The organism is Pseudomonas sp. GM17 (assembly GCF_000282175.2).
GTDB lineage: Bacteria > Pseudomonadota > Gammaproteobacteria > Pseudomonadales > Pseudomonadaceae > Aquipseudomonas > Aquipseudomonas chlororaphis.
This window is the reverse complement of record NZ_CP124732.1, coordinates 4,970,181-5,085,523: the sequence shown is the minus strand read 5'-3', so window position 1 is coordinate 5,085,523 and position 115,343 is coordinate 4,970,181. Positions and strand designations below refer to the sequence as shown.

The 115,343-nt window shown below is 62.3% G+C and carries 97 protein-coding genes and 3 pseudogenes (2 of these 100 cut by a window edge); 47 read left to right on the top strand and 53 right to left on the bottom strand.

The features are described 5' to 3' along the window. Nucleotides 1-1,477 carry the 5' portion of a carboxyl transferase domain-containing protein gene (locus PMI20_RS22585; RefSeq protein WP_007929658.1) on the bottom strand. The gene continues 131 nt to the left of window position 1, outside the view, so only the first 1,477 of its 1,608 coding nucleotides appear in the window; its start codon is at nt 1,475-1,477; the stop codon falls past the left edge of the window. 11 nt (nt 1,478-1,488) lie between these two features. Continuing rightward, nucleotides 1,489-2,652 carry an isovaleryl-CoA dehydrogenase gene (locus tag PMI20_RS22580; RefSeq protein ID WP_007929657.1) on the bottom strand — a complete coding sequence of 388 codons (1,164 nt, stop codon included), beginning with the start codon at nt 2,650-2,652 and terminating at the stop codon, nt 1,489-1,491. Between the two features lie 253 nt (nt 2,653-2,905). Between PMI20_RS22580 and PMI20_RS22575 the strand changes: the two genes are divergently transcribed. Beyond that, nucleotides 2,906-4,600 carry an AMP-binding protein gene (locus tag PMI20_RS22575; protein ID WP_007929656.1) on the top strand — a complete coding sequence of 565 codons (1,695 nt, stop codon included), beginning with the start codon at nt 2,906-2,908 and terminating at the stop codon, nt 4,598-4,600. Between the two features lie 663 nt (nt 4,601-5,263). Here the strand turns inward: PMI20_RS22575 and PMI20_RS22570 are convergent. From PMI20_RS22570 to PMI20_RS22560, 3 genes are all read right to left on the bottom strand, one after another. Then, nucleotides 5,264-6,163: a hydroxymethylglutaryl-CoA lyase gene (locus PMI20_RS22570; RefSeq protein WP_007929655.1), complete on the bottom strand. Its 900-nt coding sequence runs from the start codon at nt 6,161-6,163 to the stop codon at nt 5,264-5,266. 156 nt (nt 6,164-6,319) lie between these two features. After that, on the bottom strand, nt 6,320-6,724 hold the full coding sequence (locus tag PMI20_RS22565) for a MerR family transcriptional regulator (RefSeq protein WP_007929654.1): 405 nt from the start codon (nt 6,722-6,724) through the stop codon (nt 6,320-6,322). A gap of 168 nt (nt 6,725-6,892) precedes the next feature. Next, the gene (locus PMI20_RS22560) at nt 6,893-7,819 is read right to left on the bottom strand and encodes a LysR family transcriptional regulator (protein WP_007929650.1); all 927 of its coding nucleotides are present in this window, start codon (nt 7,817-7,819) and stop codon (nt 6,893-6,895) included. Nucleotides 7,820-8,012: 193 nt separating this feature from the next. Here PMI20_RS22560 and PMI20_RS22555 point away from each other — a divergent pair, with 193 nt between their 5' ends. Beyond that, nucleotides 8,013-9,242: an acyl-CoA dehydrogenase gene (locus PMI20_RS22555; protein ID WP_007929649.1), complete on the top strand. Its 1,230-nt coding sequence runs from the start codon at nt 8,013-8,015 to the stop codon at nt 9,240-9,242. Nucleotides 9,243-9,334: 92 nt separating this feature from the next. Here the strand turns inward: PMI20_RS22555 and PMI20_RS22550 are convergent, their stop codons facing one another. Further along, a complete protein-coding gene (locus tag PMI20_RS22550) occupies nt 9,335-10,717 on the bottom strand; it encodes a substrate-binding domain-containing protein (RefSeq protein WP_007929648.1) in 1,383 nt (460 codons plus the stop codon). Nucleotides 10,718-10,967: 250 nt separating this feature from the next. On the opposite strand from PMI20_RS22550, the gene PMI20_RS22545 reads away from it, so the two are divergent. Further along, nucleotides 10,968-11,294 carry a YegP family protein gene (locus PMI20_RS22545; RefSeq protein WP_007929647.1) on the top strand — a complete coding sequence of 109 codons (327 nt, stop codon included), beginning with the start codon at nt 10,968-10,970 and terminating at the stop codon, nt 11,292-11,294. Nucleotides 11,295-11,349: 55 nt separating this feature from the next. Here the strand turns inward: PMI20_RS22545 and xthA are convergent, their stop codons facing one another. Continuing rightward, on the bottom strand, nt 11,350-12,162 hold the full coding sequence (xthA, locus tag PMI20_RS22540) for an exodeoxyribonuclease III (RefSeq protein ID WP_007929646.1): 813 nt from the start codon (nt 12,160-12,162) through the stop codon (nt 11,350-11,352). A 203-nt stretch (nt 12,163-12,365) separates the two neighbouring features. On the opposite strand from xthA, the gene PMI20_RS22535 reads away from it, so the two are divergent. The 7 genes from PMI20_RS22535 to PMI20_RS22505 all read left to right on the top strand — a co-directional run bounded on the left by PMI20_RS22535 (nt 12,366) and on the right by PMI20_RS22505 (nt 23,444). Further along, a complete protein-coding gene (locus tag PMI20_RS22535) occupies nt 12,366-13,016 on the top strand; it encodes a GNAT family N-acetyltransferase (protein ID WP_007929645.1) in 651 nt (216 codons plus the stop codon). Nucleotides 13,017-13,079: 63 nt separating this feature from the next. Beyond that, the gene (locus PMI20_RS22530; protein WP_037035517.1) at nt 13,080-14,807 is read left to right on the top strand and encodes an autotransporter assembly complex protein TamA; all 1,728 of its coding nucleotides are present in this window, start codon (nt 13,080-13,082) and stop codon (nt 14,805-14,807) included. After that, on the top strand, nt 14,804-18,478 hold the full coding sequence (locus PMI20_RS22525; RefSeq protein WP_007929643.1) for a translocation/assembly module TamB domain-containing protein: 3,675 nt from the start codon (nt 14,804-14,806) through the stop codon (nt 18,476-18,478). The genes PMI20_RS22530 and PMI20_RS22525 overlap by 4 nt, the downstream gene beginning before the upstream one ends. A 209-nt stretch (nt 18,479-18,687) precedes the next feature. After that, complete coding sequence (locus tag PMI20_RS22520) at nt 18,688-19,161, top strand: MarR family winged helix-turn-helix transcriptional regulator (RefSeq protein WP_007929642.1); 474 nt, start codon at nt 18,688-18,690, stop codon at nt 19,159-19,161. Then, nucleotides 19,162-20,631, top strand: coding sequence for an efflux transporter outer membrane subunit (locus PMI20_RS22515; protein WP_007929639.1), 1,470 nt, complete (start codon nt 19,162-19,164; stop codon nt 20,629-20,631). It begins immediately after the preceding gene. A 15-nt stretch (nt 20,632-20,646) separates the two neighbouring features. Further along, nucleotides 20,647-21,849 (top strand): HlyD family secretion protein, encoded by a 1,203-nt coding sequence (locus PMI20_RS22510; protein ID WP_007929637.1) that lies wholly within the window; start codon nt 20,647-20,649, stop codon nt 21,847-21,849. A gap of 65 nt (nt 21,850-21,914) precedes the next feature. Then, nucleotides 21,915-23,444: a DHA2 family efflux MFS transporter permease subunit gene (locus PMI20_RS22505; protein WP_007929636.1), complete on the top strand. Its 1,530-nt coding sequence runs from the start codon at nt 21,915-21,917 to the stop codon at nt 23,442-23,444. Between the two features lie 155 nt (nt 23,445-23,599). On the opposite strand, the gene lpxH is transcribed toward PMI20_RS22505, so the two are convergent. Both lpxH and PMI20_RS22495 read right to left on the bottom strand, forming a co-directional pair. After that, nucleotides 23,600-24,349 carry a UDP-2,3-diacylglucosamine diphosphatase gene (lpxH, locus tag PMI20_RS22500; RefSeq protein ID WP_007929635.1) on the bottom strand — a complete coding sequence of 250 codons (750 nt, stop codon included), beginning with the start codon at nt 24,347-24,349 and terminating at the stop codon, nt 23,600-23,602. Then, on the bottom strand, nt 24,346-24,849 hold the full coding sequence (locus PMI20_RS22495) for a peptidylprolyl isomerase (protein ID WP_007929634.1): 504 nt from the start codon (nt 24,847-24,849) through the stop codon (nt 24,346-24,348). The genes lpxH and PMI20_RS22495 overlap by 4 nt, the downstream gene beginning before the upstream one ends. A 277-nt stretch (nt 24,850-25,126) precedes the next feature. Here PMI20_RS22495 and PMI20_RS22490 point away from each other — a divergent pair, with 277 nt between their 5' ends. Both PMI20_RS22490 and cysS read left to right on the top strand, forming a co-directional pair. After that, complete coding sequence (locus tag PMI20_RS22490) at nt 25,127-26,824, top strand: glutamine--tRNA ligase/YqeY domain fusion protein (protein WP_007929633.1); 1,698 nt, start codon at nt 25,127-25,129, stop codon at nt 26,822-26,824. Between the two features lie 18 nt (nt 26,825-26,842). Beyond that, the gene (cysS, locus tag PMI20_RS22485; protein WP_007929632.1) at nt 26,843-28,225 is read left to right on the top strand and encodes a cysteine--tRNA ligase; all 1,383 of its coding nucleotides are present in this window, start codon (nt 26,843-26,845) and stop codon (nt 28,223-28,225) included. A 72-nt stretch (nt 28,226-28,297) separates the two neighbouring features. Here the strand turns inward: cysS and PMI20_RS22480 are convergent, their stop codons facing one another. Genes PMI20_RS22480 through PMI20_RS22470 form a run of 3 tightly spaced genes read right to left on the bottom strand, consistent with a single transcriptional unit; the run spans nt 28,298 to nt 30,841 of the window. After that, on the bottom strand, nt 28,298-28,675 hold the full coding sequence (locus PMI20_RS22480; RefSeq protein ID WP_007929631.1) for a type II toxin-antitoxin system VapC family toxin: 378 nt from the start codon (nt 28,673-28,675) through the stop codon (nt 28,298-28,300). Beyond that, nucleotides 28,672-28,965 (bottom strand): type II toxin-antitoxin system Phd/YefM family antitoxin, encoded by a 294-nt coding sequence (locus PMI20_RS22475; protein ID WP_238543449.1) that lies wholly within the window; start codon nt 28,963-28,965, stop codon nt 28,672-28,674. Before PMI20_RS22475 ends, PMI20_RS22480 begins: the two co-directional genes overlap by 4 nt. A gap of 25 nt (nt 28,966-28,990) precedes the next feature. Beyond that, the gene (locus tag PMI20_RS22470; RefSeq protein ID WP_007929629.1) at nt 28,991-30,841 is read right to left on the bottom strand and encodes a sigma-54-dependent Fis family transcriptional regulator; all 1,851 of its coding nucleotides are present in this window, start codon (nt 30,839-30,841) and stop codon (nt 28,991-28,993) included. A 294-nt stretch (nt 30,842-31,135) separates the two neighbouring features. On the opposite strand from PMI20_RS22470, the gene PMI20_RS22465 reads away from it, so the two are divergent. From PMI20_RS22465 to PMI20_RS22440, 6 genes are read left to right on the top strand one after another with little or no spacing between them, the layout of a single operon-like run. Then, nucleotides 31,136-32,230, top strand: coding sequence for an ABC transporter ATP-binding protein (locus PMI20_RS22465; protein ID WP_007929624.1), 1,095 nt, complete (start codon nt 31,136-31,138; stop codon nt 32,228-32,230). Next, nucleotides 32,230-33,345, top strand: a complete 1,116-nt coding sequence (locus PMI20_RS22460; protein WP_007929623.1) for an ABC transporter ATP-binding protein — start codon at nt 32,230-32,232, stop codon at nt 33,343-33,345. The genes PMI20_RS22465 and PMI20_RS22460 overlap by 1 nt, the downstream gene beginning before the upstream one ends. After that, nucleotides 33,342-34,208: a carbohydrate ABC transporter permease gene (locus PMI20_RS22455; RefSeq protein WP_007929620.1), complete on the top strand. Its 867-nt coding sequence runs from the start codon at nt 33,342-33,344 to the stop codon at nt 34,206-34,208. The genes PMI20_RS22460 and PMI20_RS22455 overlap by 4 nt, the downstream gene beginning before the upstream one ends. An 11-nt stretch (nt 34,209-34,219) precedes the next feature. Next, complete coding sequence (locus PMI20_RS22450) at nt 34,220-35,020, top strand: carbohydrate ABC transporter permease (protein ID WP_007929618.1); 801 nt, start codon at nt 34,220-34,222, stop codon at nt 35,018-35,020. A 10-nt stretch (nt 35,021-35,030) separates the two neighbouring features. Further along, nucleotides 35,031-35,303: a DUF2160 domain-containing protein gene (locus tag PMI20_RS22445; protein WP_007929617.1), complete on the top strand. Its 273-nt coding sequence runs from the start codon at nt 35,031-35,033 to the stop codon at nt 35,301-35,303. A gap of 50 nt (nt 35,304-35,353) precedes the next feature. Further along, complete coding sequence (locus PMI20_RS22440; RefSeq protein WP_007929616.1) at nt 35,354-37,096, top strand: ABC transporter substrate-binding protein; 1,743 nt, start codon at nt 35,354-35,356, stop codon at nt 37,094-37,096. A 171-nt stretch (nt 37,097-37,267) separates the two neighbouring features. On the opposite strand, the gene PMI20_RS22435 is transcribed toward PMI20_RS22440, so the two are convergent. The 24 genes from PMI20_RS22435 to PMI20_RS22320 form a co-directional block, all read right to left on the bottom strand. After that, nucleotides 37,268-37,582, bottom strand: a complete 315-nt coding sequence (locus tag PMI20_RS22435) for a helix-turn-helix domain-containing protein (RefSeq protein WP_007929615.1) — start codon at nt 37,580-37,582, stop codon at nt 37,268-37,270. After that, a complete protein-coding gene (locus PMI20_RS22430) occupies nt 37,572-37,922 on the bottom strand; it encodes a type II toxin-antitoxin system RelE/ParE family toxin (protein ID WP_007929614.1) in 351 nt (116 codons plus the stop codon). The genes PMI20_RS22435 and PMI20_RS22430 overlap by 11 nt, the downstream gene beginning before the upstream one ends. 245 nt (nt 37,923-38,167) lie before the next feature. Continuing rightward, nucleotides 38,168-39,631 (bottom strand): NADH-quinone oxidoreductase subunit NuoN, encoded by a 1,464-nt coding sequence (gene nuoN / locus PMI20_RS22425; protein WP_007929613.1) that lies wholly within the window; start codon nt 39,629-39,631, stop codon nt 38,168-38,170. Nucleotides 39,632-39,638: 7 nt separating this feature from the next. After that, nucleotides 39,639-41,171, bottom strand: a complete 1,533-nt coding sequence (gene nuoM / locus PMI20_RS22420) for an NADH-quinone oxidoreductase subunit M (protein ID WP_007929612.1) — start codon at nt 41,169-41,171, stop codon at nt 39,639-39,641. 39 nt (nt 41,172-41,210) lie between these two features. After that, complete coding sequence (gene nuoL / locus PMI20_RS22415; protein ID WP_007929611.1) at nt 41,211-43,064, bottom strand: NADH-quinone oxidoreductase subunit L; 1,854 nt, start codon at nt 43,062-43,064, stop codon at nt 41,211-41,213. After that, nucleotides 43,061-43,369 carry an NADH-quinone oxidoreductase subunit NuoK gene (gene nuoK / locus PMI20_RS22410; protein WP_085985111.1) on the bottom strand — a complete coding sequence of 103 codons (309 nt, stop codon included), beginning with the start codon at nt 43,367-43,369 and terminating at the stop codon, nt 43,061-43,063. The genes nuoL and nuoK overlap by 4 nt, the downstream gene beginning before the upstream one ends. A 13-nt stretch (nt 43,370-43,382) precedes the next feature. Further along, on the bottom strand, nt 43,383-43,883 hold the full coding sequence (gene nuoJ, locus PMI20_RS22405; RefSeq protein ID WP_007929608.1) for an NADH-quinone oxidoreductase subunit J: 501 nt from the start codon (nt 43,881-43,883) through the stop codon (nt 43,383-43,385). A gap of 9 nt (nt 43,884-43,892) precedes the next feature. Beyond that, nucleotides 43,893-44,441, bottom strand: a complete 549-nt coding sequence (nuoI, locus tag PMI20_RS22400; protein ID WP_003223795.1) for an NADH-quinone oxidoreductase subunit NuoI — start codon at nt 44,439-44,441, stop codon at nt 43,893-43,895. A gap of 11 nt (nt 44,442-44,452) precedes the next feature. Beyond that, entirely contained in the window at nt 44,453-45,460 is a 1,008-nt protein-coding gene (gene nuoH / locus PMI20_RS22395) for an NADH-quinone oxidoreductase subunit NuoH (protein ID WP_007929607.1), read from the bottom strand. Next, nucleotides 45,457-48,171 (bottom strand): NADH-quinone oxidoreductase subunit NuoG, encoded by a 2,715-nt coding sequence (gene nuoG, locus PMI20_RS22390; protein ID WP_007929606.1) that lies wholly within the window; start codon nt 48,169-48,171, stop codon nt 45,457-45,459. The genes nuoH and nuoG overlap by 4 nt, the downstream gene beginning before the upstream one ends. Nucleotides 48,172-48,296: 125 nt before the next feature. Further along, entirely contained in the window at nt 48,297-49,655 is a 1,359-nt protein-coding gene (nuoF, locus tag PMI20_RS22385; RefSeq protein ID WP_009044590.1) for an NADH-quinone oxidoreductase subunit NuoF, read from the bottom strand. Beyond that, the gene (gene nuoE, locus PMI20_RS22380; RefSeq protein ID WP_007929184.1) at nt 49,652-50,149 is read right to left on the bottom strand and encodes an NADH-quinone oxidoreductase subunit NuoE; all 498 of its coding nucleotides are present in this window, start codon (nt 50,147-50,149) and stop codon (nt 49,652-49,654) included. The genes nuoF and nuoE overlap by 4 nt, the downstream gene beginning before the upstream one ends. A 2-nt stretch (nt 50,150-50,151) precedes the next feature. Beyond that, nucleotides 50,152-51,933, bottom strand: a complete 1,782-nt coding sequence (nuoC, locus tag PMI20_RS22375) for an NADH-quinone oxidoreductase subunit C/D (protein ID WP_007929185.1) — start codon at nt 51,931-51,933, stop codon at nt 50,152-50,154. Nucleotides 51,934-52,005: 72 nt separating this feature from the next. Then, nucleotides 52,006-52,680, bottom strand: a complete 675-nt coding sequence (locus PMI20_RS22370; RefSeq protein WP_007929186.1) for a NuoB/complex I 20 kDa subunit family protein — start codon at nt 52,678-52,680, stop codon at nt 52,006-52,008. Nucleotides 52,681-52,690: 10 nt separating this feature from the next. Beyond that, nucleotides 52,691-53,104, bottom strand: a complete 414-nt coding sequence (locus tag PMI20_RS22365; protein ID WP_007929187.1) for an NADH-quinone oxidoreductase subunit A — start codon at nt 53,102-53,104, stop codon at nt 52,691-52,693. Nucleotides 53,105-53,702: 598 nt separating this feature from the next. Next, nucleotides 53,703-55,028, bottom strand: a complete 1,326-nt coding sequence (gene aceA / locus PMI20_RS22360) for an isocitrate lyase (protein WP_007929188.1) — start codon at nt 55,026-55,028, stop codon at nt 53,703-53,705. Between the two features lie 511 nt (nt 55,029-55,539). Further along, nucleotides 55,540-56,295, bottom strand: coding sequence for a secretin N-terminal domain-containing protein (locus PMI20_RS22355; protein ID WP_007929189.1), 756 nt, complete (start codon nt 56,293-56,295; stop codon nt 55,540-55,542). A 196-nt stretch (nt 56,296-56,491) separates the two neighbouring features. Then, nucleotides 56,492-56,917 (bottom strand): GNAT family N-acetyltransferase, encoded by a 426-nt coding sequence (locus tag PMI20_RS22350; RefSeq protein WP_007929190.1) that lies wholly within the window; start codon nt 56,915-56,917, stop codon nt 56,492-56,494. Beyond that, nucleotides 56,910-58,076, bottom strand: coding sequence for a ribosomal protein uL16 3-hydroxylase (locus PMI20_RS22345; RefSeq protein ID WP_007929191.1), 1,167 nt, complete (start codon nt 58,074-58,076; stop codon nt 56,910-56,912). Before PMI20_RS22345 ends, PMI20_RS22350 begins: the two co-directional genes overlap by 8 nt. 82 nt (nt 58,077-58,158) lie before the next feature. Then, the gene (gene purB, locus PMI20_RS22340; protein ID WP_007929192.1) at nt 58,159-59,529 is read right to left on the bottom strand and encodes an adenylosuccinate lyase; all 1,371 of its coding nucleotides are present in this window, start codon (nt 59,527-59,529) and stop codon (nt 58,159-58,161) included. 126 nt (nt 59,530-59,655) lie between these two features. Next, nucleotides 59,656-60,279, bottom strand: coding sequence for a high frequency lysogenization protein HflD (gene hflD / locus PMI20_RS22335; protein ID WP_007929193.1), 624 nt, complete (start codon nt 60,277-60,279; stop codon nt 59,656-59,658). Beyond that, nucleotides 60,276-61,400 carry a tRNA 2-thiouridine(34) synthase MnmA gene (gene mnmA / locus PMI20_RS22330; RefSeq protein ID WP_007929194.1) on the bottom strand — a complete coding sequence of 375 codons (1,125 nt, stop codon included), beginning with the start codon at nt 61,398-61,400 and terminating at the stop codon, nt 60,276-60,278. Before mnmA ends, hflD begins: the two co-directional genes overlap by 4 nt. 71 nt (nt 61,401-61,471) lie before the next feature. Beyond that, nucleotides 61,472-61,918, bottom strand: a complete 447-nt coding sequence (locus PMI20_RS22325; RefSeq protein WP_007929196.1) for an NUDIX hydrolase — start codon at nt 61,916-61,918, stop codon at nt 61,472-61,474. A gap of 117 nt (nt 61,919-62,035) precedes the next feature. Then, nucleotides 62,036-64,261, bottom strand: a complete 2,226-nt coding sequence (locus PMI20_RS22320) for an NADP-dependent isocitrate dehydrogenase (protein WP_007929198.1) — start codon at nt 64,259-64,261, stop codon at nt 62,036-62,038. Nucleotides 64,262-64,766: 505 nt separating this feature from the next. Here PMI20_RS22320 and icd point away from each other — a divergent pair. Then, entirely contained in the window at nt 64,767-66,023 is a 1,257-nt protein-coding gene (icd, locus tag PMI20_RS22315) for an NADP-dependent isocitrate dehydrogenase (RefSeq protein WP_007929208.1), read from the top strand. Between the two features lie 89 nt (nt 66,024-66,112). Here icd and cspD read toward each other — a convergent pair whose 3' ends face one another. Continuing rightward, complete coding sequence (cspD, locus tag PMI20_RS22310) at nt 66,113-66,370, bottom strand: cold shock domain-containing protein CspD (protein WP_007929210.1); 258 nt, start codon at nt 66,368-66,370, stop codon at nt 66,113-66,115. Nucleotides 66,371-66,596: 226 nt separating this feature from the next. Between cspD and clpS the strand changes: the two genes are divergently transcribed. Beyond that, nucleotides 66,597-66,959: an ATP-dependent Clp protease adapter ClpS gene (gene clpS, locus PMI20_RS22305; RefSeq protein ID WP_009044582.1), complete on the top strand. Its 363-nt coding sequence runs from the start codon at nt 66,597-66,599 to the stop codon at nt 66,957-66,959. Between the two features lie 29 nt (nt 66,960-66,988). Continuing rightward, on the top strand, nt 66,989-69,259 hold the full coding sequence (gene clpA, locus PMI20_RS22300; protein ID WP_007929214.1) for an ATP-dependent Clp protease ATP-binding subunit ClpA: 2,271 nt from the start codon (nt 66,989-66,991) through the stop codon (nt 69,257-69,259). A gap of 105 nt (nt 69,260-69,364) precedes the next feature. Here clpA and infA read toward each other — a convergent pair whose 3' ends face one another. The 4 genes from infA to trxB all read right to left on the bottom strand — a co-directional run bounded on the left by infA (nt 69,365) and on the right by trxB (nt 72,151). Then, nucleotides 69,365-69,583 carry a translation initiation factor IF-1 gene (infA, locus tag PMI20_RS22295; protein WP_002553999.1) on the bottom strand — a complete coding sequence of 73 codons (219 nt, stop codon included), beginning with the start codon at nt 69,581-69,583 and terminating at the stop codon, nt 69,365-69,367. A 100-nt stretch (nt 69,584-69,683) separates the two neighbouring features. Continuing rightward, nucleotides 69,684-70,391 carry an arginyltransferase gene (locus PMI20_RS22290; protein WP_007929216.1) on the bottom strand — a complete coding sequence of 236 codons (708 nt, stop codon included), beginning with the start codon at nt 70,389-70,391 and terminating at the stop codon, nt 69,684-69,686. Nucleotides 70,392-70,448: 57 nt separating this feature from the next. After that, a complete protein-coding gene (gene aat, locus PMI20_RS22285) occupies nt 70,449-71,129 on the bottom strand; it encodes a leucyl/phenylalanyl-tRNA--protein transferase (RefSeq protein ID WP_007929217.1) in 681 nt (226 codons plus the stop codon). A 71-nt stretch (nt 71,130-71,200) separates the two neighbouring features. Next, the gene (gene trxB / locus PMI20_RS22280; RefSeq protein WP_007929218.1) at nt 71,201-72,151 is read right to left on the bottom strand and encodes a thioredoxin-disulfide reductase; all 951 of its coding nucleotides are present in this window, start codon (nt 72,149-72,151) and stop codon (nt 71,201-71,203) included. A gap of 317 nt (nt 72,152-72,468) precedes the next feature. Between trxB and ftsK the strand changes: the two genes are divergently transcribed. The 6 genes from ftsK (at nt 72,469) to cysG (ending at nt 79,985) form a co-directional block, all read left to right on the top strand. After that, nucleotides 72,469-74,877 carry a DNA translocase FtsK gene (ftsK, locus tag PMI20_RS22275; RefSeq protein ID WP_081502462.1) on the top strand — a complete coding sequence of 803 codons (2,409 nt, stop codon included), beginning with the start codon at nt 72,469-72,471 and terminating at the stop codon, nt 74,875-74,877. A 65-nt stretch (nt 74,878-74,942) separates the two neighbouring features. Beyond that, on the top strand, nt 74,943-75,566 hold the full coding sequence (lolA, locus tag PMI20_RS22270; RefSeq protein WP_007929220.1) for an outer membrane lipoprotein periplasmic chaperone LolA: 624 nt from the start codon (nt 74,943-74,945) through the stop codon (nt 75,564-75,566). Nucleotides 75,567-75,596: 30 nt separating this feature from the next. Further along, nucleotides 75,597-76,922, top strand: a complete 1,326-nt coding sequence (locus PMI20_RS22265; protein WP_007929221.1) for a replication-associated recombination protein A — start codon at nt 75,597-75,599, stop codon at nt 76,920-76,922. Continuing rightward, nucleotides 76,919-77,293: a fluoride efflux transporter CrcB gene (gene crcB / locus PMI20_RS22260; RefSeq protein WP_007929222.1), complete on the top strand. Its 375-nt coding sequence runs from the start codon at nt 76,919-76,921 to the stop codon at nt 77,291-77,293. Before PMI20_RS22265 ends, crcB begins: the two co-directional genes overlap by 4 nt. Nucleotides 77,294-77,309: 16 nt before the next feature. Next, nucleotides 77,310-78,590 carry a serine--tRNA ligase gene (serS, locus tag PMI20_RS22255; protein ID WP_007929229.1) on the top strand — a complete coding sequence of 427 codons (1,281 nt, stop codon included), beginning with the start codon at nt 77,310-77,312 and terminating at the stop codon, nt 78,588-78,590. Beyond that, nucleotides 78,591-79,985 (top strand): siroheme synthase CysG, encoded by a 1,395-nt coding sequence (cysG, locus tag PMI20_RS22250; protein ID WP_007929232.1) that lies wholly within the window; start codon nt 78,591-78,593, stop codon nt 79,983-79,985. A 97-nt stretch (nt 79,986-80,082) separates the two neighbouring features. On the opposite strand, the gene PMI20_RS22245 is transcribed toward cysG, so the two are convergent. From PMI20_RS22245 to PMI20_RS22210, 8 genes are all read right to left on the bottom strand, one after another. Beyond that, a complete protein-coding gene (locus PMI20_RS22245) occupies nt 80,083-81,090 on the bottom strand; it encodes a glutathione S-transferase family protein (RefSeq protein ID WP_007929234.1) in 1,008 nt (335 codons plus the stop codon). Nucleotides 81,091-81,178: 88 nt separating this feature from the next. Further along, nucleotides 81,179-82,180, bottom strand: a complete 1,002-nt coding sequence (locus tag PMI20_RS22240) for a glycosyl transferase family protein (protein ID WP_007929236.1) — start codon at nt 82,178-82,180, stop codon at nt 81,179-81,181. Beyond that, entirely contained in the window at nt 82,177-82,512 is a 336-nt protein-coding gene (locus PMI20_RS22235; RefSeq protein ID WP_007929238.1) for a TusE/DsrC/DsvC family sulfur relay protein, read from the bottom strand. Before PMI20_RS22235 ends, PMI20_RS22240 begins: the two co-directional genes overlap by 4 nt. Continuing rightward, nucleotides 82,509-82,808 carry a sulfurtransferase complex subunit TusB gene (gene tusB, locus PMI20_RS22230; RefSeq protein WP_007929239.1) on the bottom strand — a complete coding sequence of 100 codons (300 nt, stop codon included), beginning with the start codon at nt 82,806-82,808 and terminating at the stop codon, nt 82,509-82,511. The genes PMI20_RS22235 and tusB overlap by 4 nt, the downstream gene beginning before the upstream one ends. Continuing rightward, nucleotides 82,808-83,170 carry a sulfurtransferase complex subunit TusC gene (tusC, locus tag PMI20_RS22225; protein WP_007929240.1) on the bottom strand — a complete coding sequence of 121 codons (363 nt, stop codon included), beginning with the start codon at nt 83,168-83,170 and terminating at the stop codon, nt 82,808-82,810. The genes tusB and tusC overlap by 1 nt, the downstream gene beginning before the upstream one ends. 3 nt (nt 83,171-83,173) lie before the next feature. Continuing rightward, complete coding sequence (tusD, locus tag PMI20_RS22220) at nt 83,174-83,566, bottom strand: sulfurtransferase complex subunit TusD (RefSeq protein ID WP_007929241.1); 393 nt, start codon at nt 83,564-83,566, stop codon at nt 83,174-83,176. Nucleotides 83,567-83,630: 64 nt separating this feature from the next. Then, complete coding sequence (locus PMI20_RS22215) at nt 83,631-84,335, bottom strand: YoaK family protein (protein WP_007929242.1); 705 nt, start codon at nt 84,333-84,335, stop codon at nt 83,631-83,633. Nucleotides 84,336-84,386: 51 nt separating this feature from the next. Continuing rightward, nucleotides 84,387-84,719 (bottom strand): DUF6388 family protein, encoded by a 333-nt coding sequence (locus tag PMI20_RS22210; protein WP_007929243.1) that lies wholly within the window; start codon nt 84,717-84,719, stop codon nt 84,387-84,389. A gap of 281 nt (nt 84,720-85,000) precedes the next feature. On the opposite strand from PMI20_RS22210, the gene PMI20_RS22205 reads away from it, so the two are divergent. Further along, nucleotides 85,001-85,249, top strand: coding sequence for a DUF1652 domain-containing protein (locus PMI20_RS22205; RefSeq protein ID WP_007929245.1), 249 nt, complete (start codon nt 85,001-85,003; stop codon nt 85,247-85,249). 78 nt (nt 85,250-85,327) lie between these two features. On the opposite strand, the gene PMI20_RS22200 is transcribed toward PMI20_RS22205, so the two are convergent. Beyond that, complete coding sequence (locus tag PMI20_RS22200) at nt 85,328-85,561, bottom strand: DUF6555 family protein (protein ID WP_007929246.1); 234 nt, start codon at nt 85,559-85,561, stop codon at nt 85,328-85,330. Nucleotides 85,562-85,955: 394 nt separating this feature from the next. Here PMI20_RS22200 and PMI20_RS22195 point away from each other — a divergent pair, with 394 nt between their 5' ends. The 3 genes from PMI20_RS22195 (at nt 85,956) to PMI20_RS22185 (ending at nt 90,280) form a co-directional block, all read left to right on the top strand. Beyond that, entirely contained in the window at nt 85,956-86,291 is a 336-nt protein-coding gene (locus PMI20_RS22195; RefSeq protein WP_007929247.1) for a hypothetical protein, read from the top strand. Between the two features lie 711 nt (nt 86,292-87,002). Further along, the gene (gene mqo / locus PMI20_RS22190; RefSeq protein WP_007929249.1) at nt 87,003-88,649 is read left to right on the top strand and encodes a malate dehydrogenase (quinone); all 1,647 of its coding nucleotides are present in this window, start codon (nt 87,003-87,005) and stop codon (nt 88,647-88,649) included. Nucleotides 88,650-89,158: 509 nt separating this feature from the next. Beyond that, nucleotides 89,159-90,280: a CaiB/BaiF CoA transferase family protein gene (locus tag PMI20_RS22185; RefSeq protein WP_007929250.1), complete on the top strand. Its 1,122-nt coding sequence runs from the start codon at nt 89,159-89,161 to the stop codon at nt 90,278-90,280. Between the two features lie 81 nt (nt 90,281-90,361). Here PMI20_RS22185 and PMI20_RS22180 read toward each other — a convergent pair whose 3' ends face one another. Continuing rightward, entirely contained in the window at nt 90,362-91,375 is a 1,014-nt protein-coding gene (locus PMI20_RS22180; protein WP_007929251.1) for an AraC family transcriptional regulator, read from the bottom strand. A gap of 113 nt (nt 91,376-91,488) precedes the next feature. Here PMI20_RS22180 and PMI20_RS22175 point away from each other — a divergent pair, with 113 nt between their 5' ends. The 16 genes and pseudogenes from PMI20_RS22175 to PMI20_RS22095 all read left to right on the top strand — a co-directional run bounded on the left by PMI20_RS22175 (nt 91,489) and on the right by PMI20_RS22095 (nt 113,760). Then, the gene (locus PMI20_RS22175) at nt 91,489-92,673 is read left to right on the top strand and encodes a lipid-transfer protein (RefSeq protein WP_007929252.1); all 1,185 of its coding nucleotides are present in this window, start codon (nt 91,489-91,491) and stop codon (nt 92,671-92,673) included. A gap of 10 nt (nt 92,674-92,683) precedes the next feature. Next, a complete protein-coding gene (locus tag PMI20_RS22170; protein WP_007929253.1) occupies nt 92,684-93,124 on the top strand; it encodes a MaoC family dehydratase N-terminal domain-containing protein in 441 nt (146 codons plus the stop codon). Between the two features lie 12 nt (nt 93,125-93,136). Further along, a complete protein-coding gene (locus PMI20_RS22165; protein WP_007929254.1) occupies nt 93,137-93,559 on the top strand; it encodes a MaoC family dehydratase in 423 nt (140 codons plus the stop codon). A gap of 33 nt (nt 93,560-93,592) precedes the next feature. Next, a complete protein-coding gene (locus PMI20_RS22160) occupies nt 93,593-94,426 on the top strand; it encodes an SDR family NAD(P)-dependent oxidoreductase (protein WP_007929255.1) in 834 nt (277 codons plus the stop codon). 315 nt (nt 94,427-94,741) lie between these two features. Further along, a complete protein-coding gene (locus tag PMI20_RS22155; RefSeq protein ID WP_007929256.1) occupies nt 94,742-96,175 on the top strand; it encodes a coniferyl aldehyde dehydrogenase in 1,434 nt (477 codons plus the stop codon). Between the two features lie 11 nt (nt 96,176-96,186). Further along, on the top strand, nt 96,187-97,803 hold the full coding sequence (locus PMI20_RS22150; protein ID WP_284169253.1) for a GMC family oxidoreductase: 1,617 nt from the start codon (nt 96,187-96,189) through the stop codon (nt 97,801-97,803). Nucleotides 97,804-98,072: 269 nt separating this feature from the next. Next, nucleotides 98,073-99,749: a class II poly(R)-hydroxyalkanoic acid synthase gene (gene phaC / locus PMI20_RS22145; RefSeq protein WP_007929265.1), complete on the top strand. Its 1,677-nt coding sequence runs from the start codon at nt 98,073-98,075 to the stop codon at nt 99,747-99,749. 106 nt (nt 99,750-99,855) lie between these two features. Next, a pseudogene (locus PMI20_RS22140) lies at nt 99,856-100,047 on the top strand (poly(3-hydroxyalkanoate) depolymerase); the annotation flags it as partial. A gap of 29 nt (nt 100,048-100,076) precedes the next feature. After that, the gene (locus tag PMI20_RS22135) at nt 100,077-102,797 is read left to right on the top strand and encodes a winged helix-turn-helix domain-containing protein (protein WP_007929267.1); all 2,721 of its coding nucleotides are present in this window, start codon (nt 100,077-100,079) and stop codon (nt 102,795-102,797) included. Between the two features lie 162 nt (nt 102,798-102,959). Next, the gene (locus tag PMI20_RS22130) at nt 102,960-104,102 is read left to right on the top strand and encodes an acyl-CoA dehydrogenase family protein (protein WP_007929269.1); all 1,143 of its coding nucleotides are present in this window, start codon (nt 102,960-102,962) and stop codon (nt 104,100-104,102) included. A gap of 94 nt (nt 104,103-104,196) precedes the next feature. Then, nucleotides 104,197-105,756, top strand: a complete 1,560-nt coding sequence (locus PMI20_RS22125) for a long-chain-fatty-acid--CoA ligase (RefSeq protein WP_007929273.1) — start codon at nt 104,197-104,199, stop codon at nt 105,754-105,756. Nucleotides 105,757-105,758: 2 nt separating this feature from the next. Then, nucleotides 105,759-106,709: an MBL fold metallo-hydrolase gene (locus PMI20_RS22120; protein ID WP_007929275.1), complete on the top strand. Its 951-nt coding sequence runs from the start codon at nt 105,759-105,761 to the stop codon at nt 106,707-106,709. 367 nt (nt 106,710-107,076) lie between these two features. Further along, nucleotides 107,077-108,951: a DUF1302 domain-containing protein gene (locus tag PMI20_RS22115; RefSeq protein ID WP_007929276.1), complete on the top strand. Its 1,875-nt coding sequence runs from the start codon at nt 107,077-107,079 to the stop codon at nt 108,949-108,951. Between the two features lie 13 nt (nt 108,952-108,964). Continuing rightward, nucleotides 108,965-110,322, top strand: a pseudogene (locus tag PMI20_RS22110) (DUF1329 domain-containing protein). 69 nt (nt 110,323-110,391) lie between these two features. Beyond that, a complete protein-coding gene (locus PMI20_RS22105; RefSeq protein WP_007929280.1) occupies nt 110,392-111,348 on the top strand; it encodes a WD40/YVTN/BNR-like repeat-containing protein in 957 nt (318 codons plus the stop codon). A 7-nt stretch (nt 111,349-111,355) separates the two neighbouring features. Beyond that, nucleotides 111,356-113,760: pseudogene (locus PMI20_RS22095) on the top strand (efflux RND transporter permease subunit). Between the two features lie 127 nt (nt 113,761-113,887). Here PMI20_RS22095 and PMI20_RS22090 read toward each other — a convergent pair. Next, nucleotides 113,888-115,294 (bottom strand): ATP-binding protein, encoded by a 1,407-nt coding sequence (locus tag PMI20_RS22090; protein WP_007929283.1) that lies wholly within the window; start codon nt 115,292-115,294, stop codon nt 113,888-113,890. Further along, nucleotides 115,291-115,343, bottom strand: partial view of a DAHL domain-containing sensor histidine kinase gene (locus PMI20_RS22085; protein ID WP_007929284.1) — the 3' end only. Its footprint extends 1,759 nt past the window's final position; 53 of the gene's 1,812 nt are visible here — the last part of the coding sequence; its start codon lies off the right edge, out of view; its stop codon occupies nt 115,291-115,293. The genes PMI20_RS22090 and PMI20_RS22085 overlap by 4 nt, the downstream gene beginning before the upstream one ends.

Sequence of the window (115,343 nt, the reverse complement as noted above, 5' to 3'; positions counted from 1 at the left end):
AATACGGATGGCCCTGGTGTTCGTACTGGTCGAGGATCGGCTGCTTGATCTCGGCTTCCTGGGCGGCGCTGAACGTCTGTCCGCTGCGTTCGGCCTGTTCGCGCTTGACCTGCACCAGCACCCCGGCGGCTTGTTCGGCGCCCATCACGCCGATCCTCGCGTTGGGCCACATCCACAGGAAACGTGGGTCGTAGGCGCGGCCGCACATGCCGTAGTTACCGGCGCCGAAGCTGCCGCCGATGATCACCGTGAACTTCGGCACCTTGGCGCAGGCCACCGCGGTCACCAGCTTGGCGCCGTGCTTGGCGATGCCGCCGGCTTCGTATTTCTGCCCGACCATGAAGCCGGTGATGTTCTGCAGGAACAGCAGCGGGATGCCGCGCTGGCAGGCCAGTTCGATGAAGTGCGCGCCTTTCTGCGCGGCCTCGGCGAAGAGGATGCCGTTGTTGGCGAGGATGGCGATCGGGTAACCGTGCAGGTGGGCGAAGCCGCACACCAGGGTGGTGCCGAACAGCGCCTTGAACTCATCGAAGACCGAAGCGTCCACCAGCCGCGCGATGACTTCGCGCACATCGAAAGGTTGTTTGGCGTCCGCCGGGATCACTCCGTACAGCTCGTCGCTGGCATACAGCGGGGCGATCGGCGCGCGTTGCTGCAACTCGCCCTGTTTGCGCCAGTTGAGGTTGGCGATGCTGCGCCGGGCCAGGGCCAGGGCGTGTTCGTCGCTGTCGGCGTAGTGGTCGGCGACACCGGAGATCTTGCAGTGCACATCGGCGCCGCCGAGGTCTTCGGCGCTGACCACTTCACCGGTGGCGGCTTTCACCAGCGGCGGGCCGGCGAGGAAGATGGTGGCCTGCTCGCGGACCATGATCGCTTCGTCGGCCATGGCTGGCACGTAGGCGCCACCGGCGGTGCAGGAGCCCATGACCACGGCGATCTGCGGGATGCCCTGGGCGCTCATATTGGCCTGGTTGAAGAAGATCCGCCCGAAGTGCTCGCGGTCGGGGAACACCTCGTCCTGGCGCGGCAGGTTGGCGCCGCCCGAATCCACCAGATAGATGCAGGGCAGGCGGTTCTGCTGGGCGATGGTCTGGGCGCGCAGGTGTTTTTTCACGGTCAGCGGGTAATAGGAGCCGCCTTTCACCGTGGCGTCGTTGGCCACGATCATGCATTCGACGCCTTCGACCCGGCCGATGCCGGCAATCACCCCGGCGGCCGGCACGTCTTCGCCATACACCTGATACGCCGCCAGCTGGCTGACTTCGAGGAAGGGCGAGCCCGGGTCGAGCAGGCGGTTGATGCGCTCGCGCGGCAGCAGTTTGCCACGCGAGGTGTGCCGTTCCTGGGCCTTGGCGCCACCGCCTTGCTGGACCTGGGCGAGCAGGGTGTGCAGGGCGTCGACCTGTTTGAGCATCGCTTCGCTGTTGGCGACGAACTCCGCCGAACGGGGGTTGAGCTGGGTATGCAGGATAGCCATGGACAGCTCCGTTAGCGGGTTTCGTTGAACAGTTCGCGACCGATCAGCATGCGGCGGATTTCGCTGGTGCCGGCGCCGATTTCATACAGCTTGGCGTCGCGCAGCAGGCGGCCGGCGGGGAACTCGTTGATGTAGCCGTTGCCGCCGAGGATCTGGATCGCGTCCAGGGCCATCTGGGTGGCGCGTTCGGCGCTGTAGAGGATCACCCCGGCGGCGTCCTTGCGCGTGGTCTCGCCGCGCTCGCAGGCCTGGGCCACGGCATACAGGTAGGCGCGGCTGGCGTTGAGCTGGGTGTACATGTCGGCGACCTTGCCCTGGATCAGCTGGAACTCGCCGATGCTCTGGCCGAACTGCTTGCGGTCATGGATGTAGGGCACCACCAGGTCCATGCAGGCCTGCATGATCCCGGTCGGGCCGCCGGAGAGCACCACGCGCTCGTAGTCCAGGCCGCTCATCAGCACCTTAACGCCGCCATTGAGCACGCCGAGGATGTTCTCTTCCGGCACTTCCACATCGTCGAAGAACAGCTCGCAGGTGTTGGAGCCGCGCATGCCCAGCTTGTCGAACTTGTTGCTGCGGCTGAAGCCTTTCCAGTCGCGCTCGACGATGAACGCGGTGATGCCGTGCGGGCCCTTTTCCAGGTCGGTCTTGGCGTAGATCACATAGGTGTTGGCGTCGGGGCCGTTGGTGATCCAGGTCTTGCTGCCGTTGAGCACGTAGCGATCGCCACGCTTGTCGGCGCGCAGCTTCATCGAGACCACGTCGGAGCCGGCGTTGGGTTCGCTCATGGCCAGGGCGCCGATGTGTTCGCCGCTGATCAGCTTGGGCAGGTAGTGGCTTTTCTGTTGGTGGTTGCCGTTGCGGTTGATCTGGTTGACGCAGAGGTTGGAGTGGGCGCCGTAGGAGAGGGCGACCGAGGCCGAGCCGCGGCTGATTTCTTCCATGGCCACCACGTGGGCCAGGTAGCCCAGGCCGGCGCCGCCGTATTCTTCCGGCACGGTGATGCCCAGCAGGCCCATGTCGCCGAACTTGCGCCACATGTCGGCGGGGAACAGGTTGTCGATGTCGATCTGTGCCGCCCGTGGCGCCAGCTCGGCCTTGACGAAGGCCTGCACCTGGTCGCGGAGCATGTCGATGGTTTCGCCGAGGGCAAAGTTCAGGGTCGGATAGCTCATGGGGGCACCTTCAAACTTGTTTTTATGTAAGGGAGTCGGGCTGTGGAGAGCGGCTGATTCGGCTCTCACCTTTACGTTAACGTAAGCCTGCGACGGGTGGCTGTCAATCACCCTTTACGTAAACGTCAACTTGCGCGAATCTGTAGGAGCCGAGCTTGCTGGCGATGAAGGATAACGCGGTCGTATAGCGACACCGCGGCACTCCAATCGCGGGCAAGCCTCGCTCCTACAATAAAGACAATAGGGGGTCATCATGGATCAACCCGCATCCGCGCCGGGGCGCAGCTACACTCGCGGCACGCAGGACAAGGCCTTGCTGGCGCTGACCATCGGTCAGGCGTTCGATCGCACGGTGGCGTCATACCCTCGGGGCGAAGCCCTGGTGGTGCGTCATCAGCAGCTGCGCTACAGCTGGCAGCAACTGGCCGAAACCGTCGATCTGCATGCCCGGGCGCTGCTGGCCCTGGGGCTCAAGACCGGCGACCGGCTGGGCATCTGGGCCCCCAACTGTGCCCAGTGGTGCATTAGCCAGTTCGCCAGTGCCAAGATCGGCGCGATCCTGGTGAACATCAATCCGGCCTATCGCAGCTCCGAACTGGAATACGTGCTCAAGCAGTCCGGCTGCCAGTGGCTGGTGTGCGCCGGCGCGTTCAAGACCTCCGACTACCACGCCATGCTCCAGGGCCTGGCGCCCGAACTGGCGCAGCAGTCCATCGGCCAGCTGCAAAGCGAGCGCCTGCCGGATTTGCGCGGCGTGATCAGCCTCGATGCCCAGCCGCCGTCGGGCTTTCTGCCCTGGTCGCAGCTGGCCGACCTGGGGGCCGGCGTCAGCGTCGAAGCGCTGCGCGAACGCCAGGACAGCCTGGACCCCGACCAGGCGGTGAATATCCAGTACACCTCCGGCACCACCGGTTTCCCCAAGGGCGCGACCCTCAGCCACTACAACATCCTCAACAACGGTTACATGGTCGGCGAGAGCCTGGGCCTGGGCCACGAGGACCGCCTGGTGATCCCGGTGCCGCTGTACCACTGCTTCGGCATGGTCATGGGCAACCTGGGCTGCGTGACCCACGGCACGACCATGATCTACCCCAACGATGCCTTCGATCCGCTGCAGACCCTGGGCGCCGTGGCCGAGGAAAAGGCCACCGGGCTGTACGGTGTGCCGACCATGTTCATCGCCATGCTCGACCAGCCACGGCGGGCCGAGTTCGACCTGTCGAGCCTGCGCACCGGGATCATGGCCGGGGCCACCTGTCCGATCGAGGTGATGCGGCGGGTGATCAGCGAGATGCACATGAGCGAAGTGCAGATCGCCTACGGCATGACCGAAACCAGCCCGGTGTCGTTGCAGACCGGCCCGGCGGACGACCTTGAGCTGCGCGTGACCACGGTCGGCCGCACCCAGCCGCAGCTGGAAAGCAAGATCATCGACGAGGCGGGCAATATCGTGCCGCGCGGCACCATCGGCGAGCTGTGCACCCGCGGTTACAGCGTGATGCTGGGCTACTGGAACAACCCCCAGGGCACGGCCGAAGCCATCGACCAGGCCGGCTGGATGCACACCGGCGACCTGGCGACCATGAACGAGCAGGGTTACGTGTGCATCGCCGGGCGTAACAAGGACATGATCATCCGCGGCGGCGAGAACATTTATCCGCGCGAGCTGGAGGAGTTTTTCTTCACCCACCCGGCGGTGGCCGACGTGCAGGTGATCGGCATCCCGTGCTCGAAATATGGCGAAGAGATCGTCGCCTGGATCAAGTTCCACCCCGGCCATAGCGCCAGCGAGGAGGAACTGCAGGCCTGGTGCAAGGCGCGTATTGCTCACTTCAAGACGCCGCGGTACTTCAAGTTCGTCGAGGAATTCCCGATGACCGTGACCGGCAAGATCCAGAAGTTCAGGATGCGCGAGATCAGCATCGAGGAGTTGCGCGGGCGTTCCTGATCCTGTTCCAGCAGGCTCCCGCACGTGAATACCTGCGGGAGCGGCCCGCGAGCCGTTTTGGAGGCCGCAGCCGAGCCAGGAGAGGGGAGGGAAACAGGAAGGCCGGAAAGCACAAAGGGGAGCCGAAGCTCCCCTTTAATTTTTGTCGTTGCGTGCTCTTTTTTTATTATTGAGGGGCGGTCTGTTGTTGTTTTTGGCAACCGTTACCCTTTACCGCTGTTTTTGGCGATCCCCATCCGGGATCAAGAGCAAACGTATTTTTTTGAGCGCTGATCTATTTTCTCGCTTGAGCGACCAACCAGTTCGGGAGCTACCTTGGGGTAGTTTTATTGTTCTCTGCCCGGTTGCGGGTGGCTCTTATTGTTAAAGACACCCTGGAAAACACATCCTCTCCAAAAAAATCTGTTAGCTGCGTCTCTGCCGTGTTGTTTTTGTTATGTCAGAGTCGTTTCGTCTTATTTTTATTAGCTTTGCTGCTTTTTATTCTTGTTATGCCAGAGATATAGCAGAAGCCATGCCAACTTTTTAAAATCCTTTAAAATCAATGGTTTGATAAAATTGGTCTTTCATCTGTACCGCTAGAAAATCGACAAACTGTTTCCGTGTTACCCGTTTCGAGCGTGCGCCAGGGCGGCCGGTAACACCCTGAAACAGGCGTGCCCCTCAACCTGGGTAACGGGCCTTGGCGACGCGCGAGCCGGTGGGCCGCCCCAGCACCGAGCAGATCTGCTGGCCGGCGAGGATCAGGCGCTCCATGTCGATACCGGTTTCGATGCCCATCCCGTTGAGCAGGTACAGCACGTCCTCGCTGGCGACGTTGCCGCTGGCGCCCTTGGCATAGGGGCAGCCGCCGAGCCCGGCGATGGAGCTGTCGAACACCGCGATGCCTTCCAGCAGGCTGGCGTAGATATTGGCCAGGGCCTGGCCATAAGTGTCGTGGAAGTGCCCGGCGAGCTTGTCCCGCGGAACATGGGCGGCCACCACCTCGAACATGCGGCGGGTAGCGCCGGCGGTACCGGTGCCGATGGTGTCGCCCAGGGACACTTCGTAGCAGCCCATGCTGTACAGCTCGCGGGCGACCACGGCGACCTGTTCCGGCGCTACCTCGCCTTCGTAAGGGCAGCCCAGCACACAGGACACGTAACCGCGCACGGTAACGCCGTGCTGTTTCGCTGCTTCCATGATCGGCACGAAGCGTTCCAGGCTCTCGCTGATGGAGCAGTTGATGTTGCGCTGGGAGAAGGCCTCGGAGGCGGCGGCGAACACCGCGACTTCCTTGACCCCGGCGGCCAGGGCGTCTTCGAAACCGCGCAGGTTCGGGGCGAGGGCGCCGTAGGTCACCCCCGGCTTGCGCTGGATCTGCGCGAATACCTCGGCGGATCCGGCCATCTGCGGCACCCATTTGGGCGAGACGAAACTGCCGACTTCTATATAGCCGAGCCCGGCCGCGCTCAGGGCATCCACCAGTTGCACCTTGTGGGCGACGCTGATGGGCTGGGCTTCGTTCTGCAAACCGTCGCGAGGACCGACTTCGACCAGGCGGACATGGGTGGGGAGGGACATGAGAGCTTTACCTATATTAAGTGGGCACTAATGTAGCCGCTGCCGCAGGCTGCGCTCGGCGACGAAGTCGACGCAAAACCAGGCGCTACGGTCTGTCTGGCAGATTGTCTGTGTTGCTGGCGCGGCCGCTTTGCGAGCGATCGCCGCCTGGGGTGGTTACTGCACGGCGCTTTTCTGATTCTGGATGGTCTGCTCCAGCGCCTGGGTGCAGCGCTCTTCCGCGGTGTCCAGCTCCAGCTTCATCTGTTCGATGTCCAGCAACTGTTGCTCCAGCTGCTCACGGCGCTCGGCGATTTTCGCCAGCATGCTGTGCAGCTGTTTCAGGTTGCCGCTGCTGGGGTCGTAGAGTTCGATCAGCTCGCGGCATTCGGCCAGGGAGAAGCCGATGCGCTTGCCGCGCAGGATCAGTTTCAGGCTGACCTTGTCCCGTGGCGAGTAGATGCGTTCCTGGCCACGGCGTTCGGGGGCGAGCAGGCCTTGTTCTTCATAAAAACGGATGGCCCGGGTGGTGATGTCGAGCTCGCGGGCGAGGTCGGAAATGCTGTAGGTCTGGCTGCTCATGGGGGCACTCGAAAAAGGTCTTGGCGTTAAGCTAATTCGAGGTTGACGTATACGTCAAGCAGGATGCCGCCCTATCCGTAGGAGCGAGGCTTGCCCGCGATGGGTCCGCAGAGGTTTCCCTGAACCACCACGTTCTCCCTGATCGCGGGCAAGCCTCGTTCCTACCGGTCACTTCTCGAGTTTTTTCTCGTGGGCCGTCACCTGCTGGCACAGCTCGATCATCTGCTCGCGCATCCAGCGGTTGGCCGGGTCCTGGTCGGTGCTTTCGTGCCAGTAGAGGTGGGTTTCCAGCGGCGGCACGTCGTTGACCGGCAGGTTGAACGCCAGCAGGTCATGGCGGCGGGCGAAGCGCTCGGGCACGGTCATGACCATGTCGGTCTGCTGCAGCACTTGCGAGGCCATCAGGTAATGCTGGGAGCGCAGGGCGATCTTGCGTTGGATGCCCATCTTGCCCAGGGCCAGGTCGACGTAACCCAGGCCGCTGCGACGGCTGGAAATATGGATGTGGGTCAGCGACAGGTAGTCGTCGAGGCTGAGTTTTTCCTTGTTCGCCAGCGGGTGGCTCTTGCGCATGGCGCATACATAGCGGTCTTCCATCAGCTTGACGTGGCGGACCTGCGGGTCGGTGTTGAGCGGGGCATCGACGGCGAAATCCAGGCGGCCGGCGGCCAGTTCCTTGGTGGTTTCCCGGCGTTTGGACAGGAAACTCTCGATGATCACCGTGGGCGCCAGGCGCCGCAGGCGCTGGAACAGCGGCGGCAGGATCACTGCCTCGGTCAGGTCGGTCATGCTGATGCGGTAGGTCTTGACCGCCTGCAAGGGGTTGAAGATGCGGCTTTCCTGCACCGACACCCGCAGCAGCGAAAGGGCGTTGCGCACCGGGCCGATGATGTTCTGCGCCATGGGCGTGGGCACCATGCCCTGGGCGGTCCGCACGAACAGCGGGTCGTTGAAGGTCTCGCGCAGGCGGGCCAGGGCGTTGGAGACAGCGGGCTGAGTGATGCCGACGATTTGCCCGGCGCGGGTCAGGTTGGCTTCGGTGTAGATCGCGTCGAAGACGATGAAAAGGTTGAGGTCGACCTTGCTCAGATTCATTGCGCTGCACTCTTATTGTTAGGGGCCGGTATTGTTAGGGGCCGGAGGCTGGACTGATTGGCCTGCCCAATCAGTCAATCATATATCGGTGATGAATGTTAATACACGCCGAGAATAGGCTAGGTAAATTTTCGTAAGCTGTTCTAGCATCGGTTCCATGCCCTCAACCACCTCGCCAAGAAGGTAGCTGCCCATGGATTTCGCCTATTCACCCAAGGTTCAGGAACTGCGTGAGCGCGTGACCGCGTTCATGGACACCTATGTCTATCCGGCTGAAGCGGTGTTCGAGCGCCAGGTCGCCGAAGGCGATCGCTGGCAGCCGACGGCGATCATGGAAGAGCTCAAACTCAAGGCCAAGGCCGAGGGGTTGTGGAACCTGTTCCTGCCCGAGTCGGAACTCGGCGCCGGCCTGACCAACCTGGAATACGCGCCGCTGGCGGAAATCATGGGCCGCTCCCTGCTGGGGCCGGAACCCTTCAACTGCTCGGCACCGGACACCGGCAACATGGAAGTGCTGGTGCGTTACGCCAATGAAGAGCAGAAGCAACGCTGGCTGGAGCCGCTGCTGCGCGGCGAGATCCGCTCCGCCTTCGCCATGACCGAGCCGGACGTGGCGTCGTCCGACGCCACCAACATGGCGGCCCGCGCCGTGCGCGATGGCGACGAATGGGTGATCAACGGCAAGAAGTGGTGGACCTCGGGGGCCTGCGACCCGCGTTGCAAGATCCTGATCTTCATGGGCCTGAGCAACCCGGACGCGCCGCGCCACCAGCAGCACTCGATGATCCTGGTGCCGGTCGACACCCCCGGGGTGAAGATTGTCCGGCCGCTGCCGGTGTTCGGTTACGACGACGCACCCCACGGCCATGCCGAAGTGCTGTTCGACAATGTGCGGGTGCCGTACGAGAACGTGCTGCTGGGCGAAGGCCGTGGTTTCGAGATCGCCCAGGGCCGCCTTGGCCCGGGCCGGATTCACCACTGCATGCGTTCGATCGGCATGGCCGAGCGCGCGCTGGAACTGATGTGCAAGCGTTCGGTAAGTCGTACCGCATTCGGCAAGCCGCTGGCGCGCCTGGGCGGCAATATCGACAAGATCGCCGACTCGCGGATGGAGATCGACATGGCACGCCTGCTGACCCTGAAGGCGGCGTACATGATGGACACCGTCGGCAACAAGGTGGCGAAAAGCGAGATCGCGCAGATCAAGGTGGTGGCGCCGAACGTGGCCTTGAAGGTGATCGACCGGGCCATCCAGATTCATGGTGGGGCCGGGGTCTCCAACGATTTCCCGCTGGCCTACATGTATGCGATGCAACGTACTTTGCGCCTGGCCGACGGCCCGGACGAAGTGCACCGCGCGGCCATTGGCAAATTCGAAATCGGCAAGTACGTGCCCAAGGAAATGCTGCGCAGCGGGCATTAAAGCGATCGCGGGCAAGCCTCGCTCCTACGGAAGAATCTGTAGGAGCGAGGCTTGCCCGCGAAGCGGCCTCGATTACACCGCTGGTTTCTCTCTCAATACACCCAGACTTCCACCCGCCGATTCTTGATCCGCCCCTCGTCCGCGGTATTGGCCGCGACCGGCATCTGCGCGCCAAAACCGCGGATCTCGCGCAGTACCACACCGTTTCTCACCAGTTCCCGGCGCACGGTCATGGCTCTGAGCTTGGACAGCAGCGCCGCGCGTGCCGGATCGTTCTTGGCATCGCCGAAGCCGACCAGGGTCACGCGCTTGGCCAGCTTGTCGTGGCGCTTGAGAAAGTCCAGGACCCGTGGCAGGTCCTGGCGCGCCTTGTTGTCGAGGGTGGCGCTGCCTTCCTCGAAGCGGAAGTTCACGGTCAGGCGCTGCGCCTGCCGGGCGATGGCCTGGTAACCCTCGGGCATCTGCGGGGCGGGGGCGACACTCATGGCCAGCACCGTCTGGGCAATAAAACCGTTGGCCGCGACTATGGCCTGGCCCCTGGCGCTCTGGGCGAAACGCACCAGGGCCCTGGCCCAGGGGTTTTGCTCATCGGGCGGCAGGTAGAAGTACAGGCGCCGTGACAGTGGGTAGTCCTCGGTGGCGATCAGGCTGTCGAGGGGCAGCATCGGTTGCGAGCCGCCGTCGACAATCGCCACGGTCTTGGCCTGGCGCACATAAGGCAGGCCGATAAAACCGATGCCCTGGGGATCGCGGCTGACCGCGTCGGAGAGTCGTTCGCTGGACTCGAAGCGTTTCGCCGTGGCGCTCAGGTTCTTGTTGCGGCGTGCCAGCACCAGTTCCTTGAAGGTGTCGTAGGTGCCGGAGCGGTCATCGCGGGCGTACAGGTGAATGGCGCCGCCGACGCCGCCCAGTTCTTCCCAGGTTTTCACCTCGCCGCTGAACACCCGCGCCAATTGTTCGGTGTCCAGCCGCGCCAGCGGGTTGTGCGGGTGGAGGATGATGGCCAGGCTGTCGATGGCGATCACCTGTTCGGCGTCGGGGTCTTTCAGGTCGCCGAGGGCTTCCAGCTCCACCAGTTCGCTGTCCTTGATCGGCCGTGACGCGGCGGCGAGGTCGGCGCTGGCGTTCTTCAACGCGGCAAAGCCGGTACTGGAGCCATGCGCGGCGATCTCGACGACAACGCGCTGGCCTTGGGCACTCTGGCCGGTCACCCGACGTTCGTTGTCTTTACCCGTCGCCTCGATCCGTATGTCGAGCAAACCCTGTTCTTGCATCAGGCCCTTGACCAGGGCCGGGCCCAGCGCGGCACCGATGGTGTTGGAGCCCTGGATGCGCAGCACCGGCTGGTTGTCGCCGGCCAGGGGCAGGGCGGCGAACACCGACCAGGGCAGGGCGTAGCAGACGAAGCCGACCAGCAGCAGGAAGAGGGTTCGGCACCAGAGGTCCGGTTCACTGACGGTACAAACGCGTGACATGCGGCAATGGCCTTCTATGGCGGGAGCGAGTGCGGCGAGATTAAGTCAGGGAGGTGACGGGGATGTGACGGTTGATGGGGGTAATCGGAGCGTTCCCCTGGCTTTTCAGAATGCTCTTAAAGACCCGGCACGGCGGGCTCAGTACAGTTGAAAACTTTGTCTGGAGGGGAATTGGCGCACGCTGACTCTCGTCGTCACCAGGCGTCGATGCAGCCCTGGCTGCAATTTGCTTGTGTCAAAGGAGTATGAAATGAGTGGCTGGTTCGAGCTGAAGCAATATGGCAGCGGTGGTTTCAGGTTCTTGCTGAAGTCCAAGGACGCGCAGACCATGCTTCAAAGCGACCGTTACCCTTGTCGTGAGAGTGTCGAGGCAGCCATTGCGCTGCTCCGCAAGCACTGCACGTCCCCGGGTAGTTACGAAAAGAAGATCGCCCCCGGTGGCAAACCTTACTTCAATCTCAAGGCCGGCAAGGAGGTGATCCTGGTCAGCCACTTGTATGACTCGGAGCCGACCCGTGAGTCCGCCATCGAGGCCATCATGCAGGCTGGCACCAGCACCCGGATCGAGCTGTGTTGAGACGCTGAAGCCATAAAAAAGCCCATCTCAGGATGGGCTTTTTTGTGCCGGGCGATCAGCTCAGCTCGAGCCAGATCGGTGCGTGGTCGGAAGGTTTCTCCATGCCGCGCAGGTCGTAGTCGACCCCGGCATCCTTGATCCGTGGCAGCAGGCCGCGAGAGGCCATGATCAGGTCGATGCGCAGGCCGCGCTTGGGCTCGTCCTCGAAACCGCGGCTGCGGTAGTCGAACCAGCTGAAACGATCGGCCACCTCGGGGTTGAGGTGGCGGAAACTGTCCACCAGGCCCCAGTTCTTCAGGCGGGCCATCCACTCACGCTCTTCCGGCAGGAAGCTGCACTTGCCGGTTTTCAGCCAGCGTTTCATGTTGTCCGGGCCGATGCCGATGTCGCAGTCTTCCGGGGAAATGTTTACGTCGCCCATGACCACCAGCGGCTGCTCATTGCTGAAGCGGGTTTCCAGCAGGTGCTGCAGGTCGTTGTAGAAGCGCTGCTTGGCTGGGAACTTGGTGGGGTGGTCACGGCTTTCGCCCTGGGGGAAGTAGCCGTTCATGATGGTCACCGGGGTGCCATCGACATCGGCGAAGGTGCCCCAGATAAAACGCCGCTGGGCATCTTCATCGTCGCCATCGAAGCCTTTGTACAGGTCCAGCGGCGCCTGGCGCGAGAGCAGGGCGACGCCGTAGTGGCCTTTCTGCCCGTGGTAATGCACGTGATAACCCAGCGCCTGGACTTCGGCCAGGGGGAACTGGTCGTCCGACACTTTGGTTTCCTGCAGGCCGATGACGTCCGGTTGATGCTTTTCGATCAGCGCCGCCAACTGATGGGGGCGGGCGCGCAGCCCGTTGATGTTGAACGAGACGATCTTCATGGTCGGCAGTCCTGGCAAAACTGCGATGCTAGCCGACAAGTCGCGCGGCGGCCAGCGTGGCGGCAGGGCAGATGCGCTGCTAAGGTCCATGGGCGGTGGAACGATCATGAGCCTGAAAGGTTCGTAGCTATAACAACCGCGCAGAAGAACGCCGCCGCCCAGCGCGGCCACTTCAAGCCGGGCCCAGGGGGAGACCAATCGCCATGCCTGAAACCTCGACTGCCATCGCCGACATTCACATGCTCGACAGCGGCTACGCCCGCGAAGCCCGCTCCCTGCTGTACCAGGCTTATCGCCACGAGCCGACCTTCGCTTATCTGTTCGAGTCCGAACGCCCGGGTTACGAACAACGGGTGCGGGCCACGGTACGGGAGCTGGTCAAGCAGCACTTCATTCAGGACCTGCCGGCCATCGGCCTGTTGGTCAATGACCGGCTGATCGGCATCGCCCTGATCGCACCGCCCCAGCGTCGCCTGGGCATTACCGAGAGTTGGGCCTGGCGCCTGCGCATGGTGCTCAGTACCGGTTTCCGTTGCACCCGGCGTTACCTGGACTATCACGCCGCGGTGCTGGGTTGCCTGCCCAGCGATTCGGTGCACGTCCTGCCCTTGCTGGGGATTCATCCGCAATTCCAGGGCAGGCACTTCGGTGAGCAGTTGCTGCAGGCGGTGCACAACTGGTGCGCGGTGGACGAACACTCCCAGGGTGTGGTGCTGGACACCGGCAACCCGCGTTACCTGGCGTTCTATGAGCGCCAGGGTTATGAAGAGATTGGCGAGATCGCCGTCGGTCCGGTCCGCGAGCACGTTTTCTTTCACGCCAACCCGCAGGTTCTGCAAAGCGCGACCGGCTGAACAGAACTTTCCTCACATTTGTGCGCTCTATCGGGCTCCCAGCTCGTGATAGCATTCGCGCCTATGAAGTTTTCAGGAAGATTCACCAGCGGCTTGTTGCTGCTGTTCACAAGCTGTGCGGCACTGGCGCAAAGCGAATTGGACGTCAGGGTCAAACCCTCCAACGATGAACTCAAGGCCAATGTGGAAGGCTACATCGGCGGGGTGGGCGATCGCGACGAGGAAGCCCTGCTGCGTTTCAGCCGTGGCGCCGAGGAGCAGGCCCGCAAGGCCGCCCAGGCTCTGGGCTACTACCAGCCGCAGATTAGCAGCGAAGTCAAAGGCGGCGAAAAGCCGCGTTTGGTGCTGAATATCGATCCTGGCGAGCCGGTGCACCTGCGCAACGTCACCATCCGGGTCGACGGCCCGGCGGCCTCCCTCAAGGGCTTTCGGGTGCCCAGGAGCGACCAGCTGAAAAGCGGCGCGGTTCTCAATCACGGTCATTACGAAGACGCCAAGCGGCTGATCCAGAACCAGGCGTCGCGCTACGGCTTTTTCAGCGGGCGTTTCACCCGGCAGAAGCTGGCCGTGGACCCCCAGGCCGGGGTGGCGGATATCGAGCTGGTCTACGAAAGCGGTCCGCGTTATGCCCTGGGCAAGGTCAGTTTTGCCGGCGATACACCGTTCGACGAAGACCTGCTGCAACGCATGGTGCCGTTCAAGGCCGGTACTCCCTACGATTCCGAGTTGATCGCCGAGCTTAACCAGGCATTGCAATCGAGCGGTTACTTCGAGGGCGTGCGGGTCGACGCGGCGCCGACCGCGGCCGCCGCCGAGGTGATTCCGGTGGCGGTCCAGCTGGAAACCCGCAAGCCGCGCACCATGGGCCTGGGCCTGGGCTTTTCCACCGACGTCGGGCCGCGGGCCAAAGCCAACTGGACCCGGCACTGGGTCAACGCCCAAGGCCACAGCTACGGCTGGGAGGCGGAAGTCTCCGCGCCGCGACAGAACGTCGGCCTGTTCTACGACATACCGCTGGACCCGCCGCTGACCGACAAGCTGCGTTTTGCCGGCGGCTACCAGAACGAAGAAATCGCCAATACCGACACCCTGAGCAAGCTGCTCACCCTCGGTCCCGAGTGGCACAGCAAGTTGCCCAGCGGCTGGCAGCGAGTCATCTCGTTGAAGTGGCAACGCGAGGAATACCGCCTGGGCGACGACTCGGGCCTGAGTACCCTGTTGATGCCCGGCATCAGCTATTCCTACCTGCGCAGCGATAACCGCATCGACCCGCACAACGGCTATCGCCTGCAATTCGACAGCAAGGTGGCCAAGGAAGGGCTGGGTTCGGACACCAACCTGTTATATGGCACCGTGCTGCTCAAGGGCCTGACCACGGTGTGGGACAACCATCGCTTCCTCGGCCGGGTGCAGTTCGGTGGCAGTGCCACCAACGGTTACAAGAAGATCCCGCCGTCGCTGCGCTTTTTCGCCGGTGGCGATCAGAGCGTGCGCGGTTACGACTACCAGAGCCTGTCGCCGGAGAACTCCGACGGCGACCGGATCGGCGGGCGCTACATGGTGGCCGGCAGCGTCGAGTATCAGTACTCCATCGCGGAAAAATGGCGTCTGGCGACCTTTGTCGACCAGGGCAACTCCTTCGACAAACTTGAACTGCCGAACCTCAAGACCGGGGTCGGTGTCGGCGTGCGCTGGGTGTCCCCGGTGGGGCCGATCCGCCTTGACCTGGCCCATGCGCTGGACGATGACGGCGGCATTCGCTTGCACTTTTCCATGGGGCCTGAGCTGTGAAGCGTGGTTTGAAGATCGCGGCGCTGGCGCTGCTTGTGCTGGTGGCGGTGCTGGTACTGGCGCTGGCTTCGATACTCGGCACCCAGGCCGGCAGTCGCTGGGCCCTGGGCCTGGTGCCGGGCTTGACGGTGGAGAGCTTCGCCGGCCGCTTGGGCGGACAGTGGAGCGCCGATCATCTGCTGTGGCAGCAGGACAGCAGCCGGGTCGAACTCCAGGCGCCGAAATTCGCCTGGTCGCCGGCGTGCCTAATGCGCATGACCCTGTGCATCGAGCAACTGGACGTGGAGCAGGTCAGCCTGCAATTCCCGCCGGGCGCAGAAGAACAAAGCAGCGGCCCGATCAGCCTGCCGGATCTGCAGTTGCCTGTGGCTATCGAGCTGGGGCAGGTACGGGTCGGCAGCCTGCAGTTCAATGGCAGCGAGGAACTCAAGGGCTTGCAGCTGGCGGCGCAGTGGACGGCCAAGGGCCTGCAGATCGACTCGGTGAGCCTGCAACGCGACGACCTCAGCCTCAAACTTTCGGGCTTGTTGTCGCCCAGCGGCGACTGGCCACTGAGTGCCACCGGTACCCTGACCCTGCCGGCGCCGGGCAGTGAACCCTGGGCGCTGGCGCTGAAGGTCGATGGCGACCTGTTGAAGACCCTCAAGCTTGCGGCCGACAGCAGCGGTTACCTGCAAGGCCAATTGAGCGGTGAGCTGCAACCGTTGGCGGAGAACCTGCCGGCCGAGGTGCGGATCACCGCCGATGGCTTCAAGGCCAGCGCCGAGCTGCCCGATACCCTGATGCTCAACCAGCTGGAACTGACTGGCAAAGGCGACCTCAAGGCGGGTTACCAACTGCTGGGCAAGGCCAGCCTGCCGGCCGAGCAGGGGCCGGTGGCCCTGGCGCTGCAAGGCAAGGTCGACGCCAAGGGCGCGCAGATCGCCGCGCTGGACCTGAGCGCCAACGACAAGCAGAACCTCAAGCTGACGGGCCAGCTGGACTGGAGCCAGGGCCTGAACGCCGAAGCCAGGCTCGACTGGCTGGACTTCCCCTGGCATCGCCTGTACCCGCTGATCGAAGAGCCCGCGGTGGCGGTGCGCCGCTTCACTGCCGAGGTCGCCTACCGCGATGGCAACTACCTGGGCAACTTCAAGGGTGACCTCGATGGCCCGGCGGGGGCGTTCAGCCTCAGCAGCCCGTTCAGCGGCGACCTGACGAAAATCTTCCTGCCCCAGTTCAAGCTGGCCGCCGGCCAGGGCAAGGCCGAAGGCCACCTGAACCTGCAATTCGCCGACGGCATCGCCTGGGATACCGCCCTGGATCTGTCGGCGATCAACCCGGCGTACTGGGTCGCCGAGCTGCCGGGCACTTTGGCCGGGCCGCTGCGCAGCCAGGGCGAAATGAAGAACGAGCAACTCAAGCTCAACGCCGACCTCGACCTCAAGGGCAAGCTGCGCGGCCAGCCCGCGGTGCTGCAGGCCAAGGCCGATGGCGCTGGCGAGCAGTGGAACCTGAACACCCTGGACATCCGCCTGGGCGACAACCGCATCAACGGTTCCGGCCGCCTGCAACAGCGTTTGGCCGGGCAACTCGATATCAAGCTGCCGCGTCTCGGCCAGCTGTGGCCCGAGCTGCGTGGCCAGCTCAACGGCCGCCTCGATGTGGCGGGCACCCTGAAGGCGCCGCAGGGCAAGCTCGACCTGCAAGGCCAGCAACTGGTGTTCGCCGACAATCGCCTGCAGAGCCTCAAGCTCGATGCCAACCTGGACAGCGCGCAACGGGCGCAAATCGACCTCAAGGGGGCCGGCATCCAGGTCGGTGAAACCGCGCTGGGCACACTGACGGCCAGCGGCCAGGGCGATATCAAGAGCCAGAAGCTGCAACTGCACCTGCAAGGCCCGCAGCTCAAGCTGGCACTGGGCCTGGACGGCAAGCTGGACCAGGGCAACTGGCGCGGGCGCCTGGCCAGCGGCGATATCCAGACCGGTGGCCAGGACTGGAGGCTGCAAGCCCCGGCCAAGCTCGAATACCTGGCCGACGGCAAGCTCAACTTCGGCGCCCATTGCTGGGCCAGCGGCGATGCCAGCCTGTGTGGCGAGGATCAGCGGCTGATGCCCGAGCCCAAGTTGCGCTACCACCTCAAGCAGTTCCCGATCGACAGCCTCGCGCAGTGGTTGCCCAAGGACTTCGCCTGGAAGGGCCGGCTCAATGCCGATATCAAGCTGGACGTACCGGCCGGCGGCCCGCAGGGGCGGATCCTGCTGGACGCCAGCGGCGGCACCTTGCGGGTCAAGGAAAAGCAGCAGTGGCTGGACTTCCCGTACCAGACGCTGAAACTCGACACCACCCTCAACCCCAAGCGTATCGACACCCAGCTGGCGTTCAGTGGCGGCAAGCTCGGTGAGCTGATGCTGCAGGCGCAGATCAATCCGCTGCCGAAAAACAAGCCGCTGTCCGGCGAGTTCCGCCTCAGCGGCCTGGACCTGGCGGTGGCGCGGCCGTTCGTGCCGATGGTCGAAAAGCTCACCGGCACCCTCAATGGCAGCGGGCGCATCTCCGGCGGTCTGCTGGCGCCGCAGGTCAATGGCAACCTGGCCCTTAGTGGTGGCGAAGTTTCCGGCCCTGAATTGCCCATCAGCCTCCAGGACCTGCAATTGCAGGCGCTGATCGCCGGTGAAAGCGTGCAGTTGAACGGCGGCTGGAAGAGCGGCAAGGCCGGCCAGGGTAGCCTGAACGGCAATATCGCCTGGGGCCAGGCGCTGGTGGTGGACCTGAGCCTGAAAGGCTCGCAACTGCCGGTCACCGTCGAGCCCTATGCGGTGCTGGACGTGGCGCCGGACCTGAAGATCTCGATGAAGGACGACAAGCTGGCGATCGCCGGCAAGGTCCATGTGCCCAAGGGTGAAATCACCATCCGTGAATTGCCGCCATCGACGGTCAAGGTGTCGGACGACACGGTGATCATCGGCCACCAGACCGAGGAGGGCAAAGCACCGATGGCCATGGCGATGGACATCGATGTGGTGGTCGGCGAGGACAAGCTCAGCTTCACCGGCTTCGGCCTGACCGCCAACCTGCAAGGCCACGTGCACATCGGCGACAACATGGACACCCGTGGCGAACTGTGGCTCAACGACGGCCGCTACCGCGCCTACGGCCAGCGCCTGACCGTGCGCCGGGCGCGCCTGCTGTTCGCCGGGCCGATCGACCAGCCGTACCTGGACATCGAGGCGATCCGCCAGACCGATGACGTGATCGCCGGTATCCGCCTCAGTGGCAGCGCCGAGCAGCCGACCACGCAGATCTTCTCGGAGCCGGCCATGAGCCAGGAGCAGGCACTGTCCTACCTGGTGCTCGGGCGTCCCTTGAGCACCACCGGCGAGGACAACAACATGCTGGCGCAAGCTGCCCTGGGCCTGGGCCTGATGGGCAGCTCGAACATCACCGGCGGGCTGGCCAAGGACCTGGGAATCGACGACTTCCAGCTCGACACCCAGGGCAGCGGCAACACCACCAGCGTGGTGGCCAGCGGCAATATCTCCGAGCGGCTCAGCCTGCGTTACGGGGTGGGGGTCTTCGAGCCGGCCAACACCATCGCCCTGCGCTACAAGCTGAGCAAAAAGGTCTACCTGGAAGCGGCCAGCGGCGTCGCCAGTTCGCTGGACATCTTCTACAAGCGCGACTTCTAGCTCGTCGACAATCCAGTCCCCTTTGGCGAGGGGGCTGGTGTTCACCACGCCGCTCCTCCAGCCGGTAATTCTCCCGCCGATTCTTGACTTCAAGGCTTTCCCATTAATTAGCTTAATAGTAAGCATGCTAATTATTGTTTGGATATTGGCTGCCTAGGCAGTAACATCTCGACATACTTTCGCTGCCTAGGCAGCTAACAGGTGGTCAGATGAAGCACTTCACCCCAGACGATTTCCACAATTGCCACCTCGGGCTCTTGCTGGGCCGCGCGGCCCTGCTCAAGGACCGGATCATCGACACCCACATGGAACCCCACGGCATCACCGCCGCGCAGTTCAAGGTGCTGATCATCATGGCCCAGTTCGGCGTCGACACCCCGGCCGAGCTGTGCCGCCACCTGTCCCTGGACAGCGGTTCCATGACCCGAATGCTCGATCGCCTCGAGCAGAAGGACTTCCTCGCCCGCCAACGCTCGGAGCACGACCGCCGCCAGGTGCGCCTGGTGCTCACCGAGGAGGGCCAGAAGCTCGCCGACTGCCTGCCGCACATCGGCGCCAACGCGATGAACCAACTGGCCGGCGCCATCACCCCCGAAGAGTTGAAAACCCTGGAACAGATCCTCAAGAAAATTTTGCTGGCGGCCGGTGACCCGATCACCGTGTTGCGGGTAGGTGATAAGTAAATGAGCAGTAAAACCTTGCGTGCCCGTTTGAGCCTGGTGCTGTTGGCCATGAGCCTGGCGGGATGTGCCAACTACAGTGGCCTGACAACCGAAGGGGTGAGCCTCGATGCCAAATCCCTCAAGGCCGGACAATCCCTGAGTGGCGTGACCCTGTCGCCGGCGGCCTGGCCGAAGAGCGACTGGTGGAAGAGCCTGGGCGATCCACAGCTCGATGGGCTGATCCGCGAAGCCCTGCACGACAGTCCCGACATGCAGATCGCCAGCGCCCGGGCCCACCAGGCCAGCGCGGCGGCCTATGCCGCGGACGCGGCACGCATGCCGACCCTGGACGCCAGCGGCAGTGTCAGCCGCTCGCGCTTGTCCCGTTCGCAGGACCCGAGCGGGCAGGGCGACAACTACAGCACGATGCGCAGCCTGACAGGCAACTTCAATTACACCTTCGACCTCTGGGGCGGCCAGCGCGATACCTGGGAAGCCGCCCTGGGCCAGGCGCGCGCCGCCGAGATCGATCGCCAGGCCGCGCAACTGACCCTGGCCGCCGACGTGGCCCGGGCCTACAGCGACCTGGGCCAGGCGCATATCGTCCATGACCTGGCCACTGAAGACCTCAAGCGCACCCGGCAGATGCTCGACCTGAGCCAGAAGCGCCTGAGCTCGGGCATCGACAGCCAGTACCAGTACCAGCAGACCGAAAGCCTGGAGGCCAGCTCCGAAGCCAGCCTGATCGACGCCGAGAAAAACCTGCAGAGCGCCAAGATCGCCCTCGCGGTATTGCTCGGCAAAGGCCCGGACCGGGGCAACGAAATCGCCCGGCCGAAAGTCCTGCAGGCCAGCGCGGTGGCACTGCCGTCGGTGCTGCCGGCGGAACTGCTGGGCCGCCGTCCGGACCTGGTGGCCGCGCGCTGGCGGGTCGAGGCGGCGAGCAAGAGCATCGACGCCGGCAAGACTAACTTCTATCCCAACCTCAACCTGAGCGCCGCTGCCGGCACTCAAGCGTTGCTGGGGGACGCGATGTTCGGATCGGCCAGCCGCTTCTTCAATATCGCCCCGACCGTGTCGCTGCCGATCTTCGACGGTGGCCGCCTGCGCGCCGACCTGGATGCCCGGGACGCCGACTACGACCTGGCCGTGGCGCAGTACAACAAGAGCCTGGTGAATGCCCTGGGGGATGTCAGCGACACCCTCTCCCAACTGCGTGACATCGGTCGGCAGATCGCCGCCCAGCAACACGCTACCGACATCGCCCAGGACTCCTACGACACCGTGGTCCAGCGCTACGGCTCGGGGATCGGCAATTACCTGGACGTGCTCAGCATCGAGCAGCAATTGCTGCAGGCCCAGCGTCAGCTGGCGACCCTGAATGCCCAGCAGATCGACCTGTCGATCCAACTGATGCAGGCCCTGGGCGGTGGTTTCCAGACCGACAATCTGGCCGCGGCCGCCCCGACCCCAGCCTCGCGCACTCAATAATTCAAGGTACTCATCATGGCCACTGCCGAAACCAACAACGCTCCTGAAAACACCCCGGACACCGCCAACCCGCGCAAGCGCAAGGTCATGCTGCTGGGCCTGGTGGCGCTGATCGTCCTGGGCGGGCTGGGGGTCTTTGCCTGGTATGAACTCTACGGACGCTGGAACGAAGGCACCGACGACGCCTATGTGAACGGCAACGTGGTGGAAATCACCCCGCTGGTCACCGGTACGGTGGTCAGCATCGGCGCCGACGATGGCGACCTGGTCCACGAAGGCCAGGTGCTGATCAACTTCGACCCCAACGATGCCGAGGTCGGCCTGCAAAGCGCCGAGGCCAACCTGGCCCGCGCCGTGCGCCAGGTGCGCGGGCTGTACAGCAATGTCGACGGCATGCGCGCCCAGGTGGCGGCGCAGAAGGCCGAAGTGCAGAAGGCCCAGGACAACTTCAACCGTCGCCGGACCCTCGCCAGCAGCGGGGCGATTTCCCAGGAAGAACTGTCCCACGCCCGCGACGACTTGACCTCGGCGCAGAACGCCCTGGCCAATGCCCAGCAGCAGCTCAACACCACCAACGCGCTGGTGGACGACACCGTGGTCTCGAACCATCCGGACGTGCAGGCGGCCGCCGCGCAATTGCGCCAGGCCTATCTGACCAACGCCCGCAGCACCCTGATCGCCCCGGTGACCGGTTATGTCGCCAAGCGCACCGTGCAACTGGGCCAGCGGGTGCAGCCGGGCACCGCATTGATGGCGGTGATCCCGCTCGACCAACTGTGGATCGACGCCAACTTCAAGGAAACCCAGCTGCGTGACATGCGCATCGGCCAGCCGGTGGACATTGAGGCCGATATCTACGGCAGCGAGGTCAAGTACAGCGGCACCATCGACAGCCTCGGCGCCGGTACCGGCAGTGCCTTCGCCCTGTTGCCGGCGCAAAACGCCACCGGCAACTGGATCAAGATCGTGCAGCGGGTACCGGTGCGCATCCATGTGAATGCCGAAGAACTGGCCAGGCATCCGCTGCGGGTCGGTCTGTCGACGGTGGTCAACGTCGACCTGCATGACCAGAGCGGCCCCGTGCTGGCCCAGCAGCCGCCACAAAAGGCGTCGTTCAGTACCAGCGTCTACGACCGCCAGCTGGGCGAGGCCGATGCCCTGATCGCCCGTCTGATCCACGACAACAGCGCCGCTATCGGCAAGACCGCGCAGCGCTGATTCGCCGATCCCTCTGCTGCGGCCGTTAGCGGCCGCGGCACCTGCCTCGCTTCATAGGATTCGCGATGAGCAATAACGCCTCTTTCACGCCGCCCAGCCTGTTGCTCAGCACCATCGGCCTGTCGCTGGCGACCTTCATGCAGGTGCTCGACACCACCATCGCCAACGTGGCCTTGCCGACCATTTCCGGCAACCTTGGGGTGAGTTCGGAGCAGGGCACCTGGGTGATCACCTCGTTTGCCGTGAGCAACGCCATCGCTTTGCCGCTGACCGGCTGGCTGAGCCGGCGCTTCGGCGAAGTGAAGCTGTTTATCTGGGCCACCCTGCTGTTCGTGCTGGCCTCGTTCCTCTGCGGGATTTCCACCTCCATGCCCGAGCTGGTGGGCTTTCGTGTGCTGCAAGGGGTGGTGGCCGGGCCGTTGTACCCGATGACCCAGACCCTGCTGATCGCGGTCTACCCGCCGGCGAAAAGGGGCATGGCCCTGGCGCTGCTGGCGATGGTCACGGTGGTGGCGCCGATTGCCGGGCCGATTCTCGGCGGCTGGATCACCGACAGTTACAGCTGGCCGTGGATCTTTTTCATCAACGTGCCGATCGGCCTGTTCGCCGCCTGGGTGGTCAAGCAGCAACTGAAGGCGCGGCCGGTGGTGACCAGTCGCCAGCCGATGGACTACATCGGCCTGCTGAGCCTGATCGTCGGCGTCGGTGCCTTGCAGATCGTGCTCGACAAGGGCAACGACCTGGACTGGTTCGAATCCAACTTCATCGTTATCGGCACGCTGATTTCGGTGATTGCCCTGGCGGTGTTCGTGATCTGGGAAATGACCGACCGCCATCCGGTAGTCAACCTGCGGTTGTTCGCCCATCGCAACTTCCGCATCGGCACCATCGTGCTGGTGGGCGGTTATGCCGGTTTCTTCGGTATCAACCTGATCCTGCCGCAGTGGTTGCAGACCCAGATGGGCTATACCGCGACCTGGGCCGGCCTGGCGGTGGCGCCGATCGGTATCCTGCCGGTGCTGATGTCGCCTTTCGTCGGCAAGTACGCGCACAAGTTCGACCTGCGCTTGCTGGCCGGGCTGGCGTTCCTGGCGATCGGCCTGAGCTGCTTCATGCGCGCCGGCTTCACCAACGAGGTGGACTTCCAGCACATCGCCCTGGTGCAACTGTTCATGGGCATCGGCGTGGCGCTGTTCTTCATGCCGACCCTGAGCATCCTGATGTCGGACCTGCCGCCGCACCAGATCGCCGATGGCGCCGGCCTGGCCACCTTCCTGCGGACCCTGGGCGGCAGCTTCGCCGCGTCGTTGACCACCTGGATCTGGATCCGCCGGGCGAACGAGCACCATGCCTACATGAGTGAACACATCAGCAGCTTCGAGCCGGCCACCCGCGATGCCCTGAACTCCTTGGGCGGTGCCAGCAACCAGGCCTACGCGCAACTGGACCAGGTGCTGACCGGGCAGGCGTACATGATGTCCACCGTGGACTACTTCACGTTGCTGGGTTGGAGCTTCATGGCGCTGATCCTGTTGGTGTGGCTGGCCAAGCCACCGTTCACCGCCAAGGCCGGGTCGGCGTCGGCGGGGCATTGATGGTGCGGTAGGGCAGAGAAATTATCGCGAGCAAGCTCGCTCCTACAGGGGAGGTACCTTTTTGTAGGAGCGAGCTTGTTTGCGATAGAACGCGCAGCGTTCGCCTGGAAGGCCTCGCAAGGCCCTTCGGGCCTTATCGCAGCCTGCGGCAGCGGCTACAGGCGGGGCAATGCCTGCTGTGACGGCACGAAGTCGAAAGCCGCCAGCTGGAAACCCTGTTCATCCACCTGCAAGGCCCAGCCCTGACGGTCCCAGTCCCCCAGCACGATGCGCTTGGCGGCCTGGTCGCCGATCTGCAACTTGTGGATGGCCGGGCGGTGGGTGTGGCCGTGGACCAGGGTCCGCACCTTGAACGCCTGCATGATCCGCGGCACTTCGTCCGGGGTCACGTCGACGATGTCGTTGGCCTTCATGCGGGTTTGCGCGCGGCTTTCATTGCGCAGCTTGCGCGCCAGCTTGTGCCGGGTGCGCAGCGGCAGGTGCCTGAGGATCCACAACGAAACCGGGTTGCGCAGGTAGCGGCGCATGCGCATGTAGGCTTCGTCGCGGGTGCACAGGCTGTCGCCGTGCATCAGCAGCACCGGCTCGCCGTAGAAGTCGACCACGCTCGGGTCCTTGAGCAGGGTCGCGCCCGCGGCCTTGCAGAAGGCCTTGCCGAGCATGAAGTCGCGATTGCCATGCATCAGGAAAACCTGCGTGCCGCTGTCACTGAGCTCGCGCAGTGCCTGGCAAATGGAAAGTTGGTAGGGGGTCATGGCGTCGTCGCCGATCCAGACCTCGAAGAAATCTCCCAGGATATACAGCGCTTGCGCCGAGCGGGCACGCCCGCCCAGTAAATCCAGAAACGCCCGGGTAATGTCCGGGCGTTCCTCTTCCAGATGCAAATCTGAAATCAGCAGTATCACTCAACGATCTCGGCTTTCTCGATGATCACGTCTTCTGCCGGTACGTCCTGGTGGCCGGCCTTCATGGTGGTGGCCACGCCTTTGATCTTGTCGACCACTTCGGTGCCGGCGACCACTTTGCCGAATACCGCGTAGCCCCAGCCCTGCACGGTCTTGCCGCTGTGGTTGAGGAAGCTGTTGTCAGCGACGTTGATAAAGAACTGTGCGGAAGCCGAATGCGGCTCCATGGTGCGGGCCATGGCGACGGTGTACTTGTCGTTGGAAAGACCGTTGTCGGCTTCGTTCTGGATGCTTGGACGCTTGTCTTTCTTTTCTTTCATGCCTGGCTCGAAACCGCCGCCCTGGATCATGAAGTTACCGATGACGCGGTGGAATACGGTGTTTTCGTAATGACCGGCTTTAACGTATTCGACGAAGTTGGCCACGGTGACCGGGGCTTTCTCGGCGTTCAGTTCCAGCACGATGTCGCCGTGGTTGGTGGTCAGTTTGACTTGGGTCATGATCGGTACTCTTTATAAGGAGGAGCGTTTTCAAGGAATTCCCGGGTTCCGGGAGGCAGGCCTGGGGCCCGCGGGCCGGAACCGCGCTGGCAAAAATCCGCCAAGGTGCGCAGTTTAGCGTGACGGGCGTGAAATTCGAGGCTGTTTTTTCATTTGCGACGGATTAATCGCGGCAGATTTAAAGCCCGCTCTGTCAGGGGCTTGACCGCATCGGCTATGATATCCGTTTTGATTTATCAGGCCGCACCGGCCGCGCACTTGTACGTTCAAGGATCCTATGAGCAAGCCCACTGTCGACCCTACCTCGAATTCCAAGACCGGACCGGCCGTTCCGGTCAACTTCCTGCGCCCGATCATCCAGGCGGACCTGGACTCGGGTAAGCACACACAGATCGTGACCCGCTTCCCGCCGGAACCCAACGGCTACCTGCACATCGGTCACGCCAAGTCGATCTGCGTGAACTTCGGGCTGGCCCAGGAATTCGGCGGCGTCACCCACCTGCGTTTCGACGACACCAACCCGGCCAAGGAAGACCAGGAATACATCGACGCCATCGAAAGCGACGTCAAGTGGCTGGGCTTCGAGTGGTCCGGTGAAGTGCGCTACGCCTCGCAATACTTCGACCAGCTGCACGACTGGGCGGTGGAGCTGATCAAGGCGGGCAAGGCCTATGTCGACGACCTGACCCCCGAGCAGGCCAAGGAATACCGTGGCAGCCTGACCGAGCCGGGCAAGAACAGCCCGTTCCGCGATCGCAGCGTCGAAGAGAACCTGGACCTGTTTGCCCGCATGCGCGCTGGTGAGTTCCCGGACGGTGCACGCGTGCTGCGGGCCAAGATCGACATGGCCTCGCCGAACATGAACCTGCGCGACCCGATCATGTATCGCATCCGCCATGCGCATCACCACCAGACCGGCGACAAGTGGTGCATCTACCCGAACTACGACTTCACCCACGGTCAGTCGGACGCCATCGAAGGCATCACTCACTCGATCTGCACCCTGGAGTTCGAAAGCCATCGCCCGTTGTACGAATGGTTCCTGGAAAACCTGCCGGTGCCGGCACAGCCGCGCCAGTACGAGTTCAGCCGCCTGAACCTGAACTACACCATCACCAGCAAGCGCAAGCTCAAGCAACTGGTGGACGAGCAGCACGTCAACGGTTGGGACGACCCGCGCATGTCGACCCTGTCGGGCTTCCGCCGTCGTGGCTACACGCCGAAATCCATCCGCAACTTCTGCGAGATGGTCGGCACCAACCGTTCCGACGGCGTGGTGGACTTCGGCATGCTGGAGTTCAGCATCCGTGACGACCTCGACCACAGCGCCCCGCGCGCCATGTGCGTGCTGCGTCCGCTGAAGGTGGTGATCACCAACTACCCGCAAGACCAGGTCGAGAACCTCGAATTGCCGCGTCACCCGAAAGAAGACATGGGTGTGCGGGTACTGCCGTTCGCCCGTGAAATCTACATCGATCGCGACGACTTCATGGAAGAGCCGCCAAAGGGCTACAAGCGCCTGGAACCGGCCGGCGAAGTGCGCCTGCGCGGTAGCTACGTGATCCGCGCCGACGAGGCGATCAAGGACGCCGATGGCAACATCGTCGAGCTGCGTTGCTCGTACGACCCGGACACCCTGGGCAAGAACCCGGAAGGGCGCAAGGTCAAGGGCGTGATCCACTGGGTGCCGGCCGCCGCCAGCGTCGAGTGCGAAGTGCGCCTGTACGATCGCCTGTTCCGTTCGCCGAACCCGGAGAAGGCCGAAGACAGCGCAAGTTTCCTGGACAACATCAACCCTGACTCCCTGCAGGTCCTCACTGGTTGTCGTGCCGAACCCTCGCTGGGCAACGCACAGCCGGAAGACCGTTTCCAGTTCGAGCGCGAAGGTTACTTCTGCGCGGATATCAAGGACTCGAAACCGGGCGCACCGGTATTCAACCGTACCGTGACCCTGCGCGACTCCTGGGGTCAGTGATCAGTTAAGGAACTCCTTGTGCTAACGATCTACAACACGCTCACCAAGAGCAAAGAAGTCTTCAAGCCGCTCGATGGCAACAAGGTGCGCATGTACGTGTGCGGCATGACCGTGTACGACTATTGCCACCTGGGCCACGGCCGCAGCATGGTCGCCTTCGACCTGGTGACCCGCTGGCTGCGTTTCAGCGGCTACGACCTGACCTATGTGCGCAACATCACCGACATCGACGACAAGATCATCAATCGGGCCAACGAGAACGGCGAGTCGTTCGAGGCGTTGACCGAGCGCATGATCGCGGCGATGCACGAAGACGAAGCGCGCCTGAACATCAAGAAGCCGGACATGGAACCGCGTGCCACCGACCATATCGCCGGCATGCACGCGATGATCCAGACCCTGATCGACAAGGGCTACGCCTACGCGCCGGGCAACGGCGACGTGTACTACCGGGTCGGCAAGTTCCTCGGTTACGGCAAGCTGTCGCGCAAGAAGATCGAAGACCTGCGCATCGGTGCGCGGATCGAAGTCGACGAGTCGAAGCAGGACCCGCTGGACTTCGTGCTGTGGAAAGCCGCCAAGCCGGGCGAGCCGAGCTGGGAATCACCATGGGGCGCCGGGCGTCCGGGCTGGCACATCGAATGCTCGGTGATGTCGACCTGCTGCCTGGGCGAAACCTTCGACATTCATGGCGGCGGCAGCGACCTCGAGTTCCCGCACCATGAAAACGAGATCGCCCAGAGCGAGGCGGCCACCGGCAAGACCTACGCCAATGCCTGGATGCATTGCGGCATGATCCGCATCAATGGCGAGAAGATGTCCAAGTCCTTGAACAACTTCTTCACCATCCGCGACGTGCTCGACAAATACCATCCGGAAGTGGTGCGTTACCTGCTGGTGTCGAGCCACTACCGCAGCGCGATCAACTACTCGGAAGACAACCTCAAGGACGCCAAGGGCGCCCTGGAGCGTTTCTACCACGCCCTCAAAGGCCTGCCGGCTGTACCGGCCGCCGGTGGCGAAGCCTTCGTCGAGCGTTTCACCGAGGTGATGAACGACGACTTCGGCACGCCGGAAGCCTGTGCGGTGCTGTTCGAGATGGTGCGCGAGATCAACCGTCTGCGCGAGAGCGATCTCAATGCGGCGGCCGGTCTGGCGGCGCGCCTGCGGGAACTGGCGGACGTGCTGGGTGTGCTGCAGCTGGAAGCCGATGACTTCCTGCAGGCCGGTGCCGAAGGCCGGGTCGACGCGGCGCAGGTCGAAGCGTTGATCCAGGCGCGCCTGGCTGCCCGGGCCAACAAGGACTGGGCCGAGTCCGACCGCATCCGCGACCAGATCACCGCCATGGGCGTGGTGCTGGAAGACGGCAAGGGTGGGACCACCTGGCGCCTGGCTGACTGATCGTTGTACTGGCGACAAACAGAAACCCGCCTTGTGCGGGTTTTTGTTTGCCTGCGATTTATCTGTGCGGGATCAAACCAGAATGGCCAGGGAGCTGTACTTGGCGACTAGCGGGTCGGCGGTCAGCAGTTTCATCGGTTCGCTGATCGCGGTGGCCACAATCAGCCGGTCAAAGGGATCGCGGTGGTGATGTTCAAGGTCTTTGACCGCAATGGCGTGTTCCGAGGTGATGGCCAGTTCGATGAAACCGCTCGCCAGGCAATATTCGCGAATCTCTTCCAGGTCCACATCAAGCTTGCCCAGGCCAACCTTGATGGCCATCTCCCAGAAAGACGCGGCGCTGATATAGATTTCGGCAGCGCTTTCAATCAGCTTTCGGGCCTTGGCCGACAACTTCGGATCGTCGCTGAGGGTCCAGAGCAGAATATGCGTGTCGAGCAGGACTCTCACTCCTGAGTACCTTCGAAGGCGTCGAGCATGTCGTCCGGCAGCGGGGCGTCAAAGTCGTCGGGAAGCACCAGTTTGCCTTTCATTGCACCAATGCGCTGCCCCGACGGTTTGCCGACGGGAACCAGGCGGGCGAGGGCACGACCGTGTTTGGCGATGGTAATGACCTGTCCTGCCGCGGCATCGTCGACCAGTTTGGACAGGTTGTTTTTGGCTTCTGCCAGCGGGACAGTGATCATGAGGTTTCTCCAATATTCTGGACAAATATAGCCAGAATATTTGATCCCGGCCAAGCCGAGGCAGACGGCAGGTCAGGTTTTATGTATCCAGCTGTCGCAAGCGCTTGTACAGGGTATTGCGACTCACCCCCAGGCGCCGGGCCAATAGGGAGATGTTGCCGCCCACGGCCTTGAGCTGGCGGTGCAGGTCGGGGGTGTCTTGCAGGTCGATGTCGCCGGGCGGTTCGTGGCTGGTGGCTGGCTCCATGTCCAGGTCGACAAAAAAGTCGTCCGGCAAGTGCTCGGCGCGGATCGGCTGTTCTTCGGCCATGGCCAGCGCTACCTGCATCACGCTGCTGACCTGGCGCAGGTTGCCCGGCCAGGGATGGCGCTCGAACAGTTCCTGGACGTCGCGGCTGAGCCCGGCCCATTGGCCGGGCTCGCGATGCTGTTCCCAGATGCGCTTGAACAGCGCCTGTTTGTCGCTGCGTTCGCGCAGGGGCGGCAACTCCAGGGTCAGGCCGCCGATGCGGTAATACAGGTCCTCGCGAAAACGCCCGAGTTGTACCTGTTCGCGCAGGGAGCGGTTGGTCGCCGAGATGATGCGGATGTCCACCGGGAACAGCTCGCTGCTACCCACCGGTTGCACGCAGCGCTCCTGCAGCACACGCAACAGGCGGGCCTGGGTCGGCAAGGGCATGTCGCCGATTTCGTCGAGGAACAGCGTGCCTTTGTCGGCCTTGCGGATCAGGCCGATGCTGCCTTTCTGGCTGGCGCCGGTGAAGGCGCCTTTCTCGTAGCCGAACAACTCGGACTCCACCAGTTCGGCGGGAATCGCCGCGCAGTTGACGGCAATGAACGCCTGTTTGCTCCGCGAGCTGGCTTGATGCAGGGCCTTGACGAAAACTTCCTTGCCGACGCCGGTTTCGCCGTGGATCAGCAGCGGAATGTCCTTTTCCAGCAGCCGTTCGGCCTGGCGCACGGCTTTCTCCACCCGGCTGTCGCCGAAGTGCAGGGTGTTCAGGCTGATGGCATCTGTGTTGGCGGGAGCCGGACGGGAAGCTGGCTCGACGAAGACTCGGGCCTGGATCGGCATCTGCCTTGGACGCTTGAGCAGGCAATGGAAGCGGTTGCGACCGGCGGCCTGCAGGGCGAAGGGCAGGCCTTCGGGCTGGTTGAGCAATTCCAGCAGGGACACCTTGAACAGGCTTTCGATGCCGACCCGCGACAGGCTGATGCCCAGCAGGTTGTCGGCGCGGCGGTTGGCCGAAAGCACCTGGCCGCTGTCATCGAAGATCAGCAAGCCGGCCCACTGGCTGTCGAGGTTGTTCAGGCCGGTGTTGAAGGTCAGCTGGAAATGCCGGCCTTCAAACAGGTTGAGGATCAGCCGGTTCTCCACGGTCTGGCTCATCATCTTGACCATGCCCAGGGTATGGGAGGGCGGCAGGTAGCTGTCGCTGGAGACGTCCAGCACCGCGATCACCCGGCGCTCGGCATCGAAGATCGGCGCGGCCGAGCCGGTCATGAAGCGGTTGGCCTTGAGAAAGTGTTCATCGTGCTCGATATGCACCGCCTGTTCGCAAGCCAGGGCGGTGCCGATGGCGTTGGTCCCGCTGCAGTGTTCCAGCCAGCTGGCGCCGGCGCTGAAACCACGGGCCAGGCTCGGCTGGATAAAACGCTGGGTGCCCCAGGACGTCAGCACCTGGCCCTGGTTGTCGGCGAGCATGATCAGGCAATTGGAGTTGCTGAGGATGTTCTCGTAGTAGGGGAGGACTTCCTGGTGGGTGGTCTGCACCAGGGCATGCTGGCTCTCCAGCAACTGGGCGATGCGCTCGGCGGGCAGTTGATCGAAGGCCGGTGTGCTCTGGTGGCTGAGGCCAAAGGCCCGGCAGCGACTCCAGGAGTCCTTGATGATGGTCTCGTGAGACAGCGGTGAGGCAGGTGCGCTCATGGCGGTAGGTCTCTGAAAACGCTTTTATTGTTGTTATTGGCCTATGCCCGGAACTGTGGCGTTTACGGGCAAAAGCGTCCATCCAGTGTTGTTCACTCTTGTTCATTGTCAACCGCCGGATTGTTCAGTTGTTCAGTGCGGGTTGTTCATTTCTGTTCAGCTGTGAACCTTCCAATAGCCGGTCTTTTAATAAATATCAGGCTTATCAAGGGCTTGGTTTGGTGCCACGGTTCTGGCACGAAAGTCGCTCTGCTGCTGCGGTCGCTTGACTCCAATAATAAAAAAGGCCGAGCCATGTCATTAACGCTGGAGCACGTCAGCCGTGTCGTCGAGGGCCAGACCTGGATCGATGACATCTCGCTGCGCTTTGAACCCGGTTCCTTCAATGTCCTGCTGGGGCGCACGCTGTCCGGCAAGACCAGCCTGATGCGCCTGATCGCCGGGCTCGACAAGCCCGCCAGTGGGCGCATCCTGATGAACGGCGTGGACGTCACCGGGCGCCCGGTGCGGCTGCGCAATGTGTCGATGGTCTATCAGCAGTTCATCAACTACCCGACCATGACCGTGTTCGAGAATATCGCCTCGCCGCTGCGCCAGGCCGGCGTTTCGGCGCAACTGATCGAGAGCAAGGTGCTGGAGACGGCGAAGATGCTGCGGATCGAGAAGTTCCTGCAGCGCCATCCGCTGGAGCTGTCCGGCGGCCAGCAGCAGCGCACGGCGATGGCCCGGGCGCTGGTCAAGGATGCCGAGCTGATCCTGTTCGACGAGCCGCTGGTCAACCTCGACTACAAGCTGCGCGAAGAGCTGCGCCAGGAGATGCGCGAGCTGTTCCAGGCCCGCCACACCATCGCCATCTACGCCACCACCGAGCCCAACGAGGCGCTGGCCCTGGGCGGTACCACCACCATCCTCCACGAGGGGCGCCTGGTGCAGAGCGGCAAGACCGCCGAGGTCTATCACCAGCCCCAGACGGTGCTGGCCGCCGAGCTGTTCTCCGAACCGCCGATCAACCTGATGCCGGGGCGCATCGCCGGCAATGAAGTGAGCTTCGCCAATTTCGTGCACTTTCCGCTGAACGTCGATCTGCGCCCGGTCGGCGAGGGCGAGTTCCGCTTCGGCGTGCGGCCCAGCCATATCTCCCTGGTGCCGAGCAACGACGACGACCTGGAGCTGGCGGTGACCGTCGAGGTGGCGGAAATCAGCGGCTCGGAAACCTTCCTGCATGTGCGCAACGAACAATTCCTGTTGGTGCTGCACCTGCCCGGCGTGCACGAATACGACGTCGACGCGCCGATCCGTATCTATATCCCCACCCACAAACTGTTCGTCTTCGATGCCCAGGGCCGTCTGGTCCAGGCGCCGGGGCGGCGCGTCGCGAGGGTTGCCTGATGGCCGAGATCCGTTTGCACAACCTCGCCCACAGTTACACCAGTACCCCGGCCGGTCCCGAGGACTATGCGATCCGCGAGATGAACCACGTCTGGGAGCAGGGCGGCGCCTATGCCTTGCTCGGGCCGTCCGGCTGCGGCAAGTCGACCTTGCTCAACATCATTTCCGGGCTGCTCAGCCCTTCCCAGGGGCAGGTGCTGTTCGATACCCGGGTGGTCAACGAGCTGACTCCCGAGAAGCGCAACATCGCCCAGGTTTTCCAGTTCCCGGTGGTCTACGACACCATGACGGTGTTCGACAACCTGGCCTTTCCGCTGCGCAACCAGGGCCTGGCCGAGGCCAGGGTGCACAGCAAGGTGCAGGAGATCGCCGAGGTCCTCGACTTGCAGGCGCTGCTGAACAAGAAGGCGCGCAACCTCAGCGCCGACGAAAAGCAGAAGGTTTCCATGGGCCGCGGCCTGGTGCGCGACGACGTATCGGCGATCCTGTTCGACGAGCCGCTGACGGTGATCGACCCGCACTTGAAGTGGAAGCTGCGGCGCAAGCTCAAGCAGATCCACGAGCAGTTCAACATCACCATGGTCTACGTCACCCACGACCAGCTCGAAGCCTCGACCTTCGCCGATAAGATCGCGGTGATGTACGGCGGGCAGATCGTCCAGTTCGGTACCCCGCGGGAGCTGTTCGAGCGGCCGAGCCACACCTTTGTCGGCTACTTCATCGGCAGCCCGGGGATGAACCTGATCGAGGTCCGGGCAGAGGCCGGCGGTGTCGGCTTCGCGGGCACCCACCTGCCATTACCTGAAGCCTTGCAGCAGCGAATCGCCGAGATCGATTACCAGAGCCTGAAAGTCGGCATTCGCCCGGAGTTCATCCATGTCTGGGACGAGCCTTACGAGGAGGCGCTGCAGGCCGACGTGGTCCACATCGAGGACCTGGGTACCTACAAGATCATGACCCTGAACCTCGACGGCGCGGTCTTGAAAGTGCGGCTGGCCGAAGACAAACCGGTGCCGCAGGGCAGGGCCTGCATCAGCTTCCCAGCGCAGTGGCTGATGGTCTACGCCGACGAATACCTGCTGGAGGCCCACGTCACGAACGAGGTTCAGCCATGAACAAAGTGCAGAACAACAAAGCCTGGTGGCTGGTATTGCCGGTGTTCCTGCTGGTGGCCTTCAGTGCGGTGATCCCAATGATGACCGTGGTCAACTACTCGGTGCAGGACATTTTCGACCAGTCCAGCCGCTATTTCGTCGGCGCCGACTGGTACCGCCAGGTGCTGCTCGACCCGCGCCTGCACGACTCGCTGCTGCGCCAGTTCATCTATTCCGCCTGCGTGCTGTTGATCGAAATTCCCTTGGGCATCGCCATCGCCCTGACCATGCCAAGCAAGGGACGCTGGTCGTCGGTGGTGCTGATCATCCTCGCCATTCCGCTGCTGATTCCGTGGAACGTGGTGGGCACCATCTGGCAGATCTTCGGCCGAGCCGACATCGGCCTGATGGGCTCGGCGCTGAATGCCCTGGGTATCGATTACAACTACGCGGCCAACACCATGGATGCCTGGGTCACGGTGCTGGTGATGGACGTGTGGCACTGGACCTCGCTGGTGGCGCTGCTCTGCTTTTCGGGGCTGCGGGCGATCCCGGACGTGTATTACCAGGCGGCGCGCATCGACCGGGCGTCGAACTGGGCGGTGTTCCGCCATATCCAGTTGCCGAAGATGAAAAGCGTGCTGCTGATCGCGGTGATGCTGCGCTTCATGGACAGCTTCATGATCTACACCGAGCCGTTCGTGCTCACCGGCGGCGGGCCGGGCAACGCCACGACCTTCCTTAGCCAGACCCTGACCCAGATGGCGATCGGTCAGTTCGACCTGGGCCCGGCCGCAGCGTTCTCCCTGGTGTACTTCCTGATCATCCTGCTGGTGTCCTGGCTGTTCTACACCGCCATGACCCACTCCGACGCCAATCGCTGAGGACGGCCGCCATGACCAAGCGCAAGCTGATACCGCTGCTGATCTACATCCTGTTCCTGCTGGTGCCGATCTACTGGTTGCTGAACATGTCGTTCAAGAGCAATAACGAGATTCTCGGCAGCCTGACCCTGTGGCCCCAGGACTTCACCTGGCATAACTACAAGGTGATCTTCACCGACCCCAGCTGGTACACCGGCTACCTCAACTCGCTGTATTACGTCAGCCTGAACACGGTGATTTCCCTGAGCGTGGCGCTGCCGGCGGCCTACGCCTTTTCGCGCTACCGCTTCCTCGGCGACAAGCACCTGTTCTTCTGGCTGCTGACCAACCGCATGGCGCCGCCGGCGGTATTTCTGCTGCCGTTCTTCCAGCTGTATTCGTCCATCGGCCTGTTCGATACGCACATTGCCGTGGCCCTGGCCCACTGCCTGTTCAACGTGCCGCTGGCGGTATGGATTCTCGAAGGCTTCATGTCCGGGGTGCCGAAGGAAATCGACGAGACCGCCTACATCGACGGCTACAGCTTTCCCAAGTTCTTCGTGAAGATCTTCGTCCCGCTGATTGGTTCGGGGATCGGCGTGACGGCGTTCTTCTGCTTCATGTTTTCCTGGGTCGAGCTGCTGCTGGCGCGGACTTTGACCTCGGTGAACGCCAAGCCGATCGCCGCGGTGATGACCCGCACCGTGTCCGCCTCCGGTATCGACTGGGGCGTGCTGGCGGCCGCCGGGGTGCTGACCATCCTGCCGGGCATGCTGGTGATCTGGTTTGTTCGCAACCATGTGGCCAAGGGCTTTGCCCTGGGCCGGGTATGAGGAACCGTTGATGGAATGGATGAACTGGACCGCCCCGACGGCGGCATTCTTCGGTGTCATTGCCTTGATCCTGCTGGGCATGACCACGTGGGAATTGCGTTCGCCGAGCATCCCTCGGCGCGGCTTCCTGCCGATTGCCACCACCCGTGGCGATCGTCTGTTTATCGGTCTTCTCGGCAGCGCCTACCTGCATTTGCTGGTAATCGGCGCCACCGAATGGAGCATCTGGGTGGCGTTCGTGCTGTCCCTGGTGTGGCTGTTGGCTGTGATGCGTTGGGGCTAGCCGGGCGCGTGCGCGGCAGTCCTGCTTCGAAATTCAACCGGGAGGTCTCTATGTTCGACAAAAACAATAAGCTGCGACATAGCGTTTCATTGGCGGCCATGCTGGCATTGAGCGGCCTGAGCGCGACGGCCTGGGCCGACGCCTATGAGGACGCCGCGAAAAAGTGGATCGGCAGCGAGTTCAAGCCATCCACCCTGACCGCGGAACAACAGCTGGAAGAGCTGAAGTGGTTCATCAAGGCGTCCGAGCCGTTTCGCGGGATGAAGATCAACGTGGTCTCGGAAACCATCGCCACCCATGAATACGAGTCCAAGGTGCTGGCCAAGGCTTTCAGCGAAATCACCGGGATCAAGCTGACCCACGACCTGCTGCAGGAGGGCGACGTGGTGGAGAAGCTGCAGACCCAGATGCAGTCGGACAAGAACATCTATGACGGCTGGGTCAACGACTCCGACCTGATCGGCACGCACTTTCGTTATGGCAAGACCGAATCCATCACCGACCTGATGGCCAACGAAGGCAAGGACTACACCTCGCCGACCCTGGACATCAAGGACTTCATCGGCATCTCCTTCACCACCGCGCCGGACGGCAAGATCTATCAGTTGCCCGACCAGCAATTCGCCAACCTGTACTGGTTCCGCGCCGACTGGTTCGAGCGGGCCGACCTGAAGGCCAGGTTCAAGGAGAAGTACGGCTACGAGCTGGGTGTGCCGGTGAACTGGTCGGCCTATGAGGACATCGCCAAGTTCTTCAGCGAGGACGTCAAGGAGATCGACGGCAAGCGGGTCTACGGGCATATGGACTACGGCAAGAAGGACCCGTCCCTGGGCTGGCGCTTCACCGATGCCTGGTTCTCCATGGCCGGCGGCGGCGACAAGGGCTTGCCCAATGGCTTGCCGGTGGACGAGTGGGGGATCCGCGTCGAGGACTGCCATCCGGTGGGCTCCAGCGTGACCCGCGGCGGCGACACCAACGGCCCGGCGGCGGTGTTCGCCACCACCAAATACGTCGACTGGATGAAAAAGTACGCGCCACCGGAGGCGGCGGGCATGACCTTCTCCGAGTCCGGGCCGGTGCCGTCCCAGGGCAATATTGCCCAGCAGATCTTCTGGTACACCGCCTTCACCGCCGACATGACCAAGCCGGGCCTGGCGGTGATGAACGCCGATGGTACGCCGAAATGGCGCATGGCGCCGTCGCCGCGTGGACCGTACTGGGAAGAGGGCATGAAGCTGGGGTATCAGGACGTGGGTTCCTGGACCTTCATGAAGTCCACCCCGGAGAAGCAGAAACTCGCGGCCTGGCTCTATGCCCAGTTCGTGACCTCGAAAACCGTGTCGCTGAAGAAAACCATCGTCGGCCTGACACCGATCCGTGAGTCGGACATCAACTCCCAGGCGATGACCGACCTGGCGCCGAAGCTCGGTGGCCTGGTGGAGTTCTATCGCAGCCCGGCCCGCGTGCAGTGGACGCCGACCGGCACCAACGTGCCGGACTATCCACGCCTGGCGCAGTTGTGGTGGAGCCATATCGCCGAAGCCGCCAGCGGCGAGAAAACCCCGCAACAGGCGCTCGATGGCCTGGCCAAGGACCAGGACGCGATCATGACCCGGCTCGAGCGCTCGAAAGCCCAGGCCACCTGCGCGCCGAAAATGAACCCCGAGCGCGACGCGCAATACTGGTTCGACCATCCGGGCGCGCCGAAACCGAAACTGGCCAACGAGAAACCCAAGGGGGAAACCGTGAGCTACAACGAACTGCTCAAGTCGTGGGAGGCAGCGCGCAAATAAGGTTGTGGATCGGTAATACGCAACGGCACCTTCGGGTGCCGTTGTGTTTTGGGAATGGCTGTTGTGCTGTCAGGGCAATCGCTGTCGCGGGCAGACCTGGTGGCGAAGACACTGCTTGTCTGTAGGAGCGAGGCTTGCCCGCGATGATGTCCCTCGAACCGGCGCAGATCTTCAGGCCAGTGCTGCCAGCCGCTCCACCGTATCGGGAAAGCGCTGTACCAGGCGGATCAGGGTGGTGGCCTGAGCGTTGGGTTTTGCCCGTCCTTGCTCCCAGTTCTCCAGGGTTCGAGTGTTGGTGCGCAGGTACATGGCAAATACCGATCTGGACAGGTTCAGCTGCTCGCGCACGGCCAGCACTTCTTCGGCGGTGATCGGGAGCAATGCGCTCAGCTTGACCTTGTGGCTACGCAGCGTGAGCTTGCCTTGGCGCTCTTTGGCCAGGGCGTCGAAACCTTCGACCAGTTCGGAAAAGATGTCACGTTTCATGATGGGTCCTTGCCTCGACTTCTCTGTTCAACAGTTGCTTGAGCAGTTTTTTCTGTTGGGGTGCCAGGTCGCTCTGCTCGTTCTTTGCGTAAAGGGTGAAGAGCCAGAACTGGGCGCCTCCGGACCACCAGTAATAGATCACCCTGATTCCGCCGCGTTTGCCCTTGTGTCTTCGTTCATCGACAAAACGGATCTTGCGCAAGCCACCGGTTCCTTCGATGAGATCTCCGGCTTCGGGGGCTTTGAGCAATTCAAGCTGCAGGCTACGAAAAAGCTCGTCGTCCAGATAGTCCTGTCGATAGCGCTGGAACGGGGGTAACTCAATAAAAAGCGCGTCCATTCTTTGTACGTAACCTGCGTATATTTTTGATTGGATAGGTCAAGAGGTCAAGGCGTTGCGCATGACGCTCGTCGCCTTTTAATGACCTTAGACTTAGCAATCAGGATGAGACGTAGGACGCGTCTTTAAAGCCTGAAAGGCAATTCCTTTCAGGCGGCAGGAGGAAGGGCAGGGCGGTTTTCTTCGGAAAACAAAACGGCGCCCGAAGGCGCCGTCTTGTTTTACTGCGGATCGTGCTTGAGCGATCAGCCCGCCAGACCGGATTGCTGGACCAGGATCAGCAGCGGTTGTGGGTAGACGCCGAGGAAGAACGCCAGGACCGCGATGGCCAGTAGCATCACGCCGCCGGCTTTCTGTTCCCAGTGCAGCTGGGCGTCGACGCGGCGCAGGTTCGGCTCGATCAGGTAGAGGGTGACCATGACGCGCAGGTAGTAGAACACGCCGATGGCGCTGCCCAGGACCAGGGAACCGACCAGCCACCATTGGTGCGCTTCGACACCGGTGGCGATGATGTAGAACTTGCCGATGAAGCCCGCGGTCAGCGGGATGCCGGCCAGGGACAGCATCATCACGGTGAGCACGGCGGTCAGGTACGGACGGCGCCAGAACAGGCCGCGGTACTCGTACAGGGCATCCGCGTCGCGACCCTTGTAGGGCGAGGACATCAGGGTGATCACACCGAAGGCGCCGAGGCTGGTGATCACGTAGGTGACCAGGTAGACGCCGATGGCTTCCATCGCCAGGCCCTTGCTCGCCACCAGGGCGATCAGCAGGTAACCGAAGTGGGCGATGGACGAGTAACCCAGCAGACGCTTGAGGTTGCTCTGGGTCAGCGCCAGCAGGTTACCGAACAGGATCGAGGCAATCGCGATCAGGGTCAGCACGGTGTTCAGGACACCGCTGCTGGCCACCGGCGAGATCTGGAACAGACGCACCATCACCGCGAATACCGCCACCTTGCTCGCGGTGGCCAGGAAGGCCGCCACAGGCGCCGGGGCCCCTTCGTAGACGTCCGGGGTCCACAGGTGGAAGGGTACCAGCGACAGCTTGAACGCCAGGCCGATCAGCATCATGCCCAGGCCCAGTTGGGCCAGCGGGCTAGGCAGGCCGGTCGCGGCCAGGGCCTGACCGATGCCGTTGAAGCTCAGGCTGCCGGCTTCGGCGTAGAGCAGGGCCATGCCGAACAGCAGGAACGCGGAACCAGCGGCCGACAGCACCATGTACTTGATGCCGGCTTCCAGCGAACGCTTGTTGAAGAAGGCATAAGCCACTAGGCCGTAGACCGGTACCGAGAGCAGCTCCAGGCCGATGAACAAGCCGGCCAGGTGCTGTGCGCTGACCAGGACCAAGCCGCCGGCGGCGGCCATCAGGATCAGCAGGTACAGCTCTTCGCGGTTGCCCGGGTAGCCGGTGCCGCCGTCGCCCAGATAGGCGTGGGCGAGGGTGACGCAGGCCAGGGTGGCCACCAGGATCAGCGCCATGTACAGGCAGGCGAACTGGTCGATCTGCAGCAATGGAGTCACCGCCAGAGGGGTGACTTTCAGGGCCGGCAGAATCGACAGCAACGCCAGGTTCAGACCGGCGACCGACAGCAGGAAGGTTTGCGAATGGTTGCGACGCCAGGCGATAGCCAGCATCACCACAATGATGGTGAGGCTGGTGATCAACAGCGGCGCAAGCGCGATAAAGTGTTGAATCGTAAAGTCCATAGCGCTCTTACCGGGCCGAAGCGAGTTGAGTGAAGGCGGTGCCGAGCCATTGCTGCACGCCACTCATGGTGGCGGCAGAGGTATCGAGGAACGGTTGCGGGTAGATGCCGATGTAAATCAGCAGCGCCGCCAGTCCGACCACCATGATCAGTTCGCGAGCGTCCATGCCGTGCAGGACCGCGTCCGACTTGGCCGGGCCGAAGTAGGCGCGGTGAATCATGATCAGCGAATAGACCGAACCGAACACCAGGCCGGACGTCGCGAGCACGGTGACCCATGGGGCACGGGCGAAGGTGCCGATCAGGATCAGGAATTCGCCGACGAAGTTACCGGTTGCCGGCAAGCCCAGCGAGGCTGCTGCGAAGAACAGGCTGATGGCTGGCAGGTAGGCGATCTTCGACCACAGGCCGCCCATTTCACGCATGTCGCGGGTGTGGGTGCGTTCGTACAACTGGCCGCAGAGGATAAAGAGTGCCGCCGCCGACAGGCCGTGCGCCAGCATCTGGATCACCGCGCCCTGCAGGGCCAGCTGGCTGCCGGAGTAGATGCCGATCAGCACGAAGCCCATGTGCGAAACGCTGGAGAATGCCACCAGGCGCTTGATGTCGGTCTGGGCGAAGGCCAGGAAGGCACCGTAGAAGATGCCGATCAGACCCAGGGTCATGGCGATCGGCGCGAACTCGGCCGAGGCATTCGGGAACAGCGGCAGGGCAAAACGCAGCAGGCCGTAGGCCGCGGTCTTCAGCAAGATACCGGCGAGGTCCACGGAGCCCGCGGTCGGTGCCTGGGCGTGGGCATCGGGCAGCCAGGAGTGGAACGGCACCACCGGCAATTTCACCGCGAAGGCGATGAAGAAACCGAGCATCAGCACGTACTCGGTGGTGGTCGACATCTTGGTCTTCAACAGGTCGGCGTAGTTGAAGGTAATCACGCCGGTGTCGTTGAAGTTGACCAGCACCAGACCGAGGATCGCCACCAGCATGATCAGGCCGGAAGCCTGAGTGAAGATGAAGAACTTGGTCGCGGCGTAGATCCGGGTTTTCTTGCCGTCCGAAGAACTGTGACCCCAGAGCGCGATGAGGAAGTACATCGGCACCAGCATCATTTCCCAGAAGAAGAAGAACATGAACAGGTCGAGGGCGAGGAACACGCCGACGACACCGCCCAGGATCCACATCAGGTTCAGGTGGAAGAAGCCCACGTGACGCTGGATCTCTTTCCAGGAACAGAGGACGGACAGCACGCCCAGGAGGCCGGTCAGCAGGATCATCAACAGCGACAGGCCATCGAGGGCCAGGTGCACGTTGATGCCGAAGCGCTCGATCCAGACGTGCTTGAACTCCAGGGTCCAGGTCGGATCGGCGCCAGGTGCCGGAGCGAATGAATAGTCGCCATGGGCCCACAGCCAGAGGCCGAGAGCGAGTTCCAGGGACATGGTCAGCAGCGCAATCCAGCGGGGGAGGGTGGCGCCGAAGCGCTCACCCATCCAGCACAGCAGGCCGCCGATGAAGGGGATCAGGATTAGCCAAGGCAGAATCATGACGGGCTCAATTCCTTTCGCAAGTTCGCAAGGTTCATATCAGACCGCTACCAGCACGACGGCGCCGATAACCAGCACGGCACCAGCAGCCATCGAGGCGGCGTACCAACGCAGTTGACCGGTTTCCGTACGGCTCAGGGAGTTGTGGCCCCCTTTGGCCAGGCGCGGGATCAGACCGATGGTCTGGTCGAGCGGGTCTTTGCGCAGTACATGGCTGATCGCCAGATATGGCTTGACGAACAGTTTGTCGTAGATCCAGTCGAAGCCCCAGGCAGCGAACCACCAGGCCGAGAGGATGCGGCCGATGCCACTGTTGGCGACGGCGGTAACGAAGCGACGCTTGCCGAGGAACAGCAGCGCGGCCAGCAGGATACCGGCGATGGCGATGGCGCCCGACGCCAGTTCCAGGCTGTGCTTGGCTTCGCCACCGGCATGGCCGACGCTTTGCGGCAGTACGCCGTGCAGCGGTGGAGTGATCATGGCGCCGACGGCGGTCGACAGAATGATCAGCACCGACAGCGGCAGCCAGTGGCTGATGCCGTGGCCGGCATGGGCTTCGGTCTTGGCTTCACCGTGGAAGGTGATGAAGATCAGACGGAAGGTGTACAGCGAGGTCATGAAGGCCCCCACCAGACCGGCATACAGCAGGCCGTGGTTACCGCTGGCGAAGGCTTCCCAGAGGATCTCGTCCTTGGAGTAGAAACCGGCGGTGACCAGTGGCAGGGCCGCCAGGGCCGCGCCGCCGACGATGAAGCTGGCGTAGGCCAGTGGCAGTTTCTTCCACAGGCCGCCCATCTTGAAGATGTTCTGCTCGTGGTGGCAGGCAACGATCACCGCACCGGAGGCAAGGAACAGCAGGGCCTTGAAGAAGGCGTGGGTCATCAGGTGGAAGATCGCGCCGTCCCAGGCGCCAACGCCCAGGGCCAGGAACATGTAGCCGATCTGGCTCATGGTCGAGTAGGCGAGAATCCGCTTGATGTCGGTCTGGACCAGCGCGGCGAAGCCGGCCAGGACCAGAGTCACGCCACCGACGACGCCCACCAGGTGCAGGATATCCGGCGCCAGGGCGAACAGACCGTGGGTACGGGCGATCAGGTAGACACCGGCAGTCACCATGGTTGCGGCGTGGATCAGTGCCGAAACCGGAGTAGGACCGGCCATCGCGTCCGCCAGCCAGGTCTGCAGCGGCAGCTGGGCGGATTTACCGACCGCGCCACCCAGCAGCATCAGGGTCGCCAGGACGATCCAGAAGTCGCCGGCCTGGAACTTCGCAGGCGCCGCGACCAGCAGTTGCTGGATATTCAGGGTGCCCAGCTGCTGGAACAGGATGAACAGGCCGATGGCCATGAACACGTCGCCGATGCGGGTGACGATGAAGGCCTTGAGTGCCGCGTTACCGTTGTTGCGGTTGCTGTAGTAGAAACCGATCAGCAGGTACGAACACAGGCCCACACCTTCCCAGCCGAAGTACAGGAACAACAGGTCATCGCCGAGCACCAGGAACAGCATGCTGGCGATGAACAGGTTGGTGTAGGCGAAGAAGCGCGAGTAACCGTCTTCACCGCGCATGTACCAGGACGCGAACAGGTGGATCAGGAAGCCCACGCCCACCACCACGCCGAGCATGGTCACGGACAGGCCATCCAGATACAGGGCGAAGGTCGGCTTGAAGTCGCCTACGGTCATCCACTGCCACAGCACCTGGGTGTAGTGGCCACCTTCCGGCGGGGCGACGTTGAATTGCCAGATCACATAAGCCGCGACAATCGCCGACAGGCCAACGGAGCCGACACCGATCAGGGCGGCGAGGTTTTCCGAGAGGCGTCCACGGGAGAACGACAGCAGCAGGAAACCGATCAGGGGGAACAGGAAAGTCAGATAGAGAAGGTTCATCCGCGCATCTCGCTGGCAGCGTCGATATCGAGAGTGTGGAAGCGGCGATACAGCTGCAACAGGATCGCCAGGCCAATGCTGGCCTCGGCGGCTGCCAGGCTGATCACCAGGATGAACATGATCTGTCCATCCGGCTGCGCCCATCTGGCACCTGCGACGATGAAGGCCAGGGCGGAGGCGTTCATCATCACTTCCAGGCTCATCAGCACGAAGAGAATGTTGCGGCGCACCATCAGGCCGACCAGGCCGAGGCAGAACAGGATGCCGGCAACGGCCAGGCCATGCTCCAGAGGGATAGTTCCGATAGTAGGCATGGTCTTACTCCTTCGCCTCGTTGCGGCCCAGGTGGAACGCCGTGACGGCTGCGGCGAGCAGCAGCATCGAGGCGAGTTCGACCACCAGCAGATAAGGACCGAACAGGCTGATGCCCACGGCCTTGGCGTCCACGGTGGTGTGGCCGACACCGGTACCGCTCTGGTGGCTGAATAGCACGTACAGCAGTTCCACCAGCAGCAGGGCGGCAAGCACCACCGGCCCCAGCCAGATTCCCGGCTTGAGCCAGATGCGTTCCTGCTGAACCGAGGCAGGCCCCAGGTTCAGCATCATCACCACGAACACGAACAGCACCATGATGGCGCCAGCATAGGCGATCACTTCCAGTACGCCGGCGAACGGCGCGCCGAGGCTGAAGAAGGTCATCGCCACGGCGATCAGCGAAATGATCAGGTAGAGCAGGGCGTGCACAGGGTTGGTGTTGGTCACCACGCGGAGCGTGGAGACAACGGCGACACCTGACGCGAAATAGAAAGCGAATTCCATCTTTCTTCCTTAAGGCAGCAAGCTCTTCACGTTGATCGGCTCGGCTTCGTTTTGCGCGGAGCCTTTTGGCTTACCGGCAATGGCCATACCTGCAACACGATAGAAGTTGTAATCAGGGTTCTTTCCGGGGCCGGAGATCAGCAGATCTTCTTTCTCGTAAACCAGGTCCTGACGTTTGAACTCGGCCATCTCGAAATCCGGGGTCAGCTGGATCGCGGTGGTCGGGCAGGCTTCCTCGCAGAGGCCGCAGAAGATGCAGCGCGAGAAGTTGATGCGGAAGAAGTCCGGGTACCAGCGACCGTCTTCGGTTTCAGCTTTCTGCAGCGAGATGCATCCCACCGGGCATGCCACGGCGCACAGGTTGCAGGCTACGCAACGCTCTTCGCCATCGGGGTCGCGGGTCAGCACGATGCGGCCACGGTAGCGTGGCGGCAGGTAGACCGGCTCTTCCGGGTATTGCAGGGTGTCGCGCTTGCGAAAGCCATGGCCGAAGACCATCACCAGGCTGCGCAGTTGGGTACCAGTACCCTTAACGATGTCGCCAATATATTTGAACATGGGTCAAATCCTCACTGAACCGCGCCTGCTGGCGTGTTCAACAACACAAGCGCAGCAGTCACCAGCAAATTGATCAGGGTCAGCGGCAGGCAGAATTTCCAGCTGAAGTCCATCACCTGGTCATAACGCGGACGCGGGATGGAAGCGCGCAGCAGGATGAACAGCATGATGAAGAACGCGGTCTTCAGGGCGAACCAGACGAAGGACAGTTGCGGCAGGATGCCGAACGGACCGTGCCAGCCACCGAAGAACAGGGTGACCAGCAGTGCCGAGATCAGGATGATGCCGATGTACTCGCCAACGAAGAACATGCCCCATTTCATTCCGGCGTATTCAATGTGGTAACCGTCGGCCAGTTCCTGTTCCGCTTCCGGCTGGTCGAACGGGTGACGGTGAGTCACGGCCACGCCAGCGATGAAGAAGGTACAGAAGCCGAAGAACTGCGGAATGATGAACCACAGGTTCTGCGCCTGGTAGTCGACGATGTCGCGCATGTTGAACGAACCGACCTGGGCCACGATGCCCATCAGCGCCAGGCCCATGAACACTTCATAGGACACGGTCTGGGCCGAGGCGCGCAGGCTGCCGAGCAGGGCGAACTTGTTGTTGCTCGACCAGCCGGCGAACAGCACCGCGTAGACCGACAGGCCGGCCATGGCGAAGAAGAACAGCAGGCCGATGTTCAGGTCCGCCACGCCCCAGGTCGGGGTGATCGGGATGATCGCGAAAGCGATCAGCAAGGCGCTCATGGCCACGACCGGTGCCAGGGTGAAGATCACCTTGTCGGCAAACGGCGGGGTCCAGTCTTCCTTGAAGAACATCTTCAGCATGTCGGCGGCGATCTGGAACATGCCGAACGGGCCAACGCGGTTCGGACCGTAACGGTCCTGCCACCAGCCCAGCAGGCGACGTTCGACAAAGCTGAGCAAGGCACCTGCGACCACCACGGCCAGCATGATGACCAGGGCTTTGACGACCGCCAGGATCACGTCGATCACTTCAGGGGTGAACCAGGTCATTGCGCTGCCTCCTGCAGACCGTCAACGGATTTGCCAAAGAACGCCGGTGGAATGCCCGCCAGGCCTGCCGGCAGGGCCACCAGGCCAGCGCCCAGCTCTTCGTTGATGCGCAGCGGCAGACGCAGGGTCTGGCCCGCCACGCTCACGGCGAGCAGCGCGCCATCGTTGACGCCCAGGCGGTCGGCTTCGGACTTGGCCAGGGAGACGTAGGCGGCCGGGATGCGTTCCTGGACCGGAGCGGCTTTCGAAGAGTTCTCCTCGCTGCCGAACAGGTGGTAGAACGGCACCGCCTGCCAGGTGCCCTGGGCAGGGGAGAAGGCGCGCGGCACGCTGGCGAACCAGCCGAGGCTGTCGCCCTGGCTTTCGATCAGGCGGGTGCCCGGATCGCCGGCACGCAGATGACCACCGACTTCGTCCTGGAACTTGTTCCAGGCTTGCGGCGAGTTCCAGCCCGGCGACCAGGCGAACGGCACCTGGGAGCGCGGTTCCACGGAGCCCGAGTAACCTTCCATGGAGAAGGAAAACGCGGTGTCCTGGTCCTGCGGGGTACGTGGCTCGTGCACGCTGATATCGGCGCGCATGGCGGTACGGCCGCTGTAGCGCAACGGTTCGCGGGCCAGCTTCAGGCCCTTGATGCGGAACGACGCCGATGGCGCGGCATCGACGATGTGCGCCAGTTGCGGGTTGCTCTGGGCGCAGGCGGCGGTCACGTGGTCCAGCTGGGTCCAGTCCACCGGCTTGTTCAGCAGGGTAGAGCGCAGGGCATGCAGCCAGCGCCAGCCTTCGTGAACCAGGATGCTGGCATCCATATAGGTTGGATCGAACACCTGGAAGAAGCGCTGGGCACGGCCTTCCTGGCTGACCAGGGTGCCGTCGCCCTCGGCGAAGCTGGCCGCTGGCAGGACCAGGTGCGCGCGATCGCTGGTGGCGGTCTTCTGGTGGTCGGCGACGATCACCACTTTCGCGGCGTTCAGCGCGGCATCGACCTTGGCAGCGTCGGTGCGGGTGTACAGATCGTTTTCCAGCACGACCAGGGCGTCGGCCTTACCGTCGATCACCGCTTGCAGCGCGGCGTCCACCGATTCGCCACCGAGCATGGCCAGGCCGAGGCTGTTGGCCTCGGGCACGATCAGGCTGATGGAACCGTTCTTCTCGCGCAGCTTGAGGGCCTTGGCAATGTTCGCCGCGGCTTCGATCAGCGCCTTGGAACCCAGGGAGGTGCCGGCGATGATCAGTGGGCGCTTGGCGGCGAGGAGGGCGTCGGCGATGCGCTTGGCCAGCTCAAAGGCTTCGCTGTCCAGGCCTTCGACGGCCGGGGCGCTGGCATCCAGGGCGTGGGCCACGGCAAAACCGATGCGCGCCAGGTCGTCGGGAGCGGCGTGTACACACTCTTCGGCGACGTCGTCGAGCTTGGTTTCAGCGATGCTTGCAATGAACAGCGGGTTCAGCGCGTGCTGGCCGATGTTTTTCACCGCGGCGTCGAGCCATGGCTGGACGCGCATGGCGTCGGCCATCTCTTCGGCCTTGCCCTTGACCGACTGGCGCAGGGCCAGGGCCATGCGGGCGGCGGTCTGGGTCAGGTCCTCGCCGAGGACGAACACCGCATCGTGGTCTTCGATGTCGCGCATGGTCGGCACAGGCAGCGGGCTGTTTCTCAGCACTTGCAGGACCAGGCGGATGCGCTCCAGTTCGGCGGCTTCGATACCGCTGTAGAAGTGCTCGGCGCCTACCAGTTCACGCAGGGCGTAGTTGCTTTCCAGGCTGGCGCGAGGCGAACCGATACCGACAATATTGCGCCCGCGCAGCAGGTCGGCGGCCTTGTCCAGCGCCTGGTCCAGGTTCAGCTTGGTACCGTTGTTCAGCAGCGGCTGGCGTGGACGGTCTTCGCGGTTGACGTAGCCGTAGCCGAAACGGCCACGGTCGCACAGGAAGTACTGGTTCACCGAACCGTTGTAGCGGTTCTCGATGCGCCGCAGTTCGCCGTAGCGCTCGCCCGGGGAAATGTTGCAACCGCTGGAGCAGCCATGGCAGATGCTCGGCGAGAACTGCATGTCCCATTTGCGGTTGTAGCGCTCGGAGTGAGTCTTGTCGGTGAACACACCGGTCGGGCAGACCTCGGTGAGGTTGCCGGAGAACTCGCTTTCCAGGGTGCCGTCTTCAACACGACCGAAGTACACGTTGTCGTGGGCGCCGAACACACCGAGGTCGGTGCCGCCGGCATAGTCCTTGTAGAAACGCACGCAACGGTAGCAGGCGATGCAGCGGTTCATCTCGTGGGCGATGAACGGGCCGAGTTCCTGGTTCTGGTGGGTACGCTTGGTGAAGCGATAACGGCGCTCGTTGTGGCCGGTCATCACGGTCATGTCTTGCAGGTGGCAGTGACCGCCTTCCTCGCAGACCGGGCAGTCGTGCGGGTGGTTGGTCATCAGCCATTCGACGACACTGGCGCGGAAGGCCTTGGATTCTTCATCGTCGATGGAGATCCAGGTGTTGTCGGTGGCGGGAGTCATGCAGGACATGACGATGCGACCACGGGTGTCGTTCTCGTCGGTGTACTGCTTGACCGCGCACTGGCGACAGGCACCGACGCTACCGAGAGCGGGGTGCCAGCAGAAATAAGGGATGTCGAGGCCTAGTGACAGACATGCCTGTAACAGGTTGTCCGCCCCATCGACTTCGAGCGCTTTGCCGTCTACGTGGATAGTGGCCATGGTTCAAAGTTCTTCGTTGGCCCGGTGTCAGCGGGCGTGGCTAATGGAATCTTGGTGCTCGCCTGGCGCGTCGCGGCGTCTTCAGGCGATACGAGGGCGGCACGGACCACCCTCGTTCGATACGTTTACGCGCCGACTACGATCGGCCGGGCCAGGGGCGGGACGGCTGCAGCACTGGTGGCTGCGATGCCGGCCTCGAACTCTGGACGGAAATACTTGATGGCACTGCCCAATGGCTCCACGGCGCCCGGTGCGTGAGCACAGAAGGTCTTGCCTGGGCCGAGGAAACCGACCAGACCCAGTAGGGTCTCGATATCGCCGGCTTGCCCTTCGCCTTTCTCGAGGGCGCGCAGCAGCTTGACGCTCCACGGCAGGCCATCGCGGCAAGGGGTGCAGAAGCCGCAGGATTCGCGGGCAAAGAACTCTTCCATGTTGCGCAGCAGCGAGACCATGTTGATGCTGTCGTCGACCGCCATGGCCAGGCCGGTACCCATGCGGGTGCCTACCTTGGCGATGCCGCCGGCGTACATTTGCGCATCCAGGTGTTCAGGCAACAGGAAACCGGTACCGGCGCCGCCGGGCTGCCAGCACTTGAGCTTGAAACCGTCGCGCATGCCACCGGCATAGTCTTCGAACAGCTCGCGCGCGGTCACGCCGAACGGCAGCTCCCACAGGCCAGGGTTCTTCACTTTGCCGGAGAAGCCCATCAGCTTGGTGCCGTGGTCTTCACTGCCTTCGCGAGCGAGGGATTTGTACCACTCCACGCCGTCGCCGATGATCGCCGGCACGTTGCACAGGGTCTCGACGTTGTTCACGCAGGTCGGCTTGCCCCACACGCCGACGGCGGCAGGGAAGGGCGGTTTGGAGCGCGGATTGGCACGGCGGCCTTCGAGGGAGTTGATCAGTGCGGTTTCTTCACCGCAGATGTAACGCCCGGCGCCGGTGTGGACGAACAGCTCGAAGTCGAAGCCCGAGCCCAGGATGTTCTTGCCCAGCAGGCCTGCGGCCTTGGCTTCTTCCACGGCACGGTTGAGGTGCTTGGCGGCGGTGGTGTACTCGCCCCGCAGGAAGATGTAACCGCGGTAGGTTTTCAGCGCGCGGGCGCTGATCAGCATGCCTTCGATCAGCAGATGGGGCAGTTGCTCCATCAGCATGCGGTCTTTCCAGGTGTTGGGTTCCATTTCATCCGCGTTGCACAGCAGGTAGCGGATGTTCATGGATTCGTCTTTGGGCATCAGGCCCCACTTCACACCAGTGGGGAAGCCCGCGCCGCCGCGGCCCTTGAGGCCGGCGTCCTTGACGGTCTGGACGATGTCGTCCTGGGACAGGTCGGCGAAGGCCTTGCGCGCGGCGGCGTAGCCGTTCTTGGCCTGGTACTCGTCGAGCCATACCGGCTCGCCGTCGTCGCGCAGGCGCCAGGTCAGCGGATGAGTTTCCGGGCTGCGCTGGATGCGGTTGGCAGGGCCGAAGGATGTCAGGGTCATACGTAGCCCTCCAACAGTTTGGCCACGCCAGCAGGCTGCACGTCGCCGAAAGTGTCGTCGTCGATCATCAGCGCCGGGGCCTTGTCGCAGTTGCCCAGGCAGCATACCGGCAGCAGGGTGAAGCGGCCGTCGGCGGTGGTCTGGCCGAGGCCGATGCCCAGCTCGCTCTGGATCTGGCTGACCACGGACTCGTGGCCGCCGATGTAGCAGACCATGCTGTCGCAGACACGGATGATGTGACGGCCGACCGGCTGACGGAAGATCTGGCTGTAGAACGTCGCCACGCCTTCTACGTCGCTGGCCGGGATGCCGAGGATCTCGCCGATGGCGTAGAGCGCGCCATCAGGCACCCAGCCACGTTCCTTCTGGACGATCTTCAGGGCTTCGATAGACGCCGCGCGCGGGTCTTCGTAGTGATGCAGCTCGTGCTCGATGGCCGAGCGCTCGGTTTCGCTCAGGGCGAAACGGTCTGTCTGGATAAGCGTGCTGTTCATGCTTAGCGGTCCACGTCGGCCATAACGAAGTCGATACTACCCAGGTACGCGATCAAGTCCGCGACCATGCTGCCGCGGATCACCGAAGGGATCTGCTGCAGGTGGGCGAAGCTCGGAGTGCGGATCCGGGTGCGGTAGCTCATGGTGCCGCCATCGCTCGTCAGGTAATAACTGTTGATGCCCTTGGTCGCTTCGATCATCTGGAAGGACTCGTTGGCCGGCATGACCGGGCCCCACGAAACCTGCAGGAAGTGCGTGATCAGGGTCTCGATGTGCTGCAGCGTGCGCTCTTTCGGTGGCGGCGTGGTCAGCGGGTGGTCCGCCTTGTACGGGCCTTCCGGCATGTTGCGCAGGCACTGGTCGATGATCTTGATGCTCTGGCGCATCTCTTCGACGCGGACCATGCAGCGGTCGTAGGCATCGCCGTTGGCCGCCAGCGGAACTTCGAATTCGAAGTTCTCGTAGCCGGAGTAGGGGCGCGCTTTACGCAGGTCGAAATCGCAACCGGTGGAACGCAGGCCGGCACCGGTGACGCCCCATTCCAGGGCTTCCTTGGTGTTGTAGGCGGCGACGCCGATGGTACGACCCTTGAGGATGCTGTTCTGCAGGGCGGCCTTGGTGTATTCGTCGAGGCGCTTGGGCAGCCAGTCGACGAAGTCTTTCACCAGTTTTTCCCAGCCGCGCGGCAGGTCGTGGGCGACGCCGCCGATGCGGTACCAGGCCGGGTGCAGGCGGAAACCGGTGATCGCTTCGATCACGGTGTAGGCGCGCTGACGGTCGGTGAAGGTGAAGAACACCGGGGTCATGGCGCCGACGTCCTGGATGTAGGTGCCCAGGAACAGCAGGTGGCTGGTGATCCGGAAGAACTCGGCCATCATGATGCGGATGACGTCGACCTTCTCCGGCACCTTGATCCCGGCCAGTTTCTCGACCGAGAGCACGTACGGCAGGTTGTTCATCACGCCGCCGAGGTAGTCGATACGGTCGGTGTACGGGATGAAGCTGTGCCAGGACTGACGCTCGGCCATCTTCTCGGCGCCACGGTGGTGGTAGCCGATGTCCGGTACGCAGTCGACGATCTCTTCGCCGTCCAGCTGCAGGATGATGCGGAAGGCACCGTGGGCCGAAGGGTGGTTCGGGCCCAGGTTGAGGAACATGTAGTCCTCGTTGGCGCCGGAACGCTTCATGCCCCAGTCTTCCGGCTTGAAGCGCGCGGCTTCTTCTTCCAGTTGTTGCTTGGCCAGGGTCAGGCTGAACGGATCGAACTCGGTGGCGCGCGCCGGGAAGTCCTTGCGCAGCGGGTGACCTTCCCAGGTCGGCGGCATCATGATGCGCGACAGGTGAGGGTGGCCGGCGAAGTCGATGCCGAACATGTCCCAGACTTCACGCTCGTACCAGTTGGCGTTCGGCCAGATACCGGTCACGGTCGGCAAGCTGAGGTCGCTCTCGGACAAGGCGACCTTGATCATTACGTCACTATTACGTTCGATCGACAGCAGGTGGTAGAACACGCTGAAGTCGGCGCCTGGCAGCCCTTGACGCTTGGTGCGCAGACGCTCGTCCACGCCATGCAGGTCATAGAGCATGACGTACGGCTTGGGCAGGTTGCGCAGGAAGGTCAGGACTTCGACGAGTTTGGCACGGGTAACCCACAGCACCGGCATGCCGGTGCGGGTGGCCTGGGCGGTGAACGCCTCAGGGCCAAAACGGTTATTGAGTTCGACGACCACATCCTGGTCGTCTGCCTTATAAGGCGGGATGTACAGAGCACTGCCTGTAGTCATGGTTTTTTATCGCTTTCGGTCAACGTAAAGAATGAAGCCAGTTTTTCGTTCTTTGTAAGAAGCGTTCTGGAATCAGACTTCGTCGGGGCTGCGCAGGTTGGTTACCTGAATACGCTGTTCGCGGCGCTGTTCCTTTTGCGACGGCATTTCGGCGCGATACACGCCTTGGTCACCGACGACCCAGGAAAGTGGGCGACGCTCCTGGCCAATCGACTCCTGCAAGAGCATCAGGCCTTGCAGAAAAGCTTCAGGGCGGGGCGGGCAGCCAGGCACGTAGACGTCCACGGGCAGGAACTTGTCTACCCCTTGAACGACGGAATAGATGTCGTACATGCCACCGGAGTTGGCGCACGAACCCATGGAGATGACCCACTTCGGCTCGAGCATTTGCTCGTAGAGACGCTGAATGATCGGCGCCATCTTGATGAAGCAGGTTCCGGCAATAACCATGAAATCCGCCTGACGCGGTGATGCCCGGATAACTTCGGCGCCGAAGCGCGCGATGTCGTGGGGCGCCGTGAAGGCGGTGGTCATTTCCACGTAGCAGCAGGACAGGCCGAAGTTGTACGGCCACAGGGAGTTCTTACGCCCCCAGTTGACCGCGCCGCTCAGCACGTCTTCCAGCTTGCCCATGAAGATGTTTTTGTGGACTTGATCTTCTAACGGATCGGAAACGGTTTCCCGTTCGCCGATCGGATACTGCTCGTTAGGAGCATCGGGGTCGATCCTGGTGAGATTGTATTGCATCGCCAAAGCCTCATTGTTTTAGCTTCGCCTGCCGCTTACGGCGACCTTCCGGAGCCCAATCAAGAGCCCCCACCCGCCAAAGGTAGACAAGACCTGCCAACAGAATTGCTATGAAAACGAGAGCTTCGACGAATCCGGTCCAGCCGCTTTCGCGGACGGACACAGACCAGGCAAAGAGAAAGAGGGCTTCGATATCGAAGATCACGAAGAGCATCGCGACCAGATAGAATTTGGCTGAGAGCCGCAAGCGGGCGCCACCGGTAGGTAGCATGCCGGACTCGAACGGTTCGTTTTTGCTGCGGCCCCAGGCTTTTGACCCGAGGAGGCTGGAGACGCCGAGCATGAAGGCGCAGAGGCCGCCTACACCCAGAAGGAAAATGGCAAAGCCCCAGTTGTGGGCCATGAGTCCTGTCGCTTCGGGCATGCTGGTAATCCTTAACAGAGAGCAAAGGTCTCTGAGCTTGATAAAGAAATAAAGCAGTGACGATATGTCGCAGTGCAATCAATCGCCGTGATTTTATGGCTAAACACCGGGCAAGTAAATTTTCATGGCGAAATTATTTAGCGGAATAAGGACATAGCTCCCCTTGCAAGCCCCGTAAGCCACGGCCTGTGGGCATTAGCGGGTGTTTTGTTAATTATGTTTTGTCCTCGCTGTAACGAACATTATTGCCTATAAATGATAATCAATATTATTTAGCGCCGCTTTTAAACAATGGTTTCCATGAAGAGCCGCTAAGTTGTCTTTTATATGCTCGTTACTGCAAGTTGCGAGCGAGCCCCTTTTACCCGCTTTTTTCTCCACGCATACCGCTCTGGATCAATGTTTTGCCTGATTGGCAGGGTGTCCGGGCCGATGTCGTCGCGAGCAGGCTCGTTGCAGTCGCAGCTTGGGGTTGCCGGTGATGCCTGCAAAAGCTGCAGGCAAAAAAACGCCCCGAACCAGTCGGGGCGTCAGATGTGCAGCACTGCAGTTAGCTTTTACCGGGTCTGCAATGGCCGTTTTTCAGTGCGAAGTCGAATCAGTGGAACTGTTCTTCTTCGGTGGAGCCGGTCAGTGCGGTTACCGAAGACGAGCCGCCCTGGATCACGGTGGTCATGTCGTCGAAGTAGCCGGTGCCCACTTCCTGCTGGTGAGCCACGAAGGTGTAACCCTTGGCGGCGTCAGCGAATTCCTGCTCCTGCAGCTTCACGTAGGCGGTCATGTCGTTGCGGGCGTAGTCGTGCGCCAGGTTGAACATGCTGTGCCACATGTTGTGAATGCCGGCCAGGGTGATGAACTGGTGCTTGTAGCCCATGGCGGACAGTTCGCGCTGGAACTTGGCGATGGTCGCGTCGTCCAGGTTCTTCTTCCAGTTGAAGGAAGGCGAGCAGTTGTACGACAGGATCTGGTCCGGGTATTCCTTCTTGATCGCTTCGGCGAAGCGACGGGCTTCGTCCAGGTCCGGCTTGGCGGTTTCGCACCAGATCAGGTCGGCATACGGCGCGTAGGCCAGGCCGCGAGCGATGGCCTGGTCGAGGCCGGCGCGCACTTTATAGAAGCCTTCCTGGGTGCGGGTGCCGGTCACGAACGGCTGGTCGTACGGGTCGCAGTCGGAGGTCAGCAGGTCGGCGGCGTTAGCGTCGGTGCGGGCCAGGATGATGGTCGGTACGCCGGCAACGTCGGCCGCCAGACGGGCAGCGGTCAGCTTCTGCACGGCTTCCTGGGTCGGAACCAGTACCTTGCCGCCCATGTGGCCGCATTTCTTCACGGAAGCCAGTTGGTCTTCGAAGTGAACGCCAGCGGCGCCTGCTTCGATCATGCTTTTCATCAGCTCGTAGGCGTTCAGCACGCCGCCGAAACCGGCTTCGGCGTCAGCCACGATCGGTGCGAAGTAGTCGATGTAGCCTTCGTCGCCCGGGTTCTTGCCGGACTTCCACTGGATCTGGTCGGCGCGACGGAACGAGTTGTTGATGCGCTTGACCACGGTTGGCACGGAGTCCACCGGGTACAGCGACTGGTCCGGGTACATCGATTCGGCGGAGTTGTTGTCCGCGGCAACCTGCCAGCCCGACAGGTAGATCGCCTGGATGCCGGCTTTGACTTGCTGTACAGCCTGGCCGCCGGTCAGGGCGCCCATGCAGTTGACGAAATCTTTCTCAGGACGGAAGGACGGTTTGGCACCCTGGGTCACCAGGTTCCAGAGCTTCTCGGCGCCCATGCGTGCCAGGGTGTGCTCAGGTTGAACCGAGCCACGCAGACGGACAACGTCGGCAGCGGAATAAGTGCGAGTCACGCCTTTCCAGCGCGGGTTTTCAGCCCAGTCTTTTTCAAGGGCTGCAATTTGCTGTTCGCGTGTCAGTGCCATGGAGATAAACCTCGTCGCGTCTTGTGTGAAAAGTCGTTCTTGGGCGGAAAATTCCGACTCGCCAGATACGCAGGTCAAAGGGTGCGTAGTTGGCTGCTCGCTGACCAGAAGCTTAGGCGGTCAAGTCGGGTATGACGCGATGGCGACGGTTGAACGATGGGCTCAAGGGGAAAGTGAGCAGGTGAGGGCCAGCTGTCGGGCGCATTCGGGCGTCGTGGGCCTTCATACGAACCATCAGTGTGTTGCCGATCTACCTAATTAGCTTCCGTCCCTCGGGACAACCTCGTTCCAGTCGCAATCTCGTCAAACACACCTTGTGGGCGGTACAGACACGAATCGGCTCAGGTGGGTAGGTTAGAGCTGCGATCCGAAGGCCCTTGCCAGGGCCCCTGATTAGCGGGAGCGAGGCCATCATGCCTTCGGTTTTTTGCCTCGTCAAACGTTTTGTAGTGCTTTTTTTATACCACTACATCTTTGGTCTAATACGACTAATCAGTCAGTTTCCGGTGCTTTAGTCCAAGGCGTCGACTTTCACTCGCAAGGTCATGTCATCCCGGCCCTGAGTCGAGTAGCTGCGGGTTGTAGCCTGTTTGTCGGCCTGGCTCTGGCGATTGACGCCGGCCAGGGTGATCCACTCGCCAAGACGGCCGCTGACAGTTGTGTCGGTACTTTGCACATTCACTACATCGGGACGTTCCTGGCTCATGCGGTCACGGTTGGTACTGATGCTCAGGTGGACGGTTTCGCCGGTGACGCTGGCTGTGACGTAGAAACCCTGGGTGACGTTGCGATACTGGGTCTGGTTCTGCAGGCGGCCGTAAGGATCGGTCTGGGTGGTGGTCAGCGGCACGCTCTGGCCGACCTGGATCAGGGCCGGTATGCCTTCGCTGGCCTGGATCTGCTGGATGCCGCCATCGCGGCTGACGGTGCTGCGGCTGATGATGCGGGTTTGCGGCGCGCCGTTGAGCGAATAACCCTGGTTGTTCTGGGTGTTGTTTTCGTTGGTGTCGACCGTGATCAGCAGGCGTTTGGCGGCGGTATCCAGTTGCGCGATCAAGGCACGCAGTTCCTCGATCTTCTCCGGTTCCGCATTGACGATCAGCTGGTTGCCGTAGGCGCTGACCTGGCCTTCCTTGCCGAGGAAGTTCTGTGCGACGGGCAGCAGGTCGGCGCTGGTGCGGTTGTTCAGGGGCACGATCTCGGTCGCGGCCGAGACTGAAAAGCTTGCAGTCAGCAGCAGCGTCGTGAGCAGGGTGCGTAGGGACATGTCCGTTATCTCCGCTAGGGGTGGAAGCCTTGAGTTTGACAGTTTGTCGGCCTGCGGTGGGGCAAGTTGAATCGCCGATGGCAAAACGCCCCAGCCTCCCTGGAGCCAGCTTAGCTTGCTGGATCCGGGGAGACTGGGGCGTTTTGTGACGCTTGGCAGGACATCGTCAGCAGGTCCGCTGCTGCGCGGGGCTTGCTCAGGCGTTGCCGCGAACCATGTCGACGTGAGGAATGCCCGCTTCCAGGAACTCCTCGCTGACGATGCTGAAACCCAGGCGCTCATAGAAGGCGGTAGCCTGGACCTGGGCGCTGAGCATCAGCTGCTTGAGGCCACGTTTCTCGGCTTCGCCGATCACTGCCTGCATCAGCGCATCGCCGACCTTCAGGCCGCGCCAGTCCTTGAGTACCGATACCCGGCCGATCTGCCCATCGGGCAGCAGGCGTGCGGTGCCGATCGGAAAGTCGCCTTCGAGCGCGAGGAAATGCACCGCGCTGTCGTCGTCGGCGTCCCACTCCAGTTCAGGGGGGACGGATTGCTCGATGATGAACACCGCTTCACGAATGCGCCGGATCTCGGCGTTATCCTTTTGCCAGTCTGCGACACGTACGCGAATCTTATTCATCGGCAAATCCCAGGCTTCCTTGCTTGACCAGTTCGCACAGCAGGCTGCGTCCATCGTCGTCCGCCAGCCATGGGCCAAGGTTGTCGAGGTGCAGCGCGTCGGCGGCGCAAATCATCTTCAGCAGTTCGCGCAGCTTGCCCGGCAGGTAGCGGCTCTGGCCGCTGGCGAACAGCAGCAGGTCGTCGTCGACTTCGGACCAGGCCAGGCGCGCGCTCGGGTTGCGGATCAGGATGGCGCCCTGTTCGAGGCTGCCGAGCAGGTCTTCTTCTTCCAGCTCGGGGCCGACCACCAGTTCCGGGTAGCGCGGCTCGGTCATGAACTGGCCGAACCAGGTCAGCAGCATGCGCTCGTCGCTCATGTGCTCGGCCAGCAGGCCCTTGAGGCGATCGAGGGCATCGTGCTGGATCTGGTGCGGGTCGCTGACAGGTTGCACGTCGGCGTCGGTATAACGCTCTTCATCCGGCAGGTACTGGCTGAGGAAGTCGGTGAAGTGGGTCAGCACTTCGGCGGCGCTCGGCGCGCGGAAGCCTACGGAGTAGGTCATGCAGTCGTTCACTGCTACGCCGTAGTGGGCCAGGCGCGGTGGCAGGTAAAGCATGTCGCCGGGTTCCAGGACCCAGCTTTCGGTTTCTTCGAACTCGGCGAGGATGCGCAGGTCCGCGTGCTGCAGCAGCGGGCTCTCGGCGTCGCACATCTGGCCGATCTTCCAGTTGCGCTTGCCGTGGCCTTGCAGCAGGAACACATCGTAGTTATCGAAGTGCGGGCCGACGTTACCACCGGGAGCGGCGAAGCTGATCATCACGTCATCGATGCGCCAGCTCGGCAGGAAACGGAAATGCTCCAGCAGTTCGGCGACTTCCGGAACGAACTGGTCGACGGCCTGGACCAGCAGGGTCCAGTCACGCTCCGGCAGCTTGCTGAACTCGTCTTCGGCGAACGGGCCGCGGCGCAGTTCCCAGGGGCGTTCGCCATGCTCGATGACCAGGCGCGATTCGACCTCTTCTTCCAGCGCCAGGCCGGCCAGTTCGTCGGCGTCGATCGGGCTTTCGAAGTCGGGCAGGGCCTGACGGATCAGCAGGGGCTTTTTCTGCCAGTAGTCACGCAGGAATTCCCGTGCGCTGATGCCGCCCAGAAGTTGAAGAGGAATATCAGGATTCATGTGTAACCTATTGAAAAAATGCACTTTTCATACGGGAATAAAAACGCCCGGCGCTGCCGGGCGTCAAAGGTCTTGCCATCGATCAGATGCGTTTGGCTTGCGCCGCGGCATTGCCGATGTAGCTGGCCGGGGTGAGCTTTTTCAGCTCGGCCTTGGCGGCTTCAGGCATTTCCAACGCGTCGATGAAGGTCTGCAGTGCTTCAGGGCTGATGCCCTTGCCGCGCGTCAGTTCCTTGAGTTTTTCGTACGGGTTTTCGATGTTGTAGCGGCGCATCACGGTCTGGATCGGCTCGGCCAGGACTTCCCAGCAGGCGTCCAGGTCTTCGGCGATCTTCTGGGCGTTGAGCTCCAGCTTGCTGATGCCTTTGAGGCTGGCTTCGTAAGCGATCACGCTGTGGGCGAAACCGACGCCCAGGTTACGCAGGACGGTGGAGTCGGTCAGGTCGCGCTGCCAGCGGGAGATCGGCAGTTTGCTCGCCAGGTGCTGGAACAGCGCGTTGGCGATACCCAGGTTGCCTTCGGAGTTTTCGAAGTCGATCGGGTTGACCTTGTGCGGCATGGTCGAGGAACCGATTTCGCCGGCGATGGTGCGCTGCTTGAAGTAGCCCAGGGAGATGTAACCCCAGATATCGCGATCGAAGTCGATCAGAATGGTGTTGAAGCGCGCGATGGCGTCGAACAGCTCGGCGATGTAGTCGTGCGGCTCGATCTGCGTGGTGTACGGGTTGAAGCTCAGGCCCAGCTCGTCTTCGATGAAGGCGCGGGCGTTGGCTTCCCAGTCGATTTCCGGGTAGGCCGACAGGTGTGCGTTGTAGTTGCCCACGGCGCCGTTGATCTTGCCCAGCAGTGGCACGGCGGCGACCTGAGCGATCTGGCGCTCCAGGCGGTACACCACGTTCGCCAGTTCTTTGCCCAGGGTGGTCGGCGAGGCCGGCTGGCCGTGGGTGCGCGACAGCATCGGCACGTCGGCGAAGCGCAGGGCCAGTTCGCGGATAGCCCCGGCGGTCTGGCGCATCAGCGGCAGCATCACTTCGTCGCGGCCTTCGCGCAGCATCAGGGCGTGGGACAGGTTGTTGATGTCCTCGCTGGTGCAGGCGAAGTGGATGAATTCGCTGACGTTGGCCAGTTCAGGCAGCTTGGCGGCCTGTTCCTTGAGCAGGTACTCGATGGCCTTGACGTCGTGGTTGGTGGTGCGTTCGATCTCTTTGACACGCTCGGCGTGCTCCAGAGAGAAGTTTTCCGCCAGGGTGTTCAGCACGGCGTTGGCTTCGGCGGAGAACGCCGGCACTTCGCTGATGGCGGAATGGGCGGCCAGGCGCTGGAGCCAGCGCACTTCGACCAGGACGCGAGCACGGATCAGGCCGTATTCGCTGAAAATGGGGCGCAGGGCCTGGGTTTTGCCGGCGTAGCGGCCGTCAACAGGGGAAACCGCAGTGAGCGAAGAGAGCTGCATGGGGTGTTCTCGGACAGTCGGGCAACGAAATGGGGCGCGTATCATACATGAAAATATCCGCCGGTCCGTTGCCAACTGACCAGCGTCTTACGCGTTACTGACTACAAAAGGTCTTGCGGGCGCAGTTCAGCTGCTGCGCATCAGCGGATAAAGCTCTTTGAGCAGTTTGCGGCGGCTGATCACCAGTTGCCAGCGATGGCCGCCCAGTTGGCGCCACAGCCGCGCCGAACGGATGCCGGCCAGCAGCAGGGCGCGGATCTTCGAGGCATTGCTCGGTTGCTGCAGGTTGCGCATGTCGCCATGCACCTGGATCCGCTGGCGCAAGGTGCTCAGGGTGTCCTGATACAGCGAGCCGCAAGCGGCAACCACGTTTTCGTGGGCCGGGCCGAAATGTTCGACCTGGGACTGAATCTGCGGCAGGCGCTTGCCGATGATTTCCAGCAGGTCGTCGCGCTTGGCCAGCTGGCGTTCCAGGCCGAGCATCGACAGGGCGTAGCGCAATGGCTCGCGCTGCAGGGTGCTGGGGTCGCGCTCCAGGGCGCCGATCAGGGCGCGATAACCTTCACGCAGGTTGATGTCGTCGCCACCGTAGACTTCCAGGGTGTCTTTCGGGTCGCGGATCAGCAGGCTGCCAAGCATGCAGCTCAAGGCTGCTTCGGTGACCTGGCCGGTCTTGGCGATCTTGTCCACCAGCACGGCGGCGAGAAACACGCCGCCCAATGCCGTCAGTTGCTCCTGGGTCGGGCTCATGCCTTGCTGCTCCAGGGCTCTGCGACTTCGATCACGCCGCCGCCCAGACAGATTTCGCCGTCATAGAAGACTACGGATTGGCCGGGGGTGACCGCGCGTTGCGGGTCATCGAAGGTGGCGCGGTAGCCACTGACGGTCTGTTCCAGGGTGCAAGGCTGGTCGCTCTGGCGGTAGCGCACTTTCGCGGTGAGGCGGCGCGGTTGGCTCAGGTCGATCGGGTTGACCCAATAGATGTCGGAGGCGAGCAGGGCGCGGGAGAACAACCACGGGTGATCGTTGCCCTGGCCAACGATCAGCTCGTTGTGTTCCAGGTCCTTGATCAGCACGTACCACGGCTCATCGCCGGCGTCCTTGAGGCCGCCGATGCCCAGGCCCTGGCGCTGGCCGATGGTGTGGTACATCAGGCCGTGGTGGCGGCCGATCACTTCACCTTCGGTGGTCTTGATCTCGCCGGGCTGGGCTGGCAGGTATTGCTTGAGGAAGTCGCTGAAACGCCGTTCACCAATAAAGCAGATACCGGTGGAGTCCTTCTTCTTGGCGGTGGCCAGGTCGTGTTTCTCGGCGATCGCGCGGACTTCGGGCTTTTCCAGCTCGCCGACCGGGAACAGGGTCTTGGCGATCTGTTCGCCGCCGACAGCGTGCAGGAAGTAACTCTGGTCCTTGTTCGGATCCAGGCCCTTGAGCAGTTCGGTGCGCCCGTCGATGTCGCGGCGGCGCACATAGTGGCCTGTGGCGATCAGGTCGGCGCCAAGCATCATGGCGTAGTCGAGGAACGCCTTGAACTTGATTTCACGGTTGCACAGGATGTCCGGGTTCGGCGTGCGGCCGGCCTTGTATTCGGCCAGGAAGTGCTCGAACACGTTGTCCCAGTACTCGGCGGCGAAGTTGGCGGTGTGCAGCTTGATGCCGATCTTGTCGCACACGGCCTGGGCGTCCGCGAGGTCGTCCATGGCGGTGCAGTACTCGGTTCCGTCGTCTTCCTCCCAGTTCTTCATGAACAGGCCTTCCACCTGGTAACCCTGCTCCATCAGCAGGAGGGCGGAAACGGAAGAGTCCACGCCGCCGGACATGCCGACGATGACGCGCTTCTTTTGGGTGTCAGAAGGGGCTGGATCACGCATAGGAATTCAACGGGTGTCTTGAAAAAGGACGCGATTCTAACAGGCTGAGGCCTGCAAGGCTAAAACTGCGGTTAAAGCGACGGACGGATCAGCTCGAGGCTGTGCAGTTGGCCGGCCAGATAGTCGTCGACACAGCGGATAATCAGCTCGCTGCGCCATTGCGGGCGCAAGGCCAGCAGTTCGTCGCGGCTCAGCCAGCGCGGGCCGATGATGCCGTCGTCCAATTGATAGTCAGGGTGGTGCCTGAGCGGTTTGCCGGCAAAGCAGACGCGTTGGTAGGTCACGCCATTGCTGGGGGCGGTGTACAGGTAGATGCCGACCACGCCGGTCAGCTCGATGTCCCAGCCGGTTTCCTCCAGGGTTTCGCGAATGGCCGCCTGGAGCAGGCTTTCGTCCGGATCCAGGTGCCCGGCGGGCTGGTTGAGCACCGCCTGCTCGCCCTGGAACTCCTCGACGAACAGGAAGCGCCCCTGATCCTCAACGATGGTGGCGACGGTGATGTGGGGTTGCCATTCCATATACAAAGCTCTGTCTTGAGTGGGTGGTCATCATAAGGCGAACGCCAGTCCTACGGGTGTTGTCCAAAAAGCACAAACCCCGGCACTTGGCCGGGGTTTGTATGACAGCGGTGTTGCTTAAACCAGCGCAGCGATAGCCGCGTTGAGGGTGGCGCTTGGGCGCATGGCCTTGCTCACCAGCTCAGGGTTGGCGCTGTAGTAGCCGCCGATGTCCACTGGCTTGCCTTGAACGCCGTTGAGTTCGGCGACGATGGTCGCTTCGTTCTCGGTCAGGGTCTTGGCCAGGGTGCTGAACTGCGCTTGCAGGGCGCTATCTTCAGTCTGGGCGGCCAGGGCCTGGGCCCAGTACAGCGCCAGGTAGAAGTGGCTGCCGCGGTTGTCGATGTTGCCGACTTTGCGCGATGGCGACTTGTTGTTGTCCAGGAACTGACCGGTTGCCTGGTCGAGGGTCTTGGCCAGTACCAGCGCTTTCGGGTTGTTGTAGGTGTTGCCCAGGTGCTCCAGGGAAGCGGCCAGGGCCAGGAACTCACCCAGGGAATCCCAGCGCAGGAAGTTCTCTTCCAGCAGCTGTTGTACGTGCTTCGGAGCCGAACCGCCGGCGCCGGTTTCGAACAGGCCGCCACCGTTCATCAGCGGCACGATCGACAGCATCTTGGCGCTGGTGCCCAGCTCCATGATCGGGAACAGGTCGGTCAGGTAGTCGCGCAGCACGTTGCCGGTGACGGAGATGGTGTCCTTGCCTTCGCGGGTGCGGGCCAGGGTGAACTTCATGGCATCGACTGGCGACATCACGCGGATGTCCAGGCCGGCGGTGTCGTGATCCTTCAGGTAAGCCTGGACCTTCTCGATCATCACGCCGTCGTGGGCGCGCATCGGGTCCAGCCAGAAAATCGCTGGCGTGCTGCTGGCGCGAGCGCGGTTGACGGCCAGTTTGACCCAGTCCTGGATCGGCGCGTCCTTGGTCTGGCACATGCGGAAGATGTCGCCGGCTTCGACGGCCTGTTCCAGCAGCAGGTTGCCCTTGCTGTCGGTGACGCGAACGACACCGTCAGCCTTGATCTGAAAGGTCTTGTCGTGGGAGCCGTACTCTTCGGCTTTCTTCGCCATCAGGCCAACGTTCGGTACGCTGCCCATGGTGGTCGGGTCGAAGGCGCCATTGGCCTTGCAGTCTTCGATCACGGCCTGGTAGATGGTGGCGTAGCAGCGATCCGGAATCAGCGCCTTGGTGTCGTGCAACTGGCCGTCGGTGCCCCACATTTTGCCGGAGTCACGGATCATGGCTGGCATCGAGGCGTCGACGATCACGTCGCTCGGCACGTGCAGGTTGGTGATGCCTTTGTCGGAGTTGACCATGGCCAGGGCAGGGCGCACGGCGTAGACGGCCTGGATGTCGGCTTCGATCTGTGCTTGTTGCTCCGCGGGCAGGGCCTTGATGCGGGCGTACAGGTCGCCAATGCCGTTGTTCAGGTTGAAGCCGATCTGGCTCAGCACATCAGCGTGCTTGCTCAGGGCGTCCTGATAGAACTCGGCAACGATCTGGCCGAACATGATCGGGTCGGAAACCTTCATCATGGTGGCTTTCAGGTGCACCGACAGCAGTACGCCTTGCTTCTTGGCGTCTTCGATCTCGGCGGCAACGAAAGCCCGCAGGGCCTTTTTGCTCATGACTGCGCAATCGAGGATCTCGCCGGCTTGTACGGCGGTTTTTTCCTTCAGGACGGTAGCGCTACCGTCTTGAGCGATCAACTCGATCTTCACAGTGTCCTGGGCGTCGATCAGGGCGGCTTTTTCGCTGCCGTAGAAATCGCCCTGGCTCATGTGAGCAACGTGGGACTTGGAGTCTTTGGCCCAGGCGCCCATTTTGTGCGGGTGCTTGCGCGCGTAGTTCTTGACCGACAGCGGAGCGCGGCGGTCGGAGTTGCCTTCACGCAGGACCGGGTTCACGGCGCTGCCCTTGACCTTGTCGTAGCGCGCCTTGGCGTCTTTGTCGGCGTCGCTGGTCACGGTTTCCGGGTAGTCCGGCAGGGCGTAGCCCTTGGCTTGCAGCTCTTTGATCGCGGCCTGAAGCTGCGGTGCCGAAGCACTGATGTTCGGCAGCTTGATGATGTTGGCTTCAGGGGTTACAGCCAGGTCGCCCAGCTCGGCCAGGTGGTCCGGTACGGCTTTGTCGCCCAGCAGCTCCGGGAAGCTGGCAAGAATACGCCCTGCGAGAGAGATGTCGCGGGTTTCCACGGCAATATCAGCGGAAGCGGTGAAGGCTTCGACGATAGGGAGCAGCGAGTAGGTGGCGAGGGCGGGGGCTTCGTCGGTGAAGGTATAGATGATCTTCGAGCGGGTGGGCATATTCGGATTAACTCTCTTCTTTGCTAAAGCGTGCGCAGAAACTCGAGGGGGCGCCGGGTAAGCGCGTTCGTTCAAAGTCATCCGTGAACCGAATGTCGAGGTTTCTTCGCGGTGATGTTGGGTGCATCAGTCGAGCGTCAAGCGGGTGGGCTGCGGTAACAACCCGGCTTTGGGCGGAAAGTCTCGGCTCCTTTTTTCCAGTAGCAGAGCGCTCAGCCGTCGTGACTCTGTGGTCAGCGGCGGCATTATACATAGGTAGCTGGCAAAACGCCGACGGTTCATATGCAACCGATCTCGTCCATTGGTCTAAAGGTCGCAGGCGGGGTGGCGGCGTAGAGTCCTGCGCAGTGCTCAAGTTTGGCGCTTTTCCCTTTGCTTTCAGGCTTGTAGACCACGAACTGCGCAGCCTGCACGGCATATGAGCGGAACATGAGGTTCCCGTCCAGATTCAACTGGGGTACGCTCGAACGCAGCCAGATGTTCAATCCACACAACGGAGTTCAGCATGGGATACAAGAAGATTCAGGTTCCAGCAGTCGGCGACAAAATCACCGTCAACGCAGACCATTCTCTCAATGTTCCTAACAACCCGATTATTCCTTTCATCGAAGGCGATGGTATTGGCGTTGATATCAGCCCGGTCATGATCAAGGTTGTCGATGCTGCTGTTAAGAAGGCCTACGGCGGCGAGCGCAAAATCTCCTGGATGGAAGTCTATGCCGGCGAGAAAGCAACTCAAGTGTACGACCAGGACACCTGGCTCCCTCAGGAAACCCTGGACGCAGTCAAGGATTACGTGGTTTCCATCAAGGGCCCGCTGACCACTCCGGTAGGTGGCGGTATCCGTTCCCTGAACGTGGCCCTGCGTCAGCAGCTTGACCTGTATGTGTGCCTGCGTCCGGTGCGCTGGTTCGAAGGCGTGCCGAGCCCGGTGAAGAAGCCTGGCGATGTCGACATGACCATTTTCCGTGAGAACTCGGAAGACATTTACGCCGGTATCGAATGGAAGGCCGGCTCCGCCGAAGCCACCAAGGTCATCAAGTTCCTCAAAGAAGAAATGGGCGTCACCAAGATCCGTTTCGACGAAAACTGCGGTATTGGCGTCAAGCCGGTTTCCCTGCAGGGCACCAAGCGTCTGGCGCGCAAAGCGCTGCAATATGTGGTCGACAACGATCGCGATTCGCTGACCATCGTGCATAAAGGCAACATCATGAAGTTCACCGAAGGTGCCTTCAAAGAGTGGGCCTATGAAGTGGCTGCGGAGGAGTTCGGCGCGACGCTGCTCGATGGCGGCCCGTGGATGCAGTTCAAGAACCCGAAAACCGGCAAGAATGTGATCGTCAAGGACGCCATCGCCGATGCGATGCTCCAGCAGATCCTGCTGCGTCCGGCCGAATATGACGTGATCGCGACCCTCAACCTGAACGGTGACTACCTGTCCGACGCACTGGCGGCTGAAGTGGGCGGGATCGGCATCGCTCCGGGCGCCAACCTGTCCGACACCGTGGCCATGTTCGAGGCGACCCACGGTACGGCGCCGAAGTACGCGGGCAAGGACCAGGTGAACCCGGGTTCGCTGATCCTGTCCGCGGAAATGATGCTGCGTCACATGGGCTGGACCGAAGCGGCCGACCTGATCATCAAGGGCACCAACGGCGCCATTGGTGCCAAGACCGTGACCTACGACTTCGAGCGCCTGATGGAAGGCGCCACGCTGTTGTCGTCTTCGGCGTTCGGCGATGCGCTGATCTCTCACATGTAAATTGACGCGCTCCAAATGAAACGGCCGGCTCAATCGATTGAGCCGGCCGTTTTTTTATGACTGTTTTTATGACTGGATGCTGAAGATTTTCAGCTCAGGGCCGTTTCCTGGTAGGAGGGGGCTGCGACGGGGGTGTTCTGGGTCTTGATGGATTGGATTTTCACGGCGTGCAGGCCCTTGGGTCCTTGAGTGATCTCGAAGCTCACGGCCTGGCCGGCTTTCAAGGTTTTGTAGCCTTCCATCTCGATGGCCGAGTAGTGGGCGAAAAGGTCGTCGCTTTTACCCTCCTCATTAATGAAGCCATAACCCTTGGCGTTGTTGAACCACTTGACCTTGCCGCTTGCCATGCTCATATCCCTCTGCAACAGACTCCATCACTGGAGTATCATCCAGTTCATCCGTACCGGAATCCGAAAATATAGGATTGACGGTACGGACCTTTATTACCCAATGTGGGCTCTATTGGTTGTAACACCGTTTTGCCGATAGTCAAGGTGACCCGGCGGTCGGAGTTGAAATCCCCCTGGAGTGCCCCCACCACTGTATTTGCTCAACTAACGAACCTTTCTTTCCATGCATGCAATCAGCCAGATTCGACTAACATTCAATCAGGATCGCCCGGATTTCCAAGACGACGATTCCGCTGGCTTGGCTGTACAGGAAGCTAAGCCGACGTTGCAGGCTCCGCCGATGTACAAGGTGGTTTTGTTCAATGATGACTACACACCGATGGATTTCGTCGTCGAAGTGCTCGAGGTGTTTTTTAACCTGAATCGCGAGCTGGCGACCAAGGTAATGCTGGCCGTTCACACAGAAGGACGGGCAGTATGTGGATTGTTTACCCGCGACATCGCCGAGACCAAGGCCATGCAGGTCAACCAGTACGCCAGGGAAAGCCAGCATCCGCTACTCTGTGAAATCGAGAAGGACGGTTAACGCCGACCACTTGGGTATGAGGTGAAGCTATGTTAAACCGCGAGCTCGAAGTCACCCTCAATCTCGCCTTCAAAGAGGCTCGTTCGAAGCGTCATGAGTTCATGACCGTCGAGCACCTCTTGTTGGCTCTTTTGGATAATGAGGCCGCCGCCACCGTTTTGCGTGCCTGCGGAGCAAACCTCGACAAACTCAAGCACGACCTGCAGGAGTTCATCGACTCCACCACGCCGCTGATTCCTGTGCACGACGAGGATCGTGAAACCCAGCCAACCCTGGGCTTTCAGCGTGTGCTGCAACGTGCTGTCTTTCATGTGCAGAGCTCGGGCAAGCGCGAAGTGACCGGCGCCAATGTGCTGGTTGCGATCTTCAGTGAGCAAGAGAGTCAGGCGGTGTTCCTGCTGAAACAGCAGAGCGTTGCCCGCATCGATGTCGTCAACTACATCGCCCATGGCATCTCCAAAGTGCCGGGGCATGGCGATCATTCCGAAGGTGAGCAGGATATGCAGGACGATGAAGGCGGTGAGTCTTCCTCTTCAGGTAATCCGCTGGATGCTTATGCCAGCAATCTCAATGAGCTGGCGCGCCAGGGGCGTATCGACCCGTTGGTCGGTCGTGAGCAGGAAGTCGAGCGTGTGGCGCAGATTCTTGCGCGCCGGCGCAAGAACAACCCGCTGCTGGTGGGCGAGGCCGGGGTCGGTAAAACGGCCATCGCCGAAGGTCTGGCCAAGCGCATCGTCGACAGTCAGGTGCCTGACCTGCTGGCCAGCAGCGTGGTGTACTCCCTGGATCTCGGCGCGTTGCTGGCGGGAACCAAATACCGCGGTGATTTCGAGAAGCGCTTCAAGGCGTTGCTGGGCGAGTTGAAGAAACGTCCGCAGGCGATCCTGTTCATCGACGAAATTCACACCATCATTGGCGCCGGTGCGGCGTCCGGTGGGGTGATGGATGCCTCGAACCTGCTCAAGCCGCTGCTTTCCTCGGGCGACATCCGTTGCATCGGTTCGACCACCTTCCAGGAATTCCGTGGAATTTTCGAGAAAGACCGGGCCTTGGCTCGCCGTTTCCAGAAGGTCGATGTGTCCGAGCCTTCGGTAGAGGACACCATCGGCATTCTGCGCGGCCTCAAGGGGCGTTTCGAGCTGCACCACAGCATCGAGTACAGCGATGAGGCATTGCGCGCCGCCGCCGAACTGGCGTCGCGTTATATCAATGACCGGCATATGCCCGATAAGGCGATCGACGTGATCGACGAGGCGGGCGCCTATCAGCGTCTGCAGCCTGTCGACAAGCGCGTAAAACGCATAGAGGTCGCTCAGGTCGAGGACATCGTGGCGAAAATCGCGCGGATTCCGCCGAAACACGTCACCAGTTCCGACAAGGAGCTGCTGCGTAACCTCGAGCGCGACCTGAAGTTGACGGTGTTCGGCCAGGATGCAGCGATCGACTCGCTGTCGACCGCGATCAAGCTGTCCCGTGCTGGCCTGAAGTCGCCGGACAAACCCGTCGGTTCGTTCCTGTTTGCCGGGCCTACCGGTGTCGGTAAGACCGAGGCTGCACGGCAGTTGGCCAAGGCGCTGGGTATCGAACTGGTGCGTTTCGACATGTCCGAGTACATGGAGCGTCACACCGTGTCGCGCCTGATCGGTGCGCCTCCGGGTTATGTCGGTTTCGACCAGGGCGGTTTGCTGACCGAAGCGATTACCAAGCAGCCTCACTGCGTATTGCTGCTCGATGAAATCGAAAAGGCCCACCCGGAAGTCTTCAACCTGCTGCTGCAGGTGATGGACCACGGTACCTTGACCGATAACAACGGGCGCAAGGCGGATTTCCGCAACGTGATCGTGATCATGACCACCAACGCAGGTGCCGAGACCGCGGCGCGGGCTTCCATCGGGTTCACTCATCAGGATCACTCTTCCGATGCCATGGAAGTGATCAAGAAGAGCTTCACGCCGGAATTCCGTAACCGTCTGGACACCATTATCCAGTTTGGTCGCCTCAGCCATGAGGTCATCAAGAGCGTGGTGGACAAGTTCCTTACCGAACTGCAGGCGCAGCTGGAGGACAAGCGCGTTCAGCTGGAAGTCACGGATGCGGCCCGCAGCTGGCTGGCGGCTGGTGGTTACGATGTGACCATGGGCGCTCGTCCTATGGCGCGCCTGATCCAGGACAAGATCAAGCGTCCGCTGGCGGAGGAGATACTCTTTGGCGAACTGGCCGAACATGGCGGTGTGGTGCACATCGACATCAAGGATGGCGAGCTGACCTTCGAGTTCGAGACCACCGCAGAAATGGCCTGACCGGCCGTAATAAAAAAGGCGCCGCAAGGCGCCTTTTTTATATCTGTTCTGTAGGCAGGCAAACAAAAACGCCCGGCATGGGCCGGGCGTCTTGTATTGACTTGCTTAGCGAGCGCGGTAAGTGATGCGCCCTTTGCTCAAGTCATAGGGCGTCAGTTCGACGCGCACTTTGTCACCGGTAAGAATACGAATGTAGTTCTTGCGCATCTTGCCGGAGATATGCGCGGTTACGACGTGCCCATTTTCCAACTCCACACGAAACATGGTGTTGGGCAGGGTGTCGACGACAGTGCCTTCCATTTCGAAGCTGTCTTCTTTCGACATGCAGTAAAGCCCTCGGTGTCCAATGAATGGCCCGGTGCAACTGCGCCAGGCAAAAGCGGCGTGCATTGTGCCCGAAAAGTGGGGTTCAAGCCAAGGGCTTCTAGTTCAGGATGACCCATCTCTGGTTAATCAGCAGCTCAATGGGCCGATATTGGGTCTTGTAGTTCATCTTTTTGCAGTTCTTGATCCAGTATCCGAGGTAGACCGCGTCCAGGCCCAGGCGCAAGGCTTCGCCGATCTGCCACAGAATGGCGTAGCGGCCGAGGCTGCGGCGCTCTTCATCGGGTTCGTAGAAGGTGTAGACCGCGGAAAGGCCATTGGGCAGCAGATCGGTGACGGCCACGGCGAGCAGGCGCCCATCGAGGCGGAACTCGTAGAACCTGGAGAAGGGCAGGTCGCGAACCAGAAAGGTCGAGAACTGATCGCGGCTGGGTGGGTACATGTCGCCATCGGCGTGGCGTTGCTCGATATAACGCTGGTAAAGGTCGAAATACTCTTCGCTGAACCCCGGTTTGACAGGCTGGACCTTCAAGTCGGCATTGCGTTTGAGGATGCGTTTTTGCTGACGATTGGGTACAAACTGCGCGGCAGGAATGCGTGCCGGAACACAGGCATTGCAGTTTTGGCAATGCGGCCGGTACAGGTGGTCGCCACTGCGGCGAAAGCCCATTTCCGACAGATCTGCGTAGACATGCACATCCATGGGCTGGCTAGGATCGAGGAACAGCGTGGTCGCCTGTTCTTCGGGCAGGTAGCTGCAAGAGTGGGGCTGAGTGGCATAAAACTTCAAACGCGCCAACTCGGTCATGAATCAACCCTCGGGATTAGCTTTGAATTAAGTGTAAGCCACGCCGGCAAAACCCGCCTAGGAAACCCATATGGCGCGGCTGGGCTGGTCCAGATGGCGCTGCAGATAACCGGCGAACTCCTGGCGAGGGATGGCGCGGGCGCCCAGGCTGTGCAAGTGGTCGGTGGGCATCTGGCAGTCGATCAGGGCGAAGCCCCATGCCCGTAAGTGTTGGACCAGCGTGACGAAGCCGAATTTCGACGCATTGTCGGCCCGACTGAACATCGATTCGCCAAAAAACAGCTGGCCCATTGCTAGCCCATACAGCCCGCCCACCAGCAAACCCTGATCCCAGACTTCGATCGAATGGGCATAACCGCGCTTGTGCAGTTCAAGGTAGGCATCCTGCATCGATTCAGTGATCCAGGTGCCGTCGGCATAAGGGCGTGGCGCCGCGCAGGCGCTGATGACCGCGGCAAAATCCTGATCGAAGGTGACCTGGTAGCGTTGCTGGCGCAGCAGCTTGCCCAGGCTGCGGGATACATGCAGTTCGTCTGGAAATAGCACCGTGCGCGGGTCGGGCGACCACCAGAGGATGGGCTGGCCTTCGGAAAACCAGGGAAAGCAGCCGTGGCGATAGGCCTGGATCAACCGGTCGGCCGACAGGTCGCCGCCGGCGGCCAACAGGCCGTTGGGGGTGCGCAGGGCCTTTTCCAGCGGGGGAAAGTCGAAGGTGTTGCGTTGTAACCAGGTCAGCATGGCATTCAGACTTGCGGAAGGGGAGGGCGGTGGCGGGCCTGCAAGGCCCGCCGCAAGCGTAGGTCGGGAGGTCAGTTGTCGTCGAGGAATTTCTCTGCATCCAGGGCCGCCATGCAGCCCGCGCCCGCGGAAGTGACGGCCTGGCGGTACACATGGTCGGCCACATCGCCCGCGGCGAACACGCCCGGGATGCCGGTGGCCGTGGCGTCGCCTTCGCTGCCACCCTTGACCAGCAGATAGCCATCGCGCATTTCCAGCTGGCCCTTGAACAGATCCGTATTGGGCTTGTGACCGATGGCGATGAATACGCCGGCCAGCGCCAGTTCCTGGGTCTCTCCGGTCAGGCTGTCGCGCAGTCGGGCGCCGGTGACGCCGCTGGCATCGCCCAGCACCTCATCGAGATTCTGGTTCCAGTGCAGGCGGATATTGCCCTTGGCGGCTTTGTCGAACAGCTTGTCCTGGAGGATTTTCTCCGCGCGCAGCTTGTCGCGCCGGTGCACCAGGTGAACCTCTTTGGCGATGTTGGAGAGGTACAGGGCTTCCTCCACGGCGGTGTTGCCGCCACCGATTACGGCAACTACTTGATTGCGATAGAAAAAGCCGTCACAGGTAGCGCAGGCGGATACACCCTTGCCGGCGAAGGTTTCTTCGGAGGGCAGGCCCAGGTACTGGGCCGATGCACCCGTGGCGATGATCAGTGCGTCGCAGCTGTAGGTGCCGCTGTCGCCCTTGAGGATAAAGGGTCGCTGTTGCAACTCCGCAGTATGGATGTGGTCGTAGACGATCTCGGTGTCGAAGCGTTCAGCGTGTTTTTGCATGCGCTCCATCAGCACCGGGCCGGTCAGGCCTTCGACATCGCCTGGCCAATTGTCGACCTCGACGGTGGTGGTCAGTTGACCGCCTGCTTGCAGGCCGGTGATGACGGTCGGTTTGAGGTTGGCGCGGGCGGCATAAACGGCAGCGCTGTAACCGGCAGGGCCGGAGCCCAGAATGATCAGGCGTGAATGCTTCGCTTCGGTCATAAAAACACCTCATAAGCCTTTGTCACAAAAGAGAATGCATGCTCAAATTGAATACTGCGTAAAGTGTTCCTGATTATGCTACACCCAGTATTGAGCAGCGTGGCACGGCGCTTACAAACCCGTACAATGCGGGTTTGTATCCCTATGTGGAATACATCGGCATTGCACGCGGCAGCTCTTACAGTTTCGCAATGCGTGGGCAGAATGTTAAAAGTAGCCCCAGTTACGCTCGTCAACTTTTTTACCTGCCTGGATTGGGCAGTATTTTTTAGTCGATCAACAGTTGGACGCGCCCATGGCGCAGGAAAAGACGCGTTTTGAAGAAATCCACCGCAGCACCTAAAACAGTAGTCCCACTCTGGCGCCAGCAATTGCACTACCGGCTCAAGGAAGGTGCGTTGATCGCCATTGGGGCCTTGTGCCTGTTCCTGATGATGGCATTGCTGACATATGGCAAGGACGATCCGGGCTGGAGTCATAACAGCAAGATTGAAGATGTACAGAACTTCGGTGGTCCCGCCGGTTCTTACAGCGCCGATATCCTGTTTATGGTGTTGGGTTACTTCGCCTATATCTTCCCGTTGTTATTGGCGATCAAGACTTATCAGATCTTCCGTCAGCGCCATGAGCCGTGGCAGTGGAGCGGCTGGCTGTTTTCCTGGCGCCTGATCGGCCTGGTATTCCTGGTGCTGTCCGGTGCCGCGTTGGCGCATATCCATTTCCATGCGGCGACCGGCCTGCCGGCTGGCGCAGGCGGGGCACTGGGTGAAAGCCTGGGCGACCTGGCCAAGAACGCGCTGAATATCCAGGGCAGTACCCTGATGTTTATCGCGCTGTTCCTGTTCGGCCTGACCGTTTTTACCGATCTTTCCTGGTTCAAGGTCATGGATGTGACCGGCAAGATCACCCTCGACCTGTTCGAACTGTTCCAGGGCGCCGCCAACCGCTGGTGGATGGCCCGTACCGAGCGCAAGCAACTGGTCGCCCAATTGCGTGAAGTGGATGCCCGGGTCGACGAGGTGGTTGCTCCGACCGTGACCGACAAGCGTGAGCAGGCCAAGGTCAAGGAGCGCCTGATCGAACGCGAGCAGGCCCTGAGCAAGCACATGTCCGACCGTGAGAAACAGGTCCCGCCGGTGATCGCCCCGGCCCCGGTAAAAGCGCCCGAGCCAAGCAAACGCGTGCAGAAAGAGAAACAGGTCCCGCTGTTCATCGACAGCGCGGTCGAAGGCACCTTGCCGCCTATCTCTATTCTCGATCCGGCGGAAAAGAAACAACTCAACTACTCCCCCGAGTCGCTGGCCGCTGTCGGCCATCTGCTGGAAATCAAGCTCAAGGAGTTCGGGGTCGAGGTGTCGGTGGACTCGATCCACCCGGGCCCGGTGATTACCCGTTACGAAATCCAGCCGGCCGCCGGTGTGAAAGTCAGCCGTATCGCCAACCTGGCCAAGGACCTGGCGCGTTCGCTGGCGGTGACCAGCGTGCGGGTAGTGGAAGTGATTCCCGGCAAGACCACCGTGGGTATCGAGATTCCCAATGAAGACCGGCAGATCGTGCGCTTCTCCGAAGTGCTGTCGACCCCGGAATACGACAACTTCAAATCCCCGGTCACCCTAGCCCTGGGCCACGATATCGGCGGCAAGCCGATCATCACCGACCTGGCCAAGATGCCTCACCTGCTGGTGGCCGGTACCACCGGTTCCGGTAAGTCGGTGGGTGTGAACGCGATGATCCTGTCGATCCTGTTCAAGTCCGGCCCGGAAGACGCCAAGCTGATCATGATCGACCCGAAAATGCTCGAGCTGTCGATCTACGAAGGCATCCCGCACCTGCTGTGCCCGGTGGTGACCGACATGAAGGACGCCGCCAACGCCCTGCGCTGGAGCGTGGCCGAGATGGAGCGGCGCTACAAGCTGATGGCGAAGATGGGCGTGCGTAACCTGTCGGGCTTCAACGCCAAGGTTAAAGAAGCGATCGAAGCCGGTACGCCGCTGACCGACCCACTGTACAACCGCGAAAGTATTCACGACGAAGCGCCGCTGCTGACCAAGCTGCCGACCATCGTCGTGGTGGTCGACGAATTCGCCGACATGATGATGATCGTCGGCAAGAAGGTCGAAGAACTGATCGCGCGGATCGCCCAGAAAGCCCGTGCCGCGGGGATCCACCTGATCCTGGCGACCCAGCGTCCGTCGGTGGACGTGATCACCGGCCTGATCAAGGCCAACATCCCGACCCGCATGGCGTTCCAGGTATCGAGCAAGATCGACTCGCGGACCATCATCGACCAGGGCGGCGCCGAACAGCTGCTGGGGCACGGTGACATGCTCTACATGCCGCCGGGCACCAGCCTGCCGATCCGCGTCCATGGCGCCTTCGTCTCCGACGATGAGGTGCACCGTGTGGTGGAGGCCTGGAAACTGCGTGGCGCACCGGAGTACAACGACGACATCCTCAACGGTGTCGAAGAAGCCGGTAGCGGCTTCGACGGCGGCAGCGGTGGTGGTGACGGTGACGACGCCGAGACCGACGCGCTGTACGACGAGGCGGTGCAGTTCGTCCTCGAGAGCCGCCGGGCATCGATCTCCGCGGTTCAGCGCAAGCTCAAGATCGGCTACAACCGCGCGGCCCGCATGATCGAAGCCATGGAAATGGCCGGTGTGGTGACCGCCATGAACACCAACGGCTCGCGCGAAGTGATAGCGCCGGGTCCGATGCGCGACTAATGACCCGACACAGGCGGCGCGCCCCAGCGCCGCCGGTTTTTTCCACGAATCTAATGAGGACTCCCATGCGTCTTATCCGCATGTTGCTGGTACCGGTACTGGCTTTAACGACGCTGTCGGCCCATGCCGATCAGAAAGACGTGGCGCGCCTGACCCAGTTGCTCGAAAAGTCCCAGACCCTGACTGCGCGTTTCTCGCAACTGACCCTCGACGGCAGCGGCACCCAGCTGCAGGAAACCGCTGGCGACATGGCGCTGAAGCGCCCGGGCCTGTTCTACTGGCACACCGATGCGCCGCAGGAGCAACTGATGGTCTCCGACGGCAAGAAGGTTTCCCTGTGGGACCCGGACCTGGAGCAGGTCACCATCAAGACCCTGGACCAGCGCCTGACCCAGACCCCAGCCTTGTTGTTGTCGGGCGATGTGTCGAAAATCAGCGAAAGCTTCGACATCAGCGCCAAGGAAGCCGGTGGCGTGGTGGACTTCATCCTCAAGCCGAAAACCAAGGACACCCTGTTTGACAGCCTGCGCCTGTCGTTCCGCAATGGCCTGGTGAATGACATGCAACTGATCGACAGCGTTGGCCAGCGCACCAATATCCTGTTCACCGGGGTCAAGGCCAATGAGCCGATCGCCGCTTCCAAGTTCAAGTTCGACATCCCCAAGGGTGCCGACGTGATCCAAGAATAAGTCGCCGCCAAGAGGTTTCAATCGTCCGCCATGGATCTGTTTCGCAGTGACCCGATCGCCCAACCCCTGGCCGCGCGCCTGCGCCCGGCCAACCTGGACGAGTACGTCGGTCAGGAACATGTGCTCGCCCGCGGCAAGCCTCTGCGCGAAGCGCTGGAGCAGGGGGCCTTGCACTCGATGATCTTCTGGGGGCCGCCGGGCGTGGGCAAGACCACTCTGGCGCGGCTCCTGGCGAAAGTCTCGGATGCGCACTTCGAAACGGTCTCGGCGGTACTGGCCGGGGTCAAGGAGATCCGCCAGGCGGTGGAAATCGCCAAGCAGCAGGCGGCCCAGTACGGGCGTCGGACCATCCTGTTCGTCGACGAAGTGCACCGTTTCAACAAGTCGCAGCAGGATGCCTTCCTGCCCTATGTCGAAGATGGCACCCTGATTTTCATCGGTGCGACCACCGAGAACCCGTCCTTCGAGCTGAACAACGCACTGTTGTCCCGGGCCCGGGTGTATGTGCTCAAGAGCCTCGACGAGGCGGCGCTGCACAAGCTGGTGCAGCGGGCCTTGGCTGAAGAACGCGGGCTGGGCAAGCGCCAGCTGAGCCTCAGCGACGAAGGCTTTCAGATGCTCCTGGCGGCGGCGGACGGCGATGGCCGGCGCCTGCTCAACCTGCTGGAGAATGCTTCCGATCTCGCCGAAGACGGCACGCAAATCGGCGTCGAGCTGCTGCAAAGCCTGCTGGGCGATACCCGCCGGCGTTTCGACAAGGGCGGCGAAGCCTTCTATGACCAGATATCGGCGCTGCACAAGTCGGTCCGCGGTTCCAACCCGGACGGCGCCCTGTACTGGTTCGCGCGGATGCTCGACGGTGGTTGCGACCCGCTGTACCTGGCACGGCGCGTGGTGCGCATGGCCAGCGAAGACATCGGCAACGCCGATCCACGGGCATTGAGCCTGTGCCTGGCGGCCTGGGACGTGCAGGAGCGCCTTGGCAGCCCCGAAGGCGAGCTGGCGGTGGCCCAGGCCATCACCTACCTGGCCTGCGCGCCGAAAAGCAACGCCGTGTACATGGGCTTCAAGGCCGCCATGTGCAGCGCTGCCGAGCATGGGTCGCTGGAAGTGCCGCTGCACCTGCGCAATGCGCCGACCAAACTGATGAAGCAACTGGGTTACGGCGACGAATATCGTTATGCCCATGATGAGCCGGATGCCTACGCGGCCGGCGAAGACTACTTTCCCGAGGCGCTGGAGCCGCAACCCTTCTATCAACCCGTGCCCCGTGGCCTGGAACTGAAGATCGGCGAGAAGCTCAAGCACCTGACGGAGCTTGACCGGGCCAGCCCCAAGCAGCGGAGAAAACCGTGATCCCGTTGATCCTTGCCGTCTCGGTGGGTGGTATTGCCGGAACCCTGTTGCGCTTTGCCACCGGTAACTGGATCAGCGCCAATTGGCCGCGGCACTTCTATACCGCGACGCTGGCCGTTAATATCGTGGGCTGCCTGCTGATCGGCGTGCTGTACGGCCTGTTTCTGATACGCCCGGAGGTGCCCATCGAGGTGCGCGCCGGGTTGATGGTGGGCTTCCTTGGCGGCCTGACGACTTTTTCATCCTTTTCACTGGATACAGTGCGTCTGCTGGAAAGCGGACAGATACCGCTGGCCCTGGGCTATGCGGCCATCAGCGTATTCGGCGGGCTGCTCGCGACCTGGGCCGGCCTGTCCCTGACCAAACTTTGATAAACGAGAGACCGACATGCTCGATTCCAAACTGTTACGTAGCAACCTTCAGGACGTAGCGGACCGCCTGGCATCCCGTGGCTTTGCCCTGGATGTAGCACGCATCGAAGCGCTGGAAGAGCAGCGCAAGACCGTCCAGACCCGCACCGAACAACTGCAGGCCGAACGTAACGCGCGCTCCAAGTCCATCGGTCAGGCCAAGCAGCGCGGCGAAGACATCGCGCCGCTGATGGCCGACGTCGAGCGCATGGCGGGCGAGTTGGCGGTCGGCAAGGTTGAGCTGGACGCCATTCAAACCGAGCTGGATGCGATCCTGCAGGGCATCCCGAACCTGCCCCACGAATCGGTGCCGGTTGGCGACGACGAAGAGGGCAACGTCGAAGTGCGCCGCTGGGGCACGCCGACGGCGTTCGACTTCCCGATCCTGGACCACGTCGCCCTGGGCGAAAAACACGGCTGGCTGGACTTCGAGACCGCGGCCAAGCTGTCGGGCGCGCGTTTTGCCCTGCTGCGCGGACCGATCGCCCGTCTGCACCGCGCACTGGCGCAGTTCATGATCAACCTGCACACCAGCGAGCACGGCTACGAAGAGGCCTACACCCCTTACCTGGTGCAGGCACCGGCGTTGGTGGGTACCGGCCAGTTGCCGAAGTTCGAAGAAGACCTGTTCAAGATCAGCCGTGAAAACGAAGCCGATCTGTACCTGATCCCGACCGCCGAAGTGTCGCTGACCAATATCGTGGCCGGCGAGATCCTCGATCCGAAGCAGCTGCCGATCAAGTTCGTCGCCCATACCCCGTGCTTCCGCAGCGAAGCCGGTTCGTCGGGCCGCGACACCCGCGGCATGATCCGTCAGCACCAGTTCGACAAGGTCGAGATGGTCCAGATCGTCGAGCCATCGACTTCCATGGAAGCTCTGGAAGGCCTGACCGCCAACGCCGAGAAAGTCCTGCAACTGCTGGAGCTGCCTTACCGCACCCTGGCGCTGTGCACCGGCGACATGGGCTTCAGTGCGGTCAAGACCTATGACCTGGAAGTGTGGATCCCGAGCCAGGACAAGTACCGCGAGATTTCGTCGTGCTCCAACTGCGGCGACTTCCAGGCCCGTCGCATGCAGGCGCGCTTCCGCAATCCGGAAACCGGCAAGCCGGAACTGGTGCATACCCTGAACGGTTCCGGCCTGGCGGTCGGTCGTACCCTGGTGGCGGTGCTGGAGAACTACCAGCAGGCCGACGGTTCGATCCGTGTGCCTGAGGTGCTCAAGCCTTACATGGGCGGCCTCGAGGTCATCGGCTAAATGGAATTTCTGCCGCTGTTTCATAACCTGCGCGGCAGTCGTGTGTTGGTGGTCGGCGGCGGGGAGATTGCCTTGCGCAAATCCCGTCTGCTGGCCGACGCCGGTGCGCTGCTGCGGGTAGTTGCACCTGAAGTGGAACCCCAGTTGCGCGAGCTGGTCACCGCCAGCGGCGGCGAATGCCTGTCGCGCGGTTATGTCGAGGCGGACCTGGACGGCTGCGTGCTGATCATCGCCGCCACCGACGACGAACCGCTCAATGCCCAGGTCTCCGCCGACGCTCATCGGCGCTGCGTGCCGGTCAATGTGGTGGATGCGCCGGCCTTGTGCAGTGTGATCTTCCCGGCGATCGTCGACCGTTCACCGCTGGTGATCGCCGTCTCCAGTGGCGGCGATGCACCGGTGCTGGCGCGCCTGATCCGGGCCAAGCTGGAAACCTGGATTCCCTCGACCTATGGTCAGCTGGCCGGCCTGGCCGCGCGTTTTCGCAATCAGGTCAAAGGCCTGTTTCCGGACGTGCAGCAGCGTCGTGCTTTCTGGGAAGACGTGTTCCAGGGCCCGATCGCCGACCGGCAGCTGGCCGGGCAGGGCGATGAGGCCGAGCGCTTGCTACAGGCCAAGATCGCCGGCGAAGCGCCCCATGCGCCGGGCGAGGTGTATCTGGTGGGGGCAGGGCCGGGCGATCCGGATCTGCTGACCTTCCGCGCCTTGCGCCTGATGCAGCAAGCCGATGTGGTGCTCTACGACCGCCTCGTAGCTCCGGCGATTCTCGAGCTGTGCCGGCGCGATGCCGAGCGGGTGTATGTCGGCAAGCGCCGCGCTGATCACGCCTTGCCCCAGGAACAGATCAACCAGCAATTGGTGGACCTGGCCAAACAGGGCAAGCGCGTGCTACGTCTGAAGGGTGGCGATCCGTTCATCTTCGGCCGTGGCGGCGAAGAGATCGAAGAACTGGCGGCCCAGGGCATTCCGTTCCAGGTGGTGCCGGGGATTACCGCGGCCAGCGGCTGCGCGGCCTATGCCGGCATTCCTTTGACCCACCGTGACTATGCGCAGTCCGTGCGTTTCGTCACCGGGCATCTGAAGGATGGCACCACCGATCTGCCCTGGGCCGACCTGGTCGCGCCTGCACAGACCCTGGTGTTCTATATGGGCCTGGTGGGCTTGCCGGTGATCTGCGAGCAACTGATCCAGCATGGCCGTTCGGCGAATACGCCGGCCGCCTTGATCCAGCAGGGCACGACCGCCAACCAGCGAGTGTTCACCGGCACCCTGGCGGATCTGCCGAAGCTGGTGGCGGAGCATGAAGTGCATGCGCCGACCCTGGTGATCGTCGGCGAAGTGGTGCAGCTTCGCGAGAAGCTCGCCTGGTTCGAAGGCGCGCAGTCGCAGGTCTGAAAGCATCGCGGGCAATCTCACTCCTACACAGAAAATCTCTTCTGTAGGAGCGAGGCTTGCCCGCGATAGCGATCTCAAGAACGATCGCTCTCCTGAGTTATTTCTTGTTGCCTTGCCAAACCCCACGCCCGCTCAAACGCTCGCGATCATGCGCCGCATCGAAGTCCTGCGCCGGCCCTTTCGGCACGATGCCGGTCGGGTTGATGGTGCGATGACTGGCGTAGTAGTGCCCCTTGATATGGGCAAAGTCCACGGTTTCGCCGATCCCCGGCCATTGGTACAGCTCGCGCAGCCAGTTCGACAGGTTCGGATAGTCGGCGATCCGCCGCAGGTTGCACTTGAAGTGACCGTAATACACCGCGTCGAAGCGGATCAGCGTGGTGAACAGGCGGATGTCCGCTTCCGTCAGGTATTCGCCGGCCAGGTAGCGTTGGCCGCCCAGGCGCCGTTCCAGCCAGTCGAGTTCGGCGAACAGATCGTCGAAGGCCGCTTCGTAGGCTTGCTGCGAAGTGGCGAAGCCGGCGCGATACACACCATTGTTCACCGCGGGGTAGATACGTGCGTTCAGTTCGTCGATTTCACCGCGTAGCGGCTCCGGATAGAAGTCCAGGCCGTTACCGCTCAGGCCATCGAAGGCGCTGTTGAACATGCGGATGATTTCCGCCGACTCGTTGCTGACGATGCGTTTCTGCTGCTTGTCCCAGAGCACGGGCACGGTGACGCGGCCGGTGTAGTCGCGGGTATCGGCGGTGTAGCGTTGGTGGAGGAAATCCAGATGATCCAGCTGGTCGCCGCTGGAGCCCAGGGCCCGGTCGAAAGTCCAGCCCTGTTCCAGCATCAGCCAGCTGACCACCGACACATCGACCAGGCTTTCCAAACCCTTGAGCTTGCGCAGGATCAGCGTGCGGTGAGCCCAGGGGCAGGCCAGGGATACGTACAGATGATAACGGCCGGCTTCCGCGCGAAAACCGCCTTCGCCGCTAGGGCCTGGTTTGCCGTCAGCGGTCACCCAGTTGCGGCGTTGCGCCTGTTCGCGCTGGAAGGCGCCGTCTTTGCTGCTTTCGTACCACTGGTCGTGCCAGCGTCCTTCAATCAGCAGGCCCATAAAAAACTCCTCGGTCAGTGTGCATTGGAGTGCAGTCTAATCCGAGGGGTTCGAACGAATTACGCAAAAGTCCGGCAGTTATGATCGGTTAAATCGATCTTTCGCGCGCGTCCCAGTAGTGCTGAGCTTGCTCGAAAGCCTGTTCCCGGGGCATGCCGAGCCCGCGCAGGGCCAGGGCCATGGTGGCGATCAGCGCCAGTTGCGGGTAGCTGTCCTGCACATCGCCGCGCCAGACGGCTTTCAGGTGCTCGGGGTCGAGGCTGGCCGGTTTGACATGGCGCTGCTCGGACTGGGCCGGCCATTCCTCATCCCAACTGATACCGCCAGTGGTGCCGTACAAGTGGCTGGCGCTGTCCGGGTTGATCTCGATTTCGCCGCCGTCGCCCTTGATCACAATGACGTTGTCCCCCAGCAGGCCGCTGGCATCGCGATGCACGCCCTGATAGCCGGGGTGGAAGATGCTTTGCAGGCAGCAGCGCGCGCCCAACGGGTTGAGGATGCGCGCCAGGGAGTGGATCGGCGAGCGCAGGCCCAGGGTATTACGCAAGTCGATCATGCGTTGCAGCTGTGGCGCCCAGTCGCCCAGGGGGATGAAGGCCAGGTTGCCCTGGGCCAGCGCGGCATCGACCGCCTGCCAGTCGCGGCACAGCGGGATGTGCAGCTGCTCCAGCAATTGCTCGGTGTACAGCCGGCCGGCGGTGTGGGCGCCGCCACCGTGCATCAGGATACGCACGCCGTTTTGTGCCAGGCACTTGGCGGCCAGCAGGAACCAGGGCAGGTGGCGCTTTTTGCCGGCGTAGCTGGGCCAGTCCAGATCGACCTTGATCGGTGGCGCCTGCAGGCGCTGGCGCAGGGCTTCGGTAAAGCCCGCCAGCTCCTCGGGGCTTTCTTCCTTGTGCCGCAACAGCATCAGGAAGGCGCCGAGCTGGGTGTCCTCGACCTTGTCGTCGAGCAGCATGCCCATGGCTTCCCGGGCTTCTTCACGGGTGAGGCTGCGGGCGCCGCGTTTGCCTTTGCCGAGAATGCGCACGAACTGCGCGAAAGGATGCTCGGCGGGCGTTTCGGTGGTCAGCGGGGTGTAATCGGTCATAAGCAATTGGTCGGCTTGGGCAGGCCCGCCAGCTTGGCGGCAAGTTTGGCGGGAGTGCCTTTGAACAGTCGGTTCAGGTGCAGGCTGTTGCCCTTGTCCGGGCCCAGCTTCAAGGCGGTGTATTTGATCAGTGGGCGGGTCGCGGGCGACAGCTGGAACTCCTGGTAGAAGCCACGCAGCAGCTCGAGGATTTCCCAGTGCTCGGGGGTCAGTTCGATCTGTTCCGCCGCGGCCAGGGCAGCGGCCACTTCGCTGGACCAGTCGCCCAGTTCCACCAGGTAGCCGTCCTTGTCCAGGGCGATGGCGCGTTCGCCGACAGTCAGTGCGTTCATAACCAGCTGTTGACCTTGTCGTACTGGATCGACAGCGCGACGAACGCCGGGTAATCGACACTCGTGGCCCAGGCCGGAACCTCCAGGCCTCGGGCCTGGTGGTCTTCCGCCAAAACGTAGAGCGACAGCGTCTCGCCGCGTGCCTGCAGGGCCGCCAGCGGCGCGCTGCCAGGCTGCAGGGCGTACACCGCATCGCCGCACAGGAGGATGCCATCCTGTGGGCCGAGCAGGCGCAGGCAACTGGTCAGCCGGGAGTCGGTGAAGGGTGAGTGGGACAGCACGTGCAAGGTCGACATCAGAGGGTGATCACCTGGTCAAAACGGTCAATAAGTGCGCCGAGTTCGGCCGGGGCCAGGACCTGCACCTCGTCCAGGTTCAGCGCGGCCGGGTCGAGGCCGCGTTCCGCCACGCTGGCGCCGCAGGCGAACAGCTGCTCCACACCAAACAGCGGCAGGGCCTGCAGATTGGCGCTGAGGTCCTTTTGCTGCACGGCAGCGGCTTTTTGCCCGGGGGTCAGCTGAAACACGCCATCGTCAAGAAACAGCAGGCCGATCGGCAAGTCGAAGGCGCCGCCCGCCAGCACGATATCCAGGGCTTCGCGGGCACCGGGGCCGGACCAGGGCGCCTGGCGGCTGATGATCAACAGGGATTGCGCCATGTTTCATGGCCCTCCGAAACAGATCAGGCGGTCGGCCGCCTGTACGGCGTCGTGCAACTGGCCGAGCCCGGAAAGCTCCCAGGGCGCGCTCAGGTTAACGGCCGGGCGCTGGTAGCGCGCGGCTTCCTCCTGGTTCAACACCCCGCGGCGCAGGGCGGCGGCAATGCACACCACGCCATCAAGCTGGTGCTCGCTGACGAAGGTTCGCCATTGCGCGGGCAGGTCCGGTTCGTCCTGCGGGGTGACGATGTTGTCCGATGCGCTGTGCACGCCATCCTGATAGAAAAACAGCCGCACGATCTCGTGGCCGCCAGCCAGCGCTGCCTGGGCGAATGCCAGGGCGCGGCGCGAGGAGGGCGCGTGAGCAGCGGAAAAAAGGGCAATGGCGAACTTCATGTAGAACTCTGTCTGCAAACCTGGGGCCATGATAAAGCTTTATGCCGGGCCCGGCGAAGTGGCTTTAGCGCGGCATATAGCCCAGCTGCCAGCGATGGGGGATCTTCAGCGACAACAGCCCCAGCAGCGCCGACAGCAGGCCGCTGACGAACAGGGCCGCGAGGCCCAGATGCTGCTCCAGAACGGCGCCCAGCACGGCGCCGGCGAACATGCCGCTCCAGGGCACCAGCTGGATGCGCCAGCCATTGCGCCGCTCGCCGAGCATCCAGCGGCCCAGGCCGCGGCCAAAGCGCGACAGGGCGCCGGTGACATAGGTCAGGCCCACGGGCAGCCCGTTCACTTCCTCGACGGCAGCATTGAGCATGCCCATGGCGATGATCGCGGCCAGCACCGCCGGTAGCTGTTGTTCAAACGGCCAGGCGGCTGCCGCGCACAGCAGCGTGGCAATGCACAACAGCAGCGGCAAGGCCCGGCGGCCGCTCAAGCGGCTGACGACGATGCCCAGGGCGTTGCCGGCGATGAAGGTGACGACCAGCAGCACCAGATGCAGGGTCAGGGCCAGGTCGGCATCGCTGATGGCGACGGCCAGGCGCGTGGTGTTGCCGCTCATGAAGGAGACGAAGTCCCCGGTGGCCATGAAGCCGATGGCGTCGGTCATGCCGGCCAGCACCGACAGGCTGGCGACCAGGCACAGGCCTATGCGGCCGCGCCATTTCTGGCGCCGCAGCAGCTCCGGGTTACTGCGAAGGCTGGTGGAAGAGGGCAGCATCAGCGTTGACTCATGGTGACAATGATCCTTTATCGAAGGCCCGAGCTGTGCTCAACCGCGTGGCAGGCCGTGTAGCTCGCAATACTCGCTCCAGGGAATGCCGGCCATTTCCGCCACTTCCCGGTGCACTTCGAGCCGCCGCGCGGCGAATTCTTCCGCGCTCTGCACGGTCAACTGCAGGCTCAGTTCCCAGGCAAACAGACCCTGGCGTTCCGCCTCGGCCTCGAAGGCTTCGTGCAGTTGCTCCGCGCGGTATTGCTCCTGGGTTTCGCCCCTGGCCTGGGCGGCCAAGGGATTGAGGTGATCGAGTGCTTCACGAAGCTCCGGGCGCGCTGCGAGAAACTTTTGCAGGGCCACTTCATGCGGGTGTTCGGGGGCGGCCATCGGCGATCCTGGATGGGGTTGAAGGAAGTCGTTTCGGATTTGGGAGGTGCGAAAGCCCAGCGACCATAACGCCTGGCCGGTCCAGCGTCAAAATGCTCCCGGGTGGAGTTGCCGCGACGGAAGGTCAGGGCCGTGCTCGCACCGTGCCACTGAGCGGATTGGCCAGGTAAAAATGCGTGCTGGATAACACTTCCAGTGAATGCCTGGGTATGAGCCCCGTTCTTGTGACCTACTCTCAACGGGCACTCTCTCCAAATGGCGCCGCCAAGGAGGAATTTCTCATGCTCTCGATGGACGAGCTTCGCCAGATCCTGGAGTCCGGTTTCCTGCCGCTTTCCTGCACTTGCACCGTCAATCCCGACGGCTCCCTGGCAATCAAGGTTTTCGAGCCGCAAAGCGGACGGATCGATCTGTTCATTACCGGGGTATCGACCGAGCATCTCACCAGTGTTCGCTCGGCGGCCAATTTCGTCGGTGAGTTGCGGATTGAAATCAGGGCGGGGCGTCGGGCATTTGCCGGCGGTTTCTAGTCGTTGTGCAAGTGGATTATCGGGCAGGTTGAGCGCTTCCTTGCGCCAGTGTCGGACGTCTGAGTTGTGCGGGGAGGGCTAGTTTTCAGACAACTCTCTCCAGTTCGCCAGCGTGACGCCGCTGCGCTCGGCGAATATCTGCATGGTGCGGTAGGTCCCGCCGCAGGGGGTGTCGTGGGTAATCAGGCACCCGGAATGCAGAAAGGCCAGATACCAGGTGTCGCTGTCGCTCAATCGCGCGCCCTGGTAAGTGAAGGTTCTTTGCGAACCTGCGAAACAGTAGCGAATTTCGAAAGTCTTGATGCTGTTCATCGCCGCGTCCTTTGGGCTGTGTTGGGTGGTGGCGATTCAAGATTATTCCCAAAAGGACGCGTTGACTTGCACCACTCATCCGAACTGCATGGACAGTCGCCGTTCGTTCCTCAAATGCCTCGCGGCATTCTCCTGTATCCCAAACGCCGCTGGCTGAAACCGCCCTCAATGGGTGTCATGTTACGCCAGGCAGCGGGCGTTTTCCGTCAATCGAGGCCTTTGTGGACAAACTGTCATTTGCCTGTCCGGGACGTGATGGGGTTAACGTTTTTTTGACCGGTATCGGGTGATGATCGCGGGGCGGGAATACCGTTCGGCGAAAGAAGCAAGTGTTTCTAACGATAAGCCCGGGCAAGTGATACATTTCTCGATTTTTTAGGGATGAGGAAGACATATGCGAGTTTGGCTAGGCGCGTCGCTGATGGGACTGTTGGCCGGGTGTTCGTTACCCACGGCTTTGGCACCGGGCAAGCCGAATGTCAGTGAGCTGACTGGCAAAACGCCGAAAGATTACGCGCAGTGTGTCCTGCCGGCCTGGCAGCGCGAGACGCCCAGGAGCACCCAGTCCGATATCTCCAACGGCTATCGGATCACCGCTCCTGGCAGCCTGGCATCGGATGAGATCGTGGAAGTGGTGAAATCGAAGAACGGCAGCCTGGTCTCGCTCTACCAGGGAACACCCTGGGCCAAGTCCGCGGTGCTGAAAAAGGCCGTGCATGATTGCCTGTAGGCCGCTTCATGCCTTCTGTGAAGGGCTTGTCAAAGTGACAGCCCGTTGCTGTTGAATCGCGCGTTCCTGCCCACAAAAAAAGCCCTGACTAATCAGGGCTTTTTTTGTGCCGGGTATTCGCCGGGTCTTGTCCGGGCCTCACCTTGCTCGCATCCAGGCGAACTCTTGAATTATCAAGGTACTTTTCTGCATAAAAACAGGACAAATCTGACAGTTTTTTTGACGGCTTTATCCGTCCAGTAGACAATGGCGCGTTAGCCACCACCCATGATGGCCATTATGTCCGTTTTCAGCAGGAGGGCTGCCAGGGTTGGGGGCGATCCCTGTATGCGATACCCGTGGCCTTGCCGCTGTCAGGCGGTGATCGAGGGCGTTGGCAGCAGGTCGATCGTAGTACCGGGTGTTGTTGACTCACTCCTTTGGTTACACCCGACTAGTCTCTCTATGGGAATGTGGATTTAGCGGGCGTTTCGGACCGTCGATCGACGCTGTCCGAAGGCGTCCCAACAAAATAGTGTCACTCAAGTAGCTGAAGCCAATAGCGAATAAGAAGTCAGCGCAGGAGCGACATATAAACTGAGGTCGACAGTGTCATGTCGGCCTTGTGTGCCCACCCTTCAGTTCTTCTGAGTGCGGGAACCCATGGCGGTGCCGGGGCGACTGATGATCGAGAATGGGGGGCGGATGGCGTTCTATCGTAGGAACTACTGTATGTTGAAAAAAGTGAACACGGCCCTGCTGGGCTTGGCGATGACGATGGGGCTCAGCTCCGCGTACGCCGCCGAGACCAAGAAAGTGGATGTGCTGCTCATCGGTGGCGGCATCATGAGTTCGACCCTGGGTGTCTGGCTCAATGAGCTGGAGCCGGGCTGGTCGATGGAAATGGTCGAGCGTCTCGACGGCGTTGCCGAAGAAAGCTCGAACGGCTGGAACAACGCCGGTACCGGTCACTCTGCCCTGGCGGAGCTGAACTACACCCCGGAAAACAAGGACGGCAAGGTCGAGATCGCCAAGGCCATCGAGATCAACGAAGCGTTCCAGATTTCCCGCCAGTTCTGGTCGTGGCAAGTCAAGAACAATGTCCTGAAGGACCCGCGTTCGTTCATCAACTCCACTCCGCACATGAGCTTCGTGTGGGGCGATGACAACATCAAGTTCCTGAAGAAGCGCTACGAAGCACTGCAGGCGAGCCCGCTGTTCGCCGGCATGCAGTACTCCGAAGACCCGGAGCAGATCAAGCAGTGGGTCCCGCTGATGATGCAAGGGCGCGATCCGAAGCAGAAGATCGCCGCCACCTGGTCGCCGCTCGGCACCGACGTGAACTTCGGCGAGATCACCCGTCAGTTCGTCGGCCACCTGAAAGCCCAGCCGAACTTCTCGCTCAAGCTGTCGAGCGAAGTGGAAGACATCAAGCGTAACGAAGATGGCTCCTGGCGCGTGGTGTACAAGAACCTGAAAGACGGTACCGAAACCCAGACCGACGCCAAGTTCGTGTTCATCGGCGCCGGCGGCGGTGCCCTGCACCTGCTGCAGAAGTCGGGCATCCCTGAAGCCCAGGAATATGCCGGTTTCCCTGTGGGCGGCTCGTTCCTGGTGACCGAGAACCCGGCGATCGCCGAGCAGCACCTGGCGAAGGCCTACGGCAAGGCGTCGGTCGGCGCTCCACCGATGTCGGTTCCGCACCTGGACACCCGCGTGCTGGACGGCAAGCGCGTGATCCTGTTTGGCCCGTTCGCGACCTTCTCCACCAAGTTCCTCAAGGAAGGTTCGTACCTCGACCTGCTGACCACTACCACCACTCACAACATCTGGCCCATGACCAAGGTCGGCATCAAGGAGTACCCGCTGGTCGAGTACCTCGCCGGCCAACTGATGCTGTCGGATGAAGATCGCCTGAATGCCCTGAAAGAGTACTTCCCTAACGCCAAGGCTGAAGACTGGCGTCTGTGGCAGGCCGGCCAGCGCGTGCAGATCATCAAGCGCGACGAGCAGCTGGGTGGCGTGCTGAAACTGGGCACCGAGATCGTCAGCGCCAAGGACGGCAGCATTGCCGGCCTGCTGGGTGCTTCGCCAGGTGCTTCGACCGCCGCGCCGATCATGCTCAGCGTGCTGGAGAAGGTCTTCAAGGACAAGGTCGCGACTCCGGCCTGGCAGGCGAAGCTGCACCAGATCGTGCCGAGCTACGGCACCCAGCTCAACGGCAGTCCTGAGCGTGTAGCTCAAGAGTGGGCCTACACCAGCGAAGTGCTGCAATTGACGCCTCCGCCAGCCATCGGCACCATCGCCGCACCTGCGCAACCTGCGGCTGAAAAGCCAAAGGCGCCAGCGAGCAACGCGTCGAGCGACATGGCCCTGTAATACCCGGTCGCGCCACGTCGGTGTTGCCACTACCCGGAACCGCGGTTTGCGGCCCAGGTTAAAAAAACGCCGCTCTCAGGAGCGGCGTTTTTGTTTGCGCAGAGTGGGGGCCGATGCGTTCCCGGCGCTACGTCATTATGGCCAGGCCAGGACGTCTGATATCAGGATAAGACCCATTAAGGTCCACCCTCACAGAGGGATGTCTTGGCCTTGGCATTTTCCGGATGCCGTCGCTGCCCGGCCTGAGATCGCTGAGCGCCTGTGTCACGCCTTCCCGCGCGTGCCGGTCAATGTGCGGCAGGACGCCAGGTCCGGTGACATAAGCCTGGTTGCAGGGGCGGCGAGGTTTAATGCAACAGGATCGGGATGTTCGGCTATTTGCTGTTCCTCGCCCGCCCCATAGGCTTTCCTCTCGTAACGATACGTGCTCTGCCCACGAGCCAAAGGCGGGAGGGCGGTGCCGGCAAGATCACCAAGAACGTGTCGTGATTCTTGATGGGGGAAAAGTGATGGGACCACTGGCTGGACTTAAAATCGTCGAGTTCGAAGGGATAGGCCCGGGGCCGTTGGCGGGGATGCTGCTCGCCGACATGGGCGCCGAAGTCACGGTGGTCGCCCGCAAGGGGGGCGTCGCTCTGGCGAAACAGCTGGGGGGCGACGTCGGCCTGGATATCCTCCAGCGCGGCAAGCACCGGATGGTCATCGATCTCAAGCAGCCGGAAGGCGTCGCGCTGGCCCTGGACCTGCTGGCCCAGGCCGACGCCCTGATCGAGGGCAACCGCCCTGGCGTGATGGAGCGCCTTGGGCTGGGGCCCGAGCAATGCCTGGCGAAGAACCCGCGCCTGATCTACGGTCGCTTGACCGGCTGGGGGCAGGACGGCCCTCTGGCTCAGACCGCCGGGCATGATCTGAATTATCTCGCGCTGACCGGCCTGCTCGGGCTGACGGGTGGCCGCAGTGTGCCGCCACGTCCTCCGGCGACTTTGGCGGGGGATGCCATCGGAGCACTTGGCATGGCCTTTGGCATCGTTTCGGCGGTGTTCGAGGCACGTAATTCCGGCAAGGGGCAGGTGGTCGATACCGCAATCGTCGATATGGTTGCCGTGCTCGGTTCGATTGCCCATTTCATCCATGCCGCAGGGCAGATCGGTGGCCCGCGCCCCAGTGCGTTCTACGACTCGCCGTTCTACGATCTGTTCCAGTGCGCCGACGGCGAATGGATCTCCTTGGCGCCGCTGGAGCCGCAGTTCTACGCGGAGCTGGTGGGGCGGCTGGAGTTGGCCGATGTCTTGCCCGCAGCGCAGTACGATCTTGTGCATTGGCCAGCGCTGAAGGAGCGCCTGACCCTGCTGTTCGGCAGCCAGCCGCGTGCCCACTGGTGCGCCCTGCTCGAAGGCAGCGATGCATGTTTCGCTCCCGTGCTTTCGCCCAGTGAAGCCGCCGTCCATCCACACAATGTCGCGCGTGGGATTTTCCAGGTCGAGCCGGTCATTCAGGCCAATCCGGCGCCGCGCTTCTCGCGAACGCCCGGCACGGTCCGTCATGTCGACAGTCGGGAGCCGGCGCCGCTGCTGGCCACTGTGGCAGCGCAACGGCTGGAGCGATTGCGTCAGGCGGGTGTACTGGCCTGAGGCTTCTGCGCCGTCTCTTCCAGGGAAAGGGCACCGTGAAAAGAACAAGTCCGCTCGAGGAGCGGGCTTGTTATCAGGCCATCAGCAGCCCTTGCGAACCTGTCCCGGGGTCAGTCCGGTCCAGCGCTTGAATGCGCGCTGGAAGCTGGCGCTGTCGGCGAAGCCGAGTTCCTCGGCCAGCGCCGGGGTGGAGAGCGTACTGGTTTTCAGGCGGTAGGTCGCCCAGTCGCGACGCAGGCTCTCGCGGATGTTCTGGAACGAGGAACCTTCCTGGGACAGGTGGCGCTGCAGCGAACTTGCCGAGCAGTGCAGGGCGGTACTGGTCTGCTCCAGGTCGGGCCAAATGGAGTGGCGTGCGCGCTCTTCCCGCAAATAGGCGCGCACCCGGTCGCTGACGCGGGTGGGTATGGCCGGCACCAGCAGGTCGAGCAGCGCCTTGTCCAGGTAATCGTCCAGATGGGAGCTGTCCCGGCGCACCGGCGCTTGCAGGGCGACTGAATCGAAGCAGATGGTCGAGCAGGGCATACCGAAACGCAGCACGGTGGGGAAGAGTTTCCGGTAGGACCCGATGGACTCGGACTGCGCGAACGCCAGGTCGATCCCCACGGGGCGCAGATTGCCGCCTTCCAGCCAGGCCATGACGCGCCAGAGCAGGCGCAGCAGCAACACATGGGCGAATTGCCGGGACCGCACCTGCTCGCTGATGAAGTGCAACTCGACCCGCAGGTGACGCCCGTCGTCTACCAGCAGCGGGTTGAGGTCATCTTGCAGCAGCCGCAACGTATGGGTGAATTCGTGCAAGGCAGCGGCCAGGGTGTTGCCTGTGAGGGCCGAACGCATCATCAGCAGGAAGCTGCCGCGACGCAGCTTGCGCGAGAACAGCGCGACACCTTCGTCATCCAGCCCTTTGATGGTCTTGCGCAGCAATGTGACGTACTGGTCGACGGTGACATGGTGCTCAAGGTCCTGGGGCTGCTGTGGGTCGATGCCCGCGTCGCGCAGGAAACCCTCGATCTCGTAACCCCGCTCACGGGCAGCGGCGAGCAGGGAAGAGACAAAGATGGAAGCGAAGACGACAGGGGTTGGATTCGACATTGGTGGATTCTGCAAGACATTTGCGGCGCCACGACATTGGCGGTTTTTGGGATGGCCATAACATTAAGCCTACAAAGCCACACCTTGTCGCCACTTAAATCAGGAACGACGCTATGAGCCGCAATGTCTATGTGATCGGGGTCGGCATGATCCCTTTCGTCAAGCCGGGCGCCAACGCTCCCTATCCGCAAATGGCAGCCACCGCCCTGCGTGCCGCGTTGGCCGATGCCGGCGTGGGCTACCCGCAGGTTGAACAGGCCTATGTCGGCTACGTCTATGGCGACTCCACCTCAGGCCAGCGCGCACTGTACGAAGTGGGCATGAGCGGGATCCCGGTGATCAACGTCAACAACAACTGCTCCACGGGTTCCAGCGCGTTGTTCCTGGCCAACCAGGCCGTTCGCAGCGGGTCGGCGGAGTGCGCCCTGGCGCTGGGCTTCGAACAGATGAGCCCAGGGGCGCTGGGCACGCTGTTCGATGACCGGCCCAGCCCTTTCGAACACTTCGATCGGACCACCGGTGAGCTGGTCGGGCAGGCCAACGTCCCGATGGCGCTGCGCTATTTCGGTGGTGCCGGTCAGGCACACATGCAGGCGTTCGGCACCCGCCTGGAAACCTTTGCCAAGATCCGCGCCAAGGCCAGCCGCCACGCCGCCAACAACCCGATGGCGCTGTTTCGCAATGTGCTCAGCGTCGAGGACGTCATGAACTCACCGGTGGTCTGGCCCGGCGTAATGACCCGATTGATGGCCTGCCCGCCGACCTGTGGTGCCGGTGCGGCGATCCTCTGCTCGGAGGACTTCCTCAAGCGTCACGGCCTGAAGGGAACCGTGCGGATTCGTGCGCAGTCCATGACCACCGATACGCCGAAGACCTTCGCTGCGCATGACATGCGTGAAGTCGTCGGTTTCAGCATGGCCAGGACTGCCGCGCAGAAAGCCTACGAGGTGGCCGGAGTCGGTCCGCAAGACATCCAGGTGGTCGAACTGCACGATTGCTTCGCCCACAACGAGTTGCTCAGCTACGAGGCCCTGGGCCTTTGCCCGATCGGTGGGGCAGAGCGTTTCGTCGAGGACGGCGACAACACCTATGGCGGCAAGTTTGTCACCAACCCCTCCGGTGGGCTGCTCTCCAAGGGGCATCCACTGGGCGCCACCGGCTTGGCCCAGTGCACCGAGCTGGTCCAGCAACTGCGTGGCCAGTGCGGCCCGCGTCAAGTGGAGGGCGCGCGTCTGGCCCTGCAGCACAACCTGGGGCTGGGCGGCGCATGCGTCGTCACCCTCTACGAAAAAGTCTGAGGAGCCACAGATGATCGACAAGAAGTGGATCGGCCATGAACTGGCTGCCACCACGCTAATGCTCGAACGTGGGCGCCTGCGCGCTTTCGCCCGGGCCATTGGTGAAACCGACCCGCTGTATACCGACCTCGCTGCCGCCCGGGCTGCCGGCCATGCCGACCTGCTGGTGCCGCCGACCTTCCTGTTCGGCGCCGAGCTGGATGCCGGCACCCTGGACTGCATGCTGGCGGACCTGGATATCCCGATTGCGAAGATTCTCCATGGCGAACAGAGCTTCGATTACCACAAGCCGGTGTGCGCTGGCGAAACGGTCACCGTGAAATCGCGAATCGCCGATATTTTCGAGAAAAAGAACGGTGCCCTGGAGTTCCTGGTCAAGACCTCGCACATCCACAACGACAACGCTGAGTTGGTCGCCGAGTCGCGCACCGTGCTTGTGGTTCGCCACTGAGGAGTTCCAGTCATGAATAACGCATTGCAAAACGCGCAGGTCGACGACCTGCTGCCCACGCTGACGCTGGCAGCGGTCGACCGCGTCACGCTGGCGCTGTTCGGTTGTGCCTCGGGCGATCTCAATCCGATCCATCTCGATGTGGACTTCGCCCGCAAGGCCGGCATGCCGGACGTGTTCGCCCACGGCATGCTGAGTATGGCCTGGCTCGGTCGTCTGTTGACCAACTGGGCTCCACAAAGCCGGTTGCGCAGTTTCGGCGTGCGCTTCCAGGGCCTCACTCATCTGGGCAACGTCATCACCTGCCAGGGCAGGGTGAGCGAGATTGTCGAAGTCAATGGCGAACGTTGCGCCAGGGTCGAGGTGTCCACGAGCAACCAGTACGGCCAGATCAAGATCGTAGGCGACGCGTTGATCGCCATAGCCATCGGTTAAGCACATTTTCCAAACTTTTCGCAGGATAGACAGATGAGCAAGAAACTCGAAGGTAAAGTCGCCTTGATTACCGGTTCCGGTCGTGGCATCGGCCGCGCCATTGCCTTGAAGCTGGCCGACGATGGTGCCCGGGTAGTGGTCAACGACCTGGACGCCGGTCCGGCGCAGGAAGTGGTGGAGGCTATCCAGGCCATCGGCGGCGAAGCTGTCGCCTGTGTCGGCAGCGTTTGCGCGCCGGACTTCGCCGAGCGTTTCGTCGGTACGGCGGTCGAGCACTACAAGGGGCTGGACATCATCGTCAATAACGCGGGCTACACCTGGGACAGCGTCATCCAGAAAATGACCGATGAGCAGTGGTACGCCATGCTCGATGTGCACCTCACCGCTCCCTTTCGCATTCTGCGCGCGGCGCAGCCGGTCATCCGCAATCTGGTCAAGGCCGAGCAGGAGGCCGGGGTTCGCACGATGCGCAAGGTGGTCAACATCTCCTCCGTCGCCGGCCTGTTCGGTAACGCCGGGCAAGCCAACTACGCCACTGCCAAGGCCGGGATCACCGGCATGACCATGACCCTGGCCAAGGAATGGGGGCGCCTGAACACCACCGTCAACTGCGTGGCCTACGGTTTTATCAAGACCCGCCTGACCGAGGCCAGCGCCGACGGCAACGCCACCGCCGAGATCGAAGGCCGCGAGATCAAGGTCGGCATCAACCCCGACCTGATGAGCATGCTCGAGCGCAGCATTCCGCTGGGGCGCGCCGGTACCCCGGAGGAAGCCGCCGGCTCGGTGTACCTGTTCTGCATCCCTGAGTCCGACTACGTCAGCGGCCAGACGCTGATCTGCAGTGGCGGCCTGACCGGGATGTAGGCGCACCAGAGCGTTGCGCTACGAGAAGAGCTCCAACTGGGAAGGCAAGCAGGTGGATATGCAGCTTGAAGCGAAGAGGCGACTACCGAACGCACAGCGATGAATCGAATGCCGCCTTCCAGGGCGGCATTCTGGTTTTCCAGGCGCCGGTTTTCTTGGACGCGGCCGACGGCGGTGAGGCTCAATGCAATAGCTTTGGGGCTTACGGCTATTTGCAGCCAGTTGCCTCGGTCATACGCTGTTCTCTCGCAACGATACCCGGGTGTCGGTACGCCCGAGCAGTGTTGGCAGTCTTCAAATGAGGGGACCCGAAGCATGATCCATGAGACGGCCGCCCAGCGTGTGGCCCGTGTATTCGATACTCAGCGTGAGACTTTCCGCGCTCGGACACAGCCCTCGCTGGCCGAGCGAAAGGCCAGGCTACGTGCGCTGCGGACCCAGTTACAGCGTTATCAGGACGCCATAGTCGCCGCGATGAGCGCCGATTTCGGCCACCGTTCTGCGGTCGACACCAAGTTCCTGGATCTGATGGGCTGCATTCTGCATATCAACCATACCCTCAGGCATCTGCGTGGCTGGATGAAGCCGAGCCCACGCCGCACGGAGCTGCTGTTCAAAGGCAATCAATTGTCGGTGGAGTACCAGGCCAAGGGCGTGGTGGGCGTCATTTCGGCCTGGAATTTCCCGATTTACATCGCTGTCGCCGGGTTGGTCACTGCACTTGCTGCCGGCAATCGGGTGATGCTCAAGATGTCCGAGTTCAACCCGCACACCAACGATGTCCTGAAGCGCCTGCTGGCGGAGATATTCGACGAGCAGGAAGTGGCCCTGGTCGGCGGCGAGCTCGAAGACCCCGGTTTCTTTTCCTCGCTGCCGTTCGATCACATCATCTTCACCGGATCTCCCGGGGTAGGGCGGCTGGTGATGCGGGCCGCCGCGGCCAACCTGACGCCGGTGACCCTGGAACTGGGCGGCAAGTCACCCGCCGTGGTGCTGGCCGACTACGACCTGGCCGATGCCGCACGGCGTATCGTGCATGGCAAGGGCACCAACTGCGGGCAGATATGCATTGCGCCGGACTACGTTCTGCTGCCACGGCGTGACGTGGAAGGGTTTGTCGACGAGTTGCATGCCCAGTTCCAGGCGCTGTATGGCGCACGGCCGGCGCTTAACGATGACTACAGCTCGATCATCGACGAACGCCAGTTCCAGCGCCTGCAGGGGCTGCTTGACGATGCGCGGTCCAAGGGGGCCGAGGTCAGGGTGTGTGGCGAAATCGTCCCGGGCCGCAAGATGCCGCTGCACGTGCTGACCCGGGTGACGCCCGAGATGCGAGTGATGCAGGAGGAGATCTTCGGTCCGTTGCTGCCGGTGCTGGGCTATGACGACCTGGCCGAGGCCATTGCCCACATCAATGGCGGACAACGTCCCTTGGCGCTGTACATCTTCTCCACCGACAGGACGAACGTCGACCGGCTGCTCAGGCACACCCATTCCGGCGGGGTCACCATCAACGATTGGGGATGGCATGCCCTCAATCATGGAGCGCCGTTCGGCGGCGTAGGAAATTCCGGCATGGGCAACTACCACGCCGAGGAAGGGTTTCGCGAGCTCAGCCATGCGCGCACTGTGTTCAAACGGCGTACCTGGTTTCCCACCCACCTGTTCCATCCGCCCTATGGAGGCCGGCTTCAGAGCCTGGCGCTGAGGTTGTACCTGGGCAGGGCGGATTCGAATGTGAAGTCTTAAGGAAGATAGACATGACCCAGAGTGTGTTTGATTACGTGGTGGTTGGCGGCGGCTCGGGCGGCTGTCCGGTCGCGGCGCGACTGAGCGAGGATCCGCAGGTCAGCGTGTGCCTGCTCGAGGCCGGTGGCAGTGACAAGAAGCTTCTGGTCCAGGCGCCACCCGGCGTGGTGGTGATGCTGCGCGAAGGTTTCCATAACTGGTCGTTCGAGACCGTGCCACAGCCGGGACTCAACGGGCGCAAGGGCTATCAACCGCGTGGCAAGACCTTGGGCGGGTCCAGTTCGATCAATGGCATGGTCTATGTCCGCGGCCATCGCTGGGACTACGACCACTGGGACAACCTTGGCAACCCCGGCTGGAGCTATGATGAAGTGCTGCCGTACTTCAAGAAGTCGGAGAACAACGAGCGCTTCGGCGAGAACGAGTTCCATGGTGCCGGAGGGCCGCTGAATGTCGCCGAGCTGAAGTCGCCGAGCCCGCTGTGCGAAGTCTTCATGAGCGCCGCCCAGGCGCAGGGCATTGCGCGCACTGACGATTACAACGGTCGCGAGCAGGACGGCTGTTTCCGTTATCAGGTTACCCAGAAGAATGGCGAGCGTTGCAGCGCGGCCAAAGGGTACCTGTGGCCTGTCCTGGGTCGCGACAATCTGCGGCTCTACCTCAACGCGCCCTTCCACAGCCTGATCTTCGAGGGCAAGCGCTGCGTGGGTGTTCGTTACCATGACGGCAAGCAGATCCAGGAAGTGCGCGCGCGCCGCGAAGTGATCCTCGCCGCCGGTGCCTTTGGCTCGCCACAGGCATTGATGCTGTCCGGTATCGGTCCGGCCGAAGAGTTGACCCGGCTGGGCATCCCGGTGCTGCTGGACCTGCCTGGCGTGGGGCAGAACCTGCAGGATCACATCGACTACACGGTGCCCTACAAGGTCAGCCACCCGGAAGGCTGTCTGGGCCTCACCCTCGGCTCCAGCGTCAAGCTGGCCGCCGCCGCGGTGGAGTGGGCAGGCAAGCGCAGTGGCATGCTGACCACCAACTTCGCCGAGGCCGGGGCCTTCCTGCGTTCCGATCCGGCGCAGAGCAAGCCCGACCTGCAAATGGTCTTCGTCACCGCCGTGGTCGACGACCATGGCCGCCACCTGCACTGGGGTTATGGCTACAGCTGCCATATCGAGGTGCTGCGTCCGAAAAGCAGCGGTCGCGTGACCCTGCGCAGTCGCGATCCGTTGGACGCGCCGGTCATCGACCCGCGCTTCTTCGATCGCCGCGAGGACATCGAACTGTTGATCCAGGCCGCGAAGATCCAGGCCCGCATCCTCGAGTCCGAGCATTTCGCGCGTTTCGGGGCGCAACTCATCTACCCCGTCGACTGGAACGACGATCGACAGATCGAGCAGGACATCCGCAATCGCGCCGATACCCAGTACCACCCGGTCGGCACGTGCAAGATGGGGCCGGCCAGCGACCCGCTGGCCGTGGTCGACGAGCGTTTGCGCGTGCGTGGCGTCGAAGGCCTGCGCATTGCCGATGCCTCGATCATGCCGAGCATCACCGGCGGCAACACCAATGCGCCGACCATCATGATCGGCGAGAAGGCCGCCGACATGCTCAAGGAGGATGCGCGCCGCCAGTGAAGCATCCGGCGCTTCGAGGCTGGCGGGTCGCCGCGTCCGCGGCGCCCGGCCAGGCTTCCCACCCTCGGGCTTGCCCCCGTCTTCATTTTCGAGGGCTGAGCCGCCCTGGCCATGCCCTGCGCCTGCGGAGGAGGAAAGCGATACCGCGTCATGCGGTTTGAGCTGCCCGGAGCAGGGCCGGCCCGCTGTCTATGGGGCAGAGTCCTTCCGGTAACCCGATCGATGCCCCAAGTCACTAGAGGGCGTTGTGCCAAGCATGGAGTGTCACAATGGACAAGAATGATAAAGAACTCTCCCGGCAGGCTGCGAAGTACACCTTGAGCCTGAATCCAGCGTTCGGCCCCCGCGGTCGCGATTTGCTCGGCAGCGCCCGCATGGTCCTGCGACACGTGTTCAGGCAGCCGGCACACAGTGCTCGGCATATGGCCGCATTCGGCGTGGAGCTGACGAATATCCTGCTCGACCGCTCGGCGCTGAAGCCGGCGTCGGGTGACAAGCGCTTCGACGACCCGGCCTGGCAGAGCAATCCCCTCTACCGTCGTTGTATGCAAGCCTACCTGGCCTGGAGCCGGGAACTGAACGACTGGATCACCAGCAGCAATCTCGGCGAACAGGACGCCGCCCGTGGCCAGTTCGTCATCGATCTGTTGGCTGGGGCGCTGGCGCCGACCAACACCCCGGTCAACCCGGCAGCGCTCAAGCGCTTCTTCGATACCGGCGGCAAGAGCGTCCTGAAGGGGGCCACGCACCTGGTCAAGGACCTGATCGAGAACGGCGGCATGCCCAGTCAGGTGGACAAGACGGCTTTTGAAGTAGGGCGCAATCTGGGAACCACCGAAGGTGCGGTGGTGTTTCGCAATGAGTTGCTGGAGTTGATCCAGTACAAGCCCCGCACCGAACAGGTACTGCAGCGCCCCTTGCTGGTGGTGCCGCCACAGATCAACAAGTTCTACCTGTTCGATCTGACGCCGCAGAAGAGTCTGATCCGCTACCTCCTCGACAGTGGCATCCAGACCTTCGCCGTTAGTTGGCGCAACCCGGGCAAGGCTCAGCGCGAGTGGGGGCTGTCCAGCTATATCGAAGCGCTGAAAGAAGCCGTCGATGCGGTGCTTGCGATTACCGGCAGCGCCGACTTGAACACCTTCGGTGCCTGCTCCGGAGGTAGCACCATGTCGTCGCTGCTGGGCCACTACGCGGCTCTGGGCGAGAAGAAGGTGAATGCCTTCACCCTGGTGGTCAGCATGCTGGATATACGCCCCGATACCCAGGTCTCGCTGTTCGCCGATGAGACGACCCTGGAGGAGGCCAAGCGCCGCTCCCACCAGGCCGGCGTACTGGAGGGCCGCGAGCTGGCAAAAGTCTTCGCCTGGATGCGGCCCAATGACCTGATCTGGAACTACTGGATCAACAACTACCTGCTCGGCAATGAGCCCCCGGCGTTCGATATCCTCTACTGGAACAGTGACACCACCAACCTGCCGGCGGCACTGCACGGCGAATTCATCGAGATGTACCAGATCAATCCGTTGGCCCGTGCCGGCGCCCTGGAGGTCTGCGGTACACCGATAGACCTCAGGCAGGTCACCAGCGACTTCTACTGCATGGCCGGGCTCACCGACCACATCACGCCATGGGACACCTGCTACCGCTCGATGCACCTGTTCGGCGGCCAGGGCGAGTTCGTGCTCTCCAACAGCGGGCATATCCAGAGCATTCTCAACCCGCCGGACAACCCCAAGGCCCGCTTCATGACGAGCAGCAGCCTGCCTGAAGAGGCCCAGGCGTGGCTGGAGAGTTCCAGCGAGCACAGCGGGTCCTGGTGGGGCCACTGGCAGACCTGGTTGCATGCGCGCTCAGGCAAGGGCAAGAAGGCCCCCGGCAAGCTGGGCAACAAGGCTTACCCGGCTGCCGAAGCCTCCCCCGGCACTTATGTGCATGGGCGCTGAATCGAGCGCGGTCGGGCAGGGGGCCGGCGTTGTAGCCGGCCTCCGATCCCAAGTGCCAGCCCCATGGCCCAGCGGCCCGGAAGGATCCCTGGAGCATGTCGCGACCCTGTTGTCTGATGACGATCCGCTCATTACGCTGGCCGACATGCGATTGCTGGCCAGGCGGATTGCCAATTCGCAGTTGCACGTGATCGGTGATGGCCACTTGTTCCTGATTGCCAGGGCGTAGACCGTTGCTCCGATCATCTCCTCTTTTCTAACGCAGGAGCGCTGTCGCGCTAAAATGCATCGAGCGTGACATGTATCATTCATTGGTTCGTCAGCCTTATGAAGTGCCCTAATACCATTCTCATCCGCACCAAATGGTCTCCGCCACGCGTCGACCCACGGGCGTTGCAGCGTGAACGCCTGCTGGAACTGCTCGAGGCCGGGCGCGAGCGCAAACTGACCCTGATCCTGGGGCCGGCGGGCAGCGGCAAGAGCACGCTGAGCGCGCAATGGCGGCAGCGCCTGATCCGTGCCGGTCATGACGTCGCCTGGTTCAACCTGGGGCCCGACGACGACGCGTTATGGGCGGCCTACCTGGTCGCCAGCCTTGGGGCCGCGGGGCTGGCGGTCGGCGACGAGATGATCGGCCTGAGTGAGCGCACGGACCAGCGCTCGCTGGAGATTCTGCTGTCGCTGCTGATCAATGCCCTCTACGAGCATCCGCGTTCCATCTGCCTGTTCCTCGAGGATCTGCATTTCCTTACCGCGCAGCCGGCATTGACGATGATCCAGCGCCTGATCGAGCTGGCGCCGGACAACTTTCATCTGCTGATCACCACGCGCCAGCGCCCGGCGCTTGGCCTGCTGGCGATGGGTATCAAGGGGCAGTTGACCCAGATCGATTTCTCCGACTTGCGGTTGACGGCCGAGGAACAGTTCAGCCTGCTCGAACTCAATGGTCTCGACAGCCTGTCCCCGGAGCAGCAACAGCGCCTGTATGAGCTGACTGACGGCTGGGCCGCGGGCTTGCAGATAGGGGTCCTGTCTCTTCGGCACAGCGGTGATTTCGAGCACAACTTCCGCGCCAGCCGCGATACGAACATCGCGGTCGACGGGGTGGGCATCGATGCCTATCTCGATGATTGCATCAGCCGCGTGCTGTGCCCCGAGCAAATCGCCGCCATGGTGCAGGTTTCGACCTGCCGGCGATTCAACCGCGAGTTGTGTGTGGCCTTGACGGGCAACCCCGAGAGCGTCGCGGTGCTTGATATCCTGCTCGAGCAGAATCTCTTCCTGTTGCCGATCGACCTTGAGGGGCGTACCCAGTGGTTGCGTTTCCACCAGATGTTTTCCGGGTATCTGCAGCGGCGCCGCGATGAGCTGCCGCAGCGGGAGGTGAACCGGATCAACCGGGCCGCCAGCCAGTGGTTCGCCGATCAGGGCCTATATGTCGAAGCCATTCGCCACGCCCAGGCGGCCAATGATCTTGCCGGCAGCGTGCAACTGCTGGCGCGGGCGGCGCGGGGCTTGATCAGCGATGCGCATTTCGCGCAGTTGCTGCAATTGGCCGACGAGTTGCCGCGCGAGGCCTGGGGCAGCCAGATCGATCTGCTCCTGGTGGTCGGCTGGGCCGAGCTGACGTGCAATCGCATGGAACGTTTCAAGGTGACGCTTGGCGCGATCGAGGCACACCCTGACGCCGGCAGGCCGGAGATAGAGGTTGAATTGCGGTTGTTGCGTGGCATGTATCTGCTGCGGCGCGACGACACAGCGCACGCCCTGGCACTGCTCGAACCCTTGATAGCGCATCCGCCGAGCCAGCGCAGCTTTCATTTGCTGATGCTCTATACCCTGACCGGCATGGTGTTGCTCAAGGCCGGTCGCCCGGTGAGCGTGCGTGATCTGGTGTACAGCAAGCGGGGGTTGCTCAAGCAAGCGAAGGGCCCCAGGGCACGGCCTTTTTTTGATGCGCTGTGTGGCCTGAGTTTTTTTGTCCAGGGCGACATGAACCAGGCCCGGCGCGACCTCGAGGCCGCCATCGTGCAGATCACGCGCAACGTTTCGTTGGCACAGGATGCCGCCATCCTCATCAAGTCCACCCTGGCCTTGACCTGTTACCACCTGGACAGCCTTGAAGCCGCCGAGGGTTACGTCGAGCAATGCTTCGAAGTCGCTGAAGTCCTGGGAACGGCGGACTGTGTGCTCTTTGCTCACCTTGCCCAGGCGCATTTGCAATGTGCCGCGGGGAGGGTGGAGGCGGCTCATGGGACGCTTGAGCGACTCGGCGAGATCGCTGAAAACATTGGGCTGGACCGCCTTCAGGCGTGGCGTTTTGCGGAGCAGATACGCATTGCCTGCCATCAGCCGGATCTGCCGCGGGCCCGCGAGGCTTTCCGGCGGCTGAGCGTCCTGGCCATGCCCTATCTGGACAAGCGCGGTTGCGCCTGGGCCGAGATTCCCCTGGCCCGTGCCCTGGCGCAAACCGCGTTGGCCCTGGCTGAAGGTGATTACCGGTGTGCGTCGGAGGTGGGGGAGAACTGGGCGCTCATCTGTCAGGAGTGTGGGCAATTACAACCGGCTACGGTATTGCGGATCCGGGCCGCTATCGCGAGAACGCTCCTGAACGAGCCGGATGAGGCGCAGCGCCATGTATCGGTGGCGCTGCGCAGCGCTTGTGAATATGGAATGTTTCGGGTTTTCCTGGATGAAGGGGCGCCAGGGCTGAGCCTGTTGCAATCGCTGCCGGACAAGGTGCTGACCCCGTTGGAGCGCGATTACATAAGGCATTGCCTGATGCGTGCCGCCGACTCGCAGAGCGTTTCCGGCGAGCTGGACGAGGGCGGCCGGGCGCGTCCGGGGGCAAGCGATATTCTCTCGCCGCGAGAACTCGAGGTTGTCGGGCATCTGGCCCGTGGGCTGTCGACCAAGAGCATCGCCAGGGTCCTGGACCTGTCGCCCGGGACCATCAAGTGGCACCTGAAGAATATCTTCGGCAAGCTCGGCGCCTTCTCGCGCGAGGACGCGGTGAGCAAGGCGCGGCAAGCCGGATTGGTCGATTAACGCGAGAGGTCGTCGCCCAGGGAGACTGCTCCGAACCGCTGGCGCGGTGAGCTGCGCACCCCTCCCGAAATGGGAGGGTTGCCGGGGGTGGTCTTGCGATAGGGTGCTGAAGAACGGCGTAGGCGAAACCGTGCCCGCCTGGACCTTTTCGGGAGCCACCTTTTGAGTATTCCACGTACCCTGTTCAGCGAAGAGCACCTGCAGTTCAAAGAATCCGTACAGCGTTTCATCGAGCAGGAGGTCTTGCCTCACTACGAGCATTACGAAGAGCAAGGCTTTATTGACCGCGAGATCTGGAAGAAAGCTGGCGCGGCAGGTTTCCTCTGCTCGAGCATTCCCGGGGAATATGGCGGCGTTGGTGCCGACAAGCTCTACAGTGTGGTCCTGTTCGAGGAGTGCATGCGTCTCGGGGTGGCCAACCTCATGGGGCTCAACCTGCACTCGGAGATCGTTGCCCCCTACATCCTGCACAATGGCAGCGAATACCTGAAACAGGCCTACCTGCCCAAGATGGCTAGCGGCGAGATGATCGGCGCCATTGCGATGACCGAGGCGGGTGCCGGCTCTGATCTGCAGGGCGTGCGTACTACTGCCGTGCGCGATGGCGACCACTATGTGATCAACGGATCCAAGACCTTCATTACCAACGCCATGCATTGCGACCTGGTGATAGTCGTCGCCAAGACCGATCCCTCGGCAGGGGCAAAGGGCATCAGCCTGTTCATCGTCGATAGCGCGATGCCCGGCTTCAGCAAGGGCAAGCGCCTGAAGAAAGTAGGCTTGAAGGCGCAGGACACCGGCGAGCTGTTTTTCGACAATGTCCGTGTGCCGGTGCATAACCTGCTCGGCGTGGAAGGTGGCGGGTTTGCCGCGTTGATGCAGGAACTGCCCTGGGAGCGCCTGCAGATAGCCATCAGCGCCGCGGCAATGGCGGAGACGGCGCTGGAGTGGACCACGGGTTACTGCCGTGAGCGCAAGGCATTCGGCAAGGAGATTCTCGACTTCCAGGTCACTCGTCACAAGCTTGCCCAGATCAAGACCGAAGTGCAGATCGGCCGGGTCTTCATCGACCGCTGTATCGAGCTTTCTCTCCAGGGACAGCTGGATGCGGCGACCGCCTCAATGGCCAAGTACTGGCTCAGCGAACTGCAATGCCGGGTGATCGACGATTGCGTCCAACTGCACGGCGGCTACGGCTACATGTGGGAATACCCCATCACCCGGGCCTGGGCCGATTCGCGGGTGACCCGGATCTACGGTGGCACGACCGAGATCATGAAAGAGCTGATCGCTCGCACGCTGTAAGAAACCTCATGCATCAAGGCGGCAAGCGCCAGGCGCTGCCGTCTCCTGCCGAAAAGGCAAGGACAACAATAATAGCTGTAACCCAGGAGATACCATGTACTTCACTCAGCCCCTGCACCGTAACCTCCAGCGTGCGCCCACGCGCCTGATGACGATCTGCGGCGATCGCAGGCGCAGCCTGCAGCAATTTGTCGAGCGTGTGGCGAGGTTGGCCGGGGCGCTGCGTGAGCTGGGTGTCAAGCGCGACGATTGTGTCGCCATGCTGGGGTTGAACTCCGACCGCTACCTCGAATACTGCTTCGCCGTACCTTGGGCCGACGCCGTCCTCAATCTCTGCAACACACGCTGGAGCGCGGAAGAGAACGCCTATGCATTGAATGACTCGCAAACCTCGATCTTGTTCGTCGACGAGACGTTCAAGGATGTGGCCTTGCAGATGCGCGATCAGGTCGCTTCCCTGCGTCACCTTATCTACGTCGGCGAGGGTGCCACACCGGACGGGATGCATGGCTACGAAGCACTACTGGCCCAGGCGTCGCCCGTCGAGGATGCGTGTCGCGGGGGCGATGCGTTGCTCGGTGTGTTCTATACCGGCGGCACCACGGGGTTCCCCAAGGGCGTGATGATCAGCCACAGGGCTTTCTGGAGCAGCCAGCTTGCTCTGGATGCCGAAGGGTTGGTGCCGCCGGAGGCGATCATGTTGCGCGCGGCGCCGATGTTTCATCTCGCCGACATGTCTACCGGTTATGTCGGCGTGCTCGAAGGCGTGACCCATGTGATTCTGCCCGCTTTCCTGCCGGACGAAGCGATGATGGCGATCCAGCGCCACGGTATCCAGGTGGCCATGCTGGTGCCGACAATGATCCAGTTGCTGATCAACCACCCCGAGGTGGGCAACTATGACCTTTCCTCGCTCCAGCACCTGGTGTACGGCGCTTCGCCGATTCAAGAGCAGACCCTGTGGGGGCTGCAGTCTTTATTGCCGCAACTGCAACTGTTCCAGGCTTATGGCCAGACCGAGATGGGCCCGATCGTTTCGGTGCTAGGTCCGGCCCAGCATACGGCGGCGGCCGCTGCCGCGGGCATGCTGCGTTCCTGCGGTCGTGCCACCCGGGCGGTGGAAGTCCGGATTGTCGATGGCGATGGTCGCGAGGTGCCGCGTGGCAGCGTCGGCGAGGTGGTGGTACGGGGTCCGAACATGATGAGTGGTTACCTGAACAACCCCGGCCAGACCCAGGCAGCTCTGCCGGGCGATGGCTGGCTACGCACCGGCGACGGGGCCAGGATGGACGAAGAGGGCTATATCTTCATTGTCGATCGCTTGAAGGACATGATCGTCACCGGGGGCGAAAACGTCTTTTCGGCTGAAGTCGAGAATGCCCTGAGCAGCCATCCGGATGTCGCCATGTGTGCAGTGGTCGGGATTCCCAGTACGCAGTGGGGCGAGGCGGTGCATGCGGTGGTCGTGCTCAAGCCCGGGAGCGCGCCAGACGCCGAGGCGCTGATCGCGCATTGCAAGCAGCGGATCGCCAGCTACAAGGCTCCCAAGAGAGTGGAATTCCGTACAGCGCTACCGCTTTCCGGGGCGGGCAAGGTGCTCAAGAACGAACTGCGTGAACCGTTCTGGCGGGACAGCTCCCGGCATGTCGGTTGAGCATGGGCAGGATCATTGATAGGCGGCCTTCGCCAGCGTTCGAGTCCTTGGGTGGCGATAGTCGCCTGGGGGCTGGCACGGACAACACGAGACTCACCCTGTCTGCATTGGAAGGCCCTGCCTGTCTGCATGACGGCGGCGTGGTGTTCGGTGGTACGCCGCGGGCGCAGTGGGCGCAATGGTTCAAGCCCGACAGCGACAACCTGGTCGAGCTGGCCGGTCGGGTCCTGCTCGTTCAGGGGCGCGGGAAGAACACGCTGGTGGTCGCCGGCAGCGAGGCCCTGCTGGCACCGCCGCCTTTGATGGGGCATGGCCAGGAGCGTGTCCCTCGGGGACTGCTCGGCAGTCTGGCGCAGGTGGGGCTTGGCGAGGAGGATATCCACGCGGTCGTGCTTGCCCATTTACGCGTCGGGCCTTCAGCGCAACGGCTGGCGACGGCCCAGCAGGGGAGTGTGCCGCGGATCCTTTTCCCCAGGGCCCGTTACATCGTTTGCAAGCGGCAATGGCGTCGGGCGCGCCATCCGCATCCCGGGGACAGGGCCTCATTTCTTCCGCAGGTTCTGGCGCAGCTCGAATCCAGCAACCGCCTGGATCTGCTTGACGACGCTACCAGCGACTTCCTCGGCAGCGATTGGTGCTTCCACTTCAGCGATGGCTACACGCCAGGGCAACTGCATCCGGAAATCGCCATGCCGGGCGGCCCGGTCCTGTTCGCCGGGGACCTGGTTCCTGCGCGTCATTGGCTGCAACTGCCGCTCACCACGGGGTATGACCGTAACCCGGAACTGCTGATCGAAGAGAAGGAACGGTTGCTGGATTACGCGGTGGCCAAAGGTTGCCGGTTGTTTTTTGCCCATGACCCGCAGATTGCCTGCGCCAGCGTAATGCGGGACAGGCAATCGCAGTATGTTCTCCATGGTTGCTCGCCGTCCTTGAGCGGGATCGCCAGGTGATACCCAGGGGCGGTACCGGCCGGTCTGTCCGGTTGCCGACAGTACAGGCCGGCCGACGGGTGTCGGCCTGTGCATAGCACGGCTTTTCTCGGACCCTGAGCTGCCTGCGGCCTTGGCCGTCGGCTGGCATCATGTCAGGCGCTTGTGCGCCGACGCCGCTGGGGCCTGTTCTTGATTTCGCTATCCCTTCACACCTATCCCCCCCCCTCCCATTTCGGGAGGGGTAACGGCTATGCGCTCGCTGTTTACTGGAGGGGCCAGTTTCTAGCGGTCGAGCGGTTGAAGAGGGAGATTTTTCTAGGGATTCCAAGACGCCAGGAGTTGGTGGGTTTACCCATAGAGTCGGGATTATTCAGGAATGTGAGCAATGATAAGAATAAATACGCCACAAACAGACGTTATCCGGCACACGCTTGGTCAGGCGGTCGTGCTGGGGATTCTTGGCACGGGTGCCGGTCAGGCGCAGGCCTTCAATTTTGATACCGATAGCGGCTGGTCGGGGAGTCTCGATACCACGCTTTCAATCGGGAGCAGTTGGCGGGCCGAAGGGCGCGACAACGGGTTGTACAGCCAGCTCGACGGTCAGGTGATCGGCAAGACCGACGGTCTTGGCGGCTCCAATACGGACGGCGGCAACCTCAATTACGATCGGGGCGATCGTTTCTCCACCATCGGCAAGTTCCTCACTGAACTGAGCATGCACAACGGCGACCTGGGCGGCATGGTTCGCGTCAAGGGTTGGTATGACCAGGCCCTGGAAGACGAAGACGTGCATTTCGGCAACCAGGCCAACGGCTACCAGAAGAAGCCACTGTCCGACGACGGTTTCGAGGACCTGCAGAAGAACAAGGGCATCTACTTGCTCGACGCCTATGTCTACGACACCTATTACGTGGACGAGCGGCCGTTGCAGCTGCGCCTGGGACGTCAGGTGCTGAACTGGGGCGAGAGCGTTTTCGTCCAGGGCCTGAACCAGATCAACCCGATCGACGTGCCTTCGCTGCGCCGCCCAGGCACCGAGGTCAAGGAAGCGTTATTGCCGGTGGGGATGATCTCCGGCAGCTTCGGCATCAGCGACGGGCTGTCGCTGGAGGCCTTCTATCAGTTCAAGTGGGAGCCCACGGTCGTCGAGGGTTGCGGCAATTACTGGTCGACCACCGAAACCATCATTTCGACCCATCCGGGCGGTTGCACCATGGCGACCTCGCTGCCCAGCGTCAACAACCCGACCGGTTTCACCAATGGCCTGAATGTTCCACTGAGCAGCGGCAAGGATGCCCGGGATTCGGGGCAATGGGGCGTGGCCCTGCACTATCTGGTCGAGTCGATCGATACCGAGATCGGCGCCTATGCGATGACGATCCACTCGCGCACACCGATCATTTCCGCCCAGAGCGGCGACTGGGGGCGGATCCCCGCAGGGGCACGGCCACCCTTCCTGAACCCGGTGGAAGTCCATGAAAACCTGCCGCTCGGCGCGACCTCGACCACGGCCTTCTGGGAGTACCCGGAGGACATCCACCTGTACGGCCTCAGCGCGGCCACCACCCTGGCCAGTTGGTCGGTCGGGGCGGAGCTGAGCTACTCGCCCAATACACCAGTGCAGCGCAACGGTAACGACTTGCTCAGCGCTGCTGTCCAGGGGGTGGGGCCGCAAGGCGAGCAGGCGCGTGCGGCGGGCCCGGATGCCTATATCCGCGGTTATGACCGTTTCGAGAAAACCCAGCTGCAGATCAACGGCGTCAACCTGTTCCCCAACGTGCTGGGAGCCTCGAACCTGCAGGTGGTGGCCGAGGTCGCCTTCCAGTGGAACGACATCCCTCAGGGTGACGACGACATCCGCTATGGCCGCGGCTTCATCTTCGGACCGGGCTCGTCGGCCAGCTATGGCGGCAACCTCTGCGGTACGCCGGTCAACCGGCAACCCGACGGCTGCAAGGACGACGGTTACATCACCGATTTCGCCTGGGGCTACCGTGTGCGCGGGCAATTGGAATACCCGGACCTGCTGGGCGTTGGGGTCAGTACCTATCCGAGTCTGTTCCTGGGGCAGGACGTGGAAGGGGTTTCGATGGACGGCCAGTTCAACGAAGGCCGCTTTACCGTTGGCGCCGGGGTGCGTTTCGACTACCTGAAGGCCCACAGCCTGGAGTTCAACTATGTGACGTTCAACAACGACGCCAAGTATGACCCATTGCGCGATCGGGACTACTACTCGATGAATTACAGCTACAAGTTCTGATGAGGAACAAGGCATGAAAACAATAAAGACTTGCCGCATTCCGCGGACCCTGGCGATTGCCGTCGCGCTGCTGGTCGGGGGCAACGATGCCTTCGCCAAATTGACCGAAGCCGAGGCGGCCCGCCTTGGCAACGACCTGACCCGGTGGGGGCCGAGAAGGCCGGTAATGCCGATGGCAGCATTCCGGCCTGGCAGGGCGGCCTGACGTCGCCTCCCGCGGGCTGGAAGCCGGAGCAGGGGTATATCGATCCGTTTGCGCAGGACAAGCCGCAGTTTACGATCACCGCGGCCAATGCCGACCAGTACAAGGACAAGCTGACGCCCGGCACCCTGGCATTGCTGAAGAAGTACGACAACTTCAAGATGCCGATCTACCAGACCCGACGTACCGCGGCATTGCCTGCCGAAGTCACGGCCAAAGCCAAGGCGCAGTCCACCCAGGTCGAGTTGCAGGGCTTCGGCCTGAGCAACCTCAATGGCTCGAACATTCCCTTCCCGATTCCGAAGAATGGCCAGGAGGCGATCTGGAACCATCTGGTGCGCTACCTGGGCGGCGGCTTCGATCGTACCTATCACTGGTTCCCGGTGCGCAGCGGCGGCGAGTTCTACAAGGTGGGTTTCCGCGAGAATCGGGTGTTCGACCAGAACATGGACCGCAGCGTGGACAACCATCTGTTCTCCTTCCTGGGCTACTTCCTGGAACCGGCCACGTTGCAAGGTACGGTGTACCTGGTGCGCGAGCCGGTAGACCAGGTCAAGGAGGCGCGTTCGGCATGGATCTACAACGCCGGCGCACGCCGTGTGCGCCGCGCCCCGGACCTGGCCTACGACAACATCAGCGACGGCACCGAGAGCATGCGGGTGACCGATCAGTACGACGGCTATAACGGCGCCCCCGACCGCTATGACTGGAAGCTGATCGGCAAGCGGGAAATCTATGTTCCGTACAACAATTACAAGTTGTCCGACAAGTCGCTGAAGTACGAAAACATCCTGCAAAAAGGCACCGTCAACGCTGACCTGATGCGCTACGAACTGCACCGTACCTGGGTTGTGGAAGGCACCCTCAAGGCCGGGCAGAAGCATATCTACGGCAAGCGCGTGATGTACCTCGACGAGGACAGCTGGACCTTGCTGATCGAAGACGCCTATGACACCCGTGGCCAGCTGTGGCGTATCGGTGTGCATCCGCTGATCCAGTTCTACGACGTCGGCGTGCCTTGGTACCGCGCCAATATCTGGCACGACCTGAGCAACGGCAACTACATGGCGTCGGGTCTGGACAACGAGGTCAAGCAGCCCTGGAAGTTCGGCATCAAGGGACGCCAGGCCGAGTTCCAACCCGATGCCCTGCGTCGCGCTGGCCACTGAGCCCTCATGCAGCCTCAAGGCGACCCGGTAGCGGGTCGTCTATTCCCAATAATAAGAGAGGAGCGGCCAATGGCTATTTTTGCAAAGCCCATTCGCGGGTTGCTGTGGGCAGTCTTTATCGCTGCATCCGCCGTACGTGCCGAGACGCCTGGCTTGCCCCAGGCATCGATCGATCCGGGGCGGATCATCCTGCTGGATATCCAGCGCGTCGGCAGCCAGTTGTTCAGCGCGGGCGAGCGCGGATGGATCCTGCGCTCGACGGACGACGGTGGGCATTGGCAGGCCATTCGCACCCCGGCCGATCGTACGCTGACAGGGCTGGCTTTCGCCGACGAGCGCCTGGGCATTGCCGTCGGGCATGGCGCGACGCTGCTGCGTACCACCGACGGCGGCCAGCAATGGACGGCGATCCCGGTGGAGGATATTGGTCATGATTCGCTGCTCGGCGTGACCCACCTGGGCGGCCAGCATTTCGTCGCCTATGGCGCATTCGGCCACTACCTGGAGTCCTTGGACGGCGGCTCGAGCTGGAGCAGGAAAACGGTACTGAACGAGGACTTCGATCGGCACATTGCCAAGGTACTCAAGGCGGGGCCCGATCTGTTCCTGTTCGGCGAGTCCGGCACCCTGTTGCGTTCGCGTGACCTGGGGCAGAACTGGGAAGCCTTGCAATCGCCCTACGAGGGCTCTTTTTTCGGCGGGCTGCAGACTCCCAGCGGGGCGCTGCTGGCCTTCGGCATGCGCGGCAACCTGTATCGCTCGAGCGATCAGGGGCAAAGCTGGCAGTTGATCCCCCTGTCGGTCAAGGTCGCCGTCCAAGGCGGCCAGGTCTTGTCCGACGGGCGTATTGCCCTGGTCGGCAATGCCGGGTTGCTGGCGCTCAGCCAGGACGATGGCCGCAGTTTTTCCCTGAGCAAAGCCGCCCATGGCGGGCTCTCCCAGATCGTTGCGGTGGCCGACGGCGCTCTAGCCGTGGGCGAGACCGGCGTCCAGCACCTGAGCTTGACGAAAGTGACAGCCAATTGAGGTTTCTATGAGCAAATACCACGACAGCCGGGGGCTCGAACCTGTGGCCAACGATCAGGTGCTCGACCGCCACAACTTTTCCCAGGGTCTGGTCGGTCGGGTGTCCTACTGGATTTTTCACGTGCGTCGGCCGCTGCTGATTTTTTTCATCCTGCTGACGCTTTTGTTTGGCCTTACCGCCACACAGCTGCGGGTGGAGTCGGGCTTTTCCAAGATGATCCCGCTGCAGCATGAATACATGCAGTCCTTCTTCAAGTACCAGACGGATTTCGGCGGCGCCAACAAAGTGCTGCTGGCGTTGAAGAACGAAAAGGGCGAGATCTTCGACCCGAGGTTCATGGACAGCCTGCGCCAGGTCACCGAAGAAGTGTTCTACATCAAGGGCGTCGAGCGCAGCTCGGTCACTTCGCTGTTTACCGCCAACGTACGTTACAACGAGGTGGTGGAGGACGGCTTTCGGGGCGGCAATATTGTCGCCGCCGACTTCACCGGCACCCCGAGCAACTCCAGGCCGTGCGTGACAATGTGCTTAAGTCGGACTGGGTCGGGCGTATCGTCGCCAATGACTTGAGCGCGGCGATGGTGGTGGCGAACCTGCAGGAGGTGGACCCAGACACCGGTGCACGCCTCGACCTGCAGGGTGTGAGCAGGGCGCTCGAAGCGATCCGCGCCAAGCACGAGAAAGAGGGCATCAGCGTGCATATCATTGGTTTCGCCAAGTCGACCGGGGATATCGCTGACGGTGCCGCGGGGGTGTTGCTGTTCTTCGCCGTGGCCTTCGTGATCACCGCGCTGCTGCTCTACTGGTATTGCGGGTCGCGCATGCTGACGTGCTGGGCGTTGATATGCGCCATGGTGCCGGTGGTCTGGCTGCTGGGGCTGCTGCCGCTGCTGGGCCTGGCGCTCGATCCGATGTCGATTCTGGTGCCGTTCCTGATTTTCTCCATCGGCGTCTCCCATGCGGTGCAGATGACCAATGCCTGGAAACTGGAAACCCTGCGTGGCCACGACAGCATTACCGCCTCGCGCAACTGTTTCCAGAAGCTCTTCATCCCGGGGGCCATGGCGCTGCTGGCCAATGCCCTGGGTTTTCTGGTGATTGCGTTCGTGCAGATCGAGATGGTCCGCGAGCTGGCGATCACCGCCACCCTGGGGGTCAGCCTGATGATCCTCACCAACAAACTGCTGCTGCCGATCCTGCTGTCTTACATGGGGTTCTCGGCCAAGGAAGCCGAACGTTTGCGGGGTAAGGAAACCGCCGGCAACCGGCTGTGGGAGCGAATTGGCGTACTGGCCACCCGCAAAGGCAGCATACCGGTCATCCTGATCGCGCTGGCGTTGCTCGGCGTCGGCCTCTGGCAGGCCGGCAAGTTGAAGGTTGGCGATACCGGGCAGGGCGTTCCGGAGCTGCGCGCCGACTCGCGTTACAACCAGGACGTGGCCATGATCACCCGCAGTTTCGCCATCGGTGTCGATCTGTTGCAGGTGGTGGTAGAAGCCAGCGGCAACGAGTCGCCCTGTGTCGACCGGCATATTCTGGGCAAGGTCGAAGAGTTTGAGTTCGACATGAAACAGACCCCGGGTATCGGTACGGTGCGTGGGCTGGCCGGTTATGTCGGGCAGATCACCCAGGGTTATGCCGAAACCTTCATCAAGTGGCGGACCATTCCCGAGGAGCGCGCGCAAATCGCCCAGGGCGTGGGGTTCGCCACGCGTCTTGGCAACGAATTGATGAACTCCACCTGCACCGCCATGCCGATCTCGCTATACACCGAGGATCACCAGGCTTCGACCATCGACCGCATCATCGAGCGGATCAAGGCGTTCAAGGCCACCCACGACGGCAGTGAGCTGCGCTTTCAATTGGCCAGCGGCAATGTCGGGGTCATGGCCGCGACTAACGAGGCGGTCGCGGCGGCGGACAAATGGGTCAACCTCGCGCTGTTCGGTTCGGTGACCTTGCTCTGCCTGCTGAGTTTTCGTTCGCTGCGCATCACCCTGTGCATCATCCTGCCGCTGGCGCTGGTCACGGTGCTGTGCAACGGCCTGATGGCGTTGCTGGGCATCGGCCTCAAAGTCAACACCTTGCCTGTGGTGGCGCTGGGGGTGGGGGTCGGCGTGGATTACGGCATTTACTTGTTCGAGCGGATCAAGCACGAGATGCACTCACGTCATCTGGACCTGCGCTCAGCGTTTGTCGAAGCGCTCAAGCAGCGAGGGACGGCTTCGCTGTTCACCGCAGTGACCATGACGGTGTCCGTGTCCACCTGGGTGTTTTCCATCCTCAAGTTCCAGGCCGACATGGGGGTGCTGCTGGCGTTCATGTTCCTGGTCAATGTCTGGGGCGCCATCCTGCTGTTACCGGCCCTGGCGGCCTGGCTGGTGCGGCCGGTGCCCGCCGTCAGGCAATAGGCGGGCATGCCGCAATCACCGCTGGATGAACCTCTTGGCGGCCTTCGGGCCGCCTTTTTTGTTCTGGCTCGCTTCGGCCGAAATGGCCTCGCTGGGGGGACAGGCACTGGGCAAGAGATGCCGCAACTCAACTGGCCTTTCTGTTCTGACGCACCGGAAGCTCGACGCGGAAGGTGGTGCCGACACCGACCTCGCTGCGCACCGAGATGTCGCCGCGGTGTTTCTTGACGATGCCGTAGGACAGCGACAGCCCCAGCCCCGTGCCCTGGCCCACGGGTTTGGTGGTGAAAAACGGGTCGAAGATTTTCTGCAGGCTGTCCGGCGGGATGCCCGAGCCATTGTCGGCCACTTCGATCCACACGTTCTCGCCCTCGACGCCGTTGCGCAGGGTGATGGTGCCCCGTTCGTTGCCCATGGCCTGGGAGGCGTTGACGATCAGGTTCATCACCACCTGGTTGATCTGCGAAGGCAGGCACTCGACCTCCGGCAGCTCGGCGTACTCCTTGATCACGTCGGCCTTGTACTTGATCTCGGCGGCGACGATGTTCAGGGTCGAGTCGATGCCCTGTTGCAGGTTCGCCCATTGCCATTCCTGGGTCGAATCGACCCGGGAAAAGTCCTTGAGGTCCTTGACGATCTGGCTGACCCGGCCGATGCCGTCCTTGGACTCCTTGATCAGCAGCGGAATGTCCTCGAGGAGGAAATCCAGCTCGATATCCGTGCGCAACTGTTTCAGCCGATCGCGCAGCTCGCTGGCGCCGATCCCGGTTTCGGCATTGCCGTAAGCCTCGAGCATCTCCTGCAGGCGCTTGAAGTAGTTGTCCAGGGCGCCGAGGTTGGAGGAAATGAAGCCGACCGGGTTGTTGATTTCATGGGCGACCCCGGCGGCCAGCTGGCCCAGGGAGGCGAGCTTTTCCGATTGCACCAGTTGGCTTTCCAGCAGCTTGCGCTCGTCGATTTCCCGTCGCAGCGCGGCGCTGGCCTGCTTGAACGCCAGGGTACGTTGCTCCACCCGTTCTTCCAGCTCGCTCATCTGCAGCTGCGCGCGCATGGTCATTTCCCATTTGGTGGTGAGGGTATTGGCCATCTGCTGGACTTCGATATTGTCGAAGGGCTTTTTCAGGATCAGCAGCCGGTCGTGGCCGTTCAGGCGATCGAGCAACTCGTCCCAGGAATAGTCGGAGTAGGCGGTGCACACCACCACTTGCAGCAGTGGGTCGTGCTTCCACAACTCTTCGATGGTTTGCGCGCCGTCCCAGCCATCGGGCATGCGCATGTCGACGAAGGCCAGGGCATAGGGTTGGCCCTTGCCCGCCGCTTCCAGCAGTTTGCCCAGGCCTTCCTGGCCACCATAGGCCGAATCCAGTTCGAACACTGTGGCGGCGGTTTTTGGCGCGCTGCCGAACAGCGCGCTTTCCATCGCATCGAGGTCGGCGCTGTCGCCGGTCTTGGGCGTAAGGATCTTGCGGAAGTCGTCGTGGATCGCCGGGGTGTCGTCAATCAGCAGGATGCGCCGGTTTATCGGGTTGTTCATGCCTCAACCTCGGCGGTGATCAGGGGGATCTGCAGGACGAACAGCGCGC

Coding starts and splice junctions, on each gene's coding strand:
- nuoN (WP_007929613.1), bottom strand. CDS start 39,631: ATGGACTTTACGATTCAACACTTTATCGCGCTTGCGCCGCTGTTGATC.
- tusC (WP_007929240.1), bottom strand. CDS start 83,170: ATGGCGCAATCCCTGTTGATCATCAGCCGCCAGGCGCCCTGGTCCGGC.
- PMI20_RS22515 (WP_007929639.1), top strand. CDS start 19,162: ATGAGCAGTAAAACCTTGCGTGCCCGTTTGAGCCTGGTGCTGTTGGCC.
- xthA (WP_007929646.1), bottom strand. CDS start 12,162: ATGAAGATCGTCTCGTTCAACATCAACGGGCTGCGCGCCCGCCCCCAT.
- PMI20_RS22155 (WP_007929256.1), top strand. CDS start 94,742: ATGATCCATGAGACGGCCGCCCAGCGTGTGGCCCGTGTATTCGATACT.
- PMI20_RS22180 (WP_007929251.1), bottom strand. CDS start 91,375: ATGTCGAATCCAACCCCTGTCGTCTTCGCTTCCATCTTTGTCTCTTCC.
- nuoL (WP_007929611.1), bottom strand. CDS start 43,064: ATGAACCTTCTCTATCTGACTTTCCTGTTCCCCCTGATCGGTTTCCTG.
- lolA (WP_007929220.1), top strand. CDS start 74,943: ATGCGTCTTATCCGCATGTTGCTGGTACCGGTACTGGCTTTAACGACG.
- PMI20_RS22265 (WP_007929221.1), top strand. CDS start 75,597: ATGGATCTGTTTCGCAGTGACCCGATCGCCCAACCCCTGGCCGCGCGC.
- PMI20_RS22465 (WP_007929624.1), top strand. CDS start 31,136: ATGTCATTAACGCTGGAGCACGTCAGCCGTGTCGTCGAGGGCCAGACC.
- PMI20_RS22245 (WP_007929234.1), bottom strand. CDS start 81,090: ATGGGCCTGCTGATTGAAGGACGCTGGCACGACCAGTGGTACGAAAGC.
- PMI20_RS22135 (WP_007929267.1), top strand. CDS start 100,077: ATGAAGTGCCCTAATACCATTCTCATCCGCACCAAATGGTCTCCGCCA.
- PMI20_RS22565 (WP_007929654.1), bottom strand. CDS start 6,724: ATGAGCAGCCAGACCTACAGCATTTCCGACCTCGCCCGCGAGCTCGAC.
- PMI20_RS22555 (WP_007929649.1), top strand. CDS start 8,013: ATGGATTTCGCCTATTCACCCAAGGTTCAGGAACTGCGTGAGCGCGTG.
- nuoF (WP_009044590.1), bottom strand. CDS start 49,655: ATGACCCTGACATCCTTCGGCCCTGCCAACCGCATCCAGCGCAGCCCG.
- PMI20_RS22090 (WP_007929283.1), bottom strand. CDS start 115,294: ATGAACAACCCGATAAACCGGCGCATCCTGCTGATTGACGACACCCCG.
- cysG (WP_007929232.1), top strand. CDS start 78,591: ATGGAATTTCTGCCGCTGTTTCATAACCTGCGCGGCAGTCGTGTGTTG.
- cspD (WP_007929210.1), bottom strand. CDS start 66,370: ATGGCAAGCGGCAAGGTCAAGTGGTTCAACAACGCCAAGGGTTATGGC.
- nuoC (WP_007929185.1), bottom strand. CDS start 51,933: ATGACTACAGGCAGTGCTCTGTACATCCCGCCTTATAAGGCAGACGAC.
- clpA (WP_007929214.1), top strand. CDS start 66,989: ATGTTAAACCGCGAGCTCGAAGTCACCCTCAATCTCGCCTTCAAAGAG.
- PMI20_RS22550 (WP_007929648.1), bottom strand. CDS start 10,717: ATGTCACGCGTTTGTACCGTCAGTGAACCGGACCTCTGGTGCCGAACC.
- PMI20_RS22185 (WP_007929250.1), top strand. CDS start 89,159: ATGGGACCACTGGCTGGACTTAAAATCGTCGAGTTCGAAGGGATAGGC.
- nuoM (WP_007929612.1), bottom strand. CDS start 41,171: ATGATTCTGCCTTGGCTAATCCTGATCCCCTTCATCGGCGGCCTGCTG.
- PMI20_RS22165 (WP_007929254.1), top strand. CDS start 93,137: ATGAATAACGCATTGCAAAACGCGCAGGTCGACGACCTGCTGCCCACG.
- purB (WP_007929192.1), bottom strand. CDS start 59,529: ATGCAGCTCTCTTCGCTCACTGCGGTTTCCCCTGTTGACGGCCGCTAC.
- PMI20_RS22560 (WP_007929650.1), bottom strand. CDS start 7,819: ATGAATCTGAGCAAGGTCGACCTCAACCTTTTCATCGTCTTCGACGCG.
- PMI20_RS22150 (WP_284169253.1), top strand. CDS start 96,187: ATGACCCAGAGTGTGTTTGATTACGTGGTGGTTGGCGGCGGCTCGGGC.
- mqo (WP_007929249.1), top strand. CDS start 87,003: ATGTTGAAAAAAGTGAACACGGCCCTGCTGGGCTTGGCGATGACGATG.
- icd (WP_007929208.1), top strand. CDS start 64,767: ATGGGATACAAGAAGATTCAGGTTCCAGCAGTCGGCGACAAAATCACC.
- nuoE (WP_007929184.1), bottom strand. CDS start 50,149: ATGAACAGCACGCTTATCCAGACAGACCGTTTCGCCCTGAGCGAAACC.
- PMI20_RS22350 (WP_007929190.1), bottom strand. CDS start 56,917: ATGAATAAGATTCGCGTACGTGTCGCAGACTGGCAAAAGGATAACGCC.
- PMI20_RS22210 (WP_007929243.1), bottom strand. CDS start 84,719: ATGGCCGCCCCCGAACACCCGCATGAAGTGGCCCTGCAAAAGTTTCTC.
- hflD (WP_007929193.1), bottom strand. CDS start 60,279: ATGAGCCCGACCCAGGAGCAACTGACGGCATTGGGCGGCGTGTTTCTC.
- PMI20_RS22160 (WP_007929255.1), top strand. CDS start 93,593: ATGAGCAAGAAACTCGAAGGTAAAGTCGCCTTGATTACCGGTTCCGGT.
- PMI20_RS22320 (WP_007929198.1), bottom strand. CDS start 64,261: ATGCCCACCCGCTCGAAGATCATCTATACCTTCACCGACGAAGCCCCC.
- PMI20_RS22125 (WP_007929273.1), top strand. CDS start 104,197: ATGTACTTCACTCAGCCCCTGCACCGTAACCTCCAGCGTGCGCCCACG.
- PMI20_RS22205 (WP_007929245.1), top strand. CDS start 85,001: ATGCTCTCGATGGACGAGCTTCGCCAGATCCTGGAGTCCGGTTTCCTG.
- tusD (WP_007929241.1), bottom strand. CDS start 83,566: ATGAAGTTCGCCATTGCCCTTTTTTCCGCTGCTCACGCGCCCTCCTCG.
- PMI20_RS22460 (WP_007929623.1), top strand. CDS start 32,230: ATGGCCGAGATCCGTTTGCACAACCTCGCCCACAGTTACACCAGTACC.
- PMI20_RS22115 (WP_007929276.1), top strand. CDS start 107,077: ATGATAAGAATAAATACGCCACAAACAGACGTTATCCGGCACACGCTT.
- PMI20_RS22545 (WP_007929647.1), top strand. CDS start 10,968: ATGAGTGGCTGGTTCGAGCTGAAGCAATATGGCAGCGGTGGTTTCAGG.
- mnmA (WP_007929194.1), bottom strand. CDS start 61,400: ATGCGTGATCCAGCCCCTTCTGACACCCAAAAGAAGCGCGTCATCGTC.
- PMI20_RS22105 (WP_007929280.1), top strand. CDS start 110,392: ATGGCTATTTTTGCAAAGCCCATTCGCGGGTTGCTGTGGGCAGTCTTT.
- PMI20_RS22495 (WP_007929634.1), bottom strand. CDS start 24,849: ATGACCCAAGTCAAACTGACCACCAACCACGGCGACATCGTGCTGGAA.
- clpS (WP_009044582.1), top strand. CDS start 66,597: ATGCATGCAATCAGCCAGATTCGACTAACATTCAATCAGGATCGCCCG.
- PMI20_RS22120 (WP_007929275.1), top strand. CDS start 105,759: ATGGGCAGGATCATTGATAGGCGGCCTTCGCCAGCGTTCGAGTCCTTG.
- PMI20_RS22175 (WP_007929252.1), top strand. CDS start 91,489: ATGAGCCGCAATGTCTATGTGATCGGGGTCGGCATGATCCCTTTCGTC.
- PMI20_RS22215 (WP_007929242.1), bottom strand. CDS start 84,335: ATGCTGCCCTCTTCCACCAGCCTTCGCAGTAACCCGGAGCTGCTGCGG.
- trxB (WP_007929218.1), bottom strand. CDS start 72,151: ATGACCGAAGCGAAGCATTCACGCCTGATCATTCTGGGCTCCGGCCCT.
- PMI20_RS22290 (WP_007929216.1), bottom strand. CDS start 70,391: ATGACCGAGTTGGCGCGTTTGAAGTTTTATGCCACTCAGCCCCACTCT.
- PMI20_RS22240 (WP_007929236.1), bottom strand. CDS start 82,180: ATGACCGATTACACCCCGCTGACCACCGAAACGCCCGCCGAGCATCCT.
- PMI20_RS22530 (WP_037035517.1), top strand. CDS start 13,080: ATGAAGTTTTCAGGAAGATTCACCAGCGGCTTGTTGCTGCTGTTCACA.
- serS (WP_007929229.1), top strand. CDS start 77,310: ATGCTCGATTCCAAACTGTTACGTAGCAACCTTCAGGACGTAGCGGAC.
- PMI20_RS22365 (WP_007929187.1), bottom strand. CDS start 53,104: ATGCCCGAAGCGACAGGACTCATGGCCCACAACTGGGGCTTTGCCATT.
- PMI20_RS22345 (WP_007929191.1), bottom strand. CDS start 58,076: ATGAATCCTGATATTCCTCTTCAACTTCTGGGCGGCATCAGCGCACGG.
- PMI20_RS22435 (WP_007929615.1), bottom strand. CDS start 37,582: ATGAAACGTGACATCTTTTCCGAACTGGTCGAAGGTTTCGACGCCCTG.
- PMI20_RS22355 (WP_007929189.1), bottom strand. CDS start 56,295: ATGTCCCTACGCACCCTGCTCACGACGCTGCTGCTGACTGCAAGCTTT.
- PMI20_RS22490 (WP_007929633.1), top strand. CDS start 25,127: ATGAGCAAGCCCACTGTCGACCCTACCTCGAATTCCAAGACCGGACCG.
- PMI20_RS22570 (WP_007929655.1), bottom strand. CDS start 6,163: ATGTCCCTCCCCACCCATGTCCGCCTGGTCGAAGTCGGTCCTCGCGAC.
- PMI20_RS22520 (WP_007929642.1), top strand. CDS start 18,688: ATGAAGCACTTCACCCCAGACGATTTCCACAATTGCCACCTCGGGCTC.
- PMI20_RS22195 (WP_007929247.1), top strand. CDS start 85,956: ATGCGAGTTTGGCTAGGCGCGTCGCTGATGGGACTGTTGGCCGGGTGT.
- aat (WP_007929217.1), bottom strand. CDS start 71,129: ATGCTGACCTGGTTACAACGCAACACCTTCGACTTTCCCCCGCTGGAA.
- PMI20_RS22580 (WP_007929657.1), bottom strand. CDS start 2,652: ATGAGCTATCCGACCCTGAACTTTGCCCTCGGCGAAACCATCGACATG.
- PMI20_RS22235 (WP_007929238.1), bottom strand. CDS start 82,512: ATGAACGCACTGACTGTCGGCGAACGCGCCATCGCCCTGGACAAGGAC.
- PMI20_RS22470 (WP_007929629.1), bottom strand. CDS start 30,841: ATGAGCGCACCTGCCTCACCGCTGTCTCACGAGACCATCATCAAGGAC.
- aceA (WP_007929188.1), bottom strand. CDS start 55,028: ATGGCACTGACACGCGAACAGCAAATTGCAGCCCTTGAAAAAGACTGG.
- PMI20_RS22370 (WP_007929186.1), bottom strand. CDS start 52,680: ATGCAATACAATCTCACCAGGATCGACCCCGATGCTCCTAACGAGCAG.
- PMI20_RS22510 (WP_007929637.1), top strand. CDS start 20,647: ATGGCCACTGCCGAAACCAACAACGCTCCTGAAAACACCCCGGACACC.
- PMI20_RS22455 (WP_007929620.1), top strand. CDS start 33,342: ATGAACAAAGTGCAGAACAACAAAGCCTGGTGGCTGGTATTGCCGGTG.
- PMI20_RS22325 (WP_007929196.1), bottom strand. CDS start 61,918: ATGGAATGGCAACCCCACATCACCGTCGCCACCATCGTTGAGGATCAG.
- nuoG (WP_007929606.1), bottom strand. CDS start 48,171: ATGGCCACTATCCACGTAGACGGCAAAGCGCTCGAAGTCGATGGGGCG.
- PMI20_RS22200 (WP_007929246.1), bottom strand. CDS start 85,561: ATGAACAGCATCAAGACTTTCGAAATTCGCTACTGTTTCGCAGGTTCG.
- PMI20_RS22450 (WP_007929618.1), top strand. CDS start 34,220: ATGACCAAGCGCAAGCTGATACCGCTGCTGATCTACATCCTGTTCCTG.
- phaC (WP_007929265.1), top strand. CDS start 98,073: ATGGACAAGAATGATAAAGAACTCTCCCGGCAGGCTGCGAAGTACACC.
- PMI20_RS22170 (WP_007929253.1), top strand. CDS start 92,684: ATGATCGACAAGAAGTGGATCGGCCATGAACTGGCTGCCACCACGCTA.
- PMI20_RS22445 (WP_007929617.1), top strand. CDS start 35,031: ATGGAATGGATGAACTGGACCGCCCCGACGGCGGCATTCTTCGGTGTC.
- nuoI (WP_003223795.1), bottom strand. CDS start 44,441: ATGTTCAAATATATTGGCGACATCGTTAAGGGTACTGGTACCCAACTG.
- nuoJ (WP_007929608.1), bottom strand. CDS start 43,883: ATGGAATTCGCTTTCTATTTCGCGTCAGGTGTCGCCGTTGTCTCCACG.
- nuoH (WP_007929607.1), bottom strand. CDS start 45,460: ATGACCTGGTTCACCCCTGAAGTGATCGACGTGATCCTGGCGGTCGTC.
- infA (WP_002553999.1), bottom strand. CDS start 69,583: ATGTCGAAAGAAGACAGCTTCGAAATGGAAGGCACTGTCGTCGACACC.
- PMI20_RS22575 (WP_007929656.1), top strand. CDS start 2,906: ATGGATCAACCCGCATCCGCGCCGGGGCGCAGCTACACTCGCGGCACG.
- tusB (WP_007929239.1), bottom strand. CDS start 82,808: ATGTCGACCTTGCACGTGCTGTCCCACTCACCCTTCACCGACTCCCGG.
- PMI20_RS22505 (WP_007929636.1), top strand. CDS start 21,915: ATGAGCAATAACGCCTCTTTCACGCCGCCCAGCCTGTTGCTCAGCACC.
- PMI20_RS22535 (WP_007929645.1), top strand. CDS start 12,366: ATGCCTGAAACCTCGACTGCCATCGCCGACATTCACATGCTCGACAGC.
- PMI20_RS22430 (WP_007929614.1), bottom strand. CDS start 37,922: ATGGACGCGCTTTTTATTGAGTTACCCCCGTTCCAGCGCTATCGACAG.
- PMI20_RS22440 (WP_007929616.1), top strand. CDS start 35,354: ATGTTCGACAAAAACAATAAGCTGCGACATAGCGTTTCATTGGCGGCC.